This window comes from Streptomyces johnsoniae, assembly GCF_031845565.1.
GTDB classification, from domain to species: Bacteria; Actinomycetota; Actinomycetes; order Streptomycetales; family Streptomycetaceae; genus Streptomyces; species Streptomyces johnsoniae.
Genome location: NZ_JAVREV010000025.1, coordinates 1 through 84,076, shown reverse-complemented (window position 1 = coordinate 84,076; position 84,076 = coordinate 1). Strand labels below are relative to the sequence as shown.

Genomic DNA, 84,076 nt, shown 5'->3' with positions numbered 1-84,076 from the left:
CACCTCCCAGGCCCCCAAGGGCCTGGGGGAGCACCGCATCTGGGGGCACCTCCCTGGGGGCACCTCCCAGACGAAGTCTGGGGGAGGAGTCTGGGGGAGCCGCGGGCTGATCCGACAAGATCGACAGGACAGGACCTAGCAGGCGGGGGTGTTTCCGGTGGGGACGGTGGCCGCGGCGAGGCGGCGGTCGGCTTCGTCGGCCGCGGTCAGTTCGGTGAAGCCCTCGCCGAGCACGAGGTCGACGACGCTCGCGGGGTCGGCGCCCTCGGCGGCGGGCCTGGGGGCGCCGGTTTCGGCGCCCTCCAGCTGGGCGCCGAGCACGGTGAGCGCGCCCGACTCCTCGGCCGCCGTCTCGCCGAGCAGCAGTCCCGGGGCCTGGACCTGGCCGTCGAGGTCCTGCGGGGCGTTGGCCACGTCGCCGATGGTGAATCCGCGTTCCGCCAGCGCGTCGGCGGTGTCCTGGGCGAGGCCGGTGCGGCCGGTCGCGTTGTAAACGTTGACGGTGATGGCGGACGGCTCGGGCACGTCCGCCCCCTCGGGGGCGCGTTCGTCGTTGGCGGGCGGCGCGCAGTCCTGGTCGGGGCGCGGGCCGGCCTGGGCGCGCGGGGCGCGTCCGCCGTCGTCGTCCGCCGAGAACACGTCGATGAGCTGGAGCGTTCCGTAGCCGAGCAGCCCGGCCGTGGCGAGGGCGGCGACCGTGAGGAACGCGAACCTGCCGCGCCGTCGCCGGGGGCGCATCCGCGGATACCGGTCGCCCGTGACGCGGAACTTCTTGCCGCCCATGCCCGGGGGCGTCAACATGCTCATGTCCGCAGCGTAGTCAGGTGAGCGTCGGCCGCCTACTAAATGATCAGCTGAAATGCCCGGGCCTTACCCGATCGCAGCAATCGCGGCTCAGCCCAGCTCCAGCACCCGGGCGTGGAGCACCTGTCGCTGCTGGAGGGCCGCGCGGACGGCGCGGTGCAGGCCGTCCTCCAGGTAGAGGTCGCCCTGCCACTTGACGACGTGTGCGAAGAGGTCACCGTAGAAGGTGGAGTCCTCGGCCAGCAGCGTTTCGAGGTCGAGCTGCTGTTTGGTGGTGATCAGCTGGTCGAGGCGGACCGGGCGCGGGGCGACGTCTGCCCACTGCCGGGTGTTGTCCCGGCCGTGGTCAGGGTACGGTCGTCCGTTTCCGATGCGCTTGAAGATCACACGGGAAGCCTACCGGGCGGGACGTCTCCGTCGCAGCCTCATGTTGTGGTGACGAATCAGGCATTCACCGCGACCGGGTCAGGACCGGGTCAGTGGGGCGCGCGCCAGGCGTAGGTGCCGACGGTGTGCGCGATGACCTTCACGTGGGTGTCGAGCGCCGCCCGTCCGATGTTGTCGAGTGTGTCGCAGGCGGCGTGGTAGCAGGGGTCGTAGGCGGCGCCCGCGGTGCCGCCCCAGTAACCGGCCTCCGCCTCGGACTTGATGCCCTCGGCGCCGGTGAACGTGCCGCCCGACGGGATGCCCGCGGCGACGAACGGGGCGTAGTCGCTGCGCCCGTTGAACGGCGTCGGGGCGGTCCGCTGTCCCCGCCCGCGGAGGAACGCGGTGATGTCCTCGGTGACGTCGGGGTCGCCCTCGTATACGAACTGTCCGTGGTTCGGCGAGCCGATCATGTCGAAGTTCAGGTACACCGCGATGTCCTCCCGCTCGGCGGGCGGGAGGTGTTCCACGTAGTGCTCGGAGCCCAGCAGCCCGGACTCCTCCGCCGACCACAGGGCGAAGCGCACCCGGTTCGGGTGGCGGCCCCCGGAGGTTTCGGCCAGCCGCAGCGCCGTCTCCAGCACCCCGGCCGAGCCGGAGCCGTTGTCGTTGATGCCGGGTCCATCGAGCACCGAGTCCAGGTGGGCGCCGGCCATCACCACCCGGTCCTGGTCGCCGCCGCGGCTCTCGGCGATGACGTTGACCGTGGTCCGTTCCTCGGCCAGCTCGGTCAGTTCAAGGCGCAGGGTCACCTCCTGTCCCGCGGCGAGCGCGCCGGCGAGCGCGTCGGCGAGCGCCGCGCCGTCCTCGCGGTCGAGGCCGCCGGTGGGCAGCGCCGCCGGGTCGGGGCCGCCGAGGGTGCCGGTCAGCGGGCCTGGCACGTTGTTGCGGATGAGCACGGCGGCCGCGCCGGCTGCCGCGGCGCCCGCCTGTTTCTCGGCGAACGTGCAGCCGCCGCGTTCGATCAGCGCGATCCGGCCGTGCAGGGCCGCCGGGTCGAAGTCGTCCGGTGCGCAGCCGTCGCCCGCGTCGGCCAGGGTGGTGGTCAGGCCGCCGTCCGGGGTGTCGCCGGTGTAGGACAGCGCGCGCACCGGGATGTCGCGCGGCTCGCCGCCGAGGCGGGTCAGACGTTCGGTGACCGGCTCGCGGTAGGGGAACGTGAAGCGCTGGTACGTGACGCGGTACCCGGCCTCGGCGAGGAGGGCGCCCGCGTAGCGGGCCGACCGTTCGTGGCCGGGGGTGCCCGCGGCGCGGTTGCCGCCGTGCCGTTCGGCGATGTCCTGGAACGCGGTCAGGTGGCGCAGGGCGCCCTCGCCTGTGGTCGCCGCCACCAGGGTGCGCGGCGCGGGGCCGTCCGCGGGGGCGGGTCCGGCCGGGGCGAGTCCGGCCGTGGCGAGGAGGGCGATCGGGACGAGAGCGGAGAAAACAGTCACGGGGAGCGTCACGGAATGGGACTTTATATGCTTATTGTCCGCGCCTCGGGTGTCCGGCGCGGCATGTCTCGCCATCCGAGATCACATTGACCGGGCCCGCGTTCCGTCCGAGAGTTCGAATATGCGAAGGTGGACGTCGTGGGTGGGGTGATCACCGGTTTCGCCATCATCGCCGCGGTCATCGCCACCGGCTACCTCCTGGGCCGGACCGGCTCGCTCGGCGCCAACGGCCGCGAGGTCCTGACCCGCCTCGCCTTCTCCGTCGCCACCCCGGCCCTGCTGTTCACCACCCTCGCCGAGGCCGACCTCACGCTGGTCTTCTCGCCCTCCCTGCTGGTCACCGCGATCGGCACGTTCGCCAGCTGCGGCATCTTCGTCGCGGTCGGCGCGCTGCGCCGCTGGGGCGTGGGCCGCACCACGATCGGCGCCCTGTGCTCCTCCTACGTCAACGCGGGCAACCTCGGCATCCCGATCGCCGTCTATGTGCTCGGCGACGCCTCGCTCGTCGCGCCGGTCCTGCTCTTCCAGCAGCTGATCCTGACGCCGGTCGCGCTCACCGTCCTCGACCTCGGCACCGCGGGCACCGAGCGGCGCACCCCCTGGCAGCGGCTGACCACCCCGTTCCGCAACCCCGTCGTCATCGGCTCGCTCACCGGCGTGGCGGTCGCCGCCTCCGGCTGGACCCCGCCCGGCGCGCTCTTCGAACCCGCCGTCCTCATCGGCAACATGGCCGTGCCCGCCGTCCTCCTCGCCTTCGGCATCTCGCTGCGCGGCAGCGCCCTGCCCGGCCGCGGCGCGGAGCGCGGCCCTGTGCTGCTCTCGGTGGCGCTGAAGTCGGTGGTCCAGCCCGCCATCGCGTGGGCGGTGGCGGCCTGGCTGTTCCGCCTGGACGCCACCGACCAGCTGAACGTGGTGGTCGTCGCGGCCCTGCCCGCCGCGCAGAACCTCTTCACCTACGCCGCGCGCTACGACGTCGCGGTGCGGCTGGCCCGCGAGTCGATCCTGTTGTCCACCCTGGCCGCCGTGCCCGCGCTCACCCTGATCGCCGCGCTGCTCGGCTGACGCCGCCGCGCCGCCCGCGGCTACCCGCCGAGCAGGCCGTCGGTGAGCACGCCGGACAGCAGGAGCCCGAGCGTCGCGGCCGGGTAGAGGCTGGCCCGGTTGAACAGCGCCATCGCGTGGCGCGGGCGGGGGTCGCGCAGCAGCCGCAGTCCCGGCGCGATCAGCGCGTACCCGCTCAGCAGCAGCATCGCGGCCGGGCCGAGCAGCCCGTGCGAGGGCCAGGCCGCGGCGAACATCCCGGCGCCCGCCACCGTCGCCAGGGCGAGGCAGCCGAACGTCAGGGCCCCGCTGATCCGCGGCCCGTAGACGACGGGCACGGTGCGCACGCCCAGGTGGACGTCCTCCTCGACGTCCGCCCAGTCGTTCACGATGTTCCGCCCGCCGATCTCCCACGCGGCCAGCCACAGGCAGAACAGCCACAGCACCGGCCGGTCGACGGCGGAGGTCATGGCGAACCAGCCGAGGCAGCCGCCGAACGCCACCAGCACCCCGGTCAGCAGGAACTTGAACGGGGTCACCCGCGCGAGACCGCAGTACACGGCCTCAAGCAGCGCGGCGGCGGCGAGCAGCGCCGCGCACACCCAACTGAGCAGCGCGCCCACGGCCAGGGCCACGGCGCCCAGGGCGGCGATCCACGCCCCGCCCGCCGCGCGGCTCAGGCGGCCCTGCGCCAGCGGGTGACGTCCGCCCGCGCTGTCGATGTCGAAGCCCTGGTAGGCCCGCAGGTAGGCGAACCGCTCCCGGTCGAGGCGCGCGTCGATCAGGTCGTTGGCGGCGAACACCGCGAAGTACCCGGCGAGGCAGGCCAGCAGGCACAGCGCCAGCCGGCCGGGCGGCGGGGTGCTGTCGGCGAGCAGCGTGCCGAGCAGCGGCTGCGCCACGCTCAGCGTCGCCTGCGTGCCGCGCGAAAAGCCGTACAGCGCCCGGGCGTTCTCCCGAACGCTCCGGGCCGGCTCAATCCGGACGGCCACCGGCGTTCCCCTCCACGCCAGAGCCGGCGTAACTGTGGGCGAAGGCGGCGGCGTCGGGTCCCGGGGCGGAGAGCCGCTCCAGGGTGGCCCGCCGCAGGCTCAGCGCGAAACGCGGGTCGGCGGCCTCGTCCGCGGACAGGTGCAGCAGCCGCAGCAGCCGGTCGGAGAACTCCTGGACGCGCCAGGTCTCCGGCAGCCGCCGCGCCCCGTGGCCCGCCAGGGGGGCCGGGTCGCGCCCGATGTGGTGGCGGATCAGCGCGTCGGCGAGGTCGACCGCGTCGGCGATCGCCAGGTTCATGCCTTTGGCGCCCGAGGGCGTCACCACGTGGGCCGCGTCCCCGGCCAGCAGCAGCCGCCCGTGCCGGACGGGCTCGGTGACGCTGCTGTGCATGCCGAGCACCCGCACCTCGGGGAAGCCGCCGATGCGCGGCAGGCCGGCCGGCGCGAGCCGGGCACGCAGCTCGGCGTGGATGCGGCGGGCGGGCCACGCCTGCGGCTTCTCGCCGGGCGGGCACTGGAGGTAGAAGCGGCTGAGGTGCGCGGTGCGCGGCATCATCCCGGCGAAGCCGTCGGCCGAGATGCCGTACACGATGCCCTCGGCCGGCCGGTCCACCTCGGCGAGCACCGTCAGCCAGTCGTACGGGTAGCGGCGCGTGGTGACGCGCGCCGTCGCGGGCAGCGCGGTGCGGGAGACGCCGCGGTGGCCGTCGCAGCCGACGATGTGCTCGCAGTCGATCTCGACGGGCCCCGACGCGCCGGTGGCCGCGAGGCGCGGCCGGTCCGCGGTCACATCCGGCATGGCCGCGACGGCGGTGGAGAACAGCGGCGCCCCGCCGCGTGCCGTCAGCTCGGCGATCAGGTCGCGGACCAGGAGCTGCTGCGGGTACACCAGGTGGGCGCGCCCGCCGCTGTGCGCGCCGTAGTCCACGCGGTACGTGCGCCCCAGGCACAGGAAGTCGCACCAGGTGTGCCGGGCGCCCGCGGCCAGCAGGCCGTCCGCGAGGCCGTGCCGACGCAGCGCCGCCACGGTGCGGTGCTCGATGAGCCCGGCGCGGGCGCGGGACTCGACGTGCGCGCGGGAGCGCCGTTCCACCACGAGGCACTCGACGCCGGCCCGGGTCAGCAGGTTGGCCAGGACGAGGCCCGCGGGCCCCGCGCCGATGATGGCCACCTGGGTACGCAGCCGCCGCATCGCCGCCCGCATCGCCACCCGCCTCACGCGGCCGGCACGGCGGCCGGGCTGAACAGCTCGTTGATGAGCGCGAGCGGGTCGTCGCCGTGCCAGACGAGGTACGTCTTGTAGCAGGCCGTGCGCTCGGTGCCGTCCTCCTCCTGCCAGGGGCGGCGGCCCACGTCGAGCAGGGTGCGGCGGTGCCCGGTGCCCGCGGCGTGCAGCGCCGGGCCGAGCGGGATGGACCGGCTGGTGAGGCAGGGCTCGATGCCGGGCGCCAGGCCGACCCTGGCCACGACGTGGTTGACCGACAGCGCCTGCCCGCCCGGCCGGGTGGTCGCGGAGTAGCGCACCAGGACTTCCCCGCACCGGTCGGTCCGGAGCAGCGCGGGCACGCCGTCACCGGTCGCCTGGGCGGGGGTTCGTAATTGTGCGAGGCAGTGGAGGTGCAACGATTCGCCCGCGAGCGCTTCGAGCAGCGTGGTGGTCAGCCCGTCGCTGCTGAGCAGCATGCGGGTCACGGGCGAGGCGAAGCCGCGGACCCGGTTGCGCGGGTCGGCGGCGCCGCCGAGGGCGGCACCGAAGATGGCATCGAGGGGAACGTCGAGCGGAACATCGAGGGGGAAGGCACGCGGAACCGCGTGCGGAAAAAGGTTGTTTGGCGCCAAAACCGACATCTGTTCTCTCCTTACCGGCGGGCATCCTTAAGTGCCAACGCGTAGCGGCCCCGTCAGGTCACGGCCCGGCCGCCCGCGGTCCGGGCCCGCCGGGGGAGAATTCCCCCATGGCCTCAGCACCCAAGCCGTCCCCCACGACGTTCGACGAGCTGCTCGTCCTGCTCCATGAGCGCCGCGCCACGCTGACCCGCTCCCAGCGGATGCTCGCGGAACGGGTGATGGCGGACCCGGAGGGCGTGGCGTTCATGACCGTCTCCGAGCTGGCCTCGGCCGTCGGAGTGAACGAGGCCACCGTGGTGCGGTTCGCCTCGGGGCTCGGCCTGGACGGCTACCCGGGCCTGACCCGGCTGTGCCGCGAACGGCTGCGGGAGCAGGCGCAGCTGCTGCGCCGTTACAGCACGCTGGAGCAGCTGGGCAGCGACGGCGAGGGCAACCTGCTGGACGGGGCGGTCTCGCTCGACCGCGCCAACATCGCCCGCACGTTCGGGCGGATCGACCAGGAGACGTTCCAGGCGGCGGTGCGGGTGCTGGCCGGGGCGCCGCGGGTGCACGTGCTCGGGCTGCGCAAGTGCCACGCCCCGGCGTACCTGCTGGGCTACCTGCTCGGGCTGATGCGGGAGGACGTGGCGACGCTGACCGCGGGGACCGGGACGCTCACCGACGAGCTGCGGCGGGTGCGGGAGGGCGACTGCTTCGTCGCGATCTCGATCCACCGCTACGCGGCCGACACCGTGCGGGCGGCGGCCTGGGCCAGGGAACGCGGCGCGCGCTGCGTGGCCCTGACGGACAACCCGGCCTCGCCGCTGGCCGCGTCGGCCGAGCACGTGTTCTACGTGGACGCGTCGGGGCCCTCGGTGCTGCGCTCGCTGACCGCGTTCACCTCGCTGGTGCAGGCCCTCGCGGCCGAGGTGGCGCGGGTGCGCGGGCGGGACGTGCGGTCCGCGCTGCTGGCGGAGGAGGAGCTGCTGGAACGGTTCACCGTGTACGACGCGGACCCGACGGCAGGGCGGTGAGCGCGGCGCGCAGCCGCGTCAGGGCGGCGGCGATCCACGGCAGGGCGAGCGGGTCCCCGCCGTGCAGGGCCGCCCGGCGTTCCGCCTCGGTCTCGCCGTAGAGCAGGCTGGTGGCCGCGCGGAACCGCAGGGCGCGCGGGTCGTCGCCGAAGGCGTCGCCCGGCAGCACGCCCACGCCGTGCTCGGTGAGCAGGGCGTCGGCCAGCGCGGCGGCGCCGTCCAGGCCGCGGGCGGCGAGCGCGGGGCGCAGCGGCCCGAAGTCGGGGTAGAGGTAGAAACCGGCCTCGGGCGGCCGGCAGTCGGCGCCCGCGGCCGTGAACTCGGCGTGCACGGCGCGCGCGACGCCTGCGTGCAGGCGGCGGGCCGCCGCGATGTGGGCGCGGACCTCGGGCGGCTCGGCCAGGACGTGCGCGGCGACGGCCTGCATCGGCGCGGCCAGGCTGGACCACACCTCGCTGGCGATGCCGGTCAGCTCGGTCATGAGGGCGTCGCCGAACGGCCCGGCCGGGAGGCGGGCGAAGCCGATGCGCCAGCCGCCAAGCGCCATCGACTTGCTCAGCCCGCAGGTCACGACCGTGCGCTCCGGCAGCAGCGCGGCCGGGCGGGCGGGGGTGCGGGCGTCGTGGATCAGCTCGGTGTAAATCTCGTCGGCGATGACGGCGAGCCCGTGCCGCCCGGCCAGCTCGCACACCGCGCGCACGTGCTCGGGGCGTGCGACGGTGCCGGTGGGGTTGTCGGGCACGGTGAGCACCAGCACGCCTGGGCGCTCCTCGCGCAGCACCCGGGCCAGCCGCTCGGGATCGGGGACACCGCCCGCCTCGGCGGGCACCGGCACGCCGATGACGCGCTTGCCGGCGAGCGCGCTCTGGGCGGCGTAGCTCACCCAGGCGGGCGTGGGCAGTACGACATCGCCGGGGAGCGCGGTGAGCAGCGCGAACAGCAGCGCCTTGCTGCCGGGGGCGAAGAGCACGTGCCCGGCCTCGGTGGGCAGCCCGCGCCGCGTGAACCAGCCGGCGGCGGCCCGCCTCGCCTCCGGCGAGCCCGCCACGGGGCCGTACCCGTTGCGCCCGGCGGCGCCGGCCAGGACGTCCGCGACGGTGCCGGGCACCGGCAGCCCGGCCTCGCCGAAGCCGAGGTGCAGCACGCGCTGCCCCGCGGCCTGCCTGGCGCGCAGGGCCTCGTCGAGGGCCAGGGTCGCCGAATGCCTCACCATGTCCGCAATTTCTAATGCAGCAATAGGGAGGCTGGCAAGCCAACTTGCATACACGGGTGCGCCGCGTCCGCGCGGCGGTAGCCGGCCGGCGCCCGCGCGGTTGCGGGACGGCGCCGCTCGGCCAAGCATGGCGGGAGGGGGCAAGGACCACGGGAGAACCGGATGAGCCTGCGCTGCCTGGTCACCGGCGCGACCGGCTACCTCGGCGGCCGGCTCGTGCCCGAACTGCTCGCCGCCGGGCACACCGTGCGCTGCCTGGCCCGCACGCCCGGCAAGCTGGCCGGCCGGCCGTGGGCCCCGCGGGCCGAGCTCGTGCGCGGTGACGTGACGGACGCCGCGTCCGTGCGGGCGGCGCTGGAGAACATCGACGTGGCGTACTACCTGGTCCACTCGCTGGGCAAGGGGCGGCACTTCGAGGAGACCGACCGCGGGGCGGCCCGCGTCTTCGCCGAACAGGCGCGCGACGCGGGCGTGCGCCGCCTGGTCTACGCCGGTGCGCTCACGCCCGCGGGCGTGCCGGAACGTGACCTGTCCCCGCACCTGCGCTCCCGCGCCGAGGTCGGGCGGATCTTCCTGGACTCCGGCGTCCCGGCCGCCGTCCTGCGCGCCGCCGTCGTCATCGGCTCCGGCTCCGCGTCGTTCGAGATGCTGCGCCAGCTCAGCGAACGGCTCCCCGCCATGGTCACCCCCCGCTGGGTCCGCACCCGCGTCCAGCCGGTCGCGGTCCGCGACATGCTGGCCGTCCTGACCGGGAGCGCCCGGCTGCCCGCCGACGTCAACCGCACGTTCGACATCGGCGGACCCGATGTGGTGACGTACCACACGATGATGCGGCGTTACGCCGTGCACGCGCGGCTGCGACGGCGGCTGATCGTGCCGGTGCCGGTGCTCTCGCCCTGGCTGTCCAGCCTGTGGGTCGGGCTCGTCACCCCGCTGCCCGGCCCGCTCGCCCGCCCCCTCGTGGAGTCGCTCCGGCACGAAGTGGTGTGCCGCGAACGGGACATCGAGGAGTACGTGCCGATGCCGCCCGGCGGGTTCCTCGGCCTGGACGACGCGCTGAAGGCGGCGCTGCGGCGCGTCGGCGAGAGCGAGCCCGAGCCCGAGCCCGAGGGCGCGGGCGCGGGCCCGAGCCCGCGCCCGGGCGCGTCCGCGGGGCCGCTGCCGAGCGACCCGCCCTGGGCGGGCGGCAGCATCTACACCGACCGCCGCGAACGCACCGTCGAGGCCACGCCCGAGGCGCTGTGGCGGGTCGTCGAGGGCATCGGCGGCGAGAACGGCTGGTACTCGTCACCCGTGGCCTGGGCCGTGCGCGGCTGGCTGGACAGCCTCGTCGTCGGCGGCGGGCTGCGCCGCGGGCGGCGCGACGCGGCCCGCCTGCGGACCGGCGACGGCCTCGACTTCTGGCGGGTGGAGGCCCTGGAGCCGGAACGCCTGCTGCGGCTGCGCGGCGAGATGCGGGTGCCCGGCACGGCCTGGCTCGAACTGCGCGTCGACCGGGACGAGCACGGCCGGACGGTGTACCGCCAGCGCGCCCTGTTCCACCCCCGCGGCCTCGCCGGGCACGTCTACTGGTGGGCGGTGTCGCCGTTCCACGCCTGGGTGTTCGGCGGCATGGTCCGCAACATCGCCAGCACCGCGCAGGCGGAAGGCTGAGCCCCGTGACCGACGATTCCCCTTCCGTGTCCGTCGCGCTGTTCACCTGCGACCTGCGCGTCCGCGACAACCCGGTGCTGCACGCCGCCGTCCGGGGCGCGCGGCACACCGTGCCGCTGTTCGTCGTCGACGCGGGGGTGCGCGCGGCCGGCTTCGCCGTGCCCAACCGCGCCGCGTTCCTCGCCGCCTGCCTCGCCGACCTCGACGGCGCGCTGCGCGACCGCGGCGGCCGGCTGGTCGTCCCGCACGGCGACGTGGTCGCCGAGACCTGCCGCGTCGCGGCGGCGGCCGGTGCCTCGACCGTGCACGTGGCCGGGGACGTCAGCGGCTACGCGGCACGCCGCGAGGAGCGGCTGCGCGCCGCGCTCGGGGCGGCGGGCCGGCGGCTGATCGTGCACGACGCGTCCGTCACCGCGGTGCCGCCCGGCGCGCTCGCGCCCGCGGGCAAGGACCACTTCGCCGTGTTCACCCCGTACTTCAGGCGCTGGAGCGGAACGCCCCTGCGCGGTGTGCTGAACGCCCCGCGCGCCGTTCGCGTTCCAGACGTGCGCTCCGCGCCGCTGCCCGCGCCGTCCGGCCTGGCGCCCGGCACGCCCTCGCCCGGCCTGCCCGAGGGCGGCGAATCCGCGGCGCGGCGGCGGCTGCGCGCCTGGGAGAACGGCCCGCTGAACGCCTACGCGGAACGGCACGACGACCTGGCGGGCGACGCCACCTCGCGGCTCTCCCCCTACCTGCACTTCGGCTGCGTGTCCGCGGTCGAGCTGGTGCACCGGGCGCGGCGCCACGGCGGCGCGGGCGCGGAGGCGTTCGTGCGCCAGCTGGCCTGGCGCGACTTCCACCACCAGGTGCTCGCCGCCCGCAGGGACGCCGCGCACCGCGACTACCGCGACCGGCGCCGCGTGGGATGGCGCGACGAGAAGGCGCTCGCCGCGGCCGTCGACGCGTGGCGGGCGGGCCGCACCGGCTTCCCGGTCATCGACGCGGCGATGCGTCAGCTGCGGCACGAGGGCTGGATGCACAACCGCGGGCGGCTGCTCGCCGCCGGCTTCCTCACCAAGACGCTGAACGTCCACTGGCGCGTGGGCGCGCGGCACTTCCTGGACCTGCTGGTGGACGGCGACCTGGCGAACAACCAGCTGAACTGGCAGTGGGCCGCGGGCACCGGCACCGACACCCGCCCCGGCCGGGTGCTGAACCCGCTGGCGCAGGCCAGGCGTTACGACCCGCGCGGGGACTACGTGCGCCGCTGGGTGCCGGAACTGGCCGGGGCCGGCGGCTCCGCGGTCCACCGCCCGTGGCGCCTGGCCGCGGACCTGGACTATCCGGAGCCCCTGGTCGAGCCCTGGTGAGGCGGCGCGGGGCCGCGCCTGCTGGTCCCATCGGGCGGTGTCGCGCCGCGGAAGGGCCGCGGGCGCCGCGGCGAGGCATACCCGCGGTCTCTCATTCGGCTCGCGTCAGGACACACGGAGGCAGGCATGGCGACCGGTTCGCCCCGACCCGGGCCAGACTGGGCACATGGACGAACCGGCGTTCCCGTTCCCGCCGCCGTCCGGCGGTCTCGCGCCGGCGATCAGGGGGGTGTCGCGGCGCCTGATCCGGCTCGACAACGTGCCCGGTGCGCCGTCCGTCGCCGGGCCCGCCGCGCGGGCGTTCCGGCAGGTGCACGCGCTGTGCGCCGCGGGGCGTGCACCGCTGCCGCCGCGGTACGCCCGGGAGGTGCGGGCCGCGGCGGCCGAGCTGGCCGGGGTGGCGGGCTGGGCGCTGTTCGACGCCGAACGGCACGCCGCCGCCGTGCCGTTCAACCGCGCGGCGCTCGCGCTCGCCCGCCGCGCCGGGGACCGGGACACCGAGCTGCTGACCCTTCAGAACGCGGCGCTGAGGTCGGAGTGGCTGGGCGGCCACCGTTCCGCGCTCGCGCTGGCCCGTGCGGTGCTGGTGGCCGCCGGGCCGCTGCCGCCGCGCGCCGAGGCGGTGTTCCTCGTCCGCGCCGCCCAGGGGGCCGCGGCCACCGGGCCGCGGTGGGAGGCCGAACGCGCGTTCGCGCGGGCCAGGGCGCTGCTGGCCTGGGGCGGCGGGCGGCGGCCCGAGCCGCCGTGGGCCTGGTGGCTGACGGAGCAGGAGATCGACGGGCAGCAGGGCGGCGCGTACCAGGCGGCGGGTGAGTGGCGCCTGGCGATCCCGCTGCTGCGGCGGGCGGCCGGCGGAGGGCACGCCGGCTACCGCGGCATCTTCGCCGTGCGGCTGCTCGACTGCCTGCTGTCGGCCGGGGCCTGGCGGGAGGCCGAGGAGGTCGCGGCGGAGCTGATCCCGGCGGTGGCGCGCGGCGCCTCGTCGGCGCGCACGCGGCGCCTGCTGGCCGCGGCGCTGGGGCGCGGCGACCGCCTGCCCGGCATGCCCCCGGGGCTGCGCGACCTCCTGCGCCGCCCCGCCGGATAGCCTGGCGCGGTGCAGGGGAACGGACCGCCGGCGGCCGGGGCGCGGCACCACGCCTGGCACATCGACAGCCGCGAGTACGCCCGGCAGGAGGAACGGCGCGGCAGGCGCCACGCGTTCACCCGCCTCGACCCCGCGCGCACCGCGCTCGTGGTGATCGACATGGTGCCGTTCTTCGTCGAGGAGAACCCGTACTGCCGCGGCATCGTGCCCCGCATCGGCCAGCTCGCCCGCGCCCTGCGGACCGCGGGCGGCACCGTGGCCTGGGTCCTGCCCGGGCCGGGTGAACGGAGCCCGGCGGAAGAGGAGTTCTACGGGCCGCGGGTGGCGGCCCGCTACCGCGCCTCCGGTGGCACCGGGCCGCTTCCCGGCCGGCTCTGGTCCGGATGCACCGCCGAGGACGGCGACCTGCTGACGGAGAAGACCGCGGCCAGCGCCTTCTTCCCCGGCCGCTGCCCCCTGCCTGACCTGCTGCGGCAGCGCCGCGCCGACACCGTCCTCATCACCGGCACCGTGACGAACGTCTGCTGCGAGTCCTCCGCCCGCGATGCCAGCACGCTCGGCTACCGCGTCATCATGGTCGCCGACGCCAACGCGGCCCGCTGCGACCGCGACCACAACGCCACCCTGCACACCGTCTACCGCTCCTTCGGCGACGTACGCCCCACCGCGGAAGTCCTCGGCCTCATCCGGGCGTGACGCCGCGCCGCACCCCGGGCGGCCACACCACCCGCACCGGCACCCCGTGCCGCCGCGCGCACGCGACCACGTCGCCCGTTCCGCCGAGCCCGCGCGCCGGCCGGCCGTCCCACACGGCGATCAGCACGTCCACCAGCCCGACCAGCAGCTCGCCCGCCGCCATGTAGGCCGACGAACCCGCGGTGGCAAGGCCCGTGCGGTGCACCGCCGTTGCCCGCCCCAGCAGGCGATCCAGCGTGTCCAGATACGTCTCGGGCAGGGCCTGCCGGTAGTCCGTGGCCGGGATGACGGCCTCCAGGCGACCGCCGCCCGCCAGCACGGACTCCGCCAGCCACGCGTCCGGGCCGTCCGCCAGGCAGGACACCGCCACCAGCCCTTCCCCGCCGCCGTCGGCGGCCAGCCGCCCCAACTCCGCCCGCAGCGCCGCCCGGACGGCGGCCTCCGCCGGTGCGGAAAGCCCCCGGTGCCCGGTGATCCCGACCCGCATGCGTTCCCCCTGTGCCTCGGCCGAACACCCGAAGGTACCGCCGATGCCGTGCGGGAGCGGAGGGGGTCGCCCTGGGCGACCCGCGGGGCCGGCAGACCGGGACCGCGGCGTAGCCGACGAGCAGCACGGCGAGGGGTTCCATGCGGGCCTCCGGCTGCGGGGCCGCCACCGCACCGCCGGTGGCCGCCGCGCGCGGTGACCACGCGGGCCATGCCCCCGAACGGGCGGTGGGCGGAGGCCCGTTCGGGGGACGTGGCGGCCGCGCGCGTCAGCGCAGGGACGCGATGAGCGTCTCCGCGCGGTGGGCGAGGGCCGCGCGGGCGGGCTCGGAGATGCCGCGGACGCGTTCCAGGGTGTCCGCGAAGCGCTCCAGGGCGTCGGCCGCGCCGCGGTGGTCGCCGCGGGCCATGCGCGCCTCGGCCAGGGCGAGCGACGGCGTGAGCAGGATCGCCGTCAGACGGTTCACGTCGTCGCCGCGCACGTACCCGGTCAGCTGGTCCGCGAGCGCGCCCACGCCGCCCGGGGTCCACAGGTCGGGCACGGGAACGTCGGCGAAGTCGGTGTCGGACGCCAGGTAGAAGCTCGGGTAGGAGGGCTGGTTGTACGTCGTCTGCTGGCGCGCGACCTCCGCCCGGTACTGGGGGTCGTGCATCAGCGTGTACAGCTTGTGGCCGGTCAGTTCGGTGCTGAGGTACAGGCGCAGGCCGGTGCTGTCCGCGGTGGGGACGACCAACTCCTCGCGCCAGTCGCCGAGGACGTCGGCGACCAGGGACGGGTTGCCCTTGGCGTGGTTGTTGGTCGTGGTGCCCTCCGCGGTCAGCAGCGTGCCGCGCTGCCAGTCCTCGATGACCGTGTCCTCGCCGAGGTAGCCGTAGCCCGTGACGATCTGCGTGGTCAGGTCGCCTGACCAGCGGATGCTCTGGTTGGTGCCGGGCGTCTCCGCGCCGATGTTGCGGCCGTCGGCCGTCCACAGACCGACGCCGTCCGGGTCGGTGCCGCCCTCGGGGTGGTTGGCCCAGGTCTCGTACCCCGGCTCCTCGGGCACGACGTCGCCGATCATGCCGCGGCCGGTGTCCAGGCCGGTGTACTCGCCGTACAGCACCTCGCCGGTCGCCGCGTCGCGCAGCGAGTAGCCGAGGGGCGCGGAGGTGGCGCCCTCGTGGACGCCGTAGATCTCCAGGCCCGGCCGGTTCGGGTCGATGTCGGTGACGTGCATCGCGTCGCCGTGGCCGAGCCGCGCCCGCGCGCCCGGATCGGCGCTGCCGGGCGGCATTTCGGCGAACGAGCTGTACAGCAGGCTGCCGTCGTCGTCGATGGTGGCCGAGCCGTAGACGATCTCGTGCCGCCCGTCGCCGTCGACGTCGGCGGCGCTCAGCGAGTGGTAGCCCTGCGTGGTGAGGGTGCCGAACTCCGGGTCGGTGCCGTCGACTCCGTGCGGGCTGTCGTTGAACGGGTTGGACATGGGCGTCCAGCCGCTGTCGACGTTCCAGTCCTCCCGCAGCCGGTGCCCGTCCCAGCGGTAGGACACCAGCGTGGAACGGGTGTAGTAGCCGCGGGCGAAGACGGCGGAGGGGTGCTGCCCGTCGAGGTAGGCGACGCCGGACAGGAAGCGGTCGACGCGGTTGCCCGGCTCGATGCGGGCCATCGCGTAGTCGCCCCACATCAGGCCGTCGTCGTGGCGGCCCGGCTCGTAGTGGACGGTGTCCAGCTCGCGGCCGCTTCCGCCGTCGAAGACGCTGAGGTACTCGGGCCCGTCGAGGATGAAGCCCTCGAACGCGCGCAGGTTGTTGCGCTCGCTGCGGGCGGGCGCGTACACGTCCATGAAGTGGTCGGCCAGCGCCTCGGCGTCCTCGCGGCCGAGCGGGTAGTCGTAGGCGGGGTCGATGCCGAAGGCTTCTTCCAGGGTGGCGGGCCAGTTGCCCGCGACGACCTCGGGGTGCTCGTGCCAGCCGCGGAACATGTCGACCACGTGGTCGTAGTAGTCCTCGGCGCTGAGCCGGTAGTCGTCCTCGTGGGACCAGCCGTTCCGCACGTCCTCGCGCGGCATGGTGATGTAGCGCTCGGACGCGACGGAGCCGTCGGCGCGGTAGCGGGTGACCTTCGTGCCGGGCGCCGTCTTGAACATGATCTCGGAGCGGCCGTCGCCGTCGAAGTCGTAGACGAGGAACTGGGTGTAGTGCGCGCCGGCGCGGATGTTCACGCCGAGGTCGATGCGGTGCAGCAGGGTGCCGTCGAGGCGGTAGGTGTCGAGGTAGACGTTGCCGGTGTAGCCGACCTGCGAGACGTCCTTGGCGTTCGACGGGTACCACTTGACGACGTACTCGTAGGTGCCGTCGCCGTCCACGTCGCCGACGCTGACGTCGTTGGCCGAGTACGTGTACGTCTCGCCGGCCGGGGTGACGCCGTCGGCGGGCTTGTTCAGGGGGAGTTCGTGATAGCCCTCGGACCAGGGGGCGACGGGGTCGCTGAGGTCGACCTCCGTGCCGTCCACGACGGCGGCCACGCGGTACTCGGCGTCGCCGGGGGCGCCGGCGTCGAGGTAGTTGGTGGAGTCGGTGACGGTGCCGAGCAGTTCGCCGTCGCGGTAGACGTTGAAGTCGGCGCCGGTCATGCCGGTTTCCGTGGCGCCGGTGACCTCGGAGCCGAGCAGCCGCCAGCTGAGGAACACGCCCTCCTCGGTGGCGACTGCGGCGAGGCCGCGGTCGAGGTGTTCGAGCTGGACGCCGTCGGCCGTCCGGCCGCCGCCCCGCTCGGCGGGCGCGTCGGCGCGGGCGGGGGCGCCGCCCGCGGCGGCGAGGAGCCCGGCGGTCATGAGTCCGGCCAGGGGGGCGGCCACCCACCGCCGATGCCGGGTCCTTCGTCTGTCCGGTGGTGTCATCGTTGACGCCCTTCTGCGCAAGGCCGATTGAGTCGTTTCAATGAGACGTTTCAAGTCAGGTCGGCGCGACAGTACGAGGGCCCCGGGCCGCCGTCAAGAGTCCGCGTCGTCACGCAGAGCCACCGGGCACACGTGCTGTGATTCACTCGAACCGGCGAATTGAGCGGCGGATTCCGGGACTTGTCCGGCGCGGCGCGGTGGCCACGCGCAAGGCTGGGCCGTTCGGGTGCCACGCGACACCGGGAGACGCGCCAATGACCCAGCCCTTCGAACTGCCCGCGTTCTACATGCCGTATCCCGCACGGCTCAATGCCCATCTCGACCGGGCGCGGGACCATTCGCCGCGCTGGGCCGCGGAGATGGGGATGCTGGAGGGCTCCGGAATCTGGACCGGAGCCGATCTGGACGCCCACGACTACCCGTTGCTGTGCGCCTACACGCACCCCGACGCGTCCGCCGAGGACCTGTGCCTGGTCACCGACTGGTACGTGTGGGTCTTCTTCTTCGACGACCACTTCCTGGAAACGTTCAAGCGCTCGCAGGACCGCGCCGGCGGCAAGGCGTACCTCGACCGGCTGCCCGCGTTCATGCCGATGGACCTGTCCGCGGGCACGCCCGAGCCGGCCAACCCGGTGGAGGCGGGCCTCGCCGACCTCTGGGCCAGGACGGTGCCCGCCATGTCGGAGGACTGGCGGCGGCGGTTCTCGACAAGCACCGAGAACCTGCTGAACGAGTCGCTGTGGGAGCTGTCCAACATCAACGCTGGCCGCGTGCCCAATCCGGTCGAGTACATCGAGATGCGGCGCAAGGTCGGCGGCGCGCCCTGGTCGGCCGGCCTGGTGGAGTTCGCGGCGCGGGCCGAGGTGCCGGCGGCGGTGGCGGGCAGCCGGCCGCTGCGTGTGCTGCGCGACACGTTCTCCGACGGCGTGCACCTGCGCAACGACCTGTTCTCCTACCAGCGGGAGATCGAGGACGAGGGCGAGATGAGCAACGGGGTGCTCGTGCTCGAAACGTTCCTCGAATGCACCACCCAGGAAGCCGCCGAGGCCGTCAACGACCTGCTCACCGCGCGGCTCCAGCAGTTCGAGCACACCGCCGTCACCGAACTGGCCGCGCTGTTCGCCGAGACCGGCCTCGACGCCGCGTCCGGCGCCCGCGTCCTGGCGTACGCCAAGGGCCTCCAGGACTGGCAGTCCGGCGGGCACGAGTGGCACCTGCGCTCCAGCCGGTACATGAACGGGGCTGCCGCGCCCGCCCGTTCGCCGCTGGACGGTCCTGGCGGGCTCGATATCGCGGGCGCCGCCGCCACCCCGTTCGGCCGCGGCGCCGGGGCGGTCACCACGACCCGCAGGGCGGAGTCCGCGCGGGCCAGGCGTTTCCGGCACGTGCCGCACCAGCGGGTCGGGCCGTCGCTGCTGCCCGACTTCCTCATGCCGTTCGACCTGCGGCTCAACACGCACCTCGACGGCGCGCGGGAGCGGGTCAAGGACTGGGCGCACCGGGTCGGCATCCTCGACGGGGTGCCCTGGACCGAGGCCAAGCTGGCGGACTACGACCTGCCGCTGTGCGCGGCCGGGCTCGCGCCCGACGCCTCCGCGGACGCGCTCGACCTCGTCTCCGCCTGGCTCGCCTGGGGCACCTACGGCGACGACCTGTACCCGGTCGTCTTCGGCCGCACCCACGACGTGGCGGGCGCGCGGGCCGCGACGCGGCGGCTCGGGCAGTTCATGCCGGTCGAGGACCCCGCGGCCGTTCCGCCGCCCGTGTCGCCGCTGGAACGCAGCCTCGCCGACCTGTGGCCCAGGACCGCGGGGCCGATGACGGTGGCCGCCCGCCGCCGGTTCCGCGAGACGATCGACGTGATGACGGCCTCCTGGGTGTGGGAGCTGGACAACCAGGCGCAGAACCGCATTCCCGAGCCGGTGGACTACGTCGAGATGCGCCGGATGACCTTCGGCTCCGACCTGACGATGTGCCTGTGCCGCCTCGGGCACGGCCCGAAGGTGCCGCAGGAGATCTATCGCAGCGGGCCCATCCGTTCCCTGGAGAACGCGGCGAGCGACTATGCCTGCCTGATGAACGACGTCTTCTCGTACCAGAAGGAGATCGAGTACGAGGGCGAGATCCACAACGGGCTGCTCGTCGTACGGGACTTCTTCGACTGCGACTACCCGGCCGCGCTGCGCATCATCAACGACCTGATGTCGGAGCGCATGCGGCAGTTCCAGCACGTGGCCGCGCACGAACTGCCGGTGCTCTACGACGACTTCGGGCTCGACGACGAGGTGCGCGGCATCCTCGACGGCTACGTCCGCGACCTGGAGAACTGGCTGGCCGGCATCCTCAACTGGCACCGCTACTGCCGCCGTTACCGCGAGTCCGACCTGCGCCGCCACTCCGGCCGCGGGTGGCCGCTCGGCGGCCCGACGGGACTCGGCACCGCGGCCGCACGAATCCCCCTGCCCGCCGGCGCATAGCGCCGGACGCGCCCGCCGCGCCCGCCGGGCCCGCCGGGCCCGTTCCCCCCGACGACCGCGGGCACGGCGGCCCCCTGTCCGGCGCGGCGGTGCTTGTCGCCGATTCGCCTATGGGCGCAACCGTGCGGGTGCGAAACTATGTCACTGCACGGGGGAGTTGTCGCTCCGCCGGCCCGTGCGAGCTCGCAGGGGGGACACGTTGTCACTGCTCTTTCCCGATGGAATCTTCAGCCCTCAGGCCCTGGGGGACGAGCGCGCGACGGGCATCCTGCTGGACGCCACACTGCGCTGCGGTGCCGTGCTGCGTCCGAGCGACATCCTGCACGCGGTCATCGGCTCCGGCGACCAGGCCGTCCTGTCCGTGCTCGGCCTGGCGCTCGCCGACGGCGCGCAGCCCAGGCACCTGCGGGAGACCATCGAGGTCTACAACGCGGGCGCGGGCGAGAGCGGGGCGTCGTCCCGGCCGTTCGACGGCTCGCGCGCCCGCTGCGCGCCCGAGACGCTGGCCGCGCTCGACGCGTTCGAGAAGGCGCTGTCCGCGGACCGGGAACGGCTGCGGCCCGTCGCGCTCGAACTGCTGCTCGCCCGGCTGCTGGAGCACCAGGACGCCGACGACCTGACGTTCCTCGGCAGCGTCCTGGACGCCCCGGCCGCCGTCCTGGCGCTCGACGAGCAGGTGCGGGTCAGCAGCGAGCCGCTGCCGGCGCTGCTCGACGACGCCTCTGGCCGGCTGCGGTCCGAGGAGTTCTCCGCCGACGCCTGGGGCGTGCTGGAACTGGCCGCCGAGCGGGCCGGGGAGCTGGGGTACGACCGGCTGCTGCCCGCGCACTGCTTTCTGGCGCTGCTCGCCGGGACCGAGGGGCTGACCGAGCGCCTGGTCCGGCTCCAGATACCGCCGCGGATCGGCCTGGTGAAGGCCGTGGAGGTGCTGAACGGCGCGTTCCGGCTGTCCGAGCACGCCAAGGACGCCCCGCCGCTGCACCGCGACGGTCTGGGCGACCCGCTGCTCGCGCTGCTGCACGCCGCGCGCCGCGCCGCGGCGCTCCGCGGCGGGGAGCGCGCCGACACCGGGCACCTGCTCGAAGCGCTGCTCGCCGACCCGCCGCCGCGGCTGGCCGCCGTGCTGGAGGGCGAGCCGCTGCGCCTGAACGTGGGGCGGATGCGCGACCACCTGGACCAGGAGCTGCGGTCCGCGCGCACCGCCGCGCCGCGCGAGGTGCCGTTCCGGCCGGCGGCCGGGGCGCCGCCGTCCGAGGACCTGACGTGGCTGGCGCGCACCGAGGGCATCCCGCCCGTTCCGCACCTGGACCACTACTTCGACCCGGTGAACCGGGCCCTGCACCGCACGGTCGGCAACCACGTGCTGCTCACCGGCGAGTCCGGCGTCGGCGCCACGACGCTGCTGCGCGAGCTGGCCAGGCGCGCCGCGGACGGCACCATTCCGTTCCTGCGGCGCAAGCGGTTCCTGCACGTGGACTGCCAGGACGTGGCGCCCGCGGAGAGCGCGGAGAAGCTGGGCCGCATCATCTCCGACGTCGCGGGCCGCACCGACCTCGTCGTCTGCCTCGACGGCCTCGGGGCGCTGCTGCGCGGCCCGAACGGCACGAACCACGTGCTGACGCTGCGCAGCGCGCTGAAGGAACGCCGCCTGCACCTCGTCGGGGTGCTGTCGGGGCAGGACTACGACGATCTGCTGGCCGCCGACCACGCGCTGCGCGAGCTGACGACCCGGGTCGAGCTGGCGGAGCCGGGCCGGGACGCCGCGCGGGACATGGTGGGGCAGGCGGCGGACGGGCTGGCCGCGGAGTTCGGCATCGCCGTGGCCGGGAAGGCCGTCGACCGGGCCGTGGTGATGGCCGGCGACTTCATCCTCAGCCAGCGGCTGCCGCTCGCCGCCGTCAAGGTGCTGCGCCGGGCCGCCGAGGACCTGCACTACCGCCGCACGCAGCTCGGGGACCCGCGGTCCGAGGTCGGGGTGGCCGACGTGGTGCGGGTCATCGCGGAGGTCTCCGGCGTTCCCGCGGCGCAGATCTCCGGCACGGGCGGCGAGCGCGTCGACTACGAACAGGCGCTCGGCGGCTCGGTCTTCGGCCAGGACCGGGCGGTCGCGACGGTCGCGGGCGAGCTGCGCCGCATCAAGGCGGGCCTCGCCGGGGCGGACGGCGGGCCCGCGTCGGTGATGCTGTTCGCCGGGCTGACCGGCGTCGGCAAGACGGAGCTGGCCAAGACGGTCGCGAGCTTCTACTCGACGTCCAAGCTGCTCCAGACCTACCCCATGGGCGGGTTCACGGAACGGCACAGCGTCTCCAGCATCCTCGGCTCCCCGCAGGGCTACGTCGGGCACGAACGCGGCGGGCGCATCGTCAACGAGCTGAACGCCGACCCGTACGGCGTGTTCCTCCTCGACGAGGCGGAGAAGGCGCACGCCGAGGTGTGGCGGCCGTTCCTCAACCTGTTCGACGAGGGCTGGATCGAGGACAGGCGCGGCGTCCGCGCGCACGGCGACCGGGCCATCTTCATCCTCACCACGAACGCGGGCCACGACGTCATCGCCCGTATGACCCGCCAGGGCGCCGACGAGGAGGCCATCGCGGCGGCCGTGAAGGAGGCACTGCTGCGGGCGCGCAGCGGCGGGTCGCACGAGGACCCGGTGTTCACGCCCGAGTTCCTGGCCCGTATCCGGCGGATCATCGTCTTCCGGCCGCTGGACGAGGACGCGATGGCCGGCATCTGCCGGAAGATGGTCGACGCGAAGCAGGCGTTCTGGCGGGAGAAGCGCGAGAAGGACCTGGTCGTTCCCGAGCGGCTGATCGCGTGGGCGGCGCGGCGCGCACACGAGGGCAACGAGGCGGCCGACGGCAAGGAGGGGGCGCGCAAACTGCGCGAGCTGCTCACCGACCTCATCGAGGACCCGATCCTGAAGGCGCAGGAGCGCCTGGAGGACGACTACCGGCGGTGCGCGCGCATCGAGCTGGACTTCGACCCAGGACCGCCGCCCCGCACCGAGGTCCGGTTCGCCGCGGCGACTGACCTGGCGAAGAACGAGCTGGCGAAGAACGAGCTGGCGAAGAGCGACCCGGCGAAGAACGGGGAGGTGCGGTGAGCGGCGCCGGTGGTGGCGAGGAGGGCGAGGAGGGCGAGGACCTGCGGTCGTTCGTGGGGCGTACGGTCGCGGGCCGCTACCGGCTGACCGACTGGGTCGGCGGCGGCGCGTTCGGCGGCGTGTTCCGCAGCACGCAGCACATCCTCGGCCGCCCGGTGCGTCGCGTCGCGTGCAAGCTGTCCCGCCGCGCCCGCATGACGGAGGAGAACGCGGGCGAGCTGTTCACGGACGTGCTGCGGCTCGCCGAGGCGATGGACGGCATGACCGACGCCGAGGCCCGCAGGCACCTCGTCCACGTCTACGACGGCGGCCTCGCCGCGGACGCGGACGGGCGCGCGTTCCTCGTCATGGAGTACGTGCCCGGCACCACGCTGGCCGACCAGTTCGCGTCCCTGAAGACCGTCCCGGAGCACCAACTCCTCACCTGGGCGCGGCAGATCTGCGTGGCGCTGCGCGGCCTGCACGCGCTCGACCCGCCGCTGCTGCACCGCGACCTGAAGCCGGACAACGTGCTGCTCGGCACCGACCTCACCGTGCGGCTGATCGACTTCGGCCTCGCGGCCCGGCTGGTCGCGTCGGGACAGGTCCCGGGCGTAGCGGGCACCCTTCGGTACATGGCGCCCGAGACTTCGCAGGGCCACAGCGTTCCGGCCTCCGACCTGTACTCGCTCGGCGTGGTGATCTACGAGGGCCTGGCCGGCCGCCACCCGTTCGGCCACCTCGTGCCACCCCCCGACGTGCCCGACGCCTCGCACGGCGACTGGCTCTACCAGCAGAAGCGCCTGGTCACGCCGGCCCCGCCGTCCACGCTGAACAACACCGTGGGACCGGCCGTCGACGCCGTGGTCCTGCGCTGCCTGCGGACCGATCCGGAACAGCGGTACCGGTCCGCCGCCGACCTGCTCGACGCGCTGGCCGCGGCGGAGTCCGCGGGCGCGCGGGCCCGCCCGCCGGGCGCCGACGACGTGGAACGGGCCGCCGGGCTGCTCGACGCGAACGACGCGGAGGGCGCACGCCGCCTGCTGACCCGCACCCTGGCGGGCGAACTGCCCCCCGCCGCCCGGCTGGCCGCCCTGCGGCGGCTCGCCGACGCCCTGACCGCGCTCGGCGAGGACGGCACGGCGGGCGACCGGCTGGCCGACGCCTGGCTGCTGGCGAAGGACACGGCGCTGCTGCGCAGCCGCAACGAGCGCGCCGCGCTGCTGGTGCGGACCGTGGCCTGCTACCGCAGGGCGGGCAACACCTTCCAGGCCAACCACTTCGAGTGGCTGCGCCAACGCGAGCTGGGCAGGGGGTGAACGCGGCCGTGGCCGAAGGGCAGAAGGCTCCGCAGGCACCGGTGCGGTCGTTCCGCAACGTCTTCACCGCGACCGGGCGGCTGCGGAACCGCTGGGCCGACGCCGTCGCGGAGCCCGACCCGGCGCAGGCCCTGGAACGGTTGCGGCGGCTCCGCGACGTGCTGGCCGCGCGGCCCGCGCCCGCGGGCGTGCTGTGGGTGCCGTTCGTCGCCTCCATGACGGACCCGCGGTTACTCGGGCTGCTGGGCGAGGAGGACTTCACGGCGCTCGCCGAAGCGGGCCGGCAGCTCGCCGGGCCCGCGTTCTCCCTGGAGCAGGCGTGGCGCCCGCTGATCGCCGCCCGCGCCGCCCGCGGCGAGGCCGCCGCCGCCGGCGTGCTGCTCACCGAGCTGTACTGGGCGCCGGGCAGCGACGAGGCGGCCCGCGACGCCGCGGCATCCGACCTGGCGCGCGCCGGGCACCGCGGTCCCGAGCACCTGCGGATCTACGCCGCCCGCCTCGCGCGGGGCGGCCCCCTGCCGCCCGGCGTGCCGGAACGCGTCGCCGAGGTGCTGCGCGTCGGCTTCACCGACGACGCGGACACGTTGACCGCGGCGGCCGAGCTGGCCGGTCCCGCGGGCCCGGCCGGGGTGCCGGGCGCCGCGCGCGCCCTGGGCCTGCACCGGCTGCGCGTGGCGGGCCGCCCGGCCGAGGCCAGGGAGCACTTCGCCGCCGCGTGCACCGCGGACCCGCAGGACGAGACGGCGCTGCTCGGCCTGCTGGCCGCCTGGATCAGGACAGGCGAGGCGGCCGGCACGCCCGGCTGGCTGCGGGGGCGCTGCCGCCGGGCCGCGCCGGGCGGGGCGCTCGCGCGGCTCGGCGAACTGATCGACGTGCTGACCTGGTTGGACGCGGACACGGACGAAAGTCCACCGGCGCGCGCCGAGCATGTCGGCACGCTGGCGCTCGAAGCGTACGTCGGCGCGTGGTTCGCCTACGCGCGCGGGCGCCTGCACCTGGTGGAGGGCGATGCGGAACGCGCGCACGCCGCCCTCGACCCGGTCACCGCCTTCGCGGAGCGGAACGGCGGCGCCGACGCGCCGCCCGGGCGGGACCTCTGGATCTACCACGGCGCCTGGGCCGAGCTGCTGACCGGCCGGGCGCGGCACCGCGGCCGTGCGGCCGTGCCGTGGGCGCTCGGCTGCCTGCTGTGGGACGCGGACCCGGGCCTGACCGCGGGCCTCACCGTTTCCGGGCCGCCGACCGGTTACGCGCGGGTCGGCGCCGCCCGGCGCGACCTGGCCGCGGGCACGCGGCCAGGCGCGGAGCCAGGACCGCTGCCGGCGGGCGCTGGCACGCCGGAGCGCCTTGAGGCGCTGCGCACGGCGCTCGGCGAGGCGTACGCCCGGCGCGGCGCCGACGGCATGCGCACCCTGCTGCGGCATCCGCTGTACCGGCGGCTGCCGCGTGCCGACCGGTTCCTGTGGTCGGGTCTTCGGTCGCTCGCGGGCGAGCCGGCGGAGGCCGAACGCCTCCTCGGCGAGGCCGCGCGACTCGGGCACACCCGGCGCGCCCACCTGATCCTCGCCGCGCACCACCTGCACGCCGGGCGCCCGCGCCCCGCGCGCCGGCTCCTCGACGGCTGCACCGGCGCCAAGGCCGAGGTACTGACGGCCTGGTCGGAGGCGATGCTCCCCGCGGACATTCCCGATGACGTTCCCGCGGACGTTCCCAAGGACGTTCCCGACGACGTTCCCGCGGACGTTCCGGCCCTGGTGGGGGCCCGGCGCCTCGAAGCCCTGGGGTCCGGCGTGCCGCCGTACGTCGCGTCCGCGCGGGGCGCGCTGTGGCTGCGGGGCGGCGACGCGGCGCGCGCCGCGCGGGACTTCGAGGCCGCGCTGTCCGCCGCGCCCGGCACCCTGCCGGACGAGGCGTACGCCCTCGCCGCCGCCGCCCGGGCGGCGGCGGACGGCACCCTCGCGCCCGACCGCAGGGCCGACGCGGCGGTGTGGACCGCGGCCGAGCGGCACCCGTGGGCCGAGTGGGTCCTGGGCGTGACCGCACTCGCCGACGATCCGGAGGGCTTCCCGCTCCGCCGCGCGGAACGGCTCCGCGGCCTCGCCGAGCGGCCCGGCGCGGCCGCGGACCTGGCCGTGCCCGCCCTGGCCACCGCCCTGGCGGCGGCCGGGACGGCGAGCGCGTCGCCCGCCCGCCGCGCCGCGTTCGCCGCGATCCTGCACCGCCTCGCGGCCCGCCACCCTGGCCCCGCGACCCACCACGCGGCCGACCTGACCGCCGCCGCGGCGGCCCTGGCCGCCCCGGAGCCAGACCCCGGCGGGCAGACGTCCGCCGACCGGCCGCTGTACGCGCTCGTGACCGCGGCCCTGGCGCTCGAAGCGGGCGAACGGGAGCGCGCCGCCGGACAGTTGGCGGGCGTGCGCGGGGGTACGCGGGCGCACCGCGCCTGCGCCCTGCTGGCGGACGCGCTGGCGGGCCGCCCACCGTCCGCGGCGGACGGCGGGTCCACGGCGGAAGGCGAGCCCGCCGCGCTCGGCCTCCTGCGGGCCGCGGCGCTGGCCGGGCAGGACCCGGACGGCGCGCTCGACGCGCTGGCCACCGCGGCCACCACCGCCGCCGCGACCACCGGGAACGGCGGCGGGAACGACGGCGGGAACGGCGGCGGGAACGACGGCGACGCCCTGGCCGCCGTCGTCGACCTGACCCGCGCCCTGCCCGCGCTGTGCGCGCGGCCCGCCCCTGGCGGCGGGCGCAGGGCGGGCCCCGCACACACGTTCGCGCCGTACGTGCGGCGGCTCGCCGAGCACGGCGCCGAAGGACTCGACCCCGCCGTGCACGCCCGCTGCGCCACCGTCGTCGGCGAGTTCGCGCTCGCCGGGCAGCTGTGGCGGCAGGCCGTCACCGCGGCGGAGCGCGGCGGGGGCGATGCGGGCGAAGCCCGCGGGGACTACGTGCGGCTGCTGTGCCACCGCGCGGTGGCCGCCCGGCAGGACGGCGACCCGCTGCGGGCCGCGCGGCTGCTGCGCCACGTCGCCAGGATCGCCGCGGGCGGCCCCGTCGAGGTCGCGAGCGGAGAAGAGAGGGACCTGCGATGACGGGTGGCATCAGGCCGGGCGAGGCCAAGGACGCGGCCCGCGGCCTGCAGAGCGCGGTGTGCGTGGAGCGGCTGCTCGACGCGCTGTTCCCCGACGCGCCCCAGGACCCGGTGCCGTGGGACAGGGCCGGACGCTACCCGGCGCTCGAACGGGCCATCGAGTCCGACGGCGTGCTGCGCCAGGCGCTCCTCGCCGACGACCACGACCGCATCGCCGACGTCTGGTCAGGACTGCTGGGTCGGCGCGGACTCGACCTGAGCCTCCACCACACCCTCGCCGTGATCTACCGCGAGCAGACGCTGCGGCTGCCCCCGCACACGGAACGGGCCGCCGACCTGCTCGCCACCACCACCGCGCTGTGGGTGCTGCTGCTCGCCTCCGCCACGTTCTGGCAGCTCCAGGCCGCGCCGCGGGAGGCGGTGGCCGAGGCGGAGGAGGAGCTGCGGGCCGCGGTCTGCGAGGAGTTGTTCGGCCTGCACCGCAAGCACGGCACGGTCGCGCTCGACCAGGACGAGCCCGGCCTCGCCGAGACCCACCTGCGGGTGCTCGACGCCTGCCGCGGCGGCGCCGCCGCCGTGCGCGACCTGCTGGCCGGCACCCGTCTGACCTGGCTGCCCCCGGGCGACCCAGGCCGCTGGGCCGACGTGTCGCGCCTCGCCGGACGCGTCATCGACGACTGGTCGCACGAGACGATCCGCCACGCCGAGGAGGTGCTCGAAGACGCGGACGCGGTGGCGAAGCTGCCGCCCGGCATCACCAAGGACTTCACGTCCGCCGTTCACCGGCTGCTGCCGCTTGCCGGGCTGGACGTTCCGCTGCCGCGGGTGCTGACGGCCGGTCTGGAGTGGTGCAACGAGTGGCAGTACTGCATCTACGGCCTGCCGGTGGACGACGCCTCCCGGCAGCGCCAGATGAAGGGCGCGGTGCGGCTGGCGCGGCACTTCGCCGACGACCTGGCCGGTGTCGCCACGCCGGGGCAGAGCCACCTGCGCGAGAACCAGGCGCTGTCCAAGCACTTCATGTTCCGCGGCTTCATCGCGGACGACCCGGCCGCCGCGGAGCAGGCGTACCGGACCGCCCTGGAGTGGAACCCGCTGAACAGCAACGCCGAGGACCTGATGAAGGACCAGCGGACGGCGGCGACCCTCAAGAGCGCCTTCGACCGGGCGACGGACGCCCTCAACGGCGGCCGCCCCCAGGAGGCGCTGGACGCCATGCGGGCGGTCGAGCACATTCCGGAGGCCGTCGAGGACGTGCGGCTCGTGCGCCACGCGGCGCACGTGCGGCTGGCCGAGCAGGTGCTCGAACGCAGCCAGTACGCGCGGGCGCTGGAGGAGTTGCGGCGGGCGGCCCAGTACGCCTCGACGACCGAGGAGGAGTGCACGGTCCTGATCTACCGGGCGCTGGTCCTGCTGAAGCAGAGCGGCGCCGCGCCGCGGCGGACGCAGCCGCAGCTCCAGCTGTCGGCCCAGTCGCAGCTGCGGCAGGCCCTCGCCAAGAACCCGCCGGACCACATCAGGCAGCAGATCTACCAGCTGGCCCCGATGCTCCGCTACCAGTAGGCCGCCCGTGACCCCGAGGGACTGAGATGAGACCGAACCCCTACCACGTGCTGGGACTTCCCGTCACCGCGGACGACGAGGCGGTGGTGGAGCAGGCCCGCGACCTGGCGCTGATCGCCGACGAGCACGAGGAACGCGCACTCGCCGAGTGGGCCAAGGACGAGCTGACGGGCCGCCCGGAGACGCGCAGGCTGCACGCGTTCCTTGAGGCGCCGGCCACCGACTACCGGGCCGATCGGTGGGCGGACTTCGCCCGCAAGCACCGGCGCGGCCCGGTCACCCCGGCCGCGCTCCGCCGTGCGGCCGGACCGCTCGGGCCCGAGGACTTCGACCTGGGGGCGGCGGCGCGGACCGCGGCCGGAGCCCTGCTGGCGCCGCCGGAGGCGGACGTGCGGCCCGCGGTCGAGGCGCCGCCGGTGCCGTACGAGCTGCCGGAACGGCCGCCGCTGGAGGTGCGCGATGTCCTCTTCGGCTGAGGAAAGCGGGGCGCACGAGCCCCTGGACTGGGACGACTTCGCCGAACGGCCCGCCCCGCGGGAGGCGGCCGGGAGGGACGGCGGGGACCTGCCGCCCGACCGCGAACTGGCCGCGGTGCTCCAGCGGTTCTGGTCCGACGTGGCCGAGGAGCGCAACAAGGCGCATGCGGAGGCGGCCGGTACCAGGGAGGCGGCCGTCGAGCTGGCCATTCACGTGGCGCGGCTCGAAAGCCTGCTGGCGGAGGCCGTTGAGCCGCTGGAAGCGGCGGGCAAGCGGAATCTCGGCCGGCGGCTCGCCGTGGTGTGCAAGCAGATGCAGACGCAACTGGCGCAGATCGGAGTCGAGGCGACGGACCCCACCGGCGAGCCGTTCGACGCCGTCGCCGACGAGGTGGACGTGCTGCGGTGGCGCCACGGCGCCCAGTACCCGGCGGAAGTCGTGGCCGAGACCCTGGAACCGGTGGTCCGCGACCGCGGCGTGGTGGTGCGCCTCGCCCAGGTCGTGATGGGCGCCCCGGCCCCGGCCATGCCCCCGGCCCCGGCCACAGCCACGCCCCCGGCCGCAGCCCCGGATCAGCCCGCCGGCAGCACACAGGACACACAGAGGGAGCAGCAGGAATGACCCAGTGGGTGAGCAAGGCGGTCGGTATCGACCTGGGCACCACCAACAGCGCGGTCGCCGTGATGAATCCGTCGGACACCGACACCGTGATCCACCAGGACGCGACCCGCGCCAGGACCACTCCGAGCTGCGTGTGGCGCAACCCGCGCAACGGCGAACTCGTCGTCGGCCGCAAGGCGTACGCGCGTATCGGCAGCGAGCCGGAGCCGGTGACCTCCGTCAAGCGGCTGATGGGCACGGGCCGCACCGTCGCGCTCGGCGGGGAGCAGGTCACGCCGCCGCAGGTGTCGGCCGAGATCCTGCGGGAGATGAAGCGGCAGATCGAGCAGGACGTGTCCGGCTTCGACAGCGCGGGCACGCGCTGGCTGGTGGACCGGGCCATCGTGACGGTGCCCGCGTACTTCGATCAGCCGCAGGTGGAGGCCACCCGGGAGGCCGCCGAGCTGGCCGGGCTCGGCGTCGTCGACCTGCTGCACGAGCCGACGGCGGCGGCCAGCCACTACTGCTGGAAGGCGGGCATCAGGGACGGCACGTTCCTCGTGTACGACCTGGGCGGCGGGACGTTCGACGTCAGCGTCGTGCGCTGCACCGCGGGGGACTTCCGCGTGCTGGGCATCAGCGGCAACACGATGCTCGGCGGCGACGACATCGACGGCGCGCTCGCCCACCACCTGCTCGGGCTGCTGCGCGCGGACGGCTGGCAGCTGGACCTGGACATCAGCGGCGATCCGGAGGACGCGCTGCGCTTCCGGCGGCTGAAGTCCCTGGCCGAGGCCGCGAAGAAGGCGCTGACCGACCGCACCGAGTACATGCTGCGGGACTCGGGAACCGTCCTCGACCAGGCGGGCGACCCCGTCGTCGTCGACACCCTGGTGGAGCGGGCCGACCTGGAGGAGGCCGCCCGCCCCTTCGTCGAACGCACCTTCCAGTACTGCGAGGAGGCGCTCGACCGGGCGGGCAAGGAGGCCGGGATCACCCTCGCCGACGTCGACCGCGTCATCCTCGCGGGCGGGTCCACGCACCTGCCGCTGGTTCGGCAGCTGGTGACCGAGCGGCTGTGCGCGCACTCCCGGGGCGCGGAGCCCGTGTACGAACGGGTGGACACCGTCGTCGCGCTCGGCGCGGCGGTCCGGGCCGCCGCCGTCGGCGGCCTCGAACTCCACGACGAGGAACGGACCGTGCGCGTCGCCCTGCGCGGCACCGCGGTGACCACCGCGGAACGGGCCACCGTCGCGGGCACCGCCCAGGCGCTCGCGCCCGGCATCGACCTGTCCGGCGGCTACGTGCAGCTGACGGCGGAGGACGGCTACGAGGACTCGGCGGACCTGACCCCGGGCGGCGGGTTCTCGTTCCTGCGGGTGCCGGTCACTCCTGGCGCGCAGACGCTGCTGGGGATCGAGGTGTTCGACGCGGCCGGGGAGCCGCGCGCGCAGGTGGCGCGCGCCGTGACGCACGACCGCGAGGCGGGGCCGCTCGGCTCGCCCGTCACCAGCGCGATCTGCGCCAAGCCGATCCTGCTTGAGGTCAGCAGGTCGGGGCGGCGGCACCGCAGGGAGCTGATCCCGGCGATGCGCCCGCTGCCGCTCAAGGCGCACTTCACGTTCAGCCACCCGGGGGACACCGGCACCGTCGAGTTCCGGCTGTTCCAGCAGAGCCGCCAGATCAAGGTCATCACGGCGGAAGTGCCGTCCTCCACCCCGGCCGGCACCACGATCCACGTGGACGTGGAGATGGACGCGGGGCTCCTCATCACCGTCCGCGGCACCATCGGTGAGCACCCGTTCGACGGCGCGGTGGAGGTGCCGCCGGAGCGGGAGCTGCCGGACGCGGAGCAGGTCGCCGCGCTGCACCGCGGGTTCGAGGAGGCCGTCGCCTACCTGCCGACCGGCGAACGGACCGTGTCCAACGCCAAGATGGCCAAGGCGAAGCAGGGCTACGACAGCGCGGTCGCCGAGGGCGACACGGCCCGCGCCGTGCACGAGTTCGGGCAGATGGAGGAGCTGGTCAGCTCCGTCGGGCGGCCCGAGGCGGACCTCGAACCGCCGAAGCACGACTTCGACCGGCTCATCGCCCAGTGCGAGGACGCGAACCGCTACCTCGTCACGCGCGCCGCCGACCTCGAAGTGCCGCACGACGCCGTCGAGATGGGCCGCGCCATCGACGTACAGCGCGGGCAGGGCGAACGGGCCTTCGCGGCCGGCGACCAGCGGTCGTACGGCGAGGCCGTGAGCCAGCTGCACGGCTACCTCGAACACCTGCGGGCGCTGACGACCAAGGTCTTCACCAAGGACGCCCCGCTCAGCGACCTGGAACGGGCCGCGGGGCTGCTGTCGTTCGTGCTCGAACGCGTGACGGAGCTGCGCGGCCTCGTCGCCGCCGTCGGCACCGAGGAACACCGGCAGACCGTCGAGGACGTGGCACGCCGGGCCGGCGCGCTTGAGCCGGTGCTCGGTCAGGACCCCGCGCGGGTGCAGCAGGAGGCGGCGCGTGAGGTGCGCAGGCTCGAACAGCTCGAAACCATCCTCAAGGGGCGCAGGCGCGGCGGCGAGGACGGCTCGTTCGTGCCGGTGGACCGGCCGTGAGCGGCGCGGAGTTCACCGTGCCGTGCCCCGTTCCGCTGTGCCGCACGGACAACGCGTACGCGGCGCGGGCCTGCGGCGGCTGCGGCACGCCGCTGTTCGGCTACGCGAGGCTGCACGCTCGGCCCGCGCGGCTGTTCAACCGGGGCCTGACCGCCGCGCGCGCGGGGCGGCCTGCGGCGGCCAGGGACTGCTTCGCCGCCGTCGTCCACTGGTGCCCCGGCGACACGGAGGCCAGGAACGCGCTGGCGCTGGCCTGCCTGCGCCTCGGCGACACGGACGAGGCGCGCCGCCAGTGGGAGGAGGTGCTGCGCCGCCGCCCGGAGGACCCACGGGCACCCCGCGGTCTCGCGACCCTCGCGTCCCTCGCGACCACCGACTCCCCAGGCGCTCCGAGCCCTTCGGGCTCTGCCGGTTCCATCGGTTCCTCCGGTTCCTCCGGTTCCTCCGGTTCCTCCGGTTCCGCCGACTCCCCAGGCGCTCCGAGCCCTTCGGGCTCTGCCGGCTCCTCCGGTTCCGCCGACTCGGCCGGCTCTTCGGGCTGACGTCGGCGTGCGGGCTCAGCCGGGGTCGGCGAGCGCCTCGGCCAGGCGGTCCGGGTCCACGCCCAGGTCCCGCAGCAGCCCGCGCGCCGCGGAGCCTCGGTCGGCGAGGAGCGCGGCCAGCACGGCGGCGTCGCCGTCGGGCGCCCGCTCCAGCACGCCGTTCACCCGCGGCGAGACGTCGCGGGAACGGGGCACGAGCAGCCGCGCCAGCTTCTCGAACGCGGCTTCCCCGGCGGGCCCTTGGGCGGCGAGGCCGCGGCGCAGCGTCTCGTTGCCGAGCGCGCCGAAGGCGAGGAGGAGGGTGTGCGAGCCGATGATCTCGCCCTTCAACTCGGCGAGCAGCCGCGCCAGCCGCAGCGCCGCCGCGGTCCCGGCGCCGAGCCCGTCAGTCCAGATGCGGCCGTCCCCGTTCGCGTCGGCCGCCGCCCGCGGCAGGGGGACGACATCGGCCATGCGCTCGCCGCCGTCGGGCTCGGCGTTCGCCTCGGGCTCGGCGTTCGCCTCGGGCTCGGCGTTCGCCTCGGGCTCGGCGTTCGCCTCGGGCTCGGCGTTCGCCTCGGGAAGCAGCTGGTCGAGGGCGAGGCCGCACAGCTCAAGCAGCTGGGCCGAGATGCCGCCGCCCACCGTCACGAAGGCGGCGGCGATGTCGGCCGTGCCGATGGCGGACCTGCCGCTGGTCACCGCGACCGACTCGGCCTCCAGGAGGACCCGCGTGACGGTGTCCGACAACTGCACCTCGTCCGGCGGCAGTTCGCCGTCCCCGCCGCGGTCGAGCACCGAGCCGACGACCTCGACGAGCACCGCGAACCGGTCCGTGCCGATGCGGTCCGTCACGCGTTCGCGCAGCTCCGGCAGGCCGAGCAGGCCGAGCAGCAGATCGACGGACGTGACCACACCGCGTGGCACCGCGTTCGCCCGGATCTGCGTCAGCAGCATGAGTGCGTCGGGCGTGAGGGCGTGCCGCGTGCTCCCCGGCGGCTCCTCGGGCGCCGGGTCCGGCGGCGCGTCACCGGTGAGGTACGCCGTCGGGTCGCCGTACAGCACGAACGACGCCCACGCCGCGTCCGGCCGCTCGCGCAGCCCGGCGCGCGCCCCGCGCACGGCGGCTCCCGCCGGTTCACCGCCCAGCAGCCGGTCGTAGAACAGCTCGGCGAAGTGCCACGCGCCGTCGTCCGCAACTTCGGCGCGTGTGCCGATCACCGTTTTGGCGCCCATGATCGTGAAGGCCCGGCACATGCTGGCGACGCGGCCCGCGGAGGCGCAGCCGTTGATGAACACCACGGGCGGTGCGCCCCGGGTGGACAGCGTCTGGAGGGCGACCTGGTCGAGCAACTCGCGCCGGTGCATCAGCAGCCCGGCCACGCCGCCGCTCGACGCGACGTGCCCGCAGTAGTGGAAGAGGTCGTAGGGTCTGCGGTCCGAGGCCAGCTCCCTGACCACCGAGGACACGGTCGCGTCCGCGCCCCGCACCACCGTGCACTCCACGCCGCGCCCCCGCAGCCAGTCCGCGACCCGCGCCACCTCCTCGCGCGCGGCGTCGAGATCGCCCAGGGTGTCGCCCACGACCAGCGCCCGGCGCAGCCGGTCGATGGTCCTGCCGCCGACCACCTGCTGTTTGCCGACGGAACGGCGGCCCAGGTCATGTTTGAGCCCCAGGAAGTCCCGGCCGTCGTGCAGCAGTTCCCACGGGACGGCCTGCGCCGGCTCGTTCGTCCTGACCAGGAGCGGCCCTATCGACTCCCGCAGCCGTCTGACCAGGTCCGGCAGGATGCCGCCGACACGCGGGAAAAGGTGGTCGTACAGCAGGGCGCCCAACTCCCGCAGACGTTCGACCGGGTCGTCCCCGGCGCCGGGCCCGCCCGCCGCCGACGTCAGCAGCGCGTCCATCTGCGCACACCAGTCAGATACGAGCGCCGGGCTGACGTCGACGGTGTACTCGGTCTCCCGCGTGCCGCCGTCCCCGCCCCGCTCGCCGGAGCGCAACTCGTACGTGTACTGCGCGGACAGGCCCTGGGCCAGCTCGCGCACGTCGAGCGTCGTCATCCCCGCGGCGGTCACGGCGGGGTCCGCCCGGCGCCGTGCCCGTCGTTACCGTCGTTCCCGTTCCCGTTCCCGGACCCGGGCCCGTTCCCGGTCTGCCCGGTCTGTCCGGCGGCGTGCGTGCGGAGGAAGTGCTCCAGGACCCGCCGCTCCCCGTCCGTCGACGGCTCCGTGATGACCAGCTCCGTGCCGTCCACCTTCAGCACGATCGTCGTCACCCCGCGCCGCGCCCCCGACCGCCGTTCGCGGCCCTCGATCAGCCAGCGGCGCACCACGTCGACCACCGCGACCAGCGTGCCGGAGAACGTGACCGCCAGCGTCGCCACGGCGATGAACTCGCCCGCCCGCCGCCCCGGCTCCGGGTCCCGCACCCACTGCGGCGCCACCCGCGTCGCCGCGCCCGCGTCGTACAGCCTGCGGGTCAGCTCGTCGTGCGCCCCCGGCGGCACGTCCCCGCCCAGCGCCAGCTCGCACTCCATTGGGTCCGCCCCTCCCCGTCGTGCCTGTCCGTCAACCATCCTGCCACGGCGGGTAGTTCCCGTCGGCCCCCGGGCAGCAGCAGTCCGGCCGCCGTCAGCGCGCCCCAGCCGAGCGACACCGCGACCGCGCCGCGGCGCCGCAGGCGGCCCGGCAGCGTGGCGCCGAGCAGCGCCGCGTCGCCGACGTCCGCCGCGAGCCGCAGCGCCGCTGCGGTGCGCAGCGCCGGGCCCTCGGGCGCGAGCGCCAGGGCCAGCCCGCAGGCCGCCTCCCGCAGGCCGAGCGGGCGCAGCGCCGTTCGCACCTCCGCGCCGGTCCGCCCGCCGGGCCCGGCAAGCCCCGACGGCTTCGCCAGCAGCGCCGGCCGGGCCGCCACCGCCAGCCCGTACACCGTCGTGGCCACTCCCACGGCGCGCAACACACGTGTATCCATGCACCCACTGTGCCGCACCGCCGCGTACTCCCCCGGGCGTACGGGGCAGGGGGGTGATGCGGTCGGCGGAGTAACACCGTTGCCTCCTGCCGGCCGATGCGCGGACAGGTGGCCGCGGCCGAGCCTGAGGGCCGGGCCAGGAAGCCCGCGAAGCAAGGGATGTGCCCCATGGAACAGGACGACGAGGAGCTGCACGCCTTCGGCCGGCGGTGGGCGCGGGCCGAGCTGGCCGGCGACACCGACGCCCTCGGGACGCTGCTGACCGGTGACTTCACGGCGGTCGGGCGGCACGGCTTCGTGCTCGACAGGGCGGCCTGGCTGGCGCGTTACTCCTCGGGCGCGCTCGTTCACGACTCCTTCGACTGGGAGTACGTCGAGATCCGCCGCTACGGCTGCGCGGCCCTGGCGCTCGGGGTGCAGAGCCAGCAGAGCATCTACGAGGGGCGCGATGTGGACGGGCACTTCAGGATCAGCCAGTTCCTGACGGCGGCCGACGGCCGCTGGCGGCTCGCCGGTCTGCACCTGAGCGAGATCGCCGTGCGGCCGGGGGCCCCGCAGCCGTGAGCGGCCGCCTCGGCCGCCTCGGCCGCCTCAGACGGTGAGGGTGACGCCACCGGGCAGGAACTCGCCGAAGCGGGTCCCGGGGAACGTGCGCTGGGCGACCTGGAGCAGCCGGTGCGGCTGCGGGCTCAGACCGGTGACCGTGAGCGTGCCGTGGCGGGCCAGGGCGGTCCGGCGCGCACCGACGAGCAGGTGCAGACCGGCGATGTCCATGAACGGCGCGTCGGCCAGGTCGAGCGTGACATCGGTGACGGTCGGCGGCAGCGCGGCGAACGCGGCCTCGACCTGCGGCAGCGTGTGGATGTCGATATCGCAGTGCGGACTGATGCTCGCGGTGTTCCCGCGGACGTATGTGTCGACGTGCATGGCGGGCACCCCTCTCGGAGGGTTATGAGCCCAAAGCGAACCGCCGCACAGCGGACGGAGGGCCGTGGCGGGTCCGGGTGCCCCGACGAAGAGGGGCAACTCCCGGAACCCTGTCCCGGAAGTACGGCCCGGGACAGTCTCGTGTAATCCCAACATCCCACGGCGCACGGGCTTCTGCCACCTTTTGACGGGTGGGACATCCCACTCCGTCCCGTCCTGTGCGGACTCGTCCCACCCGCCGTCCCACCCGCCGTCCCGTTCGCCGTGGGTCAGATGACCTGGAGCAGCTTGTTCGGCGTGCCGGGCGGCACGCCGGTGAGCCTGCCGACGGCCGCCGCCTCGTCCATGGCCTGCCCGAGCGCGGCGGGGCCGGTGCCGGGGTGGTCGGCCAGGTGGAGGGCGGCCACGCCCGCGGCGAAGGCCGCCGACGCGGAGGTGCCGGACAGGGCGGCCGTTCCGTCGCCGCCGTCCGGCCAGGCGGAGGTGATGCCGACGCCGGGCGCGAACAGGTCGACGGCGGGCCCGAGGTTGGTGAACGAGGCCACCCGGTCGTCACAGCTGGACGCGGCCACGGTGATGGCCTCGGTGACGCGGCCTGGCGAGTAGTTCCCCGCGTCGTCCGCGCCGCCGCCCGCCGCCACGGCGTAGGTCACGCCGGAGGCGATGGAGGCCCGGACGGCCCGGTCGAGCACGTCGCTCGGGGCGCCGCCGAGGGTCAGCAGCGCGACCGCGGAACGGCCCCGCGCGTCGGCGGTGAGCCAGTCGATGCCCTCGACGACCCCGGCCAGGGTCCCGGCACCCGAGGCGTCGAGCACCTTGACGGAGACGAGGTCGGCGGCCTTGGCGACGCCGTGCTCCGCGCCGCCGACCAGTCCGGCCACGTGCGTGCCGTGGCCGTTGCCGTCCGAACCGTCCCCGCCGGTCACGTCGTGGCCCGGCCTGGCCCGGCCGCCGAAGTCCTGGTGCCCGTACGCGATTCCGGTGTCGACGATGTAGGCGGTGGCGCCCTCGCCGGCCGAGTCGGGGAAGGTGAAGGAGCGGTCGAGCGGCAGGTCGGGCTGGTCGATGCGGTCAAGTCCGCAGTTGGGCGGGTCGGGCTGGGTGGCGGCCGGGCGGGCGGCGACCGCGGTGTCCTGCTCGACCAGCCGCACGGCCGGGTCGGCGGCCAGGCGGCGGGCCTGCGGCGCGGTGGCCAGGACGTGGAGGCCGGTCAGCGCGCTGTCGTAGGTGCCGGCGACGCGCACGCCGTAGCGGTCGGCCAGTTCGGCGCCGACGGTGCGTGCGGTACCGCCGTCGAGGACGACGAGGTAGCTGCCCTCGACGGCGCCGGGCGCCCCGGCGTTGACGACGGCGGGTCCCGGGGCGGACGCGGCGGCGGGGAGGGTGCCGGCGGCGGCCAGGCAGAGCAGGGCGGCGGTCAGGGTGGCGGTGGCGCGGCCGGGTCTGCGGGAGGTGCGGGAGGTGCGGGAGGTGCGGCGCAAGGGGTCTCCTCGGGCGGGACCGGAACGGGTCTTCGGATGTGCCCATGACAATCCGGTGGCCTCAGGCTGCCGCCCCCGGCCGGTCAGGACAAGACCGCCCCCGGCCGGCGGACACCCCCGGTGCTCAGTCCGGCGGCGGCGGGCCGGGCCAGGCGGTGTCCTCGCGGGCGGCGGCCAGGAGCGGACCGAGCGGAAGCCACGCGGCCGGTCCGTCCGCGGTGGCGGGGTGGTCGGCGAAGCGGGCCCACGCGGACTCGTCCTCGCCGAGCGCGTCGAGCACCGCCGCGGCTATCGCGGGCCCGCCGTGCGCCAGCGCCGCCCACGCCGGGAGCGCCGCCACCGTGTCAGGACCGCAGCCCTCCGCGGCCAGGGCCAGCCGGGTCCACGCGTCCCTGGCCGCGGCGCCGCCGCCGAGGCGCCGGGGCAGCTCGTGCGTGAGGCGCGGCAGCGCCCCGGCCGGGTCGGAGTGGCGGGCCAGGACGGCGGCGAAGGGCGGGTCCGCCCGGTCCTGGGCCAGGGCGCAGGACAGCAGCGCCCGTTCGACCGCCTGGTCGTCGCCCGGGTGCCGGTCGAGGAACGCGGCCAGCGTCTCCCCCGGTATCCCGGCCAGCTGCGGCACCGTCACCTCGCCGGGATCGTCGAGGGCCGCGGCGCTGCGCCGCTCCACGTCGGCGAGCAGCGCGGCGAACCGCTCGTCCCGGCGACCGCGGCCCCGCGCCGCGTCCCGCACCAGCAGCCGTACGCGCAACGCGACGTCGGGCGTGAGCGCGGGCAGATGCCGCAGCATCGCGTGCACCCACAGCAGGTGCGCGGGACGGCCGACCGGGCGGCCGGGCAGCGGCTCCCACCCGGCCAGGGCCTCGGCCGCGGTCCCAGCGAACAGGCGGCCCAGCGCGGCGCGGCCCTCCGGCGGCGTCCGCCAGGGCCGGTCCGCGGGCGGGTCGAGCAGCAGGCGCCAGCGTTCGCCCGCGGCCCTGGCGACCCAGTCGACCGCGGCGCGGGCGCCGTGCTCCGGATCGGACGCCCGGTCGTCCAGGTACGCCCGCGGGAGGTGCGCGGCCTCCTGCGGCAGAGCCGCGACCCGCTCCCCGAAACGCGCCCGTGCCTCGTCCCGCGTGAGCCCGCCGAGCAGCGCGCGGCTTATCTCGGCGGTGAGCACCGCCCCCGCGAACCGCTCCAGGTCGGCGCGCGCCACCGCGTCGAGCAGCGCGGGCTCGACGGCCCACGGCAGGGTGCCGAGCAGGTGGTCGCGGATCACGGACCCGGCCGGCGTGCCCGCCGGGATCGCGAGCAGGCGCGCGTGGCGGTCGGGGTGGGTGACCAGCACCCGCAGCCACATCGCCTGCCAGGCGTGCAGCGCCGCCCGGTGGCCGCGCAACCAGCCCTCGAAGTCCTCGCCCTCCCGCATCGGGGCCGGCGGCCCCGGCAGCAGCTCCACCGCCGCGTCGAACACGGCGTCCGGCAGGCACGGAACGCCGAGCACCGCCTGCGCCGGACCCGGCCGGTCCAGCAACTCCCGCGTCATGTCCGCCGGCTCCACCGCGCGGCGGCGCAGCTCCGCCACGACCGCGGCCGGCACCGCGTCCGCGCCCTCGGCGCTCTCCGCGGCCAGCTCGCCGAGGCGCGCGTCCGCCGCGGCCCGCAGGGCGGCCGTCCGCAGCGAGGCCGGGCAGTCGCGGTGCGTGAGGGCGGCGGCGGCCGTGGCCGGGGCGGCGGACGCGGCCTCCGTCAGCAGCCAGTCCGGCGCGCTCCCGGCGCACGCGCCGTGCAGCAGTGCGCGCAGCAGCGGCTCCCGCTCCGCGCCGGGGGCGCCGTGCCGCGCCCGCCCGGCCGCGAACCTGGCCGCCGCGGAGCCGGGCGGCGCGGTGGCGGCGAGGCCGGTCAGGAACGCGGCGGGCAGCGCCGCCGCCCCGCCGCTCACTGTGCCTCCTTGTTCGCTTCTCCGCCCACGCGGCGAAGGGTGTGGTGGGTGGTGGTGTGCGGCTCGGTGGCCGCGTGGGCGCCGCTCACTGTGCCTCCTTGTTCGCTTCTCCGCCCACGCGGCGAAGGGTGTGGTGGGTGGTGGTGTGCGGCTCGGTGGCCGCGTGGGCGCCGCTCACCGTGCCTCCTTGCTCGCTTGCGTGGGCGCCGCTCACCGGCCGGTCCCCGCGACGTACTCGCGCAGATGCCGCGCGGTCAGGGTGTCGCCCCGCGCCACGAGATCGGCCGGGGTGCCGGTGAACACCACCCGGCCGCCGTCGTGCCCGGCGCCGGGACCGAGGTCGATCAGCCAGTCGGCGTGCGCCATGACCGCCTGGTGATGCTCGATGACGACGACCGTGTTGCCCGCGTCGACCAGCCGGTCGAGGAGGGCGAGCAGCTGGTCCACGTCCGCCAGGTGCAGGCCGGTGGTCGGCTCGTCCAGCACGTACGTCGCGGCCTTCTCCGCCATGTGGATCGCCAGCTTCAGCCGCTGCCGCTCGCCGCCGGAGAGGGTGGTCAGGGGCTGGCCGAGCCGCAGGTAGCTCAGGCCCACGTCCATCAGCCGGCCGAGGATCGTCTGCGCCTGGCCGGTGCGGAAGAACTTGTGCGCCTCGGCCACGGACATGCCCAGGACCTCGCTGATGTCCTTGCCGTCCAGCTTGTACGTCAGCACCTGCGGCGTGAACCGCTTGCCCTGGCACTCCTCGCAGACCGAGGCGACCCCGGCCATCATCGCGAGGTCGGTGTAGACGAGACCGATCCCGTTGCAGTTGGGGCAGGCCCCTTCCGAATTGGCGCTGAACAGGGCCGCCTTGACCCCGTTGGCCTTGGCGAACGCGGTACGGATCGGGGCGAGCAGTCCGGTGTAGGTCGCCGGGTTGCTCCGGCGGGAGCCGCGGATCGCGGACTGGTCGGCGACGACGACGCCCTCCCGGCCGGGCAGCGCGCCGTGGATGAGGGAACTCTTGCCTGAGCCGGCGACGCCGGTGACGACGGTCAGGACGCCCACCGGGATGTCGACGTCGACATCGCGCAGATTGTGCGTGCTGGCGCCGGTGATCGGCAGCTTGCCGCGCGGCGTGCGCACGGACTCCCGCAGCCCGGCCCGGTGTTCGAGGTGGCGGCCGGTCAGCGTGTCCGAGGCGCGCAGCCCCGCGATGTCGCCGGTGTAACAGACCTCCCCGCCGGCGCTGCCCGCGCCGGGACCGAGGTCGACGACGTGGTCGGCGATGGCGATGACCTCCGGCTTGTGCTCGACGACGAGCACCGTGTTGCCCTTGTCGCGCAGCCGCAGCAGCAGGTCGTTCATCCGGGCGATGTCGTGCGGGTGCAGGCCGGTGGTGGGCTCGTCGAAGACGTAGGTGACGTCGGTGAGGCTGGACCCGAGATGGCGGACCATCTTCACCCGCTGCGACTCGCCGCCGGAGAGGGTGGCGGAGGTGCGGTCCAGGCTCAGGTAGCCGAGGCCGATCTCCACCAGCGAGTCGAGCAGATCGCGCAGCGCGCTCAGCATCGGCGCGACGGAGGGCGCGTCGATGCCGCGGACGAACGCCGCCAGATCGCTGATCTGCATGGCGGAGCACTCCGCGATGGTGACCCCGTCGATCTTGGAGGACAGCGCGGCGGCGCTGAGCCGGGTGCCGCCGCAGGTGCCGCACTTGGCGAAGACGACGGCCCGGTCCACGAAGGCGCGGACCGCGGTCTGCATCGAGTCCCGGTCCTTGGCCAGGTAGAGGCGCGTCACCTTGGGGATCAGGCCCTCGTACGTGATGTTGTTGGTGCCCAGCTTGATCTTGGTGGTCGGCTTGTGCAGGAAGTCCGCCCACTGCTCCGGCGGATAGTCCTTCAGCTTCATGTCGGCGTCGAACAGCCCGGAGTGCGCCATGACCTGCCAGTACCAGGCGCCGACGGTGAAGCCGGGCGCGGTGATGGCCCCCTCGTTGAGCGACAGCTCCCGGTCCACGAGCTGGTCGACGTCGATCTGCGAGACCTCCCCCAGCCCCTCGCAGTCGGAACAGGCGCCCTCCGCGGTGTTGAAGCTGAACGCCGACGAGGTGCCGATGTGCGGGGTGCCGAGTCTGCTGTAGACGATCCGCAGCATCGTGTACGCGTCGGTGACCGTGCCCACGGTGGACCGCGAGTTGGCCCCCATCCGCTCCTGGTCGACGACGATGGCCGCGCTGAGATTGTGCAGCGCGTCGACGTCCGGGCGGCCCAGACTCGGCATGAACGACTGGATGAACGCGGTGTACGTCTCGTTGATCAGGCGCTGGGACTCGGCCGCGATGGTGCCGAAGACGAGGGAGGACTTCCCCGAACCGGAGACGCCGGTGAAGACCGTCAGCCTGCGCTTGGGTATGTCGAGCGAGATGTCCCGCAGATTGTTCTCCCGCGCGCCGCGCACCTGGATCACATCGTGGCTGTCCGCGGCGAGGGAGGCGGCGCGCGGCGGGGCGGCTGGGCCCGGCGGCGTGACGGGCGAACGGGACGGCTCGGCGGACATGAACGACTCCCCTGAGGACGGAACGGGCGGTGGCCACGGCGGCCGGGCCCCTCGGACCCGATGGCTCGATCATGGCATCCGGCACTGACAACGCGACCGCTGGAGACACCGTGCACGAGACCTGGACCGCCGTCGAGCGCATCGCCGCCTGGCTGGAGGAGCACAGCACCCTGCCCGTCGAGCAGCGCAGGCTGCTGCAACTGCTGAAGATCACCGAGGAGGCGGGGGAGGTGGCCGAGGCGGTGATCGGGGCGACCGGGCAGAACCCGCGGAAGGGCAGGTCGCACACCTGGCAGGACGTCGAGGCCGAGGTGTGCGACGTCATCGTCACGGCGATGGTCGCGCTGGCCCGGCTGACGCCCGACGCCCGCGAGGTCTTCGCGGCGCACCTGGCGCGCGTCGTCGAACGGAACGCCGCGTTCGGCGGCTGACGCGCCCGGCTCAGCCCCGCGGGTCCGCGGGTCCGCGGCGGCGGCCGAACGGTCCCGCGCGGCGACGAGGGCGCGCGCGGTTCACCGCCCGCCCCGTTCCGCGATCAGCCGCATCGCCTGCCAGACGGCCTCGGCCTGGGCCGCGGAGAACTCGGCGAAGAACGCCCCCTCGAACCCCCCGCCGCCCCGCATCCCGCTCGTCTGCCCGGCGGCCTCGGCCATCGGCGCCGCGATCTCCGCCGGCAGCGCGGCCACCAGGGCCCGCGCCACGGCGGGGACCCGCGGATCGTCGGCGGCGGCGTCCGCCAGGCCGTCCATCTGCGCGTACACCTCGTAGGCGCGCCGCAGCGCCCCGGGTTCCGACTTCAGGGCACGCAGCAGGCCGCCCAGCCACTCGGCGGCCCCCGGTGCCGGGGCGGCTTCGAGCAGAGCGAGCAGTTCCCGCTCCTTCGCGGCCATGCGGGGTTCCGGGCCCGGGAGTTCCGCCGAGGCGCGGGACATCTCGGTGAACAGGGCGGCCAGCTCGGGCGAGACCGGGCCCTCCCGCGGCAGGCCGCCGTTCTCGCCGGCCTGCCGCAGCACCTCGGACAGGCGTTCCCTGCGGCGCCGGATCGCCTCCTCCTGGGCGGCCAGGTCGTCGTCCAGCTCGGCCAGGACCTCGTCCAGCTCGTGCGCCGTGTCGTCGGAGAGCACGTCGCGGATCTCCTCCAGGCCGAGGCCCAGCTCCGTCAGCCGCCGGATGCGGGCCAGGCGGATGGCGTCGCTCAGCCCGTAGGAGCGGTAGCCGTTGGCCTCGCGCGGAGACTCGGGCAGCAGCCCGACGTGGTGGTAGTGCCGGATGGTGCGGGTGGTGACGCCGGCCAGTGCGGCGAGCTCTCCGATGCGCATGCGGCCAGTAGAAACGTTGACGTTGCGGCAAGGTCAAGCGGCACGCGGGCCGGCGCACCGACCTGGCGGCGCCGCGTCCCGCTACCGCGCGTCCCCGGGGCGCCGACCCAGCAGCTCCGCGAGACCCTGCCTGGTCGCGGCCACCACCACCCGGTCCCGGGGCCGCAGCACGTAGCCGGGGTGCACGTTCCACAGCAGGCCCGCGGACCGGCTCCGCTCCTCCGCGGGGCGCGGCGCCGCCAGGTCGGTGCGCCGGTCCTCCGGCTCGGCCGTGTCGAGTGCCACGACCCGCCACGCGTCCCGCCGGTACGCCTCCGCGACCGTCCTGCCCTCGAACCGCGGCAGCGCCGACACCTCCACCGCCGCGAACAGCAGCACCCGCCGTTCCACCGGAACGGCCCCCAGGATCTGCCGCCCCATCATCGCGCCCGCGAACGCGGGTGCGGCCAGCGTCGACACGCTGCGGCTGCGCGTCAGCGCCCCGGGGTGCGCGGCGCGCAGCGTGCGGTACACGGCGGTCGCGAAGTCGTCGTCGTAGATGCGCAGCGACACCCGCAGGTCCGGCTGCACGGAACGCGCGTACAGCGCCGCCTCCAGGTTCGTCGCGTCCGCGCTCGTCACCGCGAGCAGCGCCTGCGCGCGGTGGATCTTCGCGGACTCCAGCACGCCCTCCTGCGTGACGTCGCCCAGCACCACCGGCACCCCCAGCCTGCGGGCCGTCGCGATGCCCCTGGCCTCCGGGTCCTCCTCCACGCACACCACCGGAATGTCCAGCTCCCGCAGCTGCGTCAGCACACGGGTGCCGATCTTGCCGAGGCCGAGCAGAACCACGTGCCCCGAAAGACCGCGCGGCGGGCGCGGCAGCGCGGCGGAACCGCGGAACGTGCCGAGCGCCTGGAGCGCGCCCGCCACCAGGATCGGCAGCAGCGCGAGCCCCACGAGCCCCGCGACCAGCTGGAGCGTCTGCCGCGCCACCGGCTCCCCGACGGCCGGGTCGCCGATGGAGAACAGGTCGAGCAGCGTCAGGTAGGCGGCGTTCAGCGGGTGCCCGCCCGTGGTCCACCACAGCGCGACGGCCAGCACGCACCCGGCCGCCCCGACGCCCGCGAGCGCCCACCGCAGCCGCCCGGGGAAGATGTCCGCGAGCGGCGCGCCCCGCCGCGCCAGGCGCCGCGGCGGCAGCGGGGGTCCGGCGTGCGCGACTGTTTCCAGCACCACGGTGCCGCGGCCGGTCGCCGCCGCCACCTCCGCGTCGTCGGGCAGCAGCAGCGGCGCGCCCGCGCCGCTGCGGTCGGAGCCCTCGTCGCCCGCCGGGTCCTGCGCCGTCGCGGACAGCAGCGCCAGCGTGCACAGGCCCGGGTCGGCGATCTCGCCGGGGGCGGGCGGCGGGCGTTCCGCGGCGCGCAGCAGCAGCCCGTCGGCCGCCACGACCTTGCGCGTTCCGGCGACCGCGGTGGCCGCCAGCGCGGGCGCGGCCGTGTCGGCGTCCGAGAGCACGATGGTGGAGGCGTCGAGGCCCGCCGGGTCGAGCCCCGGCAGCGCCACCGCGGCGGCCTGGTCGAGGAGGTCGGCGAGGCGGAGGCCGAGCTTGCGGTTGTACAGGCGGATCACCAGCCGCAGCCGCGGGTTGAGGCGCCGGGCGGCGAGCGCTGCCCTGATGTTCGTCTCGTCGTCCTCGTGCACGAGCGCCATCGCGGCGGCCTCCGCGGCGCCCGCCTGCCGCAGCACGTCCTCGGTGGGCTCGGCCGCCTCGATCTCCCGCACGGCGGGCGTGTCGCCGGCCGCGGCGCCCCCGTCGGCCCGCCCCATCGCGGCGGTCATCCGGCCCAGGAACGCCGAGATGCGCACGAGGCCGCGCCGGCCGTCGTGCGTGCCGTCGCCCGCGTCGGCGGGCGGGACGACGAGCGTGACCCGTTCCCTGTACACCTCGTGCAGCTCGGTGCCGAGCCGCACCGCCAGCACGTCGTCCCCGCAGACGATCATGTGCCCGGCGGCTGCTCCCTGGGGGCCGTTGGCCGGAAGTACAGACACGCATCGAAGACGCGCGGGCCACCCCAACAGGTTCCACAGGCAAGGCAGTTGAACGGGCAGTTGAACGGGCAGTTGAACGGCCGGCCGGCACCCCGCGCGGGGTGCCGGCCGGCCGGTGCGGCGCGCGGCGGTCAGGCCGCCTTCGTCACCGCCACCACCGCGGGGGTGCGCAGCGCCCTGCGGGCCGTCGCCCAGCCGGTGACCACCGTGGCCGCGGCGGCCGTCGCGACGATGCCGAACCAGACCAGCGGCGACTGCTCCGGCCACACCGTGTCGGTGCGCACGACGTTGAACGGCACCAGACCGGCCAGGCCCGCCGCCGTGCCGAGGACCACCCCGGTCACCGTCAGCAGCAGCCCCTCGGTGAGGACCATGCCGAGCACCTGCCGCGGCGTCGCCCCCGCCAGCCGCTGCCCGCCGAACTCGCGGCTGCGGTACGAGGTCGCCGCGTACAGGCTGTTGATCAGCATGATGCAGGCGAAGCCCACGATGATGCCGACGACGATCAGGTTCACCGACTCCAGGTTCTTGTCGTCCACCGACCTGGCGAGACCGGACGCCGCGATCGCGTCGCTCTCGACGGCCTGCACGTAGATCGTCGCCGTCGCCACGCCGACGAACAGCACCATCGGCATCAGCACCCCCGCCAACTGCGCCGCGCGCTGCCGGGTGTTGAGCACGGCCAGGTAGCCGCCGGCGCCCATCGCCCCGATCGGCCGGCCGACGCGGCGCAGCAGCATCCGCAGCAGCGCCGGCGAGAACGCGGCCAGGCCGATCGACAGCAGGATCGCGCCCCACGCGGCGGGCGCCATCAGCGCCGGGTCGTCGCTCTCGAACGCGAAGGTGGTCGCCACCCCGCCAAGACCCGCCACCAGCGCGAGCCCGCCGCCGACGTTCCGCAGCCGGCCGCTCGGCTCCCCGGCCCCCGCCGCCCCCGCCGCCCCGGCCGCGGCCCTGGTGGCGCGGCGCACCGCGAGGTACGCGGCACCGGCCGCGGCGATCAGCGTGATGCCGAAGCCCGCGGACAGCGCGATGGGCCCGAAGGTGAAGTCCACGCCCGCCGCCACCTGTTCCGTGTCCAGGAACATGTCGAGCAGGGCGTTGCCGCCGAGCATCGCGGGCCCGATCGCGAGCAGCGTCGCGGCCAGCGCCACGAGCACGGCCTCGCCGACGACCATCCGCTTGATCTGCGCCGGGGTGGCCCCCGTGCGGCGCAGCAGCCCCATCTCCTCCTCGCGCTGGCGCACGTTCACCGTCAGCGTGGAGGCGATGGCGAAGAAGACCAGCAGCGTCCCGTACCCGCCGACGATGCCGCCGGTGAGCGACAGCGTCTCCGCGCTCCTGTCGTCGACGCCCGCCGCGCCCGCGGTGTCGTGCATCGAGTTGAACGCCATGGTCACGGCCGCGCCGAGGAACGCGGCGAGCAGGGTTCCGACGAAGCGCCCGGGGCGCTGCCGCACGGAGCGGAGTGCCAGTGAGAACACGCCGTCACACCCCCGCTCGCATGTCGTCGCCCAGGTGGGCGAGGCGTTCGGCGACCGAGTCCACGGTCGGCGCGTTCATGTGCCCGGCGAGCCGCCCGTCGGCGAGGAACAGCACCGAGTCCGCGTAGGACGCGGCGACCGGGTCGTGCGTCACCATCACCACGGTCCTGCCGTGGAACCTGACGGTCTCCTGGAGCAGGTGCAGCACGTCCCTGGCGCTGCGCGTGTCCAGCGCGCCCGTCGGCTCGTCCGCGAAGATCACGCTGGGCTCGGTCACCAGCGCCCGCGCGATGGCGACCCGCTGCCGCTGCCCGCCGGACAGCTCGTCCGGCCGGTGGCCCAGGCGGTCGGCGAGGCCGACCTGCGCCAGGATCGTCCTGGCCTTCTCCCGGTCGATGCGCCGCCCGGCCAGCTTCAGCGGCAGCGTGGTGTTCTGCGCGACGGTGAGCGTCGGCAGCAGGTTGTACTGCTGGAACACGAATCCGACGCGCCGCCTGCGGAACTTGGCCAGCTGCGCCTCCGTGCCCCCCGTCATCTCCTCGCCGTCCACCACGACCGCCCCGCTGTCCGGACGGTCGAGCCCGGCCGCGCACTGGAGCAGCGTCGACTTGCCCGAGCCGGAAGGACCCATCACCGCCGTGAAGCTGCCGGCCGGCAGGCTCAGCGACACGTTGTCCAACGCGGTCACGGAGTTCTCCGCGTCCGTTCCGTACACCTTGGTGACCCCGACCAGGCGCAGGGCCTCGGCGTTCCGAGCGGGCTCGCTCCCGCGCCCTCGACCGAACATCGTCATCCCCTTCCGTTCCGGCGCCCTCGGCGCCACACCCATGACGCTACGGACGGGCGGGCGCCGGGACATTGGGCTCACGGCCCGGACCGACGGTGTCGTTGAGTACACCGGTCACCGGGGGCCGAAGCGGTGGCCGAAGCGGTGGGCGAAGCGGTGGGCGGGACTGCCGGAGTCAAGGGACGGACACGGAGCGCGACTTCGTGGCACCATTTCGGTACGTTGTTACGTCCCGGCCGCGGCCCCGCGGCCGTCGGCGTGGGGGGAGGGGGATGGCGTGCCCGTGCGACGAGAACGCCTGATGGGGGTCGGGGGCATCGAGGAGCTGTTCCACGCGTGCCGCACCCGGCCGGACACGGGAGAGGAGCAGCGGCGGGGCCGCGCGCTGCCCGTCGTGGTGCTGCTCGGCCCCCGCGGCAGCGGCAAGACCGTCACGCTGAACCACCTCGGCTACCTCGCGTCGCGGCGCCCGCACGCGCTGTACGACTTCGCCTCCGCCGCGCCGCGAAGACCCTTCGAGGTGGCGGCCCGCCTGGCCATCGGCCTGTCCCACGGCTTCCCGCGCCAGCCGCGCCTGCGGTTCCCGCGGCTGGCGCTCGGCCTGCTCGTCGTCCGCACCGGCCTCTCCCTCGACGAGGCCGAGCCGAGGAGGGCGCGGGCCGCACTGCGCGCGGCGCTGCGGCAGGCCAGGGAGCACGCCCCCTCGGACGAGGCCGCGCAACGGGCCGGCGCCGCCCTCACCCTCCTGTCGGACCTCAACCTGGTGCAGCTGCCAGGACTCAGCCTGCTGGTCAGCCTCGTGCAGCGCGGCCTGCCGCGCCTCCCCGTCGACGTGATGTGGCGCACCGGCCTCGCCTGGTACGGCGACCAGGCCGGCTACCGCCGGATCGACGCGCTCGTCGCGCTCAATCAGCTCGGCGCGAGCGAGGCCACGGGCGACCGCCGCGCCGCCGACCGGATGCTGTGCGCGGCGTTCCTCGAAGACCTGCGGGCCCACTACGCGCGGCACGGGCGGGACCGGGAGAGCGTGGCGCTGCTGGACAACGCCGACAGCGAGCAGGGCCGCGCGTTCCTCGACCTGCTGGTGGAGATCCGCGAGGAGAACGCCGCCGAGCGCGGCGTCTTCGACCCGCTGCTCGTCGTGGCCACCGCCGCGCACGCCGGCCGCGTCCCCGGCCCGTTCGCGCCCGGCCCCGCGGGCCTGCGCACCTGCGGCCCCGAGGAGGCGTCGTACCCGGCCTGGCGGGAGCGCATCCCGCGGCCCGCGCCCGACACGTCCTGGCACTGGTACCCGGTGCGGCTGCGCGACCTGACGGCGAACGAGGTCGCGAAGCTCGGCGCCGAGATACCGCAACTGCCGCAGATCACCCCGCTGGTGCACCGCCTGTCCTACGGCCACCCGTGGAGCGTCGCGCAGTTGCACACCGTGGCGCGGCGGGCCGTCGCGCGGCACGGCGGCGAGACGGAGCTGCGCGCCGTCCTGGACCATCCCGTGCCGCCGCCGCCCGGCGCCGAGGGCGAAGCCGACCGCGAACTCCCGCTGGCCCAGGTCGCGTTGCGCTACCTGCTGCGGGACCTGTCCGAGGACGACCAGCACGCCGCGCTCATCGTCTGCTCCGCCGCCCGCGAGTTCGACACGGCCGTGGACAGCGGGCTGCTGAGCGGCTTCGTGATGCGCACCCAGGACACGCTGCTCCAGGAGATCGGCGCCCGGCTGTGGCTGGTCGACCCCGTTCCCGAGGACGCCGGGGCCCACGGCGGGCGCGGCAGCGGCTACCTGCTGCCCACCGCACACCCGCAGCCGCTGCCGGGCCGCCCCGTGCTGCACCCGTGGCTGCGGCTGCTGCTCCTGCGCGAGCTGGCCGGGCGCGAGGCGGGCGGCCAGGATTGGACGGCGGTGCACACCGCGCTGCGCGACTGGCACCGCACGCACGACCGGCCGCTCGACGCGTACTACCACAGCCTGGCGCTCGGCGATCTTGAGCCGGTCGTCGCCCGCCTGAACACCAGCCTCAGCACGCTGCCCAGCACCGACGAGTGGCTGTACGAGCTGTACGCGATCACCGCGGCCCCGATGCGGCGGCCGGTCGACCCGGACGAGCCGTCGTCGCGCCGCGCGCCCCGCCTGGCGCAGGAGCTGGCCCCCACGGCGTTCCACGAGCACCGCGCGCTGTCCATCCTGGTCACGTCGCTGTGGCTGTCGGCGGACCCGCGCAACCGGCTGCCGACCTCGTCCCCCGAGCTCAACTACACGATCCGCACGATGTTCCGCGAGCTGGGCGTCCACTCGCACGCCAGGGCCGCGGGCCTCATCCACGAGGCCGCGAAGTACGAGGCACGGCTGTGACGCCGCCGCACCGCGACACGAGCAGGAGGCAGTAGCGCGATGTCATCGCCCAGCGGTCCCGACGCGGACCCGCCGTTCCTCAAGGGCCTCCCCGGCCGGCTCCTCCTCGTCCTCGCCGCGCTCACCGTCGCCGCGGTCGCCGTGCTGCTGCTCAGGCCGGACGACCCGACCTGCGCCGAGGGCGTCGAGAAGGTCGGCGAGGGTGACGACCGGCAGTGCGTCGGCCTGACCGACGGCAGCCACGCGTTCCACGAAGGTCTCGCCCATGTGTCGGAGGAGATCGCCGCGGAGAACGCGTGGGTCGACGACCAGGTCGAGGCCGGGAACGACGGCGCCTCCTACGCGTCGGTCGTGTACCTGATGCCGCTGGCCCCGCAACCGAACGACAGCAACACGATCGAGACGATCAGGCACGAGCTGGAGGGCGCGTTCACCGCGCAGCACCGCGCCAACCACGAGGAATCGGACGGTTCCTCGCTCATCAAGCTGCTTCTCGCCCACACGGGCGCGACGGAGGAGCAGCAGCGGCACACCGTCGAGCAGGTCGTCGAGCAGCGGGACGGGCAGCGGATCGTCGCCGTGGCGGGCCTCGGCACCAGCCTGGACTCCACGGAGTGGATCGTCGAGGAGCTGACCAAGGCCGACATCCCCTCGTTCGGCTCGGTCCTCACCTCCGACAGCCTCGCGGACACCCCCGGCCTGGTGCGCGTCGCCCCGCCGAACGCCGACCAGGCCGCCGCGGCCGTCCGCTACCTGTCGCAGGAGGAGCACCGGGACAAGGAGGTGCTGATCATCCAGGACGTCAACGAGAACGACCCGTACACCCGCACGCTCGCCCGGGAGTTCGCCGCACGCTTCCCCGCCCCCCGCCTGGTCGACGGCGAGCCCTTCGAATACGACTCCTCCCACACCGACATCGCCACCTACTTCAGCATCCAGTCGGCGAACCTGTGCCTGAGCGACCCGGACGTCATCTACTACGCGGGCCGCAGCCGCGACCTGCCCGACCTCCTCGCTCCGCTCAAGAACCGCCAGTGCAACGACAAGACGCTCACCGTCCTGTCCGGCGACGACACCTCGCAGGCCACCCAGCAGGACGGCTTCGACGAGGTGCAGAGCGCGCTGCGCACCGGCAACATCGAGCTGGTGTACACCGGCCTGGCCCATCCGGACATGTGGGAGGAGGCCCCCGAGTACTTCGACGAGGACGCCATCGCCGCGTTCGCCGACGACGGCGACTACGACCGCCGCTTCTCCAACGACACCCTGCACGACGGCCAGGCCATCATGGGCTACGACGCGGTCAGGGCGGCGGTGCGGGCCATCACGACCGCGGGCGGCGGCCGGGACGTGACCTCAAGCGACGTCTTCCAGATGCTGACCTCGCTGAGGGGCGCCAACGCCGTCCCCGGCGCCAGCGGCTGGATCTCGTTGCACAACGACGGCAGCCCCGAGAACAAGGCCATCCCGATCATCCGCATCGACCAGGAAGGTCACCTCACCATCCGCACCATCACCTCGGCCTCCGGCACCCCCTACATCCCCGAACTGGCCACCCCCGAGCAATGAACGGCGGCCGCCGCGGAGCACCTTTCGGTAATTGATCCGTTCCGCTGCGCCACGGAGCCGAGGTCCCTAGGGTCGGTGCATGACCAACCGGACCCTGCGGGATTTCGTTGGTGAAACGGTGTGGGGCGACCTCCTCGCCTTGGCGTTCGATCGCTGGCATCCGGCAGGCAGCGTGCTGATGCACCAGGGTGAGTCAGGCACGCACGTGCTGGCCGTGCGCAGCGGAGTGGCCAAGGTCGTACGGGCGGAGCGGAACGGCGAACTGACCCTGCTTGCCTTTCGCGGTCCGGGCGAACTGCTGGGCGAGGTCGCGGTGCTCGGCGGCGGTGGCCGGCTGGCGAGCGTGGAGACCCTGACGCGTTGCTGCGTGGCCGTCATGAGCAGAGCGGAGTTCCTGCGGTTCGTCGCCAAGCACGACCTCTCTCCCGCCCTGATGCGCTATGCGCTCGCACGTCTGAGCGAATCGGACCGGGCTCGGTCGGGCGGCGCCGTGCTGACCCGGCTGGCCGCCATCCTGGTACGCGTCGCGGAGATCTCGGGACAATCCGGGGATTCCGCGGACAGCAGCGGCCAGTCCCTCGAACTCGCGCTCACGCGACAGGAACTGGCCCAGTACCTCAGGGCTTCCCGCAACACGGTCACGGCCCAGCTCGCCGGTCTTGAGGCCAGCGGCGTGCACGCGAGGCGCGGACGCATCGTGATCACCGACCTGACCGCACTGCGCCGCGTGTCCGAGGGCCTGGCGGACTGAGCCCCGGCCGTGGCGGTGTGGCTCTCTTCACCCTCGCTGCGCACTGTGAGTGCGTACGGCGGCGCTCCCCTCGACGAGGCTGCCGTGGTGCGGAACGCCGAGGCCCGTCGGCGGGCACCGTTCCGTTCCCCCCGTCCGTACATCGCGAGGAGACTCCCATGTCAGAACCGAGCCACGCGCTCCGGCCCGTTCCCGGCACCCCGGCGCTGCCCCATGCCACGAGTCGGCGGCTTCCGCCGTACTGCGGGATCGTCGCCGTCGATGCGAAGGACTTCACCGGCCACCGGGCCATCGAGCACGGCATCATCAGCCGGACCATCCCCCAACTGCTCCAGTTCTCCTTCGAGCGCGCCGGGCTCACCGAGGTGTGGTCGGACCGCAAGTTCCCCAATTCGACGGGCGACGGGTACGTGTTCGGCTTCGATCCGTCGGCCATGCCCTTTGTGATCCATCCGTGGCTGCACGCCCTCCAGGACGTGCTCACCGAGTTCAACGTGCACTCGACCGGCACGGTCCGCATCCGCCTCCGCGTCAGCCTCCACATCGGTCCGCTGCCGGACTCGGGTGACGAGTTCGACGGCAACGGCACCCCGCGGAACGACACGCACCGCCTGCTCGACTCCCGCCCGGTCAAGGCGGTGCTGGCGTCATCCAGCGAGAACACCACCCAAGTCGTCGCTATCCTCTCCGACCGCTGCTACCAGGACGCGGTCGTGAGCGGGTATGCCGGCCGGCACGAGGACTACTTCATCGAGGTGCCTGCGACGGTGGCGGGCAAGAGGTTCGCGCAACAGGCGTGGCTCTACGTACCGGTGCCGTCCGGCAACCTTTACGACCGTCACATCCTGGGCGACCGGGTGGTCGAAGAGGGGAACGCCCAGGGGGACGCCGAAGGCCCCGGCCAGGACGCCTCCGGCTCGCCCCCGCCCTCCGTGGTGAACCGGGCCGACCACGGCTTCGTCAACGCGGGCCCGGTCCACGGCGGGCAGACGCTCAACAACAACGCCGTCCAGGGCGGCAACCACGAGGGGCGGCGTTGAGCTCCGAGGCCGGGCCCGAGCCGGCCCAGGACGACGGGACGCCCGACGCCACGACCCCGCCCGGCGGCCCCGGGGCCCTCCCCGCCGCAGGCGAACCGTCGCAGTTCCTGATCGCCCCCAACGGGGTGATCAACCTCGGCCCGGTACACGGCGGCCAGCGCCTCGGCAACCACGGTATCCCGGGTGGCCGTTCGAACGACGGACGCGTCCAACCGCGTGAAGGCCCCATCTCATCGGAGGAGATCACCCGGGCCGGAGCCGGATTCGCCGAACCGGCCTGGTTTCCCGAAGCGCTCGCGGAACTCGGGTCGCGTGTTCTCTTCCTCACCGGCCCCCAGGGCACCGGCCGCCGCACCGCGGCGCTGAACCTGCTGACGAGGCGAAGCGGCAGCCTCGTTCTGCATGCGGTGGACAGCGATGTCGACCTCGCCGAGTGGCGCCCCGACAACAGCGAAGTCCGCGGCTACCTTGTCGACGGGCTGAGGCTTCACCAGCCGCCCAAGCGCATGGTCCTCGAACGCTTGCGGGCGCAACTGCGCAAGACGCAGGCGTACATGGTCATCGTCCTCTCCGGCGGCCCGGAGCTGGCCGGCGAGCTGAGGCGCGAGCTCGACATCACACCCGTACTGTGCGAGCCGCCGCCACCCCGGGCGGTGTTCGACGCCAGGCTCGAACACGCGGTGCCGAACGCCGCCGAACGCGCCCGCCTGCACGCGGCGCTCGCCCCCGGCCTGCTGGAAGAGTTGCTGGTCCCCGAGCTGGTCCCCGCTCAAGTGGCGGAGCTGGTCGCCGAGCTGGCCTCGGGCCATACGGATGCCGACGCGCTGCGGGAACGGCTGAGCTTCTTGGCCGCCGAGGAGGCGCCCCGGCTGCTCCACGACCTTCGGGAGGACGCGGACAGTCTCGCGTTCCTCCTGGCGACGTGCGTATTCGAAGGGCTCGATCACCGCCTCGTCCGGGAGGAGGCGAACCGGTTGCTCCGCCTGGCGGACGGACGTCTCGACTCCGAGCTGGTGGGCAGCGAAGCGGAGGAGCGGTCGAGGCCCAACCCCGAGTTCGTCTTCCGAAAATCCCTGACCGACCTGCTGCGCGACATCGGGGCCCGCCGGCACCCGCCCGAAATCCAGTCATCCTCCGGCTACGACTACACCGCGGAGCCTGTCCGGTTCACCAGGCACCGGCGCGCAGATGTCGTGCTGAGGCATGTCTGGCGCGAGTACGGCCACATGTCGCGACTCCTGACCGACTGGCTGAAAAGTGTCCCGGCGGAGGACGACCTGGTGCACCCGGTGGGCCGCGTCATGGGCATGGCTGCCCGCTGGGGCGGCGGTCGCGGCGCACTGGCCCACATCGGCGAACTCGCCCTGCACGACCGCAGGACCACGCGTGGCATCGCGGCGTACGCGCTCGGCCGGGCCGCGGAGGACCCCGTGCTCGCCGGGGAGGTGAGACACCGCCTCTACGGCTGGAGCAATGCCAAAAGCTGGCAGCTGCGTTCGACCGTCGCCTACGCCTGCGCGACCGAGTTCGGCGTGTCCCGACCGGCACAGGCACTGCGCCTCCTGCGGCGGCTCGGCCGTGACCGGGCGCAGGACGATGCGCACGAGGGAACGGTTGCCCAGGCCGTGCGAAACGCCCTGATCACCTTGTCCTTGTCGGGTAATCAGCCGGCTGTGTTCGAGTGCCTGGCCGCGTGGGCCGAGGACAGGTCGGAGGATGGCGCACTCGCCCTGAGAGCCTTCCAGGACTTGCTGACCTTCGACGCGCGGTGGTTCGCCGATCAACTGCTCGGCGCGGGGGACGTGCCGGAGGCACCGGAACGGATCACCGGCCTCATCCGCCGGACGCTCAACGACGACTCGCTGTTTCCGGACACCGCATCGGTACTGCTCGCATGGTGCACTCAGGGCGCCCTGGGGGACGACCGGCGCGGCGCCGCGGTCGAGGCGCTGCTGACCGCTCTCGCCCGGGTCGTGCGGCACGGGGAACTGCGCCTCTTCGTGCTGATCGACGAATCGGACGAGCGACACGACGTACGCCTCGCCGGTGGCGACATCGCCCGCGAGGCACTGAATACCTGGCGATACGGGAGGACCGCGTGACGCAGCACTTCACGACAAGGGGAGACGTGGGCGCCCTGTTCATGCCGGCGGTGCGGTCACCGTGGCGCGAAGTCATGCGGCAACGGTGGGGCGCCACGCAGGACCTCGCGCTGGTGCTGCGCGAAGCCGGCGGGCAGTTCCAGGTCATGTGGCCCCAGGGCAGGCAGGCCGGCAGCGCGCCGCGTGCCTTCGGTGGCTACGACGCGGCCTGGTACGTGCAGGTCACCGAACAGCCGGGGGCCCTGCCCATCCGGCTGCCGGACGAGCACGGTCCGCCGCTGCCGGTTACGGTCCACGCACTGTGGTACGTCCACGATCCCGTTCAGGTGGTGCTGACCCAGACGGCCTACGGCTGGGACGTCGTCCGCACGGACTTGGAGCAGCGCCTGCGGGAACTGCAGGCCGACTATGCCGCGGCGGCGCGCCATCTTGATGCCGCCGAGATAACACGCCACTTGGCCGTGACCCGGGAGATCGGCGACCGGGGGCTCGCCTACCGCGTCATCGACGTCCGCACCCGCGCCGGGGACTCCGAGGTGCTCCTCGCTCCATCGGGTGGCGGAGGCTTCCCGTCGGCCTGGTCGGCCAATAGCCGCGAGGAGTACGACTTCTGCCTCTACGCGCTGCGGCGCGGCCCCGTTTCGCTTGCTGCACTCTGGCTTTCCCGGCAGCCGGACCAGGTCAAGGACGTACTCGACTGGACGGTCCACAACCGCGCGTTGCTCAAGGAGAAGTCCGGCTGGCAGGACGACATGGCCGGGCTGCTCGGGGCGCTGTCGGAGGAGGAACGGCGGGAACTGGCGAAACTGCTCCGTGACCGCCTCGTCAGTCTGGGCCGCGGCATGCCCGTCGAAGAAGAACCGCCGCCCGACTGGAACGGGTGGGAGAGCGGCGACGGTCACCCCTGACCTCTGGCCCCTGGCCCCCGCCGCCCGGCGGGGGCCAGGGGCGTTCAGCGCAGGATTCCGGCCGTGCGGGCGGCGGTGAGCCAGTGGGGGAACTCGACCGTCAGCCGGTCGTACAGCTGCCCGTCCGGCCACGCGCCCGGGGTGGTCCCGGCCGGGAAGAACCCGGCGTTGTCCACCGGCCTCCTGGCCGGCACCGGCAGGTCGTCCAGCTTGTGCAGGAAGGCGAACTGCTTGTCGTCCGGGTCCCCGAACCCGATGAACTGCCAGAAGACCGGCAGCCGCGCCGAGGAGCACAGCAGCTGCTCCGCGGCGGAACGGGACGTCGGGCCCCCGTCGGTCTGGAAGATGACGAGGGCGGGCTGTTCGGCGCCCGTGGCGGCATGGTGGTCGAGTACCGCCTGCATCGCCACGTGGTAGTTGGTGCGGCCCATGTGGCCCAGGGAGGCGTGCAGCGTCTCGATGCGTCCGCGGTAGTCACCGAGGGAGAGGTCCGCGACGCCGTCCACGCCGGTGGAGAAGAAGACCAACGGCACGACACCGTCGTCGTCGAGGTGCGCGGACAGCGCGAGGACCTGCTCGGCGAGCCGCTGCACGCTACCGTCCCGGTAGTAGGGCCGCATGGACCCCGACCGGTCGAGCACGAGGTACACGGCCGCCCGCTGCCCGCCGAGCCCCGACTTCTCCAGGGACACGCGGGCCGCCTCGTAGGCCGGCACCAACCCCTCCCCGGCAACCGCCCGCACCTTCTCCAGACCGACCGCAGCCGACATGACCCGCCCCTCTCACCGTCCGGTACCCCACCCCGGGGATGCGGAACGCTACCACCGCCCGTCGGGCAGGGTGCGTCAGTCGACGGATGGGCTGTGCGTGCGGTCGAGCCGGCGGATCTCCTCCAGCGGATAGGGGGTCTGCCGGCTCCGGCGCTGGAACTTGAGGTTGAAGTCCGATATCACGGCCGCGATCGGCGCGTGCCGGGTGAGGATCGCCGCGGCCTCCTCCGGGATTCCGGTGGGACGCTTGCCCTCCGCGAAGGCGCGCACCAGCTCGTAGCGGCCGTCCCGGTCCTCCCTCCGGTATCCGAACAGGGCGGTGACCAGCCAGTTCACCAGATACGTGGCGGTGTAACAGCGGTCGTAGGTCTGATGCCGGTCGAAGAAGCTGGCTTCGTCCTGCGACAGCTCGAACCGGGAGGAGATCGCGAGGCCGTAGTCTGCGAAGTAAAGACGCTGACCATCAGTCAGAATGTTCTCGAAGTGCGCGTCGAAATGCAGGAGTCGGCGGTTGTTCATGAACGCAACACCGGCGGCCAGTTCTCTCTCCACCATGGCACAGGCCCGGTTGGCGACCTCGTCGCTTGCTTCGACCTGGGTGCCCAGCCACTGGTGCAGGTTCCGCGGGATGTACTCCAGGAACAGCGCGACGCTCGCCGACGACTGCTGGAGAGCCTCGATCCGGCGGCGTACCTGCGATCCGCCGCCCCGGTAAGCGACAGCCCGTTCGATGTCGGCCAGGTCCCCGGGCAGGGGCGTCGAGTCCGGCAGTACTCGCCAGTGGTACATCAGCGGAAAGCCCTCGTGTTCCGCCGCCAGCACCCAGTTCGTCGTCATGGTGTGCACGGCGAGTTCTCTCCAGACCCCGAAGCCCGGCCCCGCGAGGGTGCCGACGCCGTAGTGGCAGAAGACGGGCAGCTCGAACAGGTTCGCCGTGGACCGGACGTGCTCAGGTCGCCTCTCCAAGTCGGTGACGGGCACCCGCTTCACGAAGACTGGGATTCCGGCGATCTCCAGCAAGGATGACTTCCCGCCGATACCGGACCCGATCGGCTCGGCCGTGTCCACGAGTTCGCGCAGTGCGCGGTCACTGCACAGGGCCAGGGATGTGGAGACGGCACCATGGGCGGTGAGACGCGCACCGTGCGACATGTCAGGGACTTCCACTGCTGCCTCCACCCGGATGCCGGCCTCAATCCCGCGGCGGCGGCACATCTGAGCCAAGCTGCGACCACATTCGACACGTAGCTCGATGTTCGGGCGCGCGCCCGGGTGAGCCAGGAGCCCCCGCGAAACCCGACGTCCCGCGCGCTCCACCCTTTCAGGTGAACTGTGCCGTTCTTCTCGCCCAACTGGCCCATGCCGAACGGATAGTGAGCACATCGTATCTCCCCGCGCCGATCATCGGGCGACGACCGGAAGCAAGGTGAAGGAATCATGCGTGCAGAAGCGATCAGCCGCGTCAAACTCGTGTTCTCCCTGCTGGACGTCAATGGCAATGGCCGCATCGAGGCCGAGGACTTCGAGCTCATGGCACAGCGCGTCGCCGAGGCGGCGCACGACTCGGCCGAGCCGGCGAAGAGCGCGATGAACGACGCCTTCCGCCGCTACTGGGCCACGCTCTCCGCCGAATTGGACGCCGATCGAGACGGCGGGGTCGACTTCGACGAGTACACCGCGTGCGTGCTGTCGCCCGAGCGCTTCGACGAGACCGTCACCGGATTCGCCGAGGCGCTCGCCGCGCTCGGGGACCCGGACGGCGACGGACTCGTCGAACGGGACCGGTTCGCAGCGCTCATGGAAGCCATCGGGTTCGAACGTGCCAACATCGACGCGCTTTTCGACGCCTTCGGCCCCTCGGACGCGGACCGCATCCCCGTGGTGACCTGGGCCGACGGCATCAAGGACTACTACGCGCCGGACAAGGCGGGCATTCCAGGGGACCACCTGGTCGGAGACGCGGCGGCCTGAGTTATGGAGCGCAGCGTCGAGCGGCGCGCGGCGGGGCCGGTGATCGGCCTCGCCGTCGGCCGCGGCACCGGGCCCGAGCTGGCGGCCGTCTTCGAACGGGTCATGCACGAGCTCGCCCGGTCCTATGCGGTCGACATCGGTATCGCTCGTTCACCGAGGACCTATCACTCCTACGTGTCCCTCAGGGCGGCGGGCGGGATCGAGCACGCCCGCCGCCTCACCCACGCCGACGCCGAGCACTACGAGCGCTTCTGCCGGACGCGGGCCGGCGCCGGCACCACCGCCGTCTTCCGCACCGCCATCAACGCCCAGTCGCTGTACCTGGTGCGGCAGCGCCTCCAGGCGGTGAAGGTCGATCCCCTGGGCAGCGGCGGCACGTCGATGCTGCTGGTCCGCGACGAGGCCCAGGGCTTCTACACCGGCGAGAACGACCACTCCCCGGGAACGGTCACCCGCACCATGTCGTTCAGCCGCGAGATCACCGGCAAGGTCGTCGCGCTCGCCCTGGAGCGGGCCCGGCGGCAGTGGCCCGGGTGCGGCGCGGGCCGGATCGTCATGGCCTACAAGTTCCACCTGCTGGACGGCGCCCTCGACGCGTGGGTCGCGGATCTGGCCGAACGGCACGGCGTGCGGCTCGAATTGTTCCAGCCGGACACGGTGAACCGCGACCTGATCGAACACGGTCCCGCCGACCGCACCCTGATCATCGCGGGGAACGAGTGGGCCGACATCATGCACGTCGTGCTGCTGGACCGGTTCGGCTCCGAGCGGCAGGAGAGCCGTTACACGGAGAACGTCCACCTGCATCCCGGGGTGGCCGGTCTCGTCGAGTACCAGACGGTGCACGGTTCCGCCGACGACCTCGCGGACCGGGACGCGGTCAACCCGGTGGCCACCCTGCGCGCCGCCGCGGCCATCGCCGAACGGCACGCCGGCTGCCCCGGCGCGGTCGAGGCGGCGGAGCGGGCCCTGAAGTCCGTCAGGGCCCGCGGCATCCTCACCCGGGACCTCGGCGGACGGCACTCGACGACGGCGGTCGTGGACGCGTTCCTCGACGTGCTGCCGGGCGCGCTCGCCGACGTGCTGCCGGGCGCGCTCGCCGGCGTGCGCCCCGGCGCGCCCGAGCCGCGGAAGCCCGCCGGTCCCGCACCGGTCGCCGGCTCATGACGCCCCGCACGGGAACGGCGCTGGTGATCATCGACATGCAGAACGACTTCTGCGCGGCGCCGGCCGCGGCCAGGGCGCCCGCCGTGACGACGAACACCGCCCGCGCCATCGACCTGGCCCGGGGCCGCGGTACCGAGGTGGTCTTCGTCCGGTTCACCGGAGACGTCGCGCACCAGCGGCCGAGCTGGCGGCACCGGGACCGCCTGCTCGGCAAGCAGCCCAAGTGCCGCGAAGGCACCCCGGGGGCCGCGTTCCACGAGCGGACGGCCCCGGCCCCCGGCGAACGCGTCTTCACCAAACGGGCCTGCTTCGACGCGTTCCTCAGCGAGGGGTTCGAGGATCACCTCCGCGGTCGCGGCGTCGAACACCTCGTTCTCGCCGGGCTGTTCACGGACGTATGCGTCGACTCCACGGCGCGGACGGCGTTCCAGAAGGGCTTTCACCTCACGGTCCTGACCGACTGCACCGTGAGCCTGCACCTGCCGGACGAGGAGATCCTGCGGTTCATGGGCCTGGTGTACGGCGCGCGCACCACCACCCACGACCGCGAGGACGCGTGGGCGCGACCCGAGGAGGCGGCGTGGCCGGCGTCGAGCGCGGCGTCGGGCTGACCGCGCTGATGGTCGCCGCGGCGCGGGCCATCGAGACCTACCGCGACGACGCCCTGGCGCAGGACCGTTTCGCCGAGCACTTCGTACGCGCCGCGCGGGCGTCCGCACGGTGGCCCCTCCGCCCGGGTGAGGTGCCGGGCGGCGACACGAATCCGCTGTGGGGGCGCCTGGGACGTTACTTCGGGCTGCGGACCAGGGTCCTCGACGACTTCACCCTCCGCTCCGCGCGGGCGGGCGCCCGCCAGGTGGTCCTCCTCGGCGCGGGTCTTGACGCGCGGGCGTTCCGCCTCGACTGGCCGCCCGGCTGCGCGGTCTTCGAGATCGACCGGGCGGAAGTGCTGGCGTTCAAGCGCAAGGTGCTCGACGGGCTGCGCGCCACCCCCCGGGCGGCGCGCATCCCCGTCGCCGCCGACCTGAGCACCGAGTGGTCCGGCGCGCTGACCGGCGCCGGCTTCGACCCGGCCGCCCCGACCACCTGGCTGGCCGAAGGGCTCCTGCTCTACCTCCCGCACGCCGCGGAACGGCGCCTCGTCGACACGGTCGACCGGCTGAGCACGGCGGGCAGCGCGCTGGCCTACGAGGTGAAACTCGCGGCGCCGCCGCCCGGCGCGCGGAACCACCCGGTCTACTCCTCGACCGAACGCCAGACGGGCGTGGACCTGCTCGCCCTCTTCGACCGCGATCCCCGCCCCGACTCCGCCGCCACCCTGGCGGCGCGGGCCTGGTCCACCGCGGTCCGCACCCCGTTCGACTACACCCGCCGCTACGGCCGCGGCCCGCTCCCCGAGCCCGACGACGCCCTCGCGACCAACCGCTGGATCTTCGCCGCCCGCACCACTTCCTGACCCCGGGACCGGGCCGTGCACGCCGGGCGGCGCCCCGGCGGACGGGCGTCAACGGGCGGACGAACTCTTCCTCCCGGAGCGTGAATTCGCCCGCCCGTTCGACCGTTCTGCCCTAGCATCGGCGGCCGTGACCCATGCCGGACCCTCCCGCCGCGCCGTCGTGACGACCGCCGCGGTCGCCGCCGTCCTGCCGCTCGCCGCGGCACCCAGGGCCGGCGCCGCCGAAGCGCCCGCCTTCCACCACGGCGTCGCCTCCGGCGACCCGCTGCCCGACGGCGTGCTGCTCTGGACGCGGGTCACCCCCGTGCCCGGCGCGGTGCCGGGCTCGGGCGCGGGCCCCGACGTCGAGGTGGAGTGGGAAGTCGCCACCGACGCGGGCTTCGGCACGGTGGTCGCCCGGGGCCGGAGCACCGCGAGCGGCGCGGCCGACCACACCGTCAAGGCCGATGTGCGCGGCCTGCGCCCCGACACCGCCTACCACTTCCGCTTCACGGCGAGCGGCGTGCGTTCGCCCGCCGGGCGCACCCGCACCGCGCCCGCGGACCAGGCCGAGCCGGACAACCTCAGGCTCGGGGTGGTCTCCTGCTCCAACTACGAGGCGGGCCACTTCGCCGCCTACCGTCATCTCGCCGCCCGCACCGACCTGCACGCCGTGCTGCACCTCGGCGACTACATCTACGAGTACGGCACCGGCCAGTACCCGGCCGACCCGGTGCGGCGCCAGGAGCCGGCGCACGAGGTGCTGACCCTCGCCGACTACCGCGTCCGGCACGGCCATTACCGCACCGACCCCGACCTCAGGGCGCTGCACGCGGCCCACCCGGTGATCGCCCTCTGGGACGACCATGAGACGGCCAACGACAGCTGGCGGGACGGCGCGGAGAACCACACCCCGGGCGCGGAGGGCGAGTGGCGCGCGCGCCGGGCCGCCGCCGTGCAGGCGTACTTCGAGTGGATGCCGGTGCGGCCCGCGGTCGAGGGCACGACCTACCGGCGGCTGCGGTTCGGCCGGCTGGCCGACCTCCACCTCCTCGACCTGCGCACGTTCCGCGACCGGCAGGCCGGCACCGGCGACGCCGAAGTCGACTCCCGGGACCGGACGATCACCGGTCGCGCCCAGTGGGACTGGCTCACCTCGGGACTGTCCGCGTCCGAGGCCCGCTGGCGCCTGATCGGCAACTCGGTCATGATCTCGCCGGTGGCCTTCGGCTCGTTGCCCGCGTTCCTCCTCGGGCCGATCGCCGAATGCCTCGGCATCCCCGCGGGCGGGCTGGCCATCGGCACCGACCAGTGGGACGGCTACACGCACGAACGGCAGCGGCTGCTCGGCCACCTGCACGAGCGGGGGATCGCCGACACCGTCTTCCTGACCGGCGACATCCACATGCACTGGGCGAACGACGTGCCGCTGAACGCCGCCCTGTACCCGGGAACGCCGTCGGTGGCCACCGAGTTCGTGGTCACGTCCGTCACCTCGGACAACCTCGACGACACCCTCGGCGTGCCGCCCCGCACGCTGTCCGGCATCGCCGAGACGGCCGTCCGGGCGGCCAACCGGCACGTCCGCTGGGTGGACATGGACGGACACGGCTACGCGGTCCTCGATGTCACCGCCGAACGGGCGCAGATGGACTACTTCGTGCTCTCCGACCGCGCCGACCCGGCGGCCACCAGCAGCAGAACGCGCTCGTACCTGACCCGTTCGGGAACGCAGCGCGTGACCCGCGCCGACGACCCGATCGCGTGACCGTTCGCGGGTCCTGACCGTTCGGAAGCCGCGACAGGCGGGTTGCGCGCGTAGTTTCGGGAGTGGCATGGCAGGTGCATAACAATCGAAAACCCGGCTCCCGGATCCAGGCTTCCGGCCCCCACCGAAAGGCCCCCACATGCGCAAGACCCTGCTCATCTGCCTGTCGACGGCGGCGCTGACCTTGCCGCCGCCGCTCGCCGCGGCCGCCGACACGGCCCCCGCCGACACGGCCCCCGCGGCCCATGCCCCCGCCGACCACGCCGACACCGCCGACCACGCCTACTACGCCGACGCCGAGGGCAAGACCGGCGAGTCGCTCAAGACGGCGCTGCACGAAATCATCAGCACCGACGTCACCCGGCTCAGCTACTCCCAGGTCTGGGACGCCCTGATGGCCACCGACCAGGACCCGTCCGACCCCGGCAGCGTCGTCCTGCTCTACACCGGCGAGTCCCGTGGTGCCGACCAGCACGGCGGCAACGTCGGCGACTGGAACCGCGAGCATGTCTGGCCCCAGTCGCACGGCGACTTCGGCACCTCGGCCGGTCCCGGCACCGACGTCCACCACCTCAGGCCCACCGACGTCCAGGTCAACAGCCTGCGCGGCAACAAGGACTTCGACGACGGCGGCTCACCCGTCTCCCGGGCCCCGGGCAACTACACGGACGGCGACTCCTGGGAGGCCAGGAACGAGGACAAGGGCGACATAGCTCGGATGATCTTCTACATGGCGGTGCGCTACGAGGGCAACGACGGCTTCGCGGACCTGGAGCTCGACAACGACACCAGCAACGGAGGCACCCCGTACATGGGCCGGCTCGACACGCTGCTCGCCTGGCACGCCCAGGACCCGCCGAGCGCGTTCGAGGAGCGCCGCAACGAGCTGATCTTCGAGGACTACCAGGGCAACAGGAACCCGTTCATAGACCATCCCGAGTGGGCCGAAGACATCTGGGGCTGACCCGGCGGAACGCGGCCGCGGAACGGTACAGGTACCGGTACCGACATCGGGCGCCCGGACGACGACTACCCGCCGGACCTGATGGGTAAGGGGTGAACCGGACCATATGACTCATGTTCGGGAGGGGCCCCGCTGCATCGATGTGCGCGACGGGGCCCGCCCCCGATGAGCTGCCCTGGATATCCCCCGTGTATCCAGGACGGTGCCTGTCCGACGCGCCTGCCCCGCAACCGCCCCGGGACCCTCGGGCGCCTTGACTTATCGACACGCCCGACGCTACTCGCGGAGCCACCCGTCGGCTACTCGCCGAACGCGGCTCCCGGCCGGAAAACGCGGAGAAGGCGCGGAGAATGCGCGGAGAGAGGAAAACGAGCCCGATGGCACAGCTCAGCGCCGCCGTTCCCGGCGATCTGAGCAAGCTCACCACCCTCGTGCACAGCAACGACCTCGAAGAGACCCGGGACATCATCAGCAACGCGTACAGCCCCTACCGGCTGGACTGCCTGGGCGACGCCCGGGAGTTCTCCGCGTGGTATGCCGAGAGCGGCTTCCCCGGGATCACCGTCTCCGGCCTTCAGTACGGCTCCCCGCACCTCGGCGCCGAAACCCTGATCAGGCCGCAGCCGCTCGGCACCTACCTGCTGGTCTGCGAGGTCACGCACGGCCGGGTGACGGTGAGTTCCCCCGGGCGGGAGGAATGCCGCGTCGGCCCCGGCGAGACCTACGTGCTGGACCCGTACCGCGGCTTCCAGGTGCACTGGTCGCCCGGCGCCCGGATGATCACCGTGCGGCTCGCCCGCGAGGCAGTGGAACGGGCCGCGGCCGACGCGCTCGGCGTGGAGGACCCGGTACGGGCCCGGTTCGCGCTGGGTGGGGCCATCTCGCCACAGGCCGCCAGGACTTGGGCGGGCATCTCCGGGGCCGTGCTCCGCGAGGTGCTCGGCGAGGGCGTCGCCCGTACCAACCCGCTCGTCGCCACGCACCTGACGCAGACGGCGGCCGCCCTCCTCGTCGGAACGCAGCGGCTGATCACCGAAGGCGTGGACGCGCAGCGCACCGGCGTCGTCTCGCACGCGGCGGTGCGCCGCGTGATGGCCCTGGTCGAGGAGCAGGCCGACCAGCCGCACACCCTCGCCGACCTGGCGGCCACCGCCCGGCTCAGCCCGCGCGCCCTCCAGGAGGCGTTCCGCCGGCACCTGGACACCACGCCGCTCGGCTACCTCCGCGAGGTCCGCCTCGCGCGGGCCCACCAGGACCTGCTCGCCGCCGGCCAGGACGGCTCGGCCACCGTCTCCGACGTCGCCTACCGCTGGGGCTTCTCGAACCTGGGACGGTTCGCCACCTACTACCGGAATCAGTACGGCCACCCGCCCTCGCAAACCCTGATCACCTGATCACCTGATCACCTCACCCCGGTCGGCGCAGCACGGTGGTGGTCAGCCCGTTCCGTTCGACGCGGTCCGCGGTGACCCGCAGTCCCGCGGTCCGGCACTGCTTGAGCACCCAGGAACGGGCCAGCCGCAGCTTGCGGTAACTGCCGGTCCGCAGCGTCCAGTCGTCGCCGGGGCCCGGCCGGGTGTGGACCAGGTCGTGCACCAGCACCGTGTAGTCGTCGTAGTCCTTCGGGTACTCCAGGAAGCAGGTCATGATCCGGTCCGCCGTGGCGCGTACCGGCAGGAAACGGTCGGTACCGGTGAGCGGCACGGTCAGGTCCCGGTAGGACAGCACGGCGGTGCCGCCGGGGGCGAGCGCGTCGGCGACGTGGTTCAGCAGGGCGGCCACGTCGCCCCGGGTCGGCAGGTGGGTGAGGGTGTCGCCCAGGCAGACCACGAGTTCCGCCGTGCCGGGCCGCACCAGCTCGGGCAGCGCGGTCCGCAGGTCCGCCCGAACGGGGCGCACGGCCGCCCGCCCGGCGGCGTGCGCGGTCAGCTCGTCCAGCAGCGGCCGGCTGAAGTCCACGGCGAGCACCGGGTCGAAACCCAGGTCGGCCAGGGCCAGCGCGGTGTGCCCAGGGCCGCAGCCCAGGTCCATGGCCAGGGTCCCGGCCGGCCCGCCGGCGAGCCCGAGTTCCGTCAGGAAACCGCGCTGGGCGGCGGCCAGCGCCTCGATATCGCCTCCCAGCATCCAGGTGTAGTGCTCCGCGAGCAGTTGGTCGTAGTGGTCGGGCACGGTGGTCATGATGGCGATGGCTCCTCTCGCACCGGCTGGGCGGCACCGGCTGGCGGCACCGAATCTAGAGCCGGATACGGCCTGCCGGGGGCCGGTCCGAACGGTGTTCGGCGAGATCCGGAGAATGGCGGCCGTGGACGACATTGATTCGGCGATCCTGGCGCATCTCCAGCGCGACGCACGGCTGACCAACCGCGAGCTGGCCCGCCTGGTCGGGATCGCACCCTCCACCTGCCTGGAGCGGGTCCGGGGCTTGCGCGCGCGGGGCGTGATCACCGGCTATCACGCGGCGGTCGAGCCGCGGGCGCTCGGCCGTTCGCTCCAGGCGCTGGTCTTCGCGCGGCTGCGCCCGCTGAGCCGGGAGGTGATCAGCGGCTTCCAGACCTACCTGAGCCAACTGCCCGAGGTGCTCTCGGTGTTCGTCGTCTCGGGTGACGACGACTTCGTCGTCCACGTGGCCGTTCCCGACATCGAGCGGCTGCACGCCTTCCTGATGGACCGGTTCAGCGCCCGCCGCGAAGTGGTGGGTTTCCGCAGCTCGGTGATCTACCTCCAGACCGGCAGCCCGGTCATGACACCACTGCCGGAAACGGAGAGCCTGGACCAGAAAGCCCTCCGCCGCCCTGCCCCCTGAGGCACGCGCGGCCCGGGCTCACCGCCGCCTTCCTCGACCAGGCCCGGACGGACTGATGCCGCGTTCCCTCTTGAACGCGGCGCTCAAGCCGAACGCGCTGGCGAAGCCCACGCGGCCGGCCACGGCACCGACCGTCATGCCGGGCTCGCGCGGCAAGTCGGCGGCCAGGGCGAGCCGCCACCGAGCGGGCGCTGGCCGGTTCCGGCCTGGCGTGGACCGTGCCGCGGCCCAGGAGGACTTCCTGCGCGACGCCGGTCTGACCGGGGACGGGCACGCCGGGCAGTGTTGCGAACTGGGCGGCCCCCGGCTGATGACCTTCGGGGACGCGGTGGGGGAGACCGCCCGGGCGAGCGGCCGTGACCTCCGGTACGTGCCGGTGACGGCCGAGGCGTACGCGGAAACGGTGGCGCTGCCGGCCGACCTGTTCGCCCAGGTGGGTGCCGGTCGCCTGGCCTCGCTCACCGACGACGTGCGGCGCGTTCTCGGCCGTCCTCCCCGGGACTTCGCCGACTACGCACGGACCGCCGCCGCACGCGGCGCGTGGCGCACCTGACGTTCCGCTGCCTACTTGGGCGAAGCCGCCAGCCGTATCGCCAGGCCGGTGAACACCGTTCCGCTGAAGATGTTGAGCCCCCGCGCCACGCGGCGGCTGCGGCGCAGCAGCAGGGCGAGCTTCCCGGAGAGCAGGCCGACCGCCCCGTCGACGCAGAAACCCATGATCACGATGGTGATGCCCAGGACCATGAACTGGGCGGACACGTGACCAAGTTGAGGGTTCACGAACTGCGGCAGGAAGGCGACGTTGAAGAGGATCACCTTCGGGTTGAGCAGGTTGATGAGGGCGCCCTGCCAGAAGGCGCGCCGGTGACCCGGTTCGACGTTCCCGCTCTCCGTACCCGGCAGCGAACGGTCGCGGAACGCCTTGACGGCCAGGTACAGCAGATAGGCCGCCCCGACCCAGCGCAGCACGTGATACAGCGCCGGCAGCGCCGTGAACAGCGCCGACAACCCCAGCGCCGCGGCCACCGCGTGCACCAGCATCGCGCAGGCCACCCCGAACGCGGCCATCACCCCGGTAGCCGGGCCGCCCCGGCCGCCCATCGCCACGATGAACATCATGTCGGGGCCTGGAGTGACGCAGAGCACGAAGGCGGCGAGGAGAAACGCCGCGTACAACGATGTGTCCATCATGAGAGGCATGCTCGGGGCCGCCCGCCCGCGGAGCGAGCGCATTCCGAGAAGTGAGACGGAAAACCCGCGCCGACCCCTGGCGGACAGGCGTTCACTCGCGTTGAGCCGCGCCCACGTCCGAGAAGGATGCCTGCGCCTCCTCGGTCAGGAAGGTCTCTTCCTCCTCCTCGAAGTCAGGGGCCTGGAACGGGTTCGTCGTCGGAGTCGGCGACGCCGCGGTGGCATTGCGGGCCGCCCCTTCCGGAGCGGAGAACAGGGCGGTCAGGTCGATGAGAGATCTTCCAATTCGTCATGAGGCCAGGGCACAGCGGTCCTACAACTTGGTCATCTTGGTGTACGGACTCAAGATCCGCTCCCGCACCGAGCCGAAATCGACAAGAACGGCGATCCCATCCTCGATGTCGATCACTCGGCCTAGGCCGTACATGTCGTGTGTGACCTGGTCGCCCACGGCGAACTCTTTGGGGGGCGGCGTGACCGGGGGCTTGAAGGGGCTGGTAGGCAAGTGGCGCTTCGGGGCAGCTGATTTTGTCATCGCGACCAGTATGCGCCTGCCTGCCCCCATCCGCGGCGGCCGTTCGCCCCCGCTCTGCGGCCGGCGCCCCGCCAGCGGACACCACATCGGGAGCGAGGCGGGGCCGCTACGGCTCCTATGGGCTCTGCCGAGCTGGGGAGACTACGGTCCGTAGCCGCCAACAGGTGAGCACTCCGGTGCTCGTGACCACCGCGAGTTCTGAGGCCAGATCGTGCCCCCGCCGGTCGGCCGGGGGGCCTGACTGCTGCCGCTTCAACGCCTTCGTCCGGCCCGACTCCTCGGTCGTCGTCCATGGGCCGGCCACCGGCACCGATCTCGGCCCGGCGGACCCAGTCCCGCAGGCCCTCCGGACCGATGTCCAGCTCGGCCCGATCGAGCGAATCGCAGCGGACTCGTTCTTGCACCGATCACGGGTCCGCGGGACCAGGCATGGCGGACTCACCCCCTTCGCCGCCACGGCTCCCACCCCCCACCCGGGCCGGCAGTGGGCCGGCCCACTGCCGGCCTGGAAAGCGGGCCGGGACCTCCCGCCCCGCCTACCGTCCGACTCTCGTCACCCGGGCCGCTCACCCGGCCGACCCCGCCGGGCGCATCCGCCCGTCGTCGGACTCAGGAGCGTCATTCGAGCTCGTCGAACAGCGCCGCCTCATAGACCCGGTGAGCCGTCGGGCACACCGGCTTCCTGACGCGATCGGACCACGGACCACGGGAACGCCGGACGCCGGCCCGGGACACCGGCAAGCACTTGCGCGGGCGGCGGGGCCGCCGCCGGGGCGGCACCGTCGCATCGACCCCCCGGTCCCGGACCGGGCGATCGGCGCCGTGCCGGAAGCGTTCGGGCTGGACAGGCGGAAGTGACTCCATGTTTTCTCCTTCGAGGATTCCTGTTTCCCAACACGCGGTCGCCGTCGATTCGGCTGCGCCGGTGGCAGGTATGGACCACCGGGAACGTTGGGGCGGGGGGTGGAAGAAGCCTTACAGAGCCACTCGGCGATCGCCAAACTCGAGGCGTTAGTCGTTCGTTAATGGGTGCCCGGCGTGCCGTGGCATGCTTTCGTGAACGATGGATACGGCCATCCGGCCGCACTGCCGCACGGATTGAGGACTGCCCGTCATGGAATACCGAGTCCTTGGACAGGTGGCCGCCCTACGGGGCGGAGCACCGGTCCGGGTGAAGCCGAAAGTTTTGGAACTGCTCGCGGTTCTGCTGGTGGCCCCGGGGCACCGCGTTTCCCACGCAGGGATCATGCGCTATATGTGGCCCGGTGAGGAATCGAAACCTGCTCGAATTCGGCAGTACGTCCATCAGTTACGGAAGTCTCTGCCGGAGGTGGCCGAGCGAAATGGGCGAAATGACCCAGGATTTTGCTGGATCGAAGTCGACCCTGGGCACGTCGACCATCTCCGCTTCCAATCACTCCGGCGGATCGCTGAAGCGGCGGGAAGCGGCCCGGCCCGGCTCGACGCGCTCCGTTCCGCGCTCGACGAGTGGAGGGGAGAGCCCTTGGAGGACCTCCCCGGCGAAGCCTTCGCGCGGAGCCGGGCCGGTCTGCTGAACGAGTTTCGCCAGGCCACAGTCGACTGCGCCAAGGCCGAGTTGGAGTGCGGACAGAAGCTCGCGGCCCTGGAAAGGATCAGTGCCGCCCGGGCACGCTGGCCGAAGGACGAGACGCTGCTCCAACTCCAGGTCGGCGCCCTGCGGTCCCTTAACCGGCAGGAGGAGATCGAGCCGGAGCTCTTCCGGTGGGAACGTCTGACCGGCCGCTCCGCCGCCCCCCTGCTGCTCGCACATCGTACGGATGGGCGCAGCGGGCCGGCGGACAGCCGGTCACCGCAGTCGCCCCCTCCTCCACCCCGGCAGCTCCCGGCGCTGTCATCCGCGCCGGTCGGCCGGCAGCGGCAGCTCGCGCGGCTCACCGAGACGCTGCTCGGTCGGTCGGTCGGCCGGAGCCGGATCGCTGTGCTCACAGGGATGGGCGGCGTCGGGAAGTCGGTCCTCGCTGTCCGGGGCGCGACGGAGGTCGCACGGCATTTTCCCGACGGCGTTCTTCACATCGAACTGCGTGGATCATCCCCGGGCGAGCCGGAACGGCACGGCCTGATCCTCGCCCGGCTTTTGAATGACCTCGGAGTCCGTGCCGAGACCCCGACCTTGGACGGTATGGTCTCCGCCTACCGGACCGCGCTCGCCGACCGCGCCGTCCTGCTGGTCATTGACGACGCGCGCGATGATGACCATGTCCGCCGGCTCCTCCCCGGCCCCGGGCCGAGCGCGGCGCTCATCACCAGCCGCCGTCAGCTGCACGGGCTCGCCATCAGGGAAGGTGCCGAACTCATAGAGGTCGACCCCCTGGACCGGGGAGAAGCCACCGAGCTGCTGCGGACCCAACTGGGCGAAGAGCGGATGCGTACCACCGTGCCGTTCATCGATGACCTGGTCGAGTACTGCGGCGGCATCCCGCTCGCGCTGAGCATCACGGCCGCGCGCATCGCGAGCCGTCCGCTGCAGGCACTCCCGGGCCTGGTCCGTGAACTGCGGCAGGAGAGGACCCGGCTGAGCTCCTTCGACCTCGGTTCCGCGGACCTTAGCGTTCGCTCGTCTCTGAAGACGACCGTGGAGCACCTCACCGTGCCGGCTGCGGAATTGCTCTGGCAGCTGGCGGTGCACCCGGGGCCGACCATCAGCTGGCTGGCGCTGCGGGCGTTCGCACCGGACGACACTGTTGGCGTCACCCATGCGATCGACGACCTGACGCGGAGCAGTCTGGTGACCGAGCCGATTTTCGAACGCTACTCCCTGCACGACCTGGTCCGGGTCTTCGCCGGCGAGCTGGCAGACGAGCGATCCGAGGCCGACCGGGCCCGCGTCCGGGAGCGAGTACTGCGTTTCCTCCTTCACAACGCCTGGGCCTGCGACCGCAAGCTGGACCCCGACCGTCGGCTCCCGATCGGCGAGTGTCATGACATCAAGGTGGTCGCCCCCGCACGCGCGGTAGACGCGATGTCCTGGTTCGAGGCCGAGTACCCGACCATGACTGCGGCCGTCAGAATGGCCGACGACCGGGGACTCGACCGTTACACGTGGCTGCTCGCGATGACCATGGTGACCTTTCAATGGCGCTCCGGGCGGTACCTGGATGCGCTCACGTACCTGTCCAAGGCCCGTGACGCCGCCATGCGCGAGGCTGGTCCGGCCGATGTGGCGATGGTCCACCGAATGCTCGCCGGTACCTATCGGGGCCTGGGCAATCTCCCGCGGGCGACAGGCGAACTGCGCCGCGCGGTACGCGTGAGTGAGGACGGCGGGGACGCCCGTGGCGCAGCCCAGGGCCGGTGCGTCCTTGGCGTCCTACTGCGTGAGGCCGGCGCCCCGGGGGAGGCGACGGAACACTTCGATGTCGCCCTGAGCGTCTTCGAAAAGTTCGGCGACGCCCTGGGCCGGGGGGCCGCGCTGAACGGTCTGGCGAGCGCCGCCTACGACCTGGGACGCCACAAAGAGAGCGTTGAGCTGTGCCTGCGGTCACTCACGCTGCTCGACGCCACGGAGGATGTGAACGGCCGGGCCCACGCGCTGTTCACCCTGGGACGGACGAGGCTGGCTCTCGGGGACCACGAGGCGGCGGTGGAGGGCCTCGAAAAGGCAGGCCTGCTGTACCGCTCGCTCACCTATGCCAGCCGTGAGGCCAGAGTGCTCGTATGGCTGGCGGACGCACTCCGGGCCATGGGGCAACCCTTGGAAGCGAAGCAGGCGCTCGGACGAGTCACGAACCTGCTGGAAGACCAGGGCGAGGCCGACCACGACGCGGCCGTTCAGCGGCTGAGGAGCCTGCCGTGACCGCGGAGGCCCGTGCGTGGTCAGGTCACGGAGTATCCGAGACGGTAAGGGGCCGTCGGATCCGGCCGGGTCATCTTGGCCGGTGCAGGGGAGCCGGGGGCAGGCAGCAGCGGCCGCAAACGGCGTGCCACCTCGGCCACGCCGTCCGGGCGCTCACCGGCATCGAGCGACACCATGGCGAGACCGAGTTCGCGCAGTGGTCCCGGGAGCCACCGCCCGAAGCCGTCAGGAAACGGACGGGCGGAGCCGTCGAGCGGGCGCTCGAGGGCGTAGTAGGGCAGCTGTGAGACGGCCATCTCGAACAGGAGCGCGCCGAGGGCGAATACGTCGACTTGGGGGGTGAGCACCGCTGCCGTGTCCCCCTGCTCGGGCGCGGCGTACTCCGGACTACCCGCTGGTGTCTTGTTGAGTGTGCCCTTCACGACCGAGATTCCAACGTCGAGCAGCCGGACCCGGCCGTCGTGCCGAAGCATCGTGTTCTTCGCGGTGATGTCGCAATGGACATAGCCCTTGGTGGTGTGGAGGACATCAAGGATGTCGCAAAGCTGTGCGACGACCGAGACGACCGCCGCGGTCGGCACCGGCTCGTGCGCCTTGATCCATGACCCGATCGTCACTCCGTCGACCAACTCCATCACGAGGAATTTGCTGCCGTTCCTGCCGAACGACCCCTTGTCGATGACCCGCGGAATTCCAGGGACGTCAGCGACCGATTCCAGCCGTTCGTGCTCGGCCTCGATCGACTTGCCGTAGCAGGCGTAGGTGCCGGACGACTCGAACGCCCGGGGCAGCTGGAGTTTCACCGCGACATCGCGCCCGAGCCGTTCGTCCCTGGCGACGAAGATCTCGCCCTCGCCGCCCTCCCCGATCTGCCGCTTCACCCGGTAGCGGCCCTTGAGGAAAGTCCCAGGAAGCAACATGAACGCTCCGTCCGAAACAGAGAACCCCGGTTGGCCCGGCCCCTGGCCCGGGGCACGAAGAAACGAGGAAAGTATGGCAGGGAGTTGGCCCCCCGACGGGCTCGTCGGGAAGTCGCGCACCATCACCGTGCGGCTCGGCATGTTCGGGCCCGAGCGATATCGGTGCCCCGCGTCCGACGCGCTGACGGCACGTGGGCTGCGCCCCGGCCGGCCGGCTGCCCGGAAGCCGGAAGAACTGGAGATGTTCGTCAACGGCCCGTTCATGGCCGCGGCCGGGGCCATCGAACGACCACGCGGCGAGCTGCCACCGGCCGGGCCGACGACTGGTGGGCGCCCGGCACACGATGGCGTGCAGCGGTGGACCGAGCACGCGCTGCGCACGTACGCCGAAGCCTTCCCCGTGGACCCCGAACTTCGTCCAGTCAGGCGGCCGTGGGTCTACCGCCACCGCCGACTCGCAGACAGCGGTCAGGAAGAGGCCGAGTTCCACATCACCGCGTGGGGACGTCAACTTGAATCGAGTGACGGGCGGCGACGGGAGCTGCGTCTGCCGGTCACACGCCTGCGCGCCCGGAGTGCGGTGGAACGCGCCGTGGCCGCACTGGTCGCCGCGGAGGGGAACGCCGACGCCCAAGTCGAGAACGTTAGAGTCGTCCAGTTCGCTCTCGCCGACGGCCGCACAGACCTGAAGCCGCTTTTCGAGGGCACCCGGGCCGAGGCCCTGGCCGCCTACCGTGCCGACGGCGCACCCGCCGTCCGCGCGCTGCTCGACAGCCGTGAGTACCGGCCCGGTACGGCATGTGTCTCGTGCGCCGTCGCGCCCGTCTGCCCGGCACTCACACGTGCCCCCGGGCTGCTCGGAACGAACGACCTGAGCCGGCCGCGACGCGTCTGGTCCTCTACCACCGGACGAGCCCACCGCGCTTGTCCCGCCCGGGGTTACCTGCGCGGTCTACGTCTCCCGGCCGATGACGCCGTGGAACGCAGCCCAGCTGCCGAGCGCGGGCGCGCGGTCCATGCCTTTCTCGCCGAACGGCACCGCCGATGTCCGTCCACCCCCTGCGATCACCACATCGTGTCGGAGTGGGTGCCGGACGGCTTCCGCCTCCCGGAGGAGGAGCGGCGGCTGGGAGCGGAACTGCTGCGGCACCACGCCGAGGTCTGCCCGCTGCGGGTGGCCGACTCCCGGGGGGAGGTTCGCGTCGAGCCGCGCTTGGTGTTCGACGACACCGCGGCCGACCTGGTGGTCCTGGCGGATCCCGACCTGCTGTACCAGGACGCCGGCTCCTGGGTCTGGCGGGAGATCAAAACCTCCGCGAGCGGCCGTCCGCCCCGCGACGTGCTGGCCGCCTATCCGCAACTTGCGCTCGCCATAAGTGTCGTCGGTGGCGCACTGGGCAGCCCTCGGGCAAGGGGGCGGGTCGAACTCGAAGTGCTCCGGCCGGGCGGGGTCGACCTGCGCACCTTCGATCCGTATGACGCGGAGACTCGCGAAGCCGCCGAGACGTTACTGCGCGGACAACTCTCCGGCTGGCACGCCGAAACCCGCTTCGAGGCTGTGCCGGGGCCCCAGTGCACCGCCTGCGAGGTCGCCAGGTGGTGCTCGGCCGGGCAGCGGCGGAACGCCGGTCAGGAGGCGGCCGGGTGAGCCGGGACGACGCGGACCTCGACCTGCTGGGCGACGTGGCACGCGGCGTGATCGAGCTGGCCTCAACGACAAGGGCCTCAGCGTTCCGCCTTCCCTATCCCGTCGGCCTCCAACTGGCCGTCGACCGGCTGGTGATGGCCGCGCTCACCCGCAGCCTCGTGGTGCCCGCAGGTGTCCCCGACCTGCTGTCGTGGTGCGGGGCACGCCCACTGGCCGACTGGCCGATCACCCTCCCCGACAGCTTCCTGACCGCGGATGCCCGCCTCGTTCAGCCGACGGCAGGGGAGCCGACCTTGACCTGCGCGCAATTGGCTTCCCATGGGCCGCGAGGAACGCTGGAGCAGGACGCGTGTTCCCGACTCGCTGCTCTGGCCGACACCTGCCACACACCGGAACGGTTCGCCGTCTGCCGCGACTTCCTCATCAGTCGTCCAGTCATCCTCCGCGTCGACCCCGCCGAGCTGCTGCTCCCGGCCGTAGCCCAGACCTGGAAGCTGGTGAAGGAGCTGTATCAGCCCGTGCCCGACCGTTTCCATGACGACGGGCTCGTGCACCGGTGCACCCGCTGCGGCCTGCTCGCCAGGAGCACGACCGCGGTCGGCCCGTGGTGCGAAGGGGGCTGCCCGCCCAGTGATCGTACGTTCGAATCGACCTCCCGTCCCGAGCAGGCGCTGGCCTTGCCGCTCGCGCTCCGGCTCTTCCTGGCGCTCCCCGGACGAACGGAACTCGCGGTGCGCCGCGAGCTGGGCCGCTTCGTGCGCCCGCTCATCACGGACCTGGGGGTCCACTGGGTCGACGACCGGAACGGAGGATCCCGGCCCTTCCTGGTCCAGGACCTGGAGCAGCCCGTGCTGGCCGCCCTGCGGGCGCGGGAGGCCGCCGCCCGGCTCGGTACGCCGCTGAACGTCGTCGTGCCCGATGGGCGGGCGGCACGCACCGGATATCGGCGGGACTTCGCCCGCAGCCTGGGCGCCGACGCCGGGGTGCGGCTGTCGTCCGCGGCGGAGTTCACCACCTCTCGACCGACCCGCGACACCGAGGAGAACGATGCGTAGCGCCGCTCAACCCCTGTTCCAGGTGGCGCAGCTCCTTCGGGGTGCCGCCCCGCATCTGCTGACTTCGCGGCTTGTCGCCGTCTGCGAGATCGAGATCGGGCTGCTCCTCCACGAAAAGTACGCGCCCGCCGACCCTGCCGCGGACGCTTGGACCCTCTTCAGCGGGTACCCCTTCGCGCGTGCCTGGGGCGCGGTGGACGCGGCTGGTGAACGGACCCTCCGCGCGGCCCGGTACACGCTGTGGACGTGGGGGCGTCGCCTGGCCTGGCGCGAGGCGCTCGTGGACTATCAGCGGCTCGACCGCCCGCTCCGCGCCTACGACGTCGCCGACCCAGACGGACCGGCCGTCCGCCGCCCCTCGCTGTCGGTGGCACCGGACCGCTGGGAGACATACGAGCGTCTGTTACGCGAGGCACCCGACTTCACCGGACAGCCTTTGAGGCCCGCCGGCCCCGGTCGGCACGCCTTCCCGGTCGGCAGGCACCTGGCCACCGTCCGCCTGCCGGAGTACACCGCCCCCGCGCCCATCGGTCACGACCTGGCCGCGCCACCCGCGAATGGAGGCAGGCCGTTGACCTTCACCTGGGCCGAACTACTGGGAACCGCCGCCTCCATGGACGCGGTTGCTCCCGCGAACTGGCGGGGACGGCTCAACGCGATCCACCTCTTCACCCGTCGGAACGGCGGTTTCGAGCCTGCGGAAGGTTTCGAGGTCGCAGGGTTGGAGCACTTGCTCGGCATTGTCGGTGCGGGGAAGAGCACCCTCCGGGATGTCGTGGCGGTGCACCTGGCCCGCGCGGGCCTCCGGGTGACTGTCGTTGTCGGGGACGTCGCCGAGCAGCTGAAGCTCGTCGAGCTCTACAACACCTTCGTGCCGGGGGCAGCCGCTCCCGTGCTCGGGGCCTCCGGTCGCGAACGGCACGCCGAGCGACTTCACCGCCGACTGGCCGGCCGTGGCACGCGGAACCTGCTCGCCCACGACGATCCCGCTTTCGCCCACGTCAGTACCTCCTGCGCCCTGAACGCGCTGCGGCACGCGGACGGACACCCTGCCGATGACCTGATGAGCTTCGGTGAGGCTCCGTGCTCCAGGCTGCGCACGCCCGCCCGCCGAGGCGACATCGAGGAGGACATCTGGACGGGGAATGTGATGGCATGTCCCTTCTGGTCCGGATGCCCCCGCCACCATAGCGCCCGTGAGCTGACCCGGGCCGCCGTCTGGGTCGCCACGCCGGCCAGTCTGATCGACTCTGCGGTACCCCGCCCGCAGAATGCCGAGCGCATCCGCTACCTCGAACTCGCCTGCCGCCGCAGCGATCTCGTCGTCGTCGATGAGGCGGACCGGGTCCAGATGCAACTGGACCGGATGTTCGCGCCGGCCGTCCCGTTGCTCGGAGGAGGCCCGGACACCCGGTCGTTCCTCGATGACGTGAACCAGCACCGCATCCGTGAGCTCGCCGGTGCCGGTCGGATTCAACTGTCGGACCGGGATGTGGAGAACTGGTCGGCGGCCGTCAACACCACGCAGACGGCGGCGGACCGGCTGGTCGCCATGCTGGTGCGCGACAAGGAACTGCGCGAATGGGTGAGGGTCGGGTACTTCAGCGCGTGGCGACTCCAACTACGCCTGGTGGAGGAGCGGTATCCAGTACCGGAGGTGGACGACGACGCCGGCACGCCAGCCGCGGTCCGGTCCGGGGAAGCCGACGCCGAGCACCGGGCGGGGCGACGGCGGCTGACCGAACTGCTCGACGCCTTCCGGGAGAACCCCTTCGGGGACCGCTACCCGGTCGTCGAGGACGGCACCGACCTCATCGGCCTGCTCGGCGAGCTGCTGCACACCAATTACCAGGACCGTACCCGGGACCGACTGGAGAAGGTCCTGCGCGATCTCTTCGACCTCGATCCCCTGCTCGAGCCGACCGAGAGGGGCCGGGAGCGCTACCGGAAGCTGCGTGCCGTCGCTGACGACCAGCGGACGCTGGAAGGCAAGTCGGGCGGGCGCCCCAGGAGGGAGCGTATGCCGGAGGACCCGTTCGACTGGTTCAACCTGCTGAGGGACCGGTTCGAGTTCGCGCTGCTGCTCAGCGCCCTGGAACCGAAACTCGCCCTTATGAACGCCATGTGGCCGCGCGTCACGTCCGCGCTCAACCTGGGCTTCAACGAGATGTACCGCAGGCCGCCCGACTACGGGCCGATGGTGCCCGAGGCACCGATGGGCAACGTCATCGGCTTCCAGTTCCTCATGGACGGTCCCGATCCCGGGGGGGTGCGCACCGGCGAGCTGCGTTTCTTCCGGTGCAGCGGGGTGGGCAGGGAGTTGCTGCGGGCGATGCCCGGCCTGCCGACAGTGGACGGCCGCCCAGGCACCAATGTCCTGCTGATGTCCGGCAGCAGCTGGGCCGGGGACTCCAGCCGCTACCACGTCCCCGTCGAGATCGGCGTTCTCATCGAACCGGCTGCTGACGAGTTGACCACAATCGCCGAACAGAGCGAGTTCCGCTTCGAGTTCGTCCGGGAGCGGTGCGACTGCCGGGCGGCTTGCGAATGCGAAGAAGGGGACGACGCGCTGCGGCTGTCGGGCGAGCCGGTCGACCGGCGGCCGGACATCCTGCGGCGGCTCACCATCGCCCTGGGCAGGGACGACAACGGACTAAGCCGCTTCCAAGAGGAATTGGCGCTCCTTCCGGAGGACCGCCGCCACGTCTTGCTGCTCGTCGGCAGCTACGAGGAGGCGAAGGTGGTGGCCGACACCCTGCATTGTCTCAACACCCGGTGGCGGGGAAGGGTGCGCCGACTGGTGTCCGACGACGACACCGACGACAGCACCTGGTCCGACGACGAGCGGCACGCCCCGGTGCTACGCCGCGGCGATGTCGAGACACTGGCCGGTACCGACGCCGACATCCTTGTTGCCCCATTGCTCGCTGTGGAACGCGGGCACAACATCCTGGACCTCGACCGGCGGCACGCCGCCATCGGCTCGATCTACTTCCTCGCCCGGCCGAACCCCCGCCCCGACGATCTCGGCCTCGCGGTGCACGCCATCAACGACTGGATCGTCCGGTCGATCGGCAGCGGCGAGTTCGCGAGCTGGGTCGCGGCCGAGCCCACGCTGGGCGCGGGGGCCCGAAAAGTCAGGGATCTCGCGCGTTCCCAGTGGTACCGGGTACTTGAAAGAAGCCTGGCCTGGAGCCGACTGGGCAAGGACCGCAAACAGGTCACGTGGGATCTGCTCGTGCTGATCTGGCAAGTGATCGGCCGTTCCGTGCGCGGCGCGGTGCCCACGCGAGTCGCCTTTGTGGACGCCGCGTTCGCTCCCAACCTGGCCGGCGGTCGGCTCTCTGACCAGCCGGACACCCCCAAGACCAGCCTGCTGCACAGCATCCACGCCGAGCTCCGGCCCTACTTCGTGCCCGCGAGTCCTGTGCCGGAGGCCGACCGGCGCATCGTCCAGGCGCTCTACCGGCCGCTCTGGACGGCCCTCGACCGCTGCCTCCCCCAGCCCACCGAAGGGAACCCCACGTGTACCACGTGATCAGCCGCACCGCCTACGAGCCGGACCCACGGGCCGGTTCCTGGACCGAACGGTATCGAGTGCTGAGCTTCCCCGAGGAGTGGCGGACCGAGTTCACCGATCTCTATACGCGGCGGTGGCGTGGCCGGGGCCAGCCGACGGGCCTCCCGATCGGTAGGCTGAACGAGCTGCTAAGGGCCACCGCCCCCGGCCTGGTGGCCACCGGGCGAGGGGCAGGAAGCAACGCCCAGGTTCCCTGGTTCTACGCCTCCGAGGAGATGCCGGACACGCTCGTGGCCCCGCTGCTTGCCTCCTGGGTGATGACTCTGCCCCCTGACAAGGAGCCGGACGCCGAACGCTCCGCCGACCACCGAGCGTCCCTGGATCGTGCCCTCGCCCTGATCGACCGGCACAAACCCCCGTGGCGGGACGAGTACGTGCGGCTGACGGCCGCCGACCTCACCGACGGCGGTACCGCGCGGCCCGAGCGGAGGCTTTACCACCTGCTACCCGAACGGATCGGCGCCAGGCTCGCGGACCGTCCGCTCCACTTGGGCGGCGCCGAGCTCCGTTTTCGCCCGGTCACCCGCGACCAGGGGGTCGAGCTGGTCAGCTGGCCGCCGCGGACGTACACCCGGGGCACCCGCACCTGGTACTACTCGGGTCTGGTGACCATCACCCTCCAGACCGTGCCATTCGAAGCACGGATTCGCGTCCACGTCTCCTACGGGATCCGCCGCTGGGCCACCGGAGCCCCGATCCGGCTCCCCGAGGGCCGCGGCGCCACCGTACTGCTGGACGCGCCGCTGCCGTGGGCGGACGCTACCGCGCCACGCCGCTGGCTCACCCTCAACTCCCTCGCCTTCGACCGCCGCCTCGGTCTGCCGACCTGGAGGCGGCACAGCCTGGTTGATCTGCTGCCCGAACTCGACGTGCTCCGTGCCTACCCCAAGGCCGCCGAGCTGGTTGCCGAACCCGCGGCCTGGCTTGAAGGCAAGGGCGGGGTCGGAGCGGGAGTCTTGTACAGCACCGCCATGGGCGAGCACGGTGTGGGGGCCGGCCTCATGCCGCTCGAACGGTCTCTCATCGACCGCTGGGTCGAAGAGGGCCTTCGGCCCTTCCTGCGCCGGGTGTCCGACTCCGGGCGCGCCCACCGGCAGGTCAAGCCCCTTCTGTTGCCCACCTCGCCGACGAAGGACCCGGCGGAGGAGGAAGCAAGGCTACGGCGTCGCCGACAGGCCCGCCGCGCCGCAGTGGCCGCCGCGCTCGACGGGCAGCCGTTAGTGGTCGATCTGCTGTGGCAGACCGAGGAGACCAGAGACGCGCTGGTCACGGCGCTCCGTGAGTGGCTGGGTCTCTCCGCCGTGCCCGACGGAGCCCACGGCGACGTGGAATGGCGACTCGGCGAGGTGCATGTGGTGGTCCATGCCCGGCCGCTCGGAGCCCTCGGCGCCCCCCTCGACATCACACGGTCAAACGGCAGGTCCCGCTCCAACGCCTTGGCCGACGCCGTACGGGAGCGGGCCGCCCGCACGGCCGCCCACCTGCCCTCGCCCGGTGGCCCAGTCGGCCTGGCCATCGTCGAGACGCTGGGCCCCGAGCGTTTCGCGGCCCGGGACTCCGACCCGAAGCCGGCTCTGCGGCACGGCTGCGCGGTAGCCGGGCGGGTCAGCCAGTTCATCGTCGTGCCGGAGGACGCCGAGGGTCCGTTGGCCCACCGAGCCCGGTCGGCGGTGGCCGACGGCATGCGCCAGATAGGAGCGGTTGTCCCTCCGGACCAGCGGCTGGACGAGGAGCTTGCGGACAACCTCCAGTACCTCGGACTCTGGTATGTCCGGCGCCTGGCCAACGGGCCCACCCGGCAGAGGGGAGCACACCTGGTCGCTCTCCGGATCCGCCCCGACGACCCGTCTCATCCGGTGCGCGGCTGGGACGACGCCCGCAAAGAATGGGTCCCGTATCCCCGGCTGCTGCTCGCCCTCGCCGCAGACGCTGCCAATATGTCGGAGCGAACCGGGCCGGGCGGCTCGGCCACAACGGACGAGGAGCGCCGCCAGGAGGCCGAGCGCCGCATCAGGGCCGTGCTCTACCAGGTCCGCGACCGGCCGACCCTGGCCCTGGCCAACACCGGCAATCTCCGTGACGTCTGGCCCGGTCTGGGCAACGGGCACCTTGTCAGGGACAGGCTCGCCTTATCCGGGGGGCCGGCCGTCCGGATCGCCCTTCACGGAGCCGACCTGCGGATGGTGCTTCTCCGGGACAACAACAACCGTGGCGAGACCGCCCAGTGGTACGCCCCGGGGGAGACCCTGGACGAGACACCAGGCATCTCCGCTGGCCTCTGGGTGGCGCGGGAGGCCGACTCTGACAACAGGATCTTCCACAGCACTGTCGGCAAACCGCCGACCGCTGGCACGGTGCGGCGCGACCTCCGTAAACTCGTGCCTGACAACAGGTGGCCCCACGGCCCTGCGGCCACGGCCTGGAATCCGCAGGCCCTCGAACTCACCGTCCTCGGCTGCCTGTCGGAGACGGCTCTGACGGCCGCCGGACGTACCGACATCGCGCCAGATCACCCAGCCGTCGTCGCGGTTGTGGCCCATCAGCTGCGCTTTCACGACGAATACCACCCGCTCTCACGCCCCCTTCCGCTCCACCTCGCGAAGTTGGCCGAGGAGTACGTCCTGCCTCTGGCCCCGCCCCCGGCGGCCGGACCGAATCCCGGCTGACCGATGCTCACGCGCGGTGGCGGCCCAGCGCCCGGCAGGGCGGCCACCGCGCCGCACGCTGATGCCCCGACCATGCGGGCTCACAGCGGCAGGGACTGCACAACGAGCGGTGTGTCCCGATCATGGATCGATGCAACTGTGACCAGCGAGAACACCTCCCAGAGCGGTGCGATCGACGGCTGAGGCTCAGCTGTCGGACGCGGTGGAACAGCGGCTGATCGACCAGCTCGTCGACCGTGCCCATGTCGAGGGCCTGAAGCTGCCCGGTGAGGGCGGGCTGCTCCAGCAGCTGAACAAGCAGCCGTTGGAGCCCGTCTTCGAAGGCGAGATGACCGACCACGTCGGCGATGACAAGCACGATGCGGCGGGCAGGAACAGCGGGAACAGCCGTGACGGCACGCGTTCCAAGACGGTGCTGACCGATGTCGGTGGGGACAACGGTGCCGCGCGACCGGGACGGTTCCTGCGAGCCGGAGATCGTCAAGAAGCGGCAGAAGCGCCTGACCGGGGTGGACCGCGGCGAACGCACGGCCGATCAGGCCAGGGGCCTTCGCTGCGGTCGAGTGCGCGACGGTGATGCGGCCCTGCGATGCAGCAGCACGCCTGCCAGGCTGATGCTCCGCATCACGCGTACGACCCGCTTGCGGTTGACACGCTCGCCTGCCTCGCGGAGCTCGGCGGTGATCCCCGGGGCGTCGTAGGCGCCGTCCGATTCTCAATGCACGGCTTGTATCCGGGCGTCGGCCGCCTGCCGGGCACCCAGGCCCACAGCCGTCGCGCGCCAGTAGTAGAAGCTGGAGGATGCTACTTAGACCGTGTCCTATGTGGTGAGTCGGCGGAGGCGTTTGTAGCAGCACAGGGCTGCGGCGAGACCGAGAAAGGCCAGGTAGTTGCGGGGATGACGCTCGTAGCGGGGTGACAGGCGCCGGTAGC

General features: G+C 73.5%; 62 protein-coding genes and 4 pseudogenes. 37 read left to right on the top strand and 29 right to left on the bottom strand.

The window, feature by feature from the left end; all coding sequences use genetic code 11:
- Positions 1–135: 135 nt before the first annotated feature.
- From RM779_RS31590 to RM779_RS31580, 3 genes are all read right to left on the bottom strand, one after another.
- Complete coding sequence (locus RM779_RS31590) at positions 136–807, bottom strand: LytR C-terminal domain-containing protein (protein ID WP_311621225.1); 672 nt, start codon at positions 805–807, stop codon at positions 136–138.
- 87 nt (positions 808–894) lie between these two features.
- Positions 895–1,191 carry a type II toxin-antitoxin system VapB family antitoxin gene (locus RM779_RS31585; RefSeq protein WP_052847392.1) on the bottom strand — a complete coding sequence of 99 codons (297 nt, stop codon included), beginning with the start codon at positions 1,189–1,191 and terminating at the stop codon, positions 895–897.
- A gap of 89 nt (positions 1,192–1,280) precedes the next feature.
- Entirely contained in the window at positions 1,281–2,675 is a 1,395-nt protein-coding gene (locus tag RM779_RS31580) for a M20/M25/M40 family metallo-hydrolase (protein ID WP_311621224.1), read from the bottom strand.
- A 126-nt stretch (positions 2,676–2,801) separates the two neighbouring features.
- On the opposite strand from RM779_RS31580, the gene RM779_RS31575 reads away from it, so the two are divergent.
- Positions 2,802–3,725 carry an AEC family transporter gene (locus RM779_RS31575; protein ID WP_311621223.1) on the top strand — a complete coding sequence of 308 codons (924 nt, stop codon included), beginning with the start codon at positions 2,802–2,804 and terminating at the stop codon, positions 3,723–3,725.
- Positions 3,726–3,745: 20 nt separating this feature from the next.
- Here RM779_RS31575 and RM779_RS31570 read toward each other — a convergent pair whose 3' ends face one another.
- The 3 genes from RM779_RS31570 to RM779_RS31560 are packed head-to-tail and all read right to left on the bottom strand — an operon-like array spanning position 3,746 to position 6,544.
- A complete protein-coding gene (locus RM779_RS31570) occupies positions 3,746–4,696 on the bottom strand; it encodes a UbiA family prenyltransferase (RefSeq protein ID WP_311621222.1) in 951 nt (316 codons plus the stop codon).
- Entirely contained in the window at positions 4,680–5,900 is a 1,221-nt protein-coding gene (locus RM779_RS31565) for a 4-hydroxybenzoate 3-monooxygenase (RefSeq protein ID WP_311621221.1), read from the bottom strand. Before RM779_RS31565 ends, RM779_RS31570 begins: the two co-directional genes overlap by 17 nt.
- A gap of 11 nt (positions 5,901–5,911) precedes the next feature.
- Positions 5,912–6,544 (bottom strand): hypothetical protein, encoded by a 633-nt coding sequence (locus RM779_RS31560; protein WP_311621220.1) that lies wholly within the window; start codon positions 6,542–6,544, stop codon positions 5,912–5,914.
- Between the two features lie 107 nt (positions 6,545–6,651).
- Here RM779_RS31560 and RM779_RS31555 point away from each other — a divergent pair, with 107 nt between their 5' ends.
- On the top strand, positions 6,652–7,557 hold the full coding sequence (locus RM779_RS31555; RefSeq protein ID WP_311621219.1) for a MurR/RpiR family transcriptional regulator: 906 nt from the start codon (positions 6,652–6,654) through the stop codon (positions 7,555–7,557).
- On the opposite strand, the gene RM779_RS31550 is transcribed toward RM779_RS31555, so the two are convergent.
- Entirely contained in the window at positions 7,520–8,770 is a 1,251-nt protein-coding gene (locus RM779_RS31550) for a pyridoxal phosphate-dependent aminotransferase (protein ID WP_311621218.1), read from the bottom strand. The genes RM779_RS31555 and RM779_RS31550 overlap by 38 nt on opposite strands.
- Positions 8,771–8,932: 162 nt before the next feature.
- Between RM779_RS31550 and RM779_RS31545 the strand changes: the two genes are divergently transcribed.
- The 4 genes from RM779_RS31545 (at position 8,933) to RM779_RS31530 (ending at position 13,555) form a co-directional block, all read left to right on the top strand.
- Positions 8,933–10,423, top strand: coding sequence for an SDR family oxidoreductase (locus RM779_RS31545; RefSeq protein WP_311621217.1), 1,491 nt, complete (start codon positions 8,933–8,935; stop codon positions 10,421–10,423).
- Between the two features lie 5 nt (positions 10,424–10,428).
- Positions 10,429–11,772: a cryptochrome/photolyase family protein gene (locus RM779_RS31540; protein WP_311621216.1), complete on the top strand. Its 1,344-nt coding sequence runs from the start codon at positions 10,429–10,431 to the stop codon at positions 11,770–11,772.
- A 166-nt stretch (positions 11,773–11,938) separates the two neighbouring features.
- Entirely contained in the window at positions 11,939–12,859 is a 921-nt protein-coding gene (locus RM779_RS31535; protein WP_311621215.1) for an XRE family transcriptional regulator, read from the top strand.
- 9 nt (positions 12,860–12,868) lie between these two features.
- Positions 12,869–13,555: an isochorismatase family cysteine hydrolase gene (locus RM779_RS31530; protein ID WP_311621214.1), complete on the top strand. Its 687-nt coding sequence runs from the start codon at positions 12,869–12,871 to the stop codon at positions 13,553–13,555.
- On the opposite strand, the gene RM779_RS31525 is transcribed toward RM779_RS31530, so the two are convergent.
- Positions 13,542–14,042 (bottom strand): hypothetical protein, encoded by a 501-nt coding sequence (locus RM779_RS31525; protein ID WP_311621213.1) that lies wholly within the window; start codon positions 14,040–14,042, stop codon positions 13,542–13,544. The genes RM779_RS31530 and RM779_RS31525 overlap by 14 nt on opposite strands.
- 268 nt (positions 14,043–14,310) lie before the next feature.
- On the bottom strand, positions 14,311–16,878 hold the full coding sequence (locus RM779_RS31520; RefSeq protein ID WP_311621212.1) for a rhamnogalacturonan lyase: 2,568 nt from the start codon (positions 16,876–16,878) through the stop codon (positions 14,311–14,313).
- Between the two features lie 296 nt (positions 16,879–17,174).
- Between RM779_RS31520 and RM779_RS31515 the strand changes: the two genes are divergently transcribed.
- From RM779_RS31515 to RM779_RS31475, 9 genes are all read left to right on the top strand, one after another.
- Positions 17,175–19,397, top strand: coding sequence for a terpene synthase family protein (locus tag RM779_RS31515; protein ID WP_311621211.1), 2,223 nt, complete (start codon positions 17,175–17,177; stop codon positions 19,395–19,397).
- Positions 19,398–19,596: 199 nt separating this feature from the next.
- Entirely contained in the window at positions 19,597–22,500 is a 2,904-nt protein-coding gene (locus tag RM779_RS31510) for an AAA family ATPase (protein ID WP_311621210.1), read from the top strand.
- Entirely contained in the window at positions 22,497–23,798 is a 1,302-nt protein-coding gene (locus RM779_RS31505) for a serine/threonine-protein kinase (RefSeq protein ID WP_311621209.1), read from the top strand. The genes RM779_RS31510 and RM779_RS31505 overlap by 4 nt, the downstream gene beginning before the upstream one ends.
- Positions 23,799–23,806: 8 nt before the next feature.
- The gene (locus RM779_RS31500; protein WP_311621208.1) at positions 23,807–26,890 is read left to right on the top strand and encodes a hypothetical protein; all 3,084 of its coding nucleotides are present in this window, start codon (positions 23,807–23,809) and stop codon (positions 26,888–26,890) included.
- The gene (locus RM779_RS31495; protein WP_311621207.1) at positions 26,887–28,452 is read left to right on the top strand and encodes a tetratricopeptide repeat protein; all 1,566 of its coding nucleotides are present in this window, start codon (positions 26,887–26,889) and stop codon (positions 28,450–28,452) included. Before RM779_RS31500 ends, RM779_RS31495 begins: the two co-directional genes overlap by 4 nt.
- A gap of 26 nt (positions 28,453–28,478) precedes the next feature.
- A complete protein-coding gene (locus RM779_RS31490) occupies positions 28,479–28,928 on the top strand; it encodes a hypothetical protein (protein WP_311621206.1) in 450 nt (149 codons plus the stop codon).
- Positions 28,912–29,550, top strand: a complete 639-nt coding sequence (locus RM779_RS31485) for a hypothetical protein (RefSeq protein ID WP_311621205.1) — start codon at positions 28,912–28,914, stop codon at positions 29,548–29,550. Before RM779_RS31490 ends, RM779_RS31485 begins: the two co-directional genes overlap by 17 nt.
- Entirely contained in the window at positions 29,547–32,132 is a 2,586-nt protein-coding gene (locus RM779_RS31480) for an Hsp70 family protein (RefSeq protein WP_311621204.1), read from the top strand. Before RM779_RS31485 ends, RM779_RS31480 begins: the two co-directional genes overlap by 4 nt.
- Positions 32,129–32,674 (top strand): tetratricopeptide repeat protein, encoded by a 546-nt coding sequence (locus tag RM779_RS31475; RefSeq protein WP_311621203.1) that lies wholly within the window; start codon positions 32,129–32,131, stop codon positions 32,672–32,674. The genes RM779_RS31480 and RM779_RS31475 overlap by 4 nt, the downstream gene beginning before the upstream one ends.
- 15 nt (positions 32,675–32,689) lie before the next feature.
- Here the strand turns inward: RM779_RS31475 and RM779_RS31470 are convergent, their stop codons facing one another.
- The 3 genes from RM779_RS31470 to RM779_RS31460 are packed head-to-tail and all read right to left on the bottom strand — an operon-like array spanning position 32,690 to position 35,624.
- Positions 32,690–34,732 (bottom strand): CHAT domain-containing protein, encoded by a 2,043-nt coding sequence (locus RM779_RS31470; RefSeq protein ID WP_311621202.1) that lies wholly within the window; start codon positions 34,730–34,732, stop codon positions 32,690–32,692.
- Positions 34,729–35,193 (bottom strand): hypothetical protein, encoded by a 465-nt coding sequence (locus tag RM779_RS31465; RefSeq protein ID WP_311621201.1) that lies wholly within the window; start codon positions 35,191–35,193, stop codon positions 34,729–34,731. Before RM779_RS31465 ends, RM779_RS31470 begins: the two co-directional genes overlap by 4 nt.
- The gene (locus tag RM779_RS31460) at positions 35,136–35,624 is read right to left on the bottom strand and encodes a hypothetical protein (RefSeq protein WP_311621200.1); all 489 of its coding nucleotides are present in this window, start codon (positions 35,622–35,624) and stop codon (positions 35,136–35,138) included. The genes RM779_RS31465 and RM779_RS31460 overlap by 58 nt, the downstream gene beginning before the upstream one ends.
- Before the next feature lie 168 nt (positions 35,625–35,792).
- Here RM779_RS31460 and RM779_RS31455 point away from each other — a divergent pair, with 168 nt between their 5' ends.
- Positions 35,793–36,188: a nuclear transport factor 2 family protein gene (locus tag RM779_RS31455; RefSeq protein ID WP_311621199.1), complete on the top strand. Its 396-nt coding sequence runs from the start codon at positions 35,793–35,795 to the stop codon at positions 36,186–36,188.
- A 27-nt stretch (positions 36,189–36,215) separates the two neighbouring features.
- Here the strand turns inward: RM779_RS31455 and RM779_RS31450 are convergent, their stop codons facing one another.
- From RM779_RS31450 to RM779_RS31435, 4 genes are all read right to left on the bottom strand, one after another.
- Positions 36,216–36,551 carry an STAS domain-containing protein gene (locus tag RM779_RS31450; protein ID WP_311621198.1) on the bottom strand — a complete coding sequence of 112 codons (336 nt, stop codon included), beginning with the start codon at positions 36,549–36,551 and terminating at the stop codon, positions 36,216–36,218.
- Between the two features lie 269 nt (positions 36,552–36,820).
- The gene (locus tag RM779_RS31445) at positions 36,821–38,032 is read right to left on the bottom strand and encodes a S8 family peptidase (RefSeq protein ID WP_311621197.1); all 1,212 of its coding nucleotides are present in this window, start codon (positions 38,030–38,032) and stop codon (positions 36,821–36,823) included.
- Positions 38,033–38,156: 124 nt separating this feature from the next.
- Positions 38,157–39,953: a hypothetical protein gene (locus tag RM779_RS31440; protein WP_311621196.1), complete on the bottom strand. Its 1,797-nt coding sequence runs from the start codon at positions 39,951–39,953 to the stop codon at positions 38,157–38,159.
- A gap of 210 nt (positions 39,954–40,163) precedes the next feature.
- Positions 40,164–42,497: an excinuclease ABC subunit UvrA gene (locus tag RM779_RS31435; RefSeq protein WP_311621195.1), complete on the bottom strand. Its 2,334-nt coding sequence runs from the start codon at positions 42,495–42,497 to the stop codon at positions 40,164–40,166.
- A gap of 71 nt (positions 42,498–42,568) precedes the next feature.
- On the opposite strand from RM779_RS31435, the gene RM779_RS31430 reads away from it, so the two are divergent.
- Positions 42,569–42,928, top strand: coding sequence for a MazG-like family protein (locus RM779_RS31430; RefSeq protein WP_077063375.1), 360 nt, complete (start codon positions 42,569–42,571; stop codon positions 42,926–42,928).
- A gap of 81 nt (positions 42,929–43,009) precedes the next feature.
- Here the strand turns inward: RM779_RS31430 and RM779_RS31425 are convergent, their stop codons facing one another.
- The 4 genes from RM779_RS31425 to RM779_RS31410 all read right to left on the bottom strand — a co-directional run bounded on the left by RM779_RS31425 (position 43,010) and on the right by RM779_RS31410 (position 48,124).
- Positions 43,010–43,816 carry a MerR family transcriptional regulator gene (locus RM779_RS31425; protein ID WP_311621194.1) on the bottom strand — a complete coding sequence of 269 codons (807 nt, stop codon included), beginning with the start codon at positions 43,814–43,816 and terminating at the stop codon, positions 43,010–43,012.
- 81 nt (positions 43,817–43,897) lie between these two features.
- Complete coding sequence (locus RM779_RS31420; RefSeq protein ID WP_311621227.1) at positions 43,898–45,799, bottom strand: potassium channel family protein; 1,902 nt, start codon at positions 45,797–45,799, stop codon at positions 43,898–43,900.
- A 179-nt stretch (positions 45,800–45,978) separates the two neighbouring features.
- Positions 45,979–47,331, bottom strand: a complete 1,353-nt coding sequence (locus RM779_RS31415; RefSeq protein ID WP_311621193.1) for an FtsX-like permease family protein — start codon at positions 47,329–47,331, stop codon at positions 45,979–45,981.
- A gap of 4 nt (positions 47,332–47,335) precedes the next feature.
- Complete coding sequence (locus RM779_RS31410) at positions 47,336–48,124, bottom strand: ABC transporter ATP-binding protein (RefSeq protein WP_311621192.1); 789 nt, start codon at positions 48,122–48,124, stop codon at positions 47,336–47,338.
- Between the two features lie 271 nt (positions 48,125–48,395).
- Between RM779_RS31410 and RM779_RS31405 the strand changes: the two genes are divergently transcribed.
- The 6 genes from RM779_RS31405 to RM779_RS31380 all read left to right on the top strand — a co-directional run bounded on the left by RM779_RS31405 (position 48,396) and on the right by RM779_RS31380 (position 56,835).
- Positions 48,396–50,465 carry a hypothetical protein gene (locus tag RM779_RS31405; protein WP_311621191.1) on the top strand — a complete coding sequence of 690 codons (2,070 nt, stop codon included), beginning with the start codon at positions 48,396–48,398 and terminating at the stop codon, positions 50,463–50,465.
- A 39-nt stretch (positions 50,466–50,504) separates the two neighbouring features.
- Positions 50,505–52,034 carry an ABC transporter substrate-binding protein gene (locus tag RM779_RS31400; protein WP_311621190.1) on the top strand — a complete coding sequence of 510 codons (1,530 nt, stop codon included), beginning with the start codon at positions 50,505–50,507 and terminating at the stop codon, positions 52,032–52,034.
- Between the two features lie 79 nt (positions 52,035–52,113).
- Positions 52,114–52,785: a Crp/Fnr family transcriptional regulator gene (locus RM779_RS31395; protein WP_311621189.1), complete on the top strand. Its 672-nt coding sequence runs from the start codon at positions 52,114–52,116 to the stop codon at positions 52,783–52,785.
- A gap of 158 nt (positions 52,786–52,943) precedes the next feature.
- The gene (locus RM779_RS31390) at positions 52,944–53,825 is read left to right on the top strand and encodes a hypothetical protein (protein ID WP_311621188.1); all 882 of its coding nucleotides are present in this window, start codon (positions 52,944–52,946) and stop codon (positions 53,823–53,825) included.
- Complete coding sequence (locus RM779_RS31385) at positions 53,822–55,927, top strand: hypothetical protein (RefSeq protein WP_311621187.1); 2,106 nt, start codon at positions 53,822–53,824, stop codon at positions 55,925–55,927. The genes RM779_RS31390 and RM779_RS31385 overlap by 4 nt, the downstream gene beginning before the upstream one ends.
- Complete coding sequence (locus tag RM779_RS31380; RefSeq protein WP_311621186.1) at positions 55,924–56,835, top strand: hypothetical protein; 912 nt, start codon at positions 55,924–55,926, stop codon at positions 56,833–56,835. The genes RM779_RS31385 and RM779_RS31380 overlap by 4 nt, the downstream gene beginning before the upstream one ends.
- A gap of 44 nt (positions 56,836–56,879) precedes the next feature.
- On the opposite strand, the gene RM779_RS31375 is transcribed toward RM779_RS31380, so the two are convergent.
- Positions 56,880–57,605 carry a vWA domain-containing protein gene (locus tag RM779_RS31375; RefSeq protein ID WP_311621185.1) on the bottom strand — a complete coding sequence of 242 codons (726 nt, stop codon included), beginning with the start codon at positions 57,603–57,605 and terminating at the stop codon, positions 56,880–56,882.
- 75 nt (positions 57,606–57,680) lie between these two features.
- Positions 57,681–58,757 (bottom strand): protein kinase family protein, encoded by a 1,077-nt coding sequence (locus RM779_RS31370; protein WP_311621184.1) that lies wholly within the window; start codon positions 58,755–58,757, stop codon positions 57,681–57,683.
- Positions 58,758–59,042: 285 nt separating this feature from the next.
- On the opposite strand from RM779_RS31370, the gene RM779_RS31365 reads away from it, so the two are divergent.
- From RM779_RS31365 to RM779_RS31335, 7 genes are all read left to right on the top strand, one after another.
- Positions 59,043–59,576: an EF-hand domain-containing protein gene (locus tag RM779_RS31365; RefSeq protein ID WP_311621183.1), complete on the top strand. Its 534-nt coding sequence runs from the start codon at positions 59,043–59,045 to the stop codon at positions 59,574–59,576.
- A gap of 3 nt (positions 59,577–59,579) precedes the next feature.
- Positions 59,580–60,743: an isocitrate/isopropylmalate family dehydrogenase gene (locus RM779_RS31360; RefSeq protein WP_311621182.1), complete on the top strand. Its 1,164-nt coding sequence runs from the start codon at positions 59,580–59,582 to the stop codon at positions 60,741–60,743.
- A complete protein-coding gene (locus tag RM779_RS31355) occupies positions 60,740–61,354 on the top strand; it encodes a cysteine hydrolase family protein (protein WP_311621181.1) in 615 nt (204 codons plus the stop codon). Before RM779_RS31360 ends, RM779_RS31355 begins: the two co-directional genes overlap by 4 nt.
- An 8-nt stretch (positions 61,355–61,362) precedes the next feature.
- Complete coding sequence (locus RM779_RS31350; protein ID WP_311621226.1) at positions 61,363–62,199, top strand: SAM-dependent methyltransferase; 837 nt, start codon at positions 61,363–61,365, stop codon at positions 62,197–62,199.
- Between the two features lie 127 nt (positions 62,200–62,326).
- Positions 62,327–63,946 carry an alkaline phosphatase D family protein gene (locus tag RM779_RS31345; protein WP_311621180.1) on the top strand — a complete coding sequence of 540 codons (1,620 nt, stop codon included), beginning with the start codon at positions 62,327–62,329 and terminating at the stop codon, positions 63,944–63,946.
- A gap of 139 nt (positions 63,947–64,085) precedes the next feature.
- Positions 64,086–64,910 carry an endonuclease I family protein gene (locus RM779_RS31340; protein ID WP_311621179.1) on the top strand — a complete coding sequence of 275 codons (825 nt, stop codon included), beginning with the start codon at positions 64,086–64,088 and terminating at the stop codon, positions 64,908–64,910.
- A 377-nt stretch (positions 64,911–65,287) separates the two neighbouring features.
- Positions 65,288–66,304, top strand: a complete 1,017-nt coding sequence (locus RM779_RS31335) for a helix-turn-helix transcriptional regulator (RefSeq protein ID WP_311621178.1) — start codon at positions 65,288–65,290, stop codon at positions 66,302–66,304.
- Between the two features lie 13 nt (positions 66,305–66,317).
- Here RM779_RS31335 and RM779_RS31330 read toward each other — a convergent pair whose 3' ends face one another.
- Positions 66,318–67,088, bottom strand: a complete 771-nt coding sequence (locus tag RM779_RS31330) for a class I SAM-dependent methyltransferase (RefSeq protein WP_311621177.1) — start codon at positions 67,086–67,088, stop codon at positions 66,318–66,320.
- Positions 67,089–67,212: 124 nt separating this feature from the next.
- Between RM779_RS31330 and RM779_RS31325 the strand changes: the two genes are divergently transcribed.
- Positions 67,213–67,713 carry an Lrp/AsnC family transcriptional regulator gene (locus RM779_RS31325; protein WP_311621176.1) on the top strand — a complete coding sequence of 167 codons (501 nt, stop codon included), beginning with the start codon at positions 67,213–67,215 and terminating at the stop codon, positions 67,711–67,713.
- Here the strand turns inward: RM779_RS31325 and RM779_RS33915 are convergent.
- The 3 genes and pseudogenes from RM779_RS33915 to RM779_RS31310 all read right to left on the bottom strand — a co-directional run.
- Positions 67,626–67,893 (bottom strand): annotated as a pseudogene (locus RM779_RS33915) (hypothetical protein); the annotation flags it as partial. The gene RM779_RS31325 and the pseudogene RM779_RS33915 sit on opposite strands and share 88 nt — an antisense overlap.
- 384 nt (positions 67,894–68,277) lie before the next feature.
- Positions 68,278–68,904, bottom strand: coding sequence for a LysE family translocator (locus tag RM779_RS31315; protein WP_311621175.1), 627 nt, complete (start codon positions 68,902–68,904; stop codon positions 68,278–68,280).
- A gap of 313 nt (positions 68,905–69,217) precedes the next feature.
- Positions 69,218–69,439 carry a hypothetical protein gene (locus RM779_RS31310; RefSeq protein ID WP_311621174.1) on the bottom strand — a complete coding sequence of 74 codons (222 nt, stop codon included), beginning with the start codon at positions 69,437–69,439 and terminating at the stop codon, positions 69,218–69,220.
- A 1,114-nt stretch (positions 69,440–70,553) separates the two neighbouring features.
- On the opposite strand from RM779_RS31310, the gene RM779_RS31305 reads away from it, so the two are divergent.
- Positions 70,554–73,274, top strand: coding sequence for an AfsR/SARP family transcriptional regulator (locus RM779_RS31305; protein WP_311621173.1), 2,721 nt, complete (start codon positions 70,554–70,556; stop codon positions 73,272–73,274).
- Positions 73,275–73,294: 20 nt separating this feature from the next.
- On the opposite strand, the gene RM779_RS31300 is transcribed toward RM779_RS31305, so the two are convergent.
- A complete protein-coding gene (locus RM779_RS31300) occupies positions 73,295–74,194 on the bottom strand; it encodes a serine/threonine-protein kinase (protein WP_311621172.1) in 900 nt (299 codons plus the stop codon).
- A gap of 73 nt (positions 74,195–74,267) precedes the next feature.
- Here RM779_RS31300 and RM779_RS31295 point away from each other — a divergent pair, with 73 nt between their 5' ends.
- The 5 genes and pseudogenes from RM779_RS31295 to RM779_RS31275 form a co-directional block, all read left to right on the top strand.
- Positions 74,268–75,842, top strand: a complete 1,575-nt coding sequence (locus RM779_RS31295) for a PD-(D/E)XK nuclease family protein (protein WP_311621171.1) — start codon at positions 74,268–74,270, stop codon at positions 75,840–75,842.
- A complete protein-coding gene (locus tag RM779_RS31290; RefSeq protein WP_311621170.1) occupies positions 75,839–76,897 on the top strand; it encodes a pPIWI_RE_Y domain-containing protein in 1,059 nt (352 codons plus the stop codon). Before RM779_RS31295 ends, RM779_RS31290 begins: the two co-directional genes overlap by 4 nt.
- Positions 76,890–80,435, top strand: a complete 3,546-nt coding sequence (locus tag RM779_RS31285; RefSeq protein WP_311621169.1) for a pPIWI_RE_Z domain-containing protein — start codon at positions 76,890–76,892, stop codon at positions 80,433–80,435. Before RM779_RS31290 ends, RM779_RS31285 begins: the two co-directional genes overlap by 8 nt.
- Entirely contained in the window at positions 80,423–83,143 is a 2,721-nt protein-coding gene (locus tag RM779_RS31280; protein WP_311621168.1) for a pPIWI_RE module domain-containing protein, read from the top strand. The genes RM779_RS31285 and RM779_RS31280 overlap by 13 nt, the downstream gene beginning before the upstream one ends.
- Before the next feature lie 138 nt (positions 83,144–83,281).
- A pseudogene (locus RM779_RS31275) lies at positions 83,282–83,715 on the top strand (transposase); the annotation flags it as partial.
- Here the strand turns inward: RM779_RS31275 and RM779_RS33820 are convergent.
- Together RM779_RS33820 and RM779_RS31270 are read right to left on the bottom strand one after the other, a co-directional pair.
- A pseudogene (locus RM779_RS33820) lies at positions 83,679–83,846 on the bottom strand (IS3 family transposase); the annotation flags it as partial. The pseudogenes RM779_RS31275 and RM779_RS33820 sit on opposite strands and share 37 nt — an antisense overlap.
- Before the next feature lie 117 nt (positions 83,847–83,963).
- Positions 83,964–84,076, bottom strand: a pseudogene (locus tag RM779_RS31270) (IS5/IS1182 family transposase); the annotation flags it as partial.

Excerpts from the sequence above, each read along its gene's own strand:
- RM779_RS31535 (WP_311621215.1), top strand. The coding sequence starts at position 11,939 with ATGGACGAACCGGCGTTCCCGTTCCCGCCGCCGTCCGGCGGTCTCGCG.
- RM779_RS31435 (WP_311621195.1), bottom strand. The coding sequence starts at position 42,497 with ATGTCCGCCGAGCCGTCCCGTTCGCCCGTCACGCCGCCGGGCCCAGCC.
- RM779_RS31365 (WP_311621183.1), top strand. The coding sequence starts at position 59,043 with ATGCGTGCAGAAGCGATCAGCCGCGTCAAACTCGTGTTCTCCCTGCTG.
- RM779_RS31515 (WP_311621211.1), top strand. The coding sequence starts at position 17,175 with ATGACCCAGCCCTTCGAACTGCCCGCGTTCTACATGCCGTATCCCGCA.
- RM779_RS31310 (WP_311621174.1), bottom strand. The coding sequence starts at position 69,439 with ATGACAAAATCAGCTGCCCCGAAGCGCCACTTGCCTACCAGCCCCTTC.
- RM779_RS31305 (WP_311621173.1), top strand. The coding sequence starts at position 70,554 with ATGGAATACCGAGTCCTTGGACAGGTGGCCGCCCTACGGGGCGGAGCA.
- RM779_RS31590 (WP_311621225.1), bottom strand. The coding sequence starts at position 807 with ATGAGCATGTTGACGCCCCCGGGCATGGGCGGCAAGAAGTTCCGCGTC.
- RM779_RS31455 (WP_311621199.1), top strand. The coding sequence starts at position 35,793 with ATGGAACAGGACGACGAGGAGCTGCACGCCTTCGGCCGGCGGTGGGCG.
- RM779_RS31495 (WP_311621207.1), top strand. The coding sequence starts at position 26,887 with ATGACGGGTGGCATCAGGCCGGGCGAGGCCAAGGACGCGGCCCGCGGC.
- RM779_RS31480 (WP_311621204.1), top strand. The coding sequence starts at position 29,547 with ATGACCCAGTGGGTGAGCAAGGCGGTCGGTATCGACCTGGGCACCACC.
- RM779_RS31335 (WP_311621178.1), top strand. The coding sequence starts at position 65,288 with ATGGCACAGCTCAGCGCCGCCGTTCCCGGCGATCTGAGCAAGCTCACC.
- RM779_RS31295 (WP_311621171.1), top strand. The coding sequence starts at position 74,268 with ATGGCAGGGAGTTGGCCCCCCGACGGGCTCGTCGGGAAGTCGCGCACC.
- RM779_RS31450 (WP_311621198.1), bottom strand. The coding sequence starts at position 36,551 with ATGCACGTCGACACATACGTCCGCGGGAACACCGCGAGCATCAGTCCG.
- RM779_RS31550 (WP_311621218.1), bottom strand. The coding sequence starts at position 8,770 with ATGGTGAGGCATTCGGCGACCCTGGCCCTCGACGAGGCCCTGCGCGCC.
- RM779_RS31355 (WP_311621181.1), top strand. The coding sequence starts at position 60,740 with ATGACGCCCCGCACGGGAACGGCGCTGGTGATCATCGACATGCAGAAC.
- RM779_RS31300 (WP_311621172.1), bottom strand. The coding sequence starts at position 74,194 with ATGTTGCTTCCTGGGACTTTCCTCAAGGGCCGCTACCGGGTGAAGCGG.
- RM779_RS31525 (WP_311621213.1), bottom strand. The coding sequence starts at position 14,042 with ATGCGGGTCGGGATCACCGGGCACCGGGGGCTTTCCGCACCGGCGGAG.
- RM779_RS31545 (WP_311621217.1), top strand. The coding sequence starts at position 8,933 with ATGAGCCTGCGCTGCCTGGTCACCGGCGCGACCGGCTACCTCGGCGGC.
- RM779_RS31560 (WP_311621220.1), bottom strand. The coding sequence starts at position 6,544 with ATGTCGGTTTTGGCGCCAAACAACCTTTTTCCGCACGCGGTTCCGCGT.
- RM779_RS31460 (WP_311621200.1), bottom strand. The coding sequence starts at position 35,624 with ATGGATACACGTGTGTTGCGCGCCGTGGGAGTGGCCACGACGGTGTAC.
- RM779_RS31420 (WP_311621227.1), bottom strand. The coding sequence starts at position 45,799 with ATGATCGTCTGCGGGGACGACGTGCTGGCGGTGCGGCTCGGCACCGAG.
- RM779_RS31565 (WP_311621221.1), bottom strand. The coding sequence starts at position 5,900 with ATGCGGGCGGCGATGCGGCGGCTGCGTACCCAGGTGGCCATCATCGGC.
- RM779_RS31395 (WP_311621189.1), top strand. The coding sequence starts at position 52,114 with ATGACCAACCGGACCCTGCGGGATTTCGTTGGTGAAACGGTGTGGGGC.
- RM779_RS31465 (WP_311621201.1), bottom strand. The coding sequence starts at position 35,193 with ATGGAGTGCGAGCTGGCGCTGGGCGGGGACGTGCCGCCGGGGGCGCAC.
- RM779_RS31555 (WP_311621219.1), top strand. The coding sequence starts at position 6,652 with ATGGCCTCAGCACCCAAGCCGTCCCCCACGACGTTCGACGAGCTGCTC.
- RM779_RS31285 (WP_311621169.1), top strand. The coding sequence starts at position 76,890 with ATGCGTAGCGCCGCTCAACCCCTGTTCCAGGTGGCGCAGCTCCTTCGG.
- RM779_RS31340 (WP_311621179.1), top strand. The coding sequence starts at position 64,086 with ATGCGCAAGACCCTGCTCATCTGCCTGTCGACGGCGGCGCTGACCTTG.
- RM779_RS31485 (WP_311621205.1), top strand. The coding sequence starts at position 28,912 with ATGTCCTCTTCGGCTGAGGAAAGCGGGGCGCACGAGCCCCTGGACTGG.
- RM779_RS31350 (WP_311621226.1), top strand. The coding sequence starts at position 61,363 with ATGGTCGCCGCGGCGCGGGCCATCGAGACCTACCGCGACGACGCCCTG.
- RM779_RS31430 (WP_077063375.1), top strand. The coding sequence starts at position 42,569 with ATGGCATCCGGCACTGACAACGCGACCGCTGGAGACACCGTGCACGAG.
- RM779_RS31410 (WP_311621192.1), bottom strand. The coding sequence starts at position 48,124 with ATGACGATGTTCGGTCGAGGGCGCGGGAGCGAGCCCGCTCGGAACGCC.
- RM779_RS31360 (WP_311621182.1), top strand. The coding sequence starts at position 59,580 with ATGGAGCGCAGCGTCGAGCGGCGCGCGGCGGGGCCGGTGATCGGCCTC.
- RM779_RS31370 (WP_311621184.1), bottom strand. The coding sequence starts at position 58,757 with ATGTCGCACGGTGCGCGTCTCACCGCCCATGGTGCCGTCTCCACATCC.
- RM779_RS31330 (WP_311621177.1), bottom strand. The coding sequence starts at position 67,088 with ATGACCACCGTGCCCGACCACTACGACCAACTGCTCGCGGAGCACTAC.
- RM779_RS31390 (WP_311621188.1), top strand. The coding sequence starts at position 52,944 with ATGTCAGAACCGAGCCACGCGCTCCGGCCCGTTCCCGGCACCCCGGCG.
- RM779_RS31400 (WP_311621190.1), top strand. The coding sequence starts at position 50,505 with ATGTCATCGCCCAGCGGTCCCGACGCGGACCCGCCGTTCCTCAAGGGC.
- RM779_RS31375 (WP_311621185.1), bottom strand. The coding sequence starts at position 57,605 with ATGTCGGCTGCGGTCGGTCTGGAGAAGGTGCGGGCGGTTGCCGGGGAG.
- RM779_RS31425 (WP_311621194.1), bottom strand. The coding sequence starts at position 43,816 with ATGCGCATCGGAGAGCTCGCCGCACTGGCCGGCGTCACCACCCGCACC.
- RM779_RS31315 (WP_311621175.1), bottom strand. The coding sequence starts at position 68,904 with ATGATGGACACATCGTTGTACGCGGCGTTTCTCCTCGCCGCCTTCGTG.
- RM779_RS31490 (WP_311621206.1), top strand. The coding sequence starts at position 28,479 with ATGAGACCGAACCCCTACCACGTGCTGGGACTTCCCGTCACCGCGGAC.